The sequence below is a fragment of the Bacteroides sp. 41_26 genome (assembly GCF_949740115.1).
GTDB classification, from domain to species: domain Bacteria; phylum Bacteroidota; class Bacteroidia; order Bacteroidales; family Bacteroidaceae; genus Bacteroides; species Bacteroides nordii.
Genome location: NZ_CATJGZ010000067.1, coordinates 1 through 115,343, shown reverse-complemented (window position 1 = coordinate 115,343; position 115,343 = coordinate 1). Strand labels below are relative to the sequence as shown.

The following is a 115,343-nucleotide window of genomic DNA, read 5'->3' as shown; positions in this document are numbered from 1 at the left end:
TTGTAAAAGCGGTGTAAATATGAAAAATACAATTGTTGGTTTATTAGTTAGTTTGATGCTGCTGAGCGGGAATCTTGGTGCAAAGGTTCCTGTGACGCAGTCACAAAAACTTCGTTTAACGGATAACTGGGAATTTCTTCGACAGGATGTTGGTAATATATGGGAACTTGTCAGACCCATGAAAGTCGGACAACCGGAAGGATCACCCATTTGGACAAAAGTAACTCTTCCACATTGCTTTAATGCAGAAGATGCAGTAGATCCGGATGTGAATTACTATCAGGGACCGGGCTGGTATAAAACACAACTCACGATAGACAATCCCTATAAAAACGGTCGTATCCTGCTCGAATTTGAAGGAGCAGGACAAAAGACAGATGTTTATATCTATATGACTAAAGTGGCTGGTCACACAGGTGGTTATGATAGTTGGAATGTGGATATAACAGATGCCGTAAACACATTCCTTTCCAGTAAAGAGGCTGAGCGTTTTGGAGGACGTGTCCCTTTGAGTATTCGTTGCGACAATACGCGTGATGCCGAAATGATACCTTCAGATCTTTCCGATTTTAATCTTTATGGAGGTATTTACCGTTATCTCAATCTGGTTTATCTTCCGGAGGTTTCTATAGCTTCGTTAAAGATAGAGCCGGTATTAGATCAGAAACTGAAGCAGGCAACCCTGAAAATAAATTCTTTCTTTTATAATCCTTCGGATGTGAGAAAAGCCACTGTTGAATGGCGCGTGAAAGACTCTCAAGGGAACGTGGTACTATCCGGCAGGCAGGATGAAGTCACTCCTCTCGGCGAATTCTGCCTTGCCGACGTCCCGTTAAAAAAGCCTCAGGTATGGGATGTGGATAACCCGCTGCTTTATACGTGTGAGGTTACTGTGCGTGCCAATGGACAGGCAGTTACTGCTTCCGAACGTTTTGGTTTCCGTACGTTTGAATTTATAGAAAAAGGTCCGTTCCATTTGAATGGGCATCGGTTGTTATTACGTGGTACACACCGGCATGAAGATCATGCGGGGGTAGCTGCTGCCATGACCGAAGATCAGATGCGACAAGAGATGCAGATGATGAAAGAGATGGGTGTTAACTTCATTCGTCTGGGACATTATCAGCAGTCAGAAATAATCCTTAACCTTTGTGACAGCCTGGGTATCCTGGTATGGGAGGAGATTCCCTGGTGCCGTGGAGGGGTAGGTGGAGAAAAGTACCGTTCACAAGCCAAACACATGTTGACAGACATGATAGAACAACACCGCAATCATCCTGCCGTGATCATTTGGGGACTCGGAAACGAGAATGACTGGCCGAATGATTTTGAAACATTTAACCAAGGAGAGATCCGCTCGTTGATGAGTGAGCTTCACACCCTTTCGCATCAGCTGGATGATAGTCGTAAGACAGCTATTCGCCGTTGCGCCTTCTGTAGTGATATTGTTGATGTTTATTCGCCTTCTATCTGGGCAGGCTGGTATCGGGGTAATTATACCGATTATCAGGAAATGTCTCTTGCTGAGATGGAAAAGGTGAAACATTTCCTGCACGTAGAGTGGGGAGGTGACAGCCATGCCGGACGCCATGCCGAGGTGGTGGCAGCCATTCGTAAAGCAGGTGAAAGCGATGCTGATGCAGCACTGAATGGTTCGGCACAAGTGCTTAAGAAGGGGGATTGGAGCGAAACATATATCGTAAAGCTGATTGATTGGCACCTGAAAGAACAGGAGAATATGCCTTGGTTGACAGGAGCAGCTTATTGGCCTTTCAAAGATTTCTCTACTCCGATACGTCCCGAAAATCCGGTACCGTATATGAATCAGAAAGGGGTTGTAGAGCGTGACTTTACGAAGAAAGAAAGTTACTATGTATTCCAGTCTTATTGGACAGAGAAGCCCATGATACATATATATGGGCACAGCTGGCCGGTGCGTTGGGGAAATGCGGGTGAGGAGAAAGAGATACTGGTTTATTCAAACTGCCCTTCAGTAGAACTTTTCGTCAATGGAGTGAGCCGGGGAATAAAGAAACGTAATAGTCAGGACTTTCCTGCTGCCGGACTACGTTGGAATGTACCTTTGAATGTCGGAAAGAATACGGTTAAGGCTGTTTCTACCGGTAAGGAAAGCATCACAGACGAAATATCTTTTGAGTATCAAACGGAGAAGTGGGGGGCAGAGGCTACCATACAACTTACTGCGACACCTTGTGGAGATAATATGTTTGAGGTATCAGCACAGTTATTGGATACCAATGGAGTTCGCTGCCTGGACTCCCGTATGTTCGTTTATTTTGAAATAGCAGGCGATGGTGAGTTGATACAAAATCAAGGTACTGCTATGGGATCGCGCAAAGTGCAGGCATGTAATGGACATGCAGGTATCCGCGTTCGCCAACCCAAAGGAAAATCCGTTGTTGCGGTGAAAGCCGAAGGTATTCCTACAGTAACGTTGTTAATTGAAAATTGAAAGTTGAAAGTTGAAAGTTGCTGCGCTGTCATGCTGCATAGTAACTTTCAACTCTATAAGACTTTCAATTAAACGACAACGCGCTGCATAGCAATTTTTAATTTTCAATTTTCAATTCAATGAGTAAATTTCAGAACCTAATTTGTGGAGGGGCCTTTATTGTCTTCTTTGTTACAGGGGCATTGGCACAAACCAAACTCCCGCCTGCCTGGCAATCCAGCCTGGTAAAGATAACCGATGCGGGAGAACTTACATATTATCCTGATAAAGAAGGAAATACAATCCCGGATTTCAGCCGTGTAGGTTATCATCACGGAGATAAGAGCATTCCGGCTTATCCGGCTACGATAATCGTTTCGCCGATAGCGAACGGAGATAGCCATAACGTTATCCAAAAGGCAATTGATAAAGTTTCGCAAATGAAGCCCGATAAGGATGGACACCGGGGGACGGTTTTACTCAAACGAGGTATTTATAAGATCTCTGAGAGTATTCTTATTACCGCCAGTGGTGTTGTATTAGAGGGAGAGGGAGAAAATGTGAATGAAACCCGTCTTTTGGCTACAGGGAAAAAGCGGTATTCGTTAATAAAAGTATCCGGTACGGGAAGAGCGAAAGAAGTGCCGGGTACACGGGCAAAGATTACAGATACATTCGTTCCTGTTGGTACCCATTCTTTCCGGGTTTCTTCGGGTAAAGGTTTTCGTCCGGGAGATCGCATTATGCTTTATCGCCCCGGTACTTCACAGTGGATACACGACCTTAAAATGGATCAAATTGTAGAACGTAAAGGTACCCGTCAATGGACTCCCGAAGAGTATAATCTTGCTTTTGAACGTGAGATAACCAAAGTAGAAGGCGACCGTATTTATATTGATAATCCTGTTGTAATGCAGATGGATGCCAAATATGGTGGCGGTGAGATTTATAAGTATACATTTGACGGACGTATCAGTGAAGTAGGAGTCAGCAATCTTTGTCTTGAGTCTGAGTTTGAAAACTATGAGGATAATCAGCATGGTTGGATAGGTGTGGAGTTTGATAAAGTAGAAAACTGCTGGGCACGCAATATTACTTGTCGTTACCTGGGGTATGCAGCTGTTAGTTGTGAGGCGATGGCTAAGAACGTAACGGTTTCTAACAGCCGTTGTCTTGAAGCAAAATCACTTATTACAGGTGGTTTCCGTTATGGTTTCAATAATTGGGGACAACAGAATCTTTTCATGAATTGCCAGAGTTCCGAAGGGCGTCATGACTATGTGACCGGGGCGCGTGTGTGCGGGCCGAATGTATTTTATAATTGTTCCGCTTCCCAGACATTTGCAGATATAGGTCCGCATCACCGTTGGGCAGTGGGTACTCTTTATGACAATATAATCACCGACGGAGAAATTAATGTTCAGGATCGGGGACAGATGGGAAGCGGACATGGTTGGGCCGGTGTTACACAAGTCTTATGGAACTGCCGGGTGCGCCGTGCTGCTATACAAAATCCTTGGGTTTCCGGAAACAATTATAGTATCGGAACGAAGGGAGAGAAGGTGCCCGGACATTTCAAAGACCGTCCCGAAGGCATTTGGGAAGGACAGAATGAGATTAATATTTTCCCTCGCTCTTTGTATGTGGCCCAGCTTATGGCAAGACAAAAAGGAGCAGACTTGCAGATATTGACTAAGTAAAAACTCACCACAGAGTATACAGAGGTTACAGAGTTTTATTACTTTTGTAATCGAATATGCAACCCCCTGGTGTCTTTGTGTACTCTGTGGTGAATTTGAACAAATTGTTCTGTTAACATCTTACTTTCGAACCTTATGAATAAACAAACTTTTCTATCTTTTATCATTCTGTGTGGGATTACTGTGACTCTTGGTGCCCAGACTACTGCTTATCGTTTGGAGAACCCCTTTCTGGTACGTACGCTTGAAGTAAACAACGGTGTCCTGGCTACTCAATCTATTTACAATAAACTTTCTGGTAAAACGCTGACGCCTCTCTCATGTGAAGAGTTTGCCTTGCGCATTTCTGAGGGTACCGACAAAGAAGGTACCGACCGTATCTTGACTGCTAAAGATTTTACAGTACTTTCTGTTTCCGACTACAATCTTACATCAAACAAGAAAGGCCGTGGTTACAGGTTTGTACTTAATAATAAAAAAGAAGAACTTTCGGTGACGGTCAGCTATGAATTGACGGATGATGATTCTTTTTGCCACAAGTACTTGCAGATTCGCTCTGGTAAGGATGTTACATTGGAACGCGTTGATGTGGAGTCTATCTCTTTCGCTGATGCCCGGCAAAACTATACTACAAAAGAAATTACGGCTCAGGGGAGTGCCCGTTGGAAACCGGGTCTGGGACAACCTCTTTATACAACAGAAACGGCTACCTATTGGGGAATCGAATTTCCTGCGGCAACCAATCTGGTAACGGATCAGAAAATGTCTTGTGGCTATCTTCGTGGCTTCGGACTTTCTAAAGACGAAGAGTATACCACCTATAAGAGCGTGGTTGGAGTGGCAGATGATCCGGCTTATCTTGATGATGCCTTTTACGCCTATATCGATAAAATAAGGAAGCGTCCGCTTCGCTTACAGATTCAGTACAACAGTTGGTTTGATTTTGGGAAGAGTGTTTCGGCCCGAACGTTTACAGCCAGTGTGCGTAAAGTGAATAGTGAACTGGTGCTTGAACGAGGGTGTACACCTTTGAATGCTTACGTCATAGATGATGGTTGGCAAAATGCCGATCCGGCGACTGCTGATTGGTCCGAAAAGGTATGGACGGTTAATTCAAAGTTTTCTCCCGATTTCTCCGAAAGTCGGCAAGCAGCGAAAGAAGCCAACTCTAAGCTTGGACTTTGGTTAAGTCCGGCTTCCATTTTGGGTGGATTGAAGATGGTTCCTAAAATGCGTGAATATGGGTATGAATCTCTCTCTTATGGTATGTCTATGACGGGAGCTGTATATATGCAGAAACTTGAAGACCGGGTTGTGGAGCTTGCTTCCGGGGGTGTCTCTTATTTTAAATTTGACGGGCTGTTCGGACACCTTAATATCCGTGATTTTGAGTTGCAGGGAAGAGGTACGGCTGCTATGCCACAACTTGGAGTTGAAGGCTTTTCTTCCAATGACGAGCGCTTGAATGATTCCCGGTATGACGAATTGAAACTTTATTACCTGACCGCCGGAACAGAACGTTTGATGAGGATTTTTAATCGTTTGGGAGAAGTGAATCCGGATATTTTTATTGCTATCACGAATGGAGCTTATCTTAGTCCCTGGTGGTTGCAGTACGTTGATGTGGTTTGGCTGATTAATGCCGGAGATGCTGCCAAAGGAAACAATCGTAACGGGGAACTGGTATATCGTGATAATGTATACCATCAGATATGGAAAGAAGAGAATACGAAGTTTCCGATGAATTCTGTTTTCAATCATGAACCTAAGAAAACAGGTCCGGATGAAACACCGGAGGCTTTCCGTGATTATTTGTATATGAATCTTAGCCGGGGCACTGGCTTTATTGAGCTGTATATCAAGACGGAAAAGTTGTCTTATTCCGATTGGGACATTCTGGCCGATGGTTTGAAATGGGCTCAGAAAGTATTCCCGCTTTTTCATAATGTCCGTATGCATGGTGGTTCGCCTCGCAACAATGAGGTGTACGGCTACAGTGCCTGGAATAAAACTCAGGGGTATCTCTCTTTTCACAACCCTTCGGAAAAGGAGCAAACTTATAGTGTGATGCTTGATCGTAATTTGGGATTATTACCCGCAACGGATATGATTTATCATGTCTCATCTCCTTTGGGAAGTGTGGGCAGTAGAGTGAAAGCCTCGTATCGTTATGGTGATATGCTATCGTTGACTTTGAAACCTGGCGAGATTGCTGTTCTTGATTTTACTAATCTTGCCTCCTGCTTTTCCGGTTTGGGAAATGAAGGTATATCTTCAGTTTGTGACTGACGGAATGAGAGGTTTAACAAAATGTATTTTCTATATCCTTTTTATAACGTTGTAGCAGAGCAGAACTCTGGTTTACAGAATTGAAGGCATTGTAGACGCGTTGTGAGAACGCATAAAGTTTGTACTTGGATTATTTCGGTGTTAGAATGAAATGCTTTCTTTTTTTGTAACTATCTTTATGATTGTAGATAGTTGATACTGGGTTTGTTCTGCTACTTTCTTTTTTGTCTCTTTTCGCTACTCTGATAAATCGTGTCCTACCGATAAAAACAAACTTTTCCGATAAGAAAATGTACATATCTTACCGGGAAAGTTTATTTATGTGAAGTTTATGCGATTCTTTTTGTAAAGTTTTCTCAAGTGGCTGTTTCAAACAGAAAGTCTTATTAGCCGATTTTTGATATTTCTATCCTTTTGCTCTTTAAAAGCGGTAATTGACTATCTTTCTTTTCTTTCTGCTTTTACTACTTACGTGTCTTTCCATACGGCAAACGTTCGTATACCCGAAAGTCACCCAAGTAGATCTGTTCGTCTTTGATACCGTTTTTAGGCCGGTCATCAGGACCTTCCATTCTACCTCCCAAACTACGGTAGATACCAAACTTATTGCGGATATTGGTTGCTCCGCTACGCCAGAGATCAACATCATCAAAAAATTGATTTATCAGTACTTTTCCGTCACTGATACGGGTAATCTTTATGCGAAAGGAACCGTGGTCTGTATAGTGCATTTCAGTCTCTACCTGTACCCATTCATCTTCAAACTCTTTGAGAGGGATATTGTCAATAAGGATTCCTTTGGAGCTTGCCCTTGTGTCACCTGTATGAATGACCTGTATCCGGCGGTTACTGCCGTCTGCATCGCAACGCGGTGTGATGGTGATAAGAGGTGCACCGTTATTACCTTCCTGTGCTTTGAGCTGGTGAATATGGCAGAATGAAGTCGAAGGACGGAATCCTTTCGGTATTTTGAATTTCCATTTTAGCTGTTGCCATTCATCCCGGTTACCATTTAGTTTTTGCCATGCGGGCGAGGTCTGGCTTTTCATTTCATTGCGTTGGCGGTCTTTCAGCGATCCGCGATCACCGTCGAGGAATTCTCCTGCATGGTTGGTAAATTTGAAAACATATTGTTTCAATACATTATCATATACCACTTCTGCATGTACTCCAGTATGATGGTCTTTGAGCGAAGAGTTGGGGTGCTCGCTGTAATCCCATCCCAACCGACGCATATATTGGTGAATGGCATTGTAATCTTTGCCAACAAGACTCTCGTCAGCTTGCATACTTCCCTGTAGAGTATATGCGATAGAATCCTTTTCCGGAACGGAACTTTTGAAAACATCTCCAGCATGGCATGGCAGGCAGGGAGCAAGATACATGCATGCTGCTACAAATGGGTAAATAAGTGATTGCTTCTTCATAATATTCTATTCATGTAAGATAAATTAATGATGCAAATATATCTCTTAATTCTTTCCGTTATCTCGGACTGATACGCTTCGGGATAATATTGATAACGATTGATACAATAGTTCAAGCCGTTTGAAGGATTATCCCTTACATTTGTCACAATAATACAAAATACTTATATTATGAAATACAAACAATTCTTTTTCCTTTTGGCAGGCGCTTGTCTGATGGTTTCCCCTTTACAGTCACAAGAGTATAATCTCACTAAATTTCCGAAAGGTTCTACTCCTCTCGAAGCTGGTAATCGGATCGCTAATAAGTTTATTGTCACCCCACATACCCGTTTCGGAAATCCGCGGGCAGAAAAAGCCCCTAATTATATAACGTATCCCGACGCTTGTGCGTGGCTGGGTGCTCTCTGGTTTGGCAAAATTACTAAAAACGAACCTTTACTTGACAAACTTAAAGATCGCTTTGAACCTCTATTCTCCACAGAGCAGAAGATGCTTCCCCGCATGAATCATGTAGATCATAATGTGGTGGGAGCTGTCCCCCTTGAAATCTATATCCAGAAAAAGGGCGATCAGCGTTATTATGATCTCGGTATGCGATATGCCGATACACAGTGGGAGGTTCCAGCCGATGCTACTCCCGAACAGAAAGCATATGCCGATAAAGGATATTCCTGGCAGACACGTATCTGGATTGATGACATGTTTATGATCACTACCATTCAGTCGCAGGCCTATCGTGCTACAGGTGACCGGAAGTATATTGACCGTGCTGCCCGTGAGATGGCGATGTACCTCAAAGAGATTCAGCGTCCCAACGGACTATTTTATCACTCTCCCGAAGCTCCTTTCTTTTGGGCACGTGGTAATGGCTGGATGGCTGCCGGTATGGCTCAGCTATTATCTATTCTTCCGAAAGATAATCCGGACCGTACTACTATAATGGAGGCTTATAAGAAGATGATGGATACACTCAGACAAAACCAGGACCCGGATGGCATGTGGCATCAGCTTATTGATGAACCGGCTTCCTACAAAGAAACTTCCGGTACGGCAATGTTTACCTATGCCATGATTGTGGGAGTGAAACATGGCTGGCTTGATAAGAAAGAATATGGCGTTGCTGCCCGTAAAGGCTGGCTTGCACTGGTGACCTATATCAACGAAGATGATGAAATAACCAATGTGTGTGAAGGGACAAATATAAAGAATGATAAGAATCATTACATGAACCGTAAGCAGATCACGGGCGATTTGCATGCACATGCTCCTTTGTTGTGGTGTGCAGTTGCATTGCTCGGGAAATGATTTTCAAAAGATTGTACAGCCTTTCTTTTGTTGACAGAGAAAGGCTTTGCTTTTTTCCTGTTATCTATTGCGTCGTAAGCAACATATTATATCTTTGCGTAGAAAATAATATTATGAATTACACATTACTATTCTAATGAAGAAACGATTATTGTTGTTTTTAGTTTGTTTTCTCACCTTGCCGACGCTAGTTGCCAAAGAGGCTGAGAATTTCTATTTTTCTAATCTGAACCTGAAGGATGGTCTTTCCCAAATCTCCGTTCTGAAGATTATGCAAGATTCCAAAGGATTCATCTGGTGTGCCACTCGTAATGGGCTGAATCGATATGACGGTAACCGTTTTGTGGCATATAAGCATAGCAATACCGATTCGCTCAGTTTGAGCGATAATCACATAACTACTTTGGCCGAAGATAAGTCCGGTAATCTATGGATCGGAACAAGTAAGGGGCTCAATCGCCTTGATTTGAAAACCAATAAGATAAAATCTTTCAATACCAAAGCTTATCCATTGCTTTACAACAGTTCCATTCGTGCTTTGCTGGTCGATTCCCGCAATCGTCTGTGGGTAGGTACGGCCGAAGGGATGTTCTTGTATATTAATGACATGGATATGTTTCAGGTGATTGAGCTGAACGGACAGATCAAGAAAGAACTGATAGCCGATATCTATGAAACTACTAAGGGACAAATGCTGATCGGTACAAAGAACAAAGGACTTTATGTCTGTGATATGAACATGAAACCATTGAAGCATTTCACTGCCAATAGTAAAGATAAACTGGGCATTCTGCCCAGCAATAATGTTGCTACCATTTTTGAAGATTCCAAAGGACAGATTTGGGGCGGAGCCACTTACAACGGATTGTTCAAGCTCGATATAGATCGCGAAACGATTGTTACTTATACCAAAGATAACAGTGCACTTTCCAACAATAGCATCCGTTGTATTGCCGAAGTGGAGGGTACACTACTTGTAGGTACGTTCGACGGACTTTATACAATTGATCTGCACAACAACTCCAAACTGTTGCACTCCGACGCCTCTTTGGAACAAGGCAACCTCAGCCATTTCTCTATCTATTCGCTTTTTGTGGACAGAAGCAATATTGTATGGGTAGGCACTTATGCCGGGGGTATCAATTATAGTAGTAAGTACAACAATCGCTTTGTTTTTCATGATCCTACAACTGTCTTTGATGCCATGTTCGGCATTTATGGTATGATGGTTTGTATGCCTACTGGTTGTCTGTATATGGCAACAGAAGGGCGGGGGATACTCGATTATAATCTGCCTACGCGCAGGTATCAGTATTATCCTATCAAAGATTCCGTTCAGTTACAGCATAGCCAGAATATTGTAAAAGGGCTGATGTTAGAAGGTGATATCCTGTGGTGCGGAACCAATCGCGGTGGTATTTATCAGTTTAATATCCGTACAAAGAAATACTCGCTTTATTATCAGTTTAAGGAAGCCATGTCTATTTATTCCATACTGAGAGCATCGAATGGTGATCTCTGGTTGGGAGCTGCCAGTCCGGATGTGGGATTGATTAAACTTGGAAAAGACAAGAGTGTACAGAATAGTTTTAAGTTGGCCAATGATACTCTTCCTCCGCAAAGAGTGAGGAGTGTGCGTTGCATGATGGAGTTGAGACCCGGAGTATTGCTTGTAGGAACCCGTAATGACGGGTTGGTGAAATACGATGAGTGGAGACATGAGATGACTTATTACAGTATGGATGAAGAGTCTGAAAACCAGCGTCTGCAGAATAACTACATTACCAGTATTGTCCGTGATGCTTCCGGAAATATATGGATTGGCATGTTCGGAGGGGGGCTTGCCCTTTATGACGAAGAAAAAGGGATTATCAGCACCGTTACACAGGAATCGGGATTGGCTGAGAATGATGTTTGTGCCATTGTTCCCGATGAAAAGCACAATCTCTGGATCAGTACCAGCAACGGTATTTCACGCTATAATATCAAGACGAAAGAGTGCGCTAACTATAATATCTTCAATGGAGTTGCCATACAGGAGTTTACCCCTCATAGTGGTGCTATGCTTCCCAACGGAGATATTTGTTTTAGTGGAAACAATGGTTTTGTAACCTTTACCCCCGATGAATTGCAGCAGAACTCTTACATTCCGCCACTTGTTCTTACCGGATTGGTGGTTAATAATGAAGAGGTGGAACCTGGAGCAAGTACTATACTTACCTCTATTCTCGATGATACCGAAGAAATCAGGTTGAAATACAATCAGAATAATATATCCATTAGTTACTGTGCACTCAATTACATTTTTCCGGAACAGAATCAATATGCTATTTTCCTTGAAGGTCATGATAAGGAATGGAATTATATCGGCAATCGTAAAGAAGCCTATTATACCAATCTGAGCCCGGGAACCTATACCTTTGAAGTGAAAGGAGCCAATAATGACGGGATATGGAATGAGCAGGTAAAGAAACTTCGTATCATCATCACTCCTCCCTTGTGGAAGACCTGGTATGCGTATCTGTTCTATGTCGTTGTCTTTTTGTCTATGCTTACAATTATCATGTATTACATCCTCAATAAGCAGAAACTGGAACGGGAACTGGTGTTCAAGCAGAAAGAGAAGTTTCAGCTTGAAGAGTTTCATCAGACCAAGCTACGCCTGTTTACCAACTTCTCTCACGAGTTACGAACTCCGTTGACGCTGGTTATCGCACCTTTGCAGGAACTCATGCAGATGGCGGATTTCAGTGCAGGCGTGAAGAATAAGCTCAGTCTGATATTTAGTAATGCACAACGGCTGTTGCTGTTAGTCAATCAGCTTATGGATCTTCGGAAGAACCAGGATGGAAAGATGCAGCTTCGGCTCACTAAGAGCAATATCCGCTCTTTTATGCTGGAGATTTGCTGTGCTTTCAATCAGATAGCTATGAATAAGAACATCAACTTTGTGTTCGAGAGGAATAAAGAGCGCCTGAGTGTATGGTTTGATAAATCTCTGTTTGAGAAGGTTGTTTTCAATTTGCTTTCCAATGCCTTTAAGTTTACGAATAGCGGAGGAGAGGTTTCACTCGATCTGAGAGCAATCTCCTATAGCGAACTGCCATCCCGGCAGCAAGAAAAGTTGGGAGAGCTTCCTGCCGATACGAACATGATACGCCTGTTGGTGACAGATACAGGTAAAGGAATTCCTACGGATGAGATTAAGAACATATTCACTCCTTTCTATCAGGTAGGGGTGAGTCAGGAAAATAATGTGGGTACAGGCATTGGGCTTAGTCTGACCCAATCTATTGTCAACCTGCATCATGGTATCATTGAGGTAGCCTCCAATGAACCTCACGGAACTATATTCGAAGTAATCATTCCGGTTAGTAAAGGGGTGTACGATGAGTCTTGTTTTGCGGCGGAGGAAGAAGAGCGTATTGTGGAAGATGTAATTCCGCCTACAGCGAAACTTCCTCTTATGAATGCCGAAAAGAAATGGACTGTTCTGCTGGCGGAAGACAACAATGAAGTACGTAATTATGTAAAGGAGTGTCTCGAACCTTATTATTATGTGCTCGAGGCAGACAATGGCGAAGATGCCTTTAATATCTGCGTAGAGAAATATCCCGATCTCATTCTTAGCGATATTATGATGCCTCGTATGGACGGTCTTGAACTTTGTGCACTGGTGAAGAAAGACCTGCGTGTAGGCCATATACCGGTTGTGCTGATGACTGCCAAATCGATGGTTGTACATATAAAAGAAGGCTTCTCCGTAGGTGCCGATGATTATATTGTCAAACCATTTAACATGGATGTTTTGCTCTGTCGCATCAATAACCTGCTTGAAGCGCGTGAGAAACTAAAGAAACTCTATGGTAAAAAATTCTCTCCCGAAGCATTGGGCATCGAGATCGTTTCTACCGATGATCGTTTCACACAAAAGTTCTTTGAGATTATAGAGAAAAACATTGCCAATCCTAATCTGAATATAGACCTGCTGAGCAAAGAGATTGGGTTAAGCCGTGCCAATCTGTATAGAAAACTAAAGGCCATAACAGAGCTGTCTCCAACCGAATTGATCCGAAACAAACGATTGGAAGTTGCCGCTAAACTATTGGTGGAGTCAGACTATACCGTGTCGGAGATTTCCGTACTTACCGGTTTTAATAGTCATGCCTATTTTTCAAACAGCTTCAAGCTTGTGTATGGGTATTCACCTTCGGAATTTGTGATGAAACATCGTGAAGGTGGTAAGATATCACTAAATGACGATCTGAATCCGGAATAAGCTTGTTATTACAGGCGTGTTGATTGATTATTTCAAGCAAATGATACAATATTTATAATACGAGTGTGTGAATTCTCATAGCTTTGTCAAAAACACACAAGCTATGAGAAACACACTTTTTTTTATCTCCTTTTGGGCAATACTATTTTTTGCTTTGGTAGCATGCCACTCTCATTTCTCACCTCCTTCCGCTTCTTTACTGGAGCAAGCATTAAAGAAAAGTGGTAATAATCGTTCTGAATTAGAAAAGGTATTGGCGTATTATTCACAGAAAGATACCGATAGCTTAAAATTACGGGCCGCTGTCTTCCTTATTGAAAACATGCCCGGGCATTATTCTTATTATGGTGCATCGTTAGATGAATATCGTGATAGTGTAAACCGTTCGGCTGCTATGTGTAGGCTTCCCTGGCATATCCGGCAGATTTTTCATCTCTATCCTTATCAGTCCATTCATAAAGTGAGTGGTGCACGCCGTATAGAAGACGTGGAGTGTATCACCGCCTCTTATCTTATACACAACATAGATTGTGCTTTTGAAGCCTGGCAATATCCTTGGGCACATCATCTTGATTTTGATGATTTTTGTGAATATCTGCTTCCTTATCGTGTAGGCAACGAACCCATTACTAATTGGCGTGATTCTCTGAAAGGTATGTATGGCGATATGCCCGGACGTTTTGCAGGGATAGATGAGATTAATGAGTCTCCCTATCAGGCATGTCTGTATGTCAATAGTAAAATGATAGAAGAGATGGGGTTTGCCCGGAAAGATTCCGTTCGTTTTTCTCATCCATTGATCGGAGAGAAAGATATTTTCTCTTTAGGCTGTCCGGAATTTGTTCCTGTTACTGTATTAGTGATGCGTTCTTTAGGTATTCCCGTTTCAATGGAGTCTATTGAACAGTGGTCCTCCCGTGGGGGAAAGCACTGTTGGAATGCTGTGTACCATTTCACAGGTTTACATTATCCTTTCACCGGATTTGAATCACGTCCTCGTGGTCTGAATCAGGATTATAAGATGAATAAAGTGTATCGTCATACTTATCAACGTAATGCACGGGCGTTGATAGATCATACCGGTGACGAATCTATCCCCATCTTCTTTGAAAACCGCTTTTTACAGGATGTCACTTCCGAGTATATGACTTGCCATGATATAACTGTCTCTCTGGATTATGAACCGGATGATAATCAGGAATATGCCTATCTTTGTGTATTCAACAACTCACATTGGATACCGGTACATTACGGTAAGCGGGATGGACTTAAAGTAACATTTACAGATGTTGGTCCCGAAACCATGTTTATAGCAGGGTATTTTCAAGATGACGAATTACAACCTGCTTCTCTTCCTTTTCATGTTCGTTTGGATGGTACTATTCAATCTATTTCTCCTTCCAAGACAGAACGAACATCATTAACTCTACATCGGAAATACCCTCTTTTTCACCGTTTTGCCAATTACAGCCGTCATATCATAGGGGCTACCATAGAATCATCAGATTATAAGGATTTTTGGAAAGTAGATACATTATGTACCATTACCCACGATGCCAATACACAGTATGATTCTGTATATGCTTCGGGTGTTTCCATACCTCGCCGTTATCTACGTATCAAGCACAATGGAAATGCTAAAATGGAACTGTCAGAATTAGAGGTATATGGAGCAGATACAACCACCTGTCTATATGGAAAACTCTTTTTTCTTCCTGCGGATGCTCATTTGTTGCCTCAGGCGTATGATCTTTATAATAAGTCAATTAATGACTATATCGCTATTTCAGACTGGATCGGTATTGATTTGGGGAAGAATACTCATGTGACCAAGGTAAAATATCTCCCCCGTACAGATAGTAATCACGTGATGGCAGGTGATATCTACGAGCTGTTTTATTACAATGATCATACGTTTCAATCATTAGGCGAACAGAAAGCAATGTATCCCTTCCTGAATTTTCATAACATCCCTTCTAATGGATTATACCTTTTGATTGATAAAAGTCGTGGTAAGGAACATCGGATATTTACGATGGAGGAAGGCAGAGTGCGTTTCTGGTAAGAGTAAAATAAAAAAACATCTGCAGATGTATATTAATGATAGTATTAACTGAAAAAGAAAGAATTATGAAGAAAAAAATCTTAATCGCATTGTCTTTGATAGCACTCATTGTGGGCTATTCTTGTCAGGAAGATTTGGGGGTGGCTCCTATAGAGCAGGATGTCGGAACAGTGGGGTTGTCTGTTGGTAAACTAAATGCCGAATCTGCCAGGTTTCTTTTTGACAAAATGAACGGTATTGTCGAACTACCTTCTTGGCAACGAGAAGAAGACTGTAATGACCCAAACTGCCAGACGAAGCATACAAATGGTTTGTCTGGTAAGGATTCTGTTTTATGTGAACATGATAGTTGTACTCACCACGGACATGAATATACACATAACTACAACATAGACAAGCAAATGCTACATAAAGCTCGTTCAACTCTGCCAGAACTGAAAAAAAGTAATATTCGCATGGAGTGGGATAATGTCCGAGAGTGGTCGGATACAACGTTTAACTATGTTGAAGTCCCATTGAATACGGGCGGTAAACTGTATGCATTAAAGAAGTGGCAAAAAAAAGATGAAAAGATGCAGAACGAACGTAGTAAAGTGGAATGTATGCTGGTTTTTCAACAGAAGCGAGATTCCTCTCGTGTTGAATGTTATATGATTACTTTAATAGGTACCAAGGAATATTTGAAGAAAGGCAAGAATGAAGTAAAAGAATTGCGGCATAGGCCTTATAATAGTAAGTTTACAGGTTTTGTTTATAAGTCCACTCTCAATGGCCATATTCGTCAAGGTTGGTATTATACAGACGGAAAAATTACACATAAAGTTTTTAGCAGACAAGCTTTGAAGAATAGAGTAATACCGGAAAATGCAATTTATTATAAAATGGATATGATAGATTTGTCAGTCAATGCTTCCACTTATTCTGCAGACTGGGAATATTATCAATGTCCGTTTTGTAATGAGTGGCACAATATAGATGATTACTATGATTGTGATGTAGTGATTGAATATTGCTCCAATTGTAATCAGCCTGTAGATGATTGTGATTGTTGTTATTATTGTGGGCAAAGCCCGTGTCAATGTTGTTATAGATGTTGGGAGTATCCGTGTATATGTTATAAGTTATGTTCAAACTGTGGATTATATCCATGCGAGTGTTGCAGCATTTGTCATAGTTATCCTTGTACTTGTGAAGATTCGGAAACAAATTGTCCGGGTCCTAAATGTCCTGTATGTGCAGGGCTTATAAATGATAATAATTCATCAACAAGAGCAGCGAGTCCTTGTCTTGTTTGTTCAAGCAAAGAATGTCCGATTTGCCAGAAAAGACATTGTAAGGAGATTCATACATTATGTGATTTAATTTCTAATGCTCAAGCATTGAAAAATACAGCTTCTGCAATTTATAATGCTATGCGATCTGTAGTGGCGGATGACCCGAGATATTATTCATATGCTGATTTTGAAAATGCTTTGAGTACAAATGGAATGTATGAGAATGCAATAAGTTTATCATATTATCCGGATGAAGACGTATATAGATTAGCTGATTTAAAAAGAGGGACAAGTACCACCAGTGTAGAGGTTGTAACCAGCTTTACTACTGTATCAACAATTCATAGCCATCCCAATAAGACTCCACCATCGGGAGTTGATCTGTTGGATCTTGCCGGATGGTATACGGATTATTCTATTTGCGAATCATCCTATATCTACACAGAAGATGGAATTTATATGCTTTATGTTGAGGATGGAGACAAGGTTAAGTCTTTCTATGCCGAACATGCCGGTAGTGCATCCGCGCCAGGGGCTTCTGTCCTTGATATGTTTAAGTCGGGAACTGAATTATCTAAAATCTGGATTAAAGCATATGGAACTGATTTTAGAGACTTTAGTAATGGTTATGAAAGGCATATGATGGCACTTGCGGAGTTGTTACGTCAAACAGACTCCGGCATTCGGATACTCAAAAAAGAGAAGATGTTAATAAATTTTGATGTGTATTCTACTATTGTTAGAAATGAAAAAATTGTTCCAATAAATTGCAAATAATATTATGAAAAAATTATTTTTAGTCTTGTTTTTTACTACATCTTTAGTAGTAGAATCTTTTTCCCAATCTGGTTATGTTTCTTTAAAAGAGTGTAACAATGATACTTTGAAGTACATGGAGGTGAATTTTATCACCCATAAAGATCGGTATATTAATCAGCCTTTCTCAAAGTTTACAGATGAATTTGAGCTTGACATTTATTTGCAAAGCCCCTTTAATGGTCGCCTCCCTGATAAATCTAAATATTGGGGGGCAAGCATGACTTATGTTATGGAAGATTATTACTACTGGAGGGACAAACGTCCTCTTTATTTTATTTATGTAGAATTTGAAAGACCTTATTTGAAAAATGGGGAAGATATTCATTATTCTGTCAGGAAGTCAATACCTAATCTTTATCGTTCCCTATTTAAAGATCAAGTGATAAAAGATTTGGAAATTCGTTTGGTAGAAAACGATCCTCGTAGTTGGAAAGAAGTAGATCGTTATTAGGTCTGTTTTTTATCTGAAGCGCATTTAAAAGCGCTTCAGATATTCTTTCATTATCTTGTTATAAACGAAAGGTTTTGATGTATCAGCCAATTATATAAGGAGGTATTATCTTGTTTTGATGGCTAATTTAGATTTGTTAAAATGAAAAAGATATTTATATTAACTGTTGCTATTGTGTTAAGCCTATTTATGCTTATTTCCCGGAATGAGCATATAGGAATTAATCTTTCTCTGAATTCTGATGTATGTACTTTTCCTATGGAAACCAAACAAACCTGTTATTTAAACCTTGGTTTTTCTTCGGATATGAATTGTTTGAATGGATTGGCTGTCAATGTGTTGGGTAGTATGGTGTATGAGGCAAAAGGAGTAGCTGTTTCCGGGTTATACATTTTAAATCATACCGCGCATGATTATGATGGTTTGTTTCTTTCCGGAGGAATAAATTTCACGGCAGGTGTATTGCATGGGATACAGATAGCTGGGATCATGAATAGTCTTGGAGAAGTTTATGGAACACAAGTATCGGGAATGTTCAATTTGGCTGAAACATTGCGTGGAATACAGTTTTCCGGTTTGATTAATTCTGCAGGTGACGGAGCTGGTGGAATGATAGCACCGGTCAATGTTACTTCGGGAGAGTTTAAAGGAATACAGATCGGCTTATTTAACTACTCAGAAACGTATACATTTCAGATTGGTTTGATTAACATTAATCGGTTCACTTTAGGTTGTTGGGAATGGTTGTCGAATTTACTCACTTCAATTACTTTTTCGTAAGTTATAAAAACTATTTCTATTATTTTATTATTAAACGATGTATATGAGAAAAGTTTTGATATTACTCTTATTATTGAGTGCTGCGGTAGGATTGTTCTCTCAGAATAGATGTTTCGGTGTTAATTTGTCTTTAGGTTCTAAGGTTTGTACGCAGCCAATGAGATCCTTGGATTTGGAGAATATACGACGCGATTCCATTAAGTCTATAAAAGGGCAAACTACTTATTTGAATATTGGCGTGAATTCTAAAGCTGATAAACTATATGGATTAGCTTTTAATTTATTAACTCTACGTGCTGATTGTATCAAAGGAATTGCTATTGCTGGTTTTGGGAACATTAACCATTATTCTGGTGAATATAATGGCATTTGTTTAGGGGGAATTATGAACATGTCTCCTGATGGTACTAAAGGGCTACAAGTGGCTGGATTAATCAATAGCTCTGATAATATATTCGGGATACAAGTTAGTGGATTAATCGGTATAACCGATGTTTTGCGAGGAGTACAGATTGCCCCACTTAATTTTTGTGGCGACTGTAAAGGTGTACAAATAGGAATTGTAAACTATTGTTTATCGGAAGAAAAGTCCAATATTTTCCAGTTGGGTCTAATTAACCTCAATCGCTCCACAAAGATACAAGCGATAATCTTTGGTGGGAATAGTTCACTAATGAATGTGGGCATTCGTTTTCGAGGAATGTTATTTTATAATATGGTTGGCGTAGGTGCTTATTCTTTCCATTTGAATAATAAGTTCTCATGGAATTTATCCTATCGTAGCGGTCTTTGGCTACCAATTACCAAATTCTTAGACATAAGTGGTGATGTAGGGTATCAACATTTGATGACCGAGAAGAATCGTAATGAATCCCTTCCGGGAAGTTTATATGCTTTGCAGGCACGTTTAAATTTGGAGTGTAAAATTAGGAGCAAACTGTCTTTGTTCTTATCCGGTGGGTATGAGGTACTCCGTCATTATGGTAGAAACAAAACCCATTCCCATCAACCGATTATAGAAGGAGGCATTATCTTGTTTTGATGATTAATTTAAATTTGTTTCGATGATGAATAATTATTTACGAGAAATTATCAATTGTATGAATTACAATACCGTTTTATCACAAGTGTTTTTCTTCTTGTTGTTAGGATTTCATGCTCATGTAAGAGAAGTTTCAAAAGTTTCTCACTTATATTTCTATCCTGGATTCTCTTTTATTTTTTTTGCAATAAACCTATCGTTTTTTGTATGCTTTAGAGACTCAACCTGGAAGCTATGGTATATTTGGCGTATTTTTTGGATTATTCTGTGGAGCACATTAATGCTATGTCCTTCTGTTGAAGAATATGTAATATGCTATTTTGATAATTAATCGTTTTATTTTTAACTACAGAAAATGGTTATCAAATTTGTAGATATAAAGTGGCTACTGGCAGGCATTATTTTTTTGCTTTTACCTTTTTTTACCTCTTTCAGACACCTGATAGAAGAAAATCATTATATAATGTTATTGGGGGGCTGCTTCATTCTATTGTGTGCAACTTTGAGCATAAACCGATCCGAGTGGATATCGTTGAGCATGACAGATATACTTGTCTTACTATTTGGAGGATGGATACTTATGACTACTTTTCTTTGGAATGAACGAAGAGTTTCGGATGAAAATATTGTTTTGTGGATTGTTGCCGGTGTTTTTTATATCAGTGGACGTATTTACGGACCATCTTCGCAACGTATATGGATATATGTAGTAATTGCTTTGGGTGTTTTTATACAATCTATATATGGTTGGTTGCAATATATAGAATGGCTGCCTTCCAATCATCTTTATTTTTCAGTAACAGGTGGTTTCTTTAATCCTGCACATTTAGGGGCATATACCGGGCTTGCAATATGGGCTTTTTTCTTTTTAATGAAGGCTGTTTATAACCAAAAACGATGGTCATTATTTGGAGGTTTGCTTTTAGCTGCATTACCTGTTACAATGTTATTTATAATTATACAATCTCGTGCATCCTGGGTGGCTTTATTTCTGTCTTTTATAGGTTTCTATTATTTCTGCAAAAGAAGGAAAATACGTTTTCAATTTTTTTTATGCTCCTTGTTGGTCATTACGTTGTTAGCTGTTCCTCTTTATAATTTGAAGCAAGATTCGGCAGACGGTCGTCTTTTTATTTGGAGGGTTAGTAGTGAATTGATAAATGAAGCTCCATTAACAGGAAAAGGAGCCGATTCTTTTCCTGCCGGATATATGTTGGCGCAAGCTTCTTATTTTAAGGAAAACCCAAATTCAGAACATACGAATCGTGCTACATCCAACATTCATGCTTTTAATGAGCCTTTGCGTATCTGTTGTGAATATGGTATCATCGGACTGTTAATTTTTCTTGTACTTTTTGTTACTCTGTTTACTTCCCGGTCTGACTGTTATATTCGTGCTATACTTTTGTATTTATGTATTTTTTCCTGTTTTTCTTATGTAGGGGAAGTTTCTTCTTTATTGATAATGGTTGCATTTCTTTGGGGAGTTGCATCCGGAAGTGGAAAGAAGAAAATAAAAGGTTGTGCATGTAGATACAGGAATTTTCTTCGAACCGGTATGATTTCCTTTGCATGTTTGATGGCTGTCTGGGCATGTTGGCGGTATCAGAGGGTTCTGTCCGGATATGTTTTTGCCAAACAATATAATAGAAGTTATATTTTAAATAATGCCCATTATTTATATAAGAATGGGCAATACACAGAGGCCTTACCCTTTTTACAACGGGGGGCTGAATTGCTGCCAAGTCCCGATCTTTATATCGATTTAGGAAATTGCCTTATGTATCTGGAAAGATATACGGAAGCGGAAAAAGTGATATCAACGGCTATATACATGGTTCCGGGACATATACTTCCACATTATTATCTTTTTCGGTTTTATGTAGAAACCGGGAATGATGAAAAAGCAAAAGAGCTGGGTGACAAGATTCTTATAGGTGAATATAAGTTGGAAGGGTCTGTTGCAATGGAAGTAAAACACTATGTGCGAAAATATCTGGGAAAGTAGAGAGTTTCAATGTGAATTTATAAATATCTAAAGAAATAATTGTATTTGTTTAATGCTGGATTCTCTTACTTATAAAAGTACGTATTTAAATGTGTGTTAATTACCTATTTAAGACATACTTAAAATGCATAGTTTGTACTAATAAAGTACGTACTTTTATAATGTAAATATACAAAAGGTTAAAAGTGTGATTTTTATAGTCTTATCAGAGTTTGTTTTTGTAATATGTTTTTGTTGCACGGAAGTAGCAAGATACTTTCTGTACGTCTCTCCCGGGATTAATTAATTCGATATTGTTTGAGACCAGACGAGTATTGGGTTGAAGAAATAGTTGTCGATAAGTGTTTGATAATCAGTGTTTATAAAAGTGTACAATCTTATCATACAAGAATGTACATTTTGGTATAGCAAGAATGTACACTTTTGCTATACAAGAATGTATACTTTTGTTTGATAGAGAATCGATACTGATATTTTACCTATAGTATAAACGGATTTTTCTATTACAGAATGAATCAGAGAATTTTCTTCTGCGTATATTGTTTGTAAATTATTGTGCTTAAATGTCCTGCAAATATCCAAACTTACTTCTTTTTGCTTTTTATTTTCCTTTGAGATAGAATTTATAATCATTGATACAAGTCTGAAAGTCCGATAAGGACAAAGCATCTATCTTAGCGCTAACTTTAAAAGAAACACGAATGAAAAGCTTTTTAATTACCATTTTAGTATCTCTTGCCTTTATGCAGGCAACGGCACAAGTTCCAGGGAATGTGCCTTCTTCCTGGGCCAAAGAAATAGCTCATACAGTAATGACGCGTTATCCTTCGGCACTGACTATTCCTTTCAAACCGTGGTGCTACCCGCAAGGCTATTTCCTTATGGGACTGGATAAGTTGTGGCGCTCTACCGGAGACAGAAAGTATTATGATTACATAATGAACTGGGCCAATGAAGTAGTGCGTCCGGATGGAAGCCTCGTTTATTTCAAAGGACGAAGTATGGACGATATGATGGCTGGTTCTGTTGTTGTCTGGGCTTATCAACAAACAAAAGAAGAGAAGTTCAGGAAGGCTGCCGATATAATTCGGAAGAGTTATGACGACTATCCGAGAACCTCTGACGGAGTGTTTTGGCACGGACGGGGGACCGTTGGGCAGATATGGGTGGATGGTGTTTTTATGGGACAGATGTTCCTTACAAAATACGGACACTACATTGGCGATACGGATTATTGCTTCGATGAAGCTTCCCGTCAGTTAATAGGGATGTATACGCATCTGAAAAAAGGAGATTCCGGTTTGCTTTATCATGGCTGGGATGAAGATAAAGATGCCCGGTGGGCAGATCCGGTGACGGGTATGGCGCCGGAAGTATGGAGCGAAGGACTTGGCTGGTATGCATTAATAATGGTAGAGACATTGGAGATATTCCCAAAAACTCATTCACAATATAAGAAGTTGGTTTCTATCACACAAGAGTTAATGCAGGGGTTAAAGAACTGCCAGGATCCGGTCACCGGACTATGGTATCAGGTGGTAGATAAAGGTGACCAACCCGGTAATTGGCAGGAAACTTCCGGCAGCGGGATGTTTGTGTATGCTTTACAACGTGCTATAGAATTGGGTATTATTCCTGCCGGAGAATACAAAAATTGTGTGGGAAAAGGATATATGGGATTGCTTTCTAAAGCAAAAATAAGTTCTGTAGACGGATTGATTGATTTGCAGGATGCCAACAATGGATTGGGCATTCAAAAAGACTATCAGACTTATGTGACCCGTCCGAAGAAAATGAATGGGCAGGAAGTGATTTCCTCTTTCCTCTGGGCAACCTGGATTGTAGAGAACAGTAATCAATATCCATATCTGGAATATTGCAAAACATTCGCTTGTACGGATTATTCGCAAGGGAAGGTTTTTATCTTTGAGAACGGGAGAATTGTCTGGGAACACGATGCACCGCTTTCCAATGATTTGTGGATGCTGGAGAATGGAAATATACTTTTCACTACAGGACAGGGAGTGCTTGAAGTGAACCGAAATAAAGATACTGTCTTTCATTATACATCTAAAAGTCATATCTTTGCCTGCCAGAGATTGAAGAACGGAGATACATTTATAGGTGAATGTAATTCCGGTCGTTTGCTGGAGGTGAATCCGAAAGGAGAAGTTGTAAAGGAAGTATGTATTCTGCCTCCAGGTGTAACGGATGGTAAGAAGTCGTTTATCCGTAATGCCCGCAGGTTGGACAACGGACATTACCTGGTGGCACATTATGGTGGTAAACGGGTAGTGGAGTATGATGAGAATGGCAAATCGTGCTGGGAAGTAGAAGTTTCCGGTGGAGCACATTCTGTTATCCGGTTGGACAATGGCAATACACTTGTTGCGGTGGCAGATGCGGACAAGGATCCCCGCATTATGGAGTTTGATAAAGCAGGGATAGTGGTCTGGGAATTGTCGAACAGAGATCTGAAAGGAAGTCCGTTGAAATTTCTCAGTGGTATGCAATACTTGCCGGGAGTGGGATTGCTGTTTACCAACTGGCAGGGACATGGAGTGAAGGATAAAGCCCCTCATATGTTTCTTGTAGACAGACAAAAAAATATTCTTTGCACATTTGGACTACACGACTCTATACAAACGTTTTCTTCGGTGTATATTCCCGGTAAAGGGTGTTTTCATTGACGAATGGAATAATAGTTTAAGCTTATGGGATAATTCTAAAAGCTGAAAAGAAACTAAACTTTTATTTTTGCGCAGTGCAAAGAGATCCTTTATTATACACCTTATAACAAATTGAGTAATTTATGAAATGCTTTTATTATTTGCTTTTAACTTGTTTTCTGTTCTCATGTGCTGCGTCGGGCCCCGACCCGGTAGTGAAAGCTTTAAGACAGGAGATATTGAAGCGTGCAGAACAGAGTCTGAGTGAGAAACCAGTAACAGTGACTTCCTTTATTGCTGAGCGTAGTATGGGTGGATCGCATGATTTCTTTTCAGAAGGAGATTATTGGTGGCCCGATTCATTGAATCCTGACGGGCCGTATGTACGTCGTGACGGAGAAACTAATCCGGATAACTTTGTAGCCCATCGGCATGCGATGGTGCGTTTTAGTGTGATTACCGGTAATTTAACTTCTGCCTATCTTATTACGCAGGATAAGAAATATGCCGATGCAGCCATTCAGCATATACGTGCCTGGTTTGTGAACAAAGAGACGCGGATGAATCCGAACCTGTTGTATGCACAGGCTATAAAAGGGATTGCTACCGGACGTGGAATCGGGATTATTGATACGGTTCATCTTATCGAAGTAGCCCAATCACTTTTACGTCTTCAGCAGGCAGGGGTACTTCCTGCTGAAGATGCAAAGGCTACCAAAGAATGGTTTACATCTTATCTGAACTGGATGGTAACGCATCCGTATGGCATGGATGAGATGAAGGCGAAGAACAATCATGGTACTTGCTGGGTGATGCAGGCAGCAATGTTTGCTAAATATACCGGAGATGAGAAGATGATGAAGTTCTGTTCGGACCGATACAAAGAGGTATTGCTTCCCGGACAAATGGCGGAGGACGGTAGTTTTCCGTTAGAACAGGAACGTACCAAACCGTATGCCTATTCGCTTTTCAATCTTGATGCTATGACTATGATATGCCAGATCTTATCTACAAATGATGATAATCTCTGGGAATATACAACAGCGGACGGACGAAATATTATTCTGGGTATTTCTTATCTTTATCCTTTCGTAGTGGATAAGAGTAAATGGACATTGGCACCGGATGTGATGTGTTGGGAGGAGTGGCCTGTTGCACACCCGTTTCTGCTTTTTGGTTCTGCGCAGTTGAAAGATGAAGCAATGTTTGATACCTGGCTTAAATTGGAACACTTTCCGACAAATAATGAGGTGGTACGCAATTTGCCTATACGTAATCCTATTATCTGGTTATAAAAATGTTACATATGAAAACACAAACTATTTTTGTTCTACTATTTTTAGGAAATGTATTGTTGCAGCCAATGATGGCGCAAACCAATCGTGTGACTACTACACGTACTACCGGTATAACTGTAGAGAATGGAGTAACAATGATGGTTACCCAGGAAACCACTACCCGTTACCGGCGAACAACTTCACAAGGGGTGCCTGATGCAAAGTTGGGCTACACTCCCGGCGAAACACCCATGAATCTGGCATTGCCGCTTGCCGAAACGGTGATGGCACGTTATCCTGACTATCGGTTGGCGTATTGGAAAGACTATACGTATGTACAGGGATATATGTTTGAGGCAATGGATCGGTTAGGACAGTTAACCGGTAATCCGGATTATCTTGAATATATCCGGAAATACATAGATTATTTTGTAGATGATGAGGGAAACTATAAGGGTGGGGGACTGACCAATCTTGATAATTTCATGACAGGCTCTGCTTTTTGTACCCTATATGCCCGTACAGGTAATGAAAAATATAAGAAAGCTGCTTTACAGATATTAAAAGCTGTGGATGACTATCCCAGTTCCGACGGACAATTCTGGCATGGAAACCGGAGCCCGAATATGTGGATTGCTGGTGTTTTTATGATGCAGATGTTTCTCATCCGTTGCGGACAATATGTGGGAGAGACTGATTATTGTTATAATACAGCTTGCCGTAATATTATTGCTGCTGCCCGTCATCTTCAACGTCCGGACGGACTGGTGCTACATGCATGGACCACAGAACCGGAGAAAGCCGTCTGGGCTGATAAGCAAACAGGTTTGTCGCCTGAAGTATGGAGCGAAGGTATGGGGTGGTATACATTGGTGGTTCCCGAACTACTTGCCGTGCTGCCGAAAACTCATCCGGATTATAACAAAATACTCGACATATATATAAAGATGTGTCGGGGATTGAAGTCTGTACAGGATAAGTCTACCGGTGGTTGGTTTATGGTCGTAGATAAGGGTGACAATCCATTGAATTTTATTGATCCTTCGGGTACTGCAATGTTTGTTTACTCCCTTCGGAGGGGGATTAATCTGGGGTTACTGAAGCCAAAGGAGTATATGCCTGTTGTCACTGAAGGTTATGAGAGCCTGCGCCCTTTTATTCAGGTTAACGAACAGGGATTGCTCGATGTAATAGGAGCCTGTGACGGAGTGGTTATAAAGAAGAATTTCATAGAATATGTGACTGTACCCAAGATACTCAATGCAAAGGAAGCCGTTGCAGGAATGCTATGGGCAGCTGTAATAATGGAATCGGAGAAATTAATGATAAATAATGAATAAGAAACAGATATTGACGATCTCTTTTCTGGCTACTGCCCTTGTGGGGGTTGCCGGTGAAGTAAACCAGGTGGTAAATGATACTGTTCGTTTGGATGAAGTAGTAGTGACCGGGACTATGACAGAAGTGAACCGGAAGTTTTTACCGATGACTGTCACTTCCTTGGATAAACAAGAGTTACAAGGACGCTATACCAGCTCTGTTCTGACTGTACTCTCGGAACAAGTTCCTGGAATGTTTGTTACAGGACGTGGTGTGATGGGGTATGGGGTTGCTAATGGTGCAGCCGGTGGAATGAGCATTCGCGGTATAGGTAGTAGCCCCAATACGCAGGTATTGGTATTGATTGACGGACATCCGCAGTATATGGGTATGATGGGGCATCCGTTGCCCGATGCCTATGAATCGGCTATGGCTGAAAAAATAGAGGTGGTACGCGGACCGGCTTCTGTGCTCTATGGTTCCAATGCGATGGCAGGGGTTGTCAATATCGTTACAAAAAAGCAGCAACAAGATGGAGTGCATACCTATGGTCGTGCAATGTATGGTTCATACAATACTTTTAATGCTGAAGCTCACAACGCCTTTCGGCGAAAGGGTTTCAGCTCTTTTGTTTCATTGAATTATAATCGTACAGACGGACATCGTGAGAATTCCGAATTTGATCAGTATGGAGGATATGCTAAGTTAGGGTATGAATTTTCTTCTCATTGGAATGCCTTTGCAGATGTGAATGCCACTCACTATAATGCTGCCAATCCCGGGTTAGTATCGGCTCCTATGATTGATAATGATGCAGAGATAACCCGTGGTATGACTTCTTTTGCACTATTCAACTCGTATACCCGTACATCCGGTGCTTTGAAGTTTTTCTATAACTGGGGTAATCATCAGATTAATGATGGATATACCACAGGCGGTAATCCTCAGAAAGAGCTGTATCGCTCTACCGATAATATGTTGGGGCTTTCTCTTTATCAGTCCTATTCTTTCTTTACTGGCAATGATATAACAGTAGGGATTGATTATGCCCGTTACGGTGGTCATGCCTGGAATACTCCTTTGGCAGAAGGTGGTAAAAACAGTGATATATTATCTTCTACTTATATAAATAATGTAGCCGGATATATTAATCTTCGTCAGATACTGGCAGAGAGATTGACACTGAACGCTGGTCTTCGGCTGGATTACAATGATAAGTCGGGAAAGGAATTGATTCCTCAAGTGGGTATAAGCTATATTGTTACTCCTGTCACAGTACTAAAGGCCATTGTAAGCAAAGGTTTCCGCAATCCTACGATTAAAGAAATGTATATGTTCAAACCTCAAAATCCAAATCTGAAACCGGAGAGTTTAGTGAATTACGAAGTATCTGTCGGTCAGAATTTTTGGGATAATGCTTTGCATTTTGACCTTAATCTGTTTTATATAAATGGAAAAGATATTATCTTTACGGACACAAGCACCGGTTCACCTGTGAACCGTAATATAAATAAGGTGGAAAATTATGGTATCGAACTGGCTACAGCCTGTCAATTGAACAGTCATCTGGGGTTGAATATGAACTATAGTTATTTGCATATGAAGTATCCCGTTCCGGCTGCTCCGGAACATCAGTTATACCTGGGTGGACGCTATGCCCGGAGTAATTGGAATGTAGCTACAGGATTACAATATATCAATGGTCTGTATACTGCCATAGGTAGTACAACCACTGAGAACTACTTGTTGTGGAATGTCCGTGCAGCCTATTCCCCTATTAAAATAGTGGAAATTTTTGTAAAAGGAGAAAATCTCCTGGGACAGAATTATGAGATTAATTCCGGCTTTCCTATGCCGGGAGCTACCGTATTCGGAGGAATCAGTATAAACATTTGAAATAAAACACCATGAAGAAAATTGTATTTTGTTTAAGCCTGCTTATGTTTGTCATATCGGTTGTTCGTGCAGCTGATGGGGATGAACTTGTGCGTATCCGGCAAAATTACGTTCGCTCTTTACTTCCTTCAGGAGGCGAACAGGAAGACTTAGTCCGTTATTTACAGCAAATCACTCCTGAAAGTGAGATGTCTGATCAGGTAGTAATGGAGTTACATCAGCTTTATCCTTTTGATTTAAAAAAAATACAGAGATATCTCTCTTCTCAGAAAGCGGATGGGACATGGCCAGATATTAATTATAGTGATAAGAAACGTTCGGGATGGGAACCGAAGATGCATGCTGAACGGATATTGGAACTTGCCAAACTTTATCGTTCGGACAAGACGGAATATAAGGGTTCATCAGAGGTCTCAAAAGTAATCCACGCTGCATTGAATTATTGGTTTACCACAAAGCCTGTTTGTCTGAATTGGTGGTACAACCAGATAGGTATCCCCAAAACGATGGGTGCCGCTTTTATCCTTTTGGAAGATGAACTATCTCCGGCAGAAAAACAATCGGCTGTTGAAGTATTGGAACATGCCAGGTTTGGTATGACCGGACAGAATAAAGTTTGGTTGGCAGGTAATGTGTTGATGCGTGCTTTGTTGCAGAATGATTATCCTTTGGTGAAAGAAGCCCGGGATATTATTGCTTCCGAAATAATGACCGGTGGGAAAGAAGGAATAAAGGGAGATTGGAGTTTTCATCAACATGGCGCCCAACAGCAATTTGGTAATTACGGACTGTCGTTTTTATCGGGTATGAGTTTCTTTGCCGGGTTGTTTTCCGGTACTTCATTGGCATTTGATGATAAACAAATGGAGATATTGAATACGTTGCTTGCCGATGGTTATCGTTGGATTATCTGGCGGGGAGAGATGGATATAAATTCTCTGGACCGGCAATTATTCCACAATGCACCTATTCACAAAGCATTGAGTGTGGGATTTGTGGCATTGACGCTGGGAAACAAAGAGTTTGTTGCTGATAATTTTCCTCCTCGTAAATCGGGAAGCACATTTACCGGACATAAACATTTCTGGCAATCGGACTATACTATTCACCGTCGTCCGTTATGGATGGCTTCAGTGAAAATGTCTTCTGAGCGGGTGATTGGTTCCGAACAGGTGAATGAAGATAATTTATTGGGATATTACATGGGTGATGGAGCCACTTATATCTATGAAGATACAAATGATTATCTGAATGTATTTCCTTTCTGGGATTGGAGAAAGATTCCAGGTATAACATCCTACGAAAGTGATGAACCTGTACGGTGGAAGAAGGGAAAACAGGCTGTTAATAATGCATCTTTTGTAGGAGGTGTATCTGATGGTAAACAAGGAATGACCGTTATGGACTTCAACCGGGATGGTATACAGGCTCGTAAGGCGTGGGTGATGACAGACAATTTTGTACTTTGCTTGGGGGCAGGTATACAGTCTGATTCAATACTTGCCGTTACTACTTCTATTGATCAGCGTTTGAAACGGGATGATCTGCTCGTGCTGCAAAAAAAACAATGGAAAACAATAGAAGGTATGCAGCAATTTGATGGAAAAGAACAGCGTTTCTTTCATGGAAATACCGGATATATTCTTTTCGGGAATTCTTCTGTAAAAAGTGTAGCCCATTCGGAGAAGCGTACGGGGCAATGGCGTGATTTTATGCAGATGTATCGTCCGCAACCGGTAGAAGGAGAAGTTGTATCTTTACATATTGACCATGGAGTACATCCGCAGAAGGCTGCTTATCAATATATTCTTCTTCCTTCAGTTAGTCGTGACCAGACGGCAGCATTTGATCTTTCTTCTGTTAAAGTAATACGTAATGATGAAAGCGCGCAGGTTGTTTTTGCTGCAGGTAATTATTATATGGCTGCTTACCAACCTATAAAAATAAAATTGGCATCCGGACTTTCTTTTGAAGCTGTTACACCGGGAGTTTACATGATTATGCCTTCAGGTAAGAACTATAAGGTTGCTTATGCCGATCCAACCCATCAACAGCCGGAAGCAAAAGCTGTAATTAATAAAAAAGAGGTTCGCTTTTCTGTTTCATCCGGGAAAATGGATGGGACTACTATTATAAACTGAGAAATACAAGTGAACGTATAGGGTTACAATCTTTTTTATTAATCTTCATTTTCTCCAGCCAGAGAGACATAACTTGTCACTCTGGCTGGAGTTTTTTATTGGTAAATGCTATAAATAGGTCTGATATATACAGAGACAGACATTGAAATAGAGTTTTTATGGTGGCTGATCCATTTTTACAAGCCATTGATACAAATTAGAAAGCCTTTTTAGCATACATCACCTATTTTTGTGTTTGTAAAATACAATGTATCAATATTCGTGTGTCCGCACACAAATATTAATTTTGTATTTAAGATATTGATTATCAATGATGTTTTGCAATATTGATAGTGCTGATACAAATTCTAAAGCAATTGAGATGTTTCTTAAAATTCGTTACCAGGAATGTGCTTATGTTTGTGCTATCAAAAAACTTAAAAGTGATAAAACACCTGTTGTTAATTTAAGTCTAACTTAAAATTTATACTACTAATGAAAACAAGAAGAACACAATTTTATCCACCATAATGGGTGGGTAGTCGTTATTTCTATTCTAAATTATTAATGTTTAATCTAATATTATTCTACAAATGAATGAAAAAGTGAGAAAAGAATCTCCGATAGCCAGTATGCTATGGAAATTTATGTTATTTGTTGGCTTATTGTTGGGAGGTACATCTCAATTATATGCGCAACAAAGCCAGGTGACTGGTTCTATTATTGATGCCGAAGGAGAACCTATGATTGGAGTCTCTGTAAAAGTGAAAGGTGCATCTCATGGTACTATCTCTGATATGGACGGACACTTTAAACTAAGTGTACAGCAAGGACAGACACTCGTGTTTTCTTACATGGGGTATATCACACAAGATATCAAATGGAAGGGACAGTCTACTTTAAAAATTGTGATGCACGAAGATGCCAAAGCATTGGATGAAGTAGTGGTAGTAGGTTATGGTACAGCAAAGAAAGCAAATCTATCGGGAGCAGCAGTCAATGTAGATGCCGCTAAGATTGAGCAGAAACAGCCGGTAAATGTAATGGATGCATTGCAGGGAGAGGTTCCTGGTGTGCAGATTACTGCTGTTTCAGGTGCTCCGGGGGCCGGATCAAGCATTCGTATCCGTGGTGTTTCGACGTTTGAAGCAGGAGGTACTGAACCCCTATATGTAGTAGATGGAGTAATTGTTGAAAGTATTGATCATATCAATGCCAACGATATTAAATCTTTGGATATTTTGAAAGATGCTTCTTCAACATCTATCTATGGTGCCCGTGCTGCCAATGGTGTGATTATTATCACAACTAAATCCGGTGAAAGCGGTAAACCTCGTATAGATGTTCGTTATCTTAATTCTTATGGTGTTCTTTCTAATACACTTCCACAGTTGAATCGTGCAGAGCGTGAAATATTTGCAAATACAATTCAGTCTGTAGCTGGTAAGAATCCATTTGCTATGTTCAAATCTAATAATGACTCGGTGAATATTCAGGGGACTACCAGTAACAACTATCAGGATGTGATTTCACAAACAGCTGTTCGCCATGATGTGAATGTGAGTATCAGTGGAGGTAGTGATAAAGTACGTACTATGACCAGTATTGGATATCTTGATGATAAAGGTATTATTCTGACCAGTTATGCAAAGCGTTTTACAGGTCGTACTAAAGTGGATTATGAACCTTATAAATTTTTGAAATTCACTACTAATATTAATGTAACCTATCGTAAACAGAATAATATTAGTGAGGGTAGTGTATTTTATAACGCGATCAGGCGACCGACCGAATCGATTCTTTATTATCCGGATGGTACTTTGGTACCTGCTTATGGATCAAGTCCGTCTGGTAAACGAAATCCGATTCAGGAACTATTGGAGCGTACGGATGAGACTACCACATATGAAGGACAGTTATCGGAGATTATGGAGCTTTCATTCCTTAAACATTTCAAGTTCGTAGGAAAAGCAACAGTTTCGTTGAGTCATGCTGACCGTAAGCAATATGCAAGTCCAAATGTGAACAAAACGAAGAGGGAAGAAGTGGAAGCCGGATGGGATAAAGGTTCTGACCGTACTATTTGGAAAAAGAATTATTTGATAGATGGATATCTTGATTATGCCCAAACCTTTAAACAGGCACATAATGTACATGTGATGATTGGTGGTAGTATAGAAGATAAGATGTCTCGTACGACTCTCATGGAAAGTGAGAAATATTTGAATAAGAACATGCTTGTACCACAAGCCAGTACATTGACCGGATATTCTATAACAGGAAATGGAAACAGTATGGTGTCTATGTTTGGTCGTGTTAATTATGACTATTATGGAAGATATATTGTAGAGGGGTCTGTCCGTCGGGATGGTTCGTCCAGATTCGGTTCTGAAAATCGTTATGGTGTATTTCCGGCCGCATCTGCTGCCTGGCGATTCTCTGATGAGTTTTTCATGGATTGGTCGAGAACAGTACTTACTGATGGTAAAATACGTGCCAGCTGGGGTATTAATGGTAACGACCGTGTAAGTGATTATGATACTTATACGCTGTATGCCGTAGATCCGGACTATAGTTATAATGGGGTAACAGGTGTTATTCCTAAGTCATCAGTAGGTAATGCTTATTTGAAATGGGAGGAAACCAAGCAGACGAATATCGGTCTTGACTTGACTTTCTTTGATGGGAGACTTTCATTTACAGGTGACTATTATGTGAAAAAAACAACCGGCTTGTTTAATAACGATGCTATTCCTACTGAAATCGGGTTTAATAGTATGCGTGTGAATGCAGGTTCAGTGAAGAATGAAGGTTTTGAGTTCAATATTTCGGCAACTCCCGTTCGTATACGTAATTTCTCATGGTATACCTCTTTTAACTGGTCTAAAAACAAAAATACAATTTTAAGTATTGTAGGTGAACCTCGTGATTTTGAAACTAACTGGTGGATTGAACCGGGAATGGCTGCAGGTAATTTTTATGGTTACAGACACTTGGGAGTATATGCTTATGATGCAGACAATGCTTATGATGAAGGTTATAAGAATCGATTGATTCCGGTATTTAAGCGTGACCAGTACAATAACGTAGTAATAAATAAAGTTGGAGGTCCCGAAGTGCTTGGCTATACTTATGCTGATGGTACTAAATATGAAGGAGAAATTTATCAGATGAAGGCCTCAGGAGTAGTATGTAAAGGTGGTGATGTAATTTGGGAGGATAAAGACCATAGTGGTAATATTGATGCCGGTGACAAACAAATATTAGGGAATGCACAGGCTAAATGGTATGCAGGATGGAATAATACATTGAAATATAAAGATTTTACTTTGAACTTCTCATTTTATATGAGTCATGGTGGTCTGATTTACAATTCACTTTTACGTGATTTGACAAGTTATGGCGATAACACTTCCAATCCGGCTCCTTGTGGAATTCTTCAGGGATGGAGATATCAGGGACATATCACTAATTGGTTTACTCCGGGACAGAATGCACGTACTACCGAAAACAGTCGTACCCTAAGTAGTAACTATCTTGAGGATGCTTCATTTATTCGTTTGCAGAATGTACGTTTAAGCTATCAGTTGCCTTCGGTATATGCTAAGAAAGCATATCTGCAGTCTGCACAGATTTATATCTATGGTTCTAACTTGTTGACTTGGACTAACTATCGTGGCTACGATCCTGAAATTACTACCGGAGGCGTATTGAACCCTGGTAATGATTCACAGAAGTATCCGAAAAAACGTGAATTTGGTTTTGGTGTAAATGTAAGTTTCTAAATGATTAAAACTATAATGAAAATGAAAAACTTTAAAATATTATCATGTTCAGTTTTATTAGCGGGGATGTCTCTCTTCTCTTCTTGTGAGGACTTCCTGACTAAAACTCCGATAGCTGATTTGAGCAATAAAGCTTACTGGACCAGTGAGTCGGATCTGAAAGCATGGAGAGCCGGTACATATAATGGAGTACAGAAAATTGTATCAAGTACTTTGTTGGCTTGGGGTGAATTACGTTCAGATGATTATTACATAACTCTGTATGCCAATGCTGCTTTACAACTTAACTCTTTGGATTCAAATGGAAGTTATTGCGACTGGGAAAAATTATATCAGGTCATAAACCGGTGTAACCTGGCTATCGAGAATATCCCTGAAATGGGACTTTCTGAAGACGTGACCGGATCATATCTGGGGCAATTTCATGGCTTAAGAGCTTTGATGTATTTCTATGCAATACGTGTTTGGGGTGAAGTGCCATTGATTACTAAGTCATGGGATGGCGATTTGAATACTAAATATAATTCACGTGCTTCTCTGGAATCTATCTATGAAGTGATAGAGGATGATTTAAAAATTGCCATTTCGTCATTGGGTAATGAAGGTGTTTACTATTTTAATCAAGGAGCTGCTTATGCATTGCAAACAGATTATTTGATGTGGCGAAAGGATTATGCCGGAGCATTGAAAGCATCGGATAACTTACTGGCTTTGAAAAGGTATGAAATGGTAAGTAATACTACCGATTGGAAGAAAATATTTACAGATCCTACCAATAGCAAAGAGACTATTTTCACTATAGAATGGGACTTTGAGAAAAATAATAATAATAGTTATGGTGGTCCGATTGGTGTTGGTGGTGGTAATGCTCATTATCAGTTGTCTAATTCGCTGTTTCAAAGAATGCTCCAGGATAAAAAGGATGTTCGATTCTGGGGAGTTGTAGATACGTTGAATATATATAACGGACTGGACAAACAAACTTTAGCTCCGGGGAATTCTCAGATTATCTATGGAAGTACTGGTGCATTGGCTAATAAACTGTGTAAGTTCTTCCCGGTGAAGTCTACAGATCCTGCTGTTGAATTTGATATTCCTGCTACTTCCGGTTGTGTTTTTGAAATACCTATTTATCGTTTTGCTGATGTTATGTTATTGCGTGCAGAAGCAATGATTCATGAAAATAAACCGGCTCAGGATATTATTGATATAGTCAATCAGGTACGTAGTCGTTGCGGTAATACGATTGTTGCGAAGGTAGAAGATTATCCGGTAAGAACTGGTATGACGCAGTCTTCATTGGAAAAACTGGTATTGGATGAACGTCAGATGGAATTTTATGGTGAACCTAAGCGTTGGTTTGACATTATACGTACCGGATATGTGAATGAAATACTGGATCCGCATCTATCTTATATTCAAGCAATGCGTGGTGAAGAACCTGTAGGTTTTGGCAGTGATTTAAGACGGGTTCGTTTCCCGATAGCTAAGTCTGTCTTTACGTCCAATCCAACTTTGGTAGGGCATCAGAATCCTCCTTATTCAGAATAATGATAATAAATAGTGTATATAATGAAAAAGATAATATTAAATATAGCCTTATTGGTAATTCCAATATTCACATTTACAAGTTGTGAGTTATTTGGCCTGGATGTGCAAACTCCTTATGACTATGATTCAGAGAAAGGAACCTATGATAATCAGATTACTATGAATGCATGGGATTTCATGAATTCGCGTACCGACTTGTTCTCGTCTCTGATAGAAGCAATTAAATATTCGGGAGTTGATCCGGAATTATTCAAACAGTCTGATAGAACCTATCTGTTGTTGACGAATACGGCATTGACTTCATCCAATAGCAGTGACCGGAGTTTCTGGAATGAGAATGCTTATCCGGACGAGTTTAATCCGGAGCAGTTGATTATTCCTACCAGCTGGGAAGAATTGGATAAAACCGCAGTGAAGAATATGATTATGTATCATATTATAAAGAAAGCTCTTTCGTATTATGAACTGACTGATTTGACAAAAGGAGTTATAACATTCTTCCCTACAGAATATGATTCTCCTTATGGATACATGGCTGTCGAAATGTTGAAAGAAGGTGCTCTAAGTATTTATTTCAATAACTACGAAGATCATTTTCAGCTGAAAACAAAACCTCGTACCAGTAATCTGCAAAGTCCTAACGGATCATATATTCACGTGATGGATAAATATATGCAGTATCCTACAGATAAAGAATTAGTATCTATTCCTATTTATGCAGCAAAATGATTATGAAAAGAATAAAATATTTATTGATGGGAGCCTTTGTGGCTTTAATGGCATCTTGCGATGATGATTATGTTGAAATAGACTCTTTGCAGGTGTTTGGTGAAGAATTTTTTGCCGGAGAAACTGTTAATGTCGGTATGTCTGTGAGAATGAGTGATCCGGATAAAGCCGATTATTATTGGGAATGTAACGGGGGAACTTTGTTACAGCGTCAGGGGTATACAATGAATCAGTGGAAAGCACCGAGACAGTCGGGCAGATATACGATTAAATGTACTGTAACCTGTGGTGGGGCAAAAGAAACCCGTCAAGCTGAGATTTGGGTAAATGGTTTGTTCTTTGATCGTTTTGGAGGAACAACGGCAACAGGATGGTCTAACTCAAATTCTGCGACTCAGATTCGTGACGGACGCTATCAGTTGAATGTCACAACACCTAATGCTACTACCCGGAATTATGGTGAAGTACGTTATAATCTGAATCAGAAGGATTTTTACCCACCGATGTCCACTCGATTTGATTGTGGTATTGTAGGAGGAGCGACCAATACAAATAATCCTAAATATCCGGTAGATCCTGTTAAGTTTGTATATGGTGAGAATGCATGCGCAGTTGCTGTCTCAGGAAATACGCCCTCTGTAGATGTTACGACTACTTATTTTATCAGTGAAGTCCGTTTTGAGTGGTGGCCTAAGAACCATATTCTGGCAGCAGTACCATGGGGAACTAACATTTATACAGATGTAAATGGTAATCCGGTAAGTTTCAATGCCGATGAGTTTGATGCTATTATACGTTTCCAGTGGACCTTGAAAGCTGACAGAGAAAACGGACGTCCTACGGTTCAAACGGGTTGGGTGGCAGTACCGGTAAAAATACAGAATAATCTGTTGAAATATGACGTGGAAGAAAGCAAAACAGTTGGTCTGGCGATCAGTGAAGACTATACTATAAAAGCAATGGTAGGAACAACAACTCTTGCTACAAGTGATGTGATGAAGCAGTGGAGAGCGACACATGACAATGCTGTTTTCCAAATAAAGGAATTTAAATATGTATATCCTCCATTGACACAAGTTTATCTGGATAATGTATTCTTCTATAGTGACGATATATTTGGAGGTAATTGATTGTTAAAAAGGTTATGAAACCGGGGGAGGTGATTTATTAACCTCCTCTGGTAAGTATAAATCATAAATCAATATGCTAATGAAAAATTTGTTACTTTTCATTTTTGTTCTGGCTTTTTCCTGGCCCGTTGTTGCTCAGAATTCTAATGATACTATTGTAGGACGTTTGGTTGATGCTAAAGGGAAGGCAATTCGTAAAGCTTTGGTATCTGTTAAAGACGTAAAGGCCGAGACTGATCGTTATGGTATTTTTCAGCTGAATAATGTTACTCTGCAAGATATACTGACAGTTATTTTGCCCAAAACAGAAAAAGAAGTGCAAGTTTCGGTAAATGGTATAGCCTATCCGAATATTGTTTTGGGGCCCGAAATTTCAGTGACAGAAGATAAAGGTGAAATCATGAAACTAATGTTACGTAGTCTGCGGCGTTCTCGTTCGGTATCGAGTACTATTGTGGTGACAGGTGAAGAACTGGTTGCTACGGGTGAAAGTAATCTCTTTAATGCTTTAGCAGGTAAAGTCCCTGGGTTTACAGTGGTAATGAAGGATAACGGAGATATCTCTGCACAATTACGGGGGTCTACTTCTATTAGTTTGGATACTTCTCCTCTTTATCTGCTGGATGGGACACAAGTCGAAAGACTGGATAATGTGAATATCAATGATATAAAGAAGGTAGAGATAAGTAAGGATAGTAATATGTATGGTGCCAAAGGTGCCAATGGAGTGATTGCTGTCACTCTGAAATAGTAATATGTAACCTTTTTATTTTTTATAATTATTAATTTAAAACCAAGTATCATGAAAAAAAGTACTTTAATTTTATTGGCAGCTTTATTTACTGCTAATTTATCTGCAGAAGAAAGAGTGGTAACCTCTCTTGCAGGAGATGCGGAAACAGAAGGAGGATTCCGCTTTGAAATGAAGGCATTGCAGAGTGGAGATGTGTTGACTTTTAATATTCCTGATGGAGATGAAATTGTACTTGAAGGGAGTTCCGGATTAAGTGATGGAGAAGGAAAGGTTTTTGTAATAGATGGCATCAACAAAGCAACCGGTAACAGAATAACCTTTACCAGTAATGGTGATAATTTTCCTTTTTTTAGTGGATTAGGCTCTAATGCTCATCTGATGGATGTTACTATCCGGAATATAATTGTAACTAATTTTAATTATGCAGGAAATGGGGCAGGCTTTAAATTGGGGAACTCAAAATTAGATGGTGACCCATCTGATCCGAGTCGGTTTGCTACTTTGAGACTGGAAAATGTAGAAATCAGTAATTGTGTTGTGACAGGAGCCGCTAATGGTGGTGGTGCACTCTTCAATGGAAGAGGTGTGAATGTGATAGCCGATAAATGCTTATTTGCAAACAACAGTTCAGATGAATCGGCCAGTGGCAGTTCTAAAGGAGGAGGAGCTATTGGTACAACAGGTAGCGGAGGTTCATTTTTGTTCACAAATTGTACATTCTATGGTAATAGTGCGGCATTAGGTCGTGGTGGTGCAATCTATACAGGTATGGACTGTAAAGTTATTAACTGTACATTTACTGGAAATCGTGCTTTTAACGGAGGAGGATTTTATGGTCATAATGCTGGAAAGATGTATACATTGATTAACACTATTTGCTATAATAATATAGATGAAAATGAGACGGGTGATATTAGAAGAAACAATGGTGATTTTACCATATATAATTGTTTGGCCACTGTAGTAAGTCCTGCTTTGGCAGAAAACTTTGACAGCAATGGTAATATTTTGACTACCCCTGCGATGAAAGTGTTCGAAAATGATGCAGCTCCTGAATTGAAAGATAATGGTGGTAATACACTTACAGTTGCTTTACATGCTACGCAAAGTATGGCTGCTAAAGCAGGAATTGCCACTGCACCTGCCGGTATAGACGTAACTATTCCTACAGTAGACCAACGTGGTTATACTCGTGCTGCTAAACCTTGTATGGGTGCCTTCGAATTAGGTGGAATTGAGCCTGTAGGTATTCAGACTGCAACAGCCGACGCGAAATTTAACTATAGTGTGGAAAAGGGACGTTTGGTTATTGCAGAATCCGGTGAGTGCCGTATATTCAATATGCTTGGTGCTAAGATAACAGAGCTTACTATCAATGGTAGTGCTCCTATTAATCTTGAATCGGGTATTTACATTGTTCGTTTTATGAATGAAGCTGGTACTTCTGTTGCTAAAGTACTAATACCATAAGTTTAATAATTATCAGGGTTCTTTGGTGAATATGATTTGTCAAAGAACCCTGCTTCTTTAAAAAAATAGAGAAAGATGAGATTAAAAAAGTATTTCTTATATGTTATCCTGACTTTTGTGTCTGTGTCGATGTTTACTTCGTGTTCTTCGGATGACAAGGAGGAAGAAGCAATTACTCCAAGTCTGACTACTACTCCCACAGATGTAAATGCTAAGGCAAGTGGTGAAGACGTAAATATTACAGTGAAAGCAACTTCTACCTGGACTACAGTAATTGATGACAAGGTAGATTGGGTTAAAGTTAAGTCATCGGATATACAAGCTGGCAAATTAGTGCTTACTATAGTTGCAAACACTACTCTTGAATCGCGTTCGACAAATGTTATTGTAAAATTGGATAACACTGATTTGACAAAGCCGATAAAGATTTCCCAAGCTGCGGCTACTGCTTCTTTGGTGGTATCTCCAATGGAGGTGGTTGATATACCGGCTGAAGGTAAAGAGTATACTTTTACTGTTGAGAGTTCTGCTGGAGTAGATTGGGAGTATGAAATACCTGGAGAACAACAGAGCTGGATAAAAGAAAAATCGAAAACTGATAAATCACTCACACTGGCTTTTGAGGCTAATACAGGATCCCAACGCGGCTGTTATATTGTCTTTAAAGACAAAAACAAAAAGGCATCCAATTTTAACGTTAAAGTTATTCAGTTGAAATCTGAAAATTTTGATCCTAATGATCCGATTCAGATGGGATACACTTTACAAGGAAGCATGAAGGGAAGTGCGGATTTGGTTGGTAAGGGGTATGCGGATGTACATACCTATATGAGAAAGTTTGGTTGGGACTATTCAGAACATCCAAATTCATCTACTAAGGACCATAATGAAGTAGACCATATTGAAACAGTGTTTGATGCTACTATCAATCAGTATATATTTAGATTTAGTAGTCACGCAAGTAGTGCTCTTGATGGCGATCGTGGTTCAATGAATGACCGTATGCGTAATGAGATGAAAACGCAAACAAGTGCAGCTTGGTATAAATTGAACGGTAACTGGGGAGAATCTCAAATATTACAATGGAAATTTAAGATACCTAAAGGGTATCGACCCAGTACAAGTTTTTGCCATATTCATCAGTTAAAGGCTCAAGAGGGTGACAATGGAGCTCCTGTTATTACTATTTCTCTTCGTGGAAACAATGATGGAACCAATCGCAGAGTACAGGTCATTCATTCTTTGGGGTCTGACCATAGTGCAGGAACCAAAAGTCTGGGAACGTTTGTAGACAATGTGAAAATAGAAGAGTTTGAAGATGAATGGGTACAGGTAAGTGAAGAAGTGAAATACGATCATCATGGCAAGTATCGCTTGGTGATAACTCGTATCAGAGATGGTAAAGTTTTGATAGACAATACACAGAATGATATTGATACATGGCGGAAAGGGGCAATTAATATTCGTAATAAATTTGGTATCTACCGTAGCTACGGAGGCAGTGGAGGACAGATAACCAATAATATCAAAGATGAAACAATTGATTTAGCTGACTTTGTAATTTATGAAAAAGATACAAATCCGAGCCCTGCTGCCCACGATTAGAAAGATATAAGTTGGTTTGAGATGGGAGCTATATTTAAAGATAGTTCCCATTTTTTTTATTCGATAACTTTTCATATATAATGTCAGATACATGAAAAATATTTTATGTTATAGTTTTTGTTTACTGTTTGGTGTACAACAGGTTGCAGCTCAAATAGTTTCCATTAAAAGTCCCGATAATAAGATTGTTTTGAATATAAAAGATGATGCCGGGCAACTTCTTTTTAATGTAAAAAAAGGGGAGATAGCTGTATTAGAAGATTCGCCAATGTTTTTTTCTTCCGGTGAAAAGAAATTATCGGCAATACATTTACACTCTCCTGAATATTATAAAGTAGATGAGACGTACCCTATCCGGGGGATTCATTCGCTTGCGGTAAATAAAGCAAATGGAATGAAAGTAAAAGTAGCGGATGAGAAAAATAATATTTTATATACGATTGATGCCCGTGCTTATAATGATGGGATTGCTTTTCGCTTTCTGGTAAAAGGGACTCAGACGGATAAATATGTTCCGGAAGAGAGTACTGTTTTCAAGTTACCTTTGGGAAGCCACATTTATTACCATGATATGTATGCACATTATGAGGGCATCCATAAAAAACAGGAAATAGATTGTGTTAGTAAAGGCGAATGGGCAGCACCTCCTGTAACAATTGAGTTACCACAAAAACAAGGATATGTGTGTATTACAGAATCTGCTCTCAGAAATTATCCGGGTATGTCTTTACAGGCTGATGGGGAATGTGGACTTGTTGTCAGACTGGGGCATGAACAACCGGCAGGATATCCGTTTGCGCATGACTATAGTTTGGAAGAGGCCAAACGTTTGTCTGAACCGGCTGTCATTACAGGCGATATTATAACTCCCTGGCGAACCGTGATTATTACTTCAGATTTGAATGAATTGGTAAATACAGACTTAATTACTAATCTGTCACCAGCTCCGGATAAGAAATTGTTTCCTGAAGGTGTGAATACGGAATGGATCAAACCGGGACGTTCTGTCTGGTGTTGGTTAGATGGTGGCCAACGTACTTTGGAGGGAATGAAAGAATTTTCAAAACTTGCCGGAGAGTTAGGATTTGAGTACAATACGGTTGATGCATTCTGGTATCGGTGGACGGATATGCAGATTAAGGAATTGGTTGATTACTCCGCTCAGTTTGGAGTTAAGATATGGCTATGGAGGCATGGGCGTGATCTGCGCGATCCTCAAAAGCGGAAAGAATTCTTTGATCGTTGTCAACGGTTAGGAATTGTTGGGGTTAAGTTGGATGCTTTTTCTCACGAATCCAAAGAGTTTATTGATCTTTACCAGGCATGTTTGAAAGAAGCAGCAGAGCATAAGCTGATGTTGAATATCCATGGTAGTGATAAACCAACAGGAGAGGTGCGTTCGTGGCCGAATGAAATGTCTCGTGAAGGAATTCGCGGCTTGGAGTATGGTAAGAATCAATACGAATGGGCTACACATAATACTACGTTACCCTTTACCCGATTGGTTGCCGGAGCGGGTGATTACACTCCAATGATATTTGGTGACAGGAAATTAGATACATCCTGGGTACATCAGATAGCGACAGCATTGATATTCAATTCTTCTGTTATCTTTTTCGGTGCGCATCCTCAAACTATACTTGATAATCCGGCAGTGGATGTAATAAAAGACATACCGGCTGTTTGGGATGAGACAATTGTACTACCTTGTAGCGAGATTGGGAAAATTGCTGCCTTCGCCCGGCGTAGTGGTGATACTTGGTTTCTTGCCGTGGTCAATGGAAAAGAAGCGCAGACAATTCAATTCCCTCTCTCGTTCCTTGGTGAGGGATGGTATGAGGCTACAGTTTTGAATGACAGGACCACTGATGCAGGAGCAATAAAAATAGAACGTGCTTTTTGTAGAAATAGCGATTCCCTTACAGGATATATGCGTAATGGAGGAGGATATATAGTTCGATTTAAATCTAAATAATGAATTGATATGATAAAGAAAATAATTGGAATAATGGTTGCTACCTCATTTTGTTTTATAATGCAGGCACAACAGGTTTTTACTGATGTAAGAGTTATAGCCGAACGTTCAAATATGCGTTCTGATCGACGTCCTATTCCCGTGGGATATTATGATGAGCAAGCTGATCAAACGTTTGTATGTTGGATGTCTACGGATAGTCATCCGGTTGTTAAGGCTTATAATCATGCTACGGGGCAGTGGAGTGAAACAAAAGTAGTGGCACGCTCTCCGTTTGTTGATAAACATAATTATCCGGGAATGTTACGTGGAACTGACGGACGAATCTTTTTGTTTTATGGTTGTCATAATTCTACCTTAAAGATGGCTGTTTCTCCTAAACCGGGAAGTATTGAAGGAGAATGGACGGATCGTTTTATAAATGAGGCAGAACGTGCGTCTTATCCGGCTCCTATATTAACGGAGGATGGAATATTTTATGTGTTTTACAGAGATACACGTCAAACCAATAAATATTCGGATGACAGGCCTTATCAGTTTGTGAAATCTACAGACGGAGGAAATACCTGGATACGCCAGATGGTCATTGATCCCTTTCCCCGTGTTACAGATAATATGATGGAGGTTTATAATGGGCAGGTTACTTATCAACCCGCAGGGAATGGGAAAAAGGAACGCATTCATATAGCTTGGACTATTTGTGGCGAGAAATTGGGTAAACATGCTCATGCTACTTATGGAAGAAATGTATATTATGCTTATCTTGATCCTTCTAATGATCATATGTATAATGTAGAAGGAATAGATCTGGGAACTACCATTGATAATGAGGAGTCGGATAAATATTGCCAGGTACTGGAGACTCCTATTCCGGAACGTGGACACTCTGCAGGGTTACAGGTATCCGTTCACTATCGTGATAACTCATGTCCTGTTGTACATTATCAATATCCGGAAGAGAATGCAGCCCGGTTGTCTACATGGGATGCCGGAGAGTGGAAACATCTTACTTTTGAGGCCAAAGGTGAACCCAGAGGCATTGAGAAATTAGGTCCCGAGTCATTTCGTATTTATGCTACTATGGGTAGGGGAGCAGTTACCTTTATTACTAATGACGGAGGACATAGTGTACAGAAAGAAGCAGAGATTATCACTCCTTTTTCGCTTTCCCGTTGTTATTGGATAGAAAATGCCCGTCCGGAACTGAAATTATTGATGTTTTCTAATCCGTTACCGGATGCTCCTAAGACATTATCTACCGCTAACAGAGATGTATATGTGGCTGGTATAAATGAATGATTTACCTCTTCTATTATTTAAACGGAGTGTATTCCCTTATCTCAATTTTGAGATAAGGGAATTTTTTTAGTATTCTGTCTCTGAATACGTATTTTTAATATGCAAAAGCATATACTTTCTTTTTCCTTTTTTTTATGACACTTTTTGACTACTTTTGCGTGTCTTGATTAAACATTGTAACATTTTAAACTATTATTTGGATAAACTATGAAAAAGAAGCTACGTTTTTCCTTATTCTTTTTACTAATTTTATTTATGAGAGGAAGTATGCAGTCACAAAATGTACAGAAACCTTTTGATATCGATTTATGGCAACAAGGTATGCCTAATACAAACGGTATGGATAGTGCTCCTTTTGATGAATCAAAAGGTAATTTCAAACCTTCAATTCGTGTTTTTCTTCCCGCACCTGAATTAGCTACCGGTCGGGTGATTGTTGCTTGTCCGGGAGGTAGTTACTCACATCTTGCTTATAATCATGAAGGTTATGATTGGGCACCTTTTTTTAATAAGCAAGGAATCGCCTTGGTTGTATTGAAGTATCGTATGCCGAAAGGAGGACATAAAGAAGTTCCTTTTTCTGATGCGGAAGAGGTTCTGAAGATGGTGAGAGATAGTGCAGATGTATGGAATATAAACCCGAACGATGTTGGTATTATGGGGTTCTCTGCCGGTGGACATTTGGCTTCTACCATTGCTACACATACTTCACCTGAACTACGTCCGAATTTTCAGATATTGTTTTATCCAGTTATAACAATGGATAAGAGTTACACTCATATGGGATCACATGATAACCTTTTGGGGAAAGATGCTCCGGCTGAGTTGGAGGAACAATACTCTAATGAAAAACAAGTGACCAAAGATACTCCTCGTGCTTTTATTGTATATAGTGATGATGATAAGACGGTTCCTCCTGCAAATGGTGTGAACTATTATCTGGCTTTGAATAAGAAAGGTGTTCCGGCTGCCCTTCATGTCTATCCTTCCGGTGGCCATGGATGGGGAATCCGTGAAGATTTTATATATAAAAATCTGGTGTTAGATGAACTCTCTGCCTGGTTACGATCATTTAAAGCACCTCGTAAAGATGCTATACGTGTGGCATGTATCGGCAATAGTATTACCTATGGATCGCGTTTGAGAAATCCGGAAAAAGATGCATATCCAACTATTCTGGGACGTATGCTGGGTGATGGATATTGGGTGAAAAACTTTGGAATAGGATCACGTACTATGCTGAATAAAGGGGATCATCCGTATATGAAGGAGCAAAAATACAAAGATGCGCTGGCATTTAATCCGAATATTGTTGTTATCAAATTAGGAACGAATGATAGTAAGCCTCATAATTGGGTTCACAAAGATGAGTTTGCAAAAGATATGCAGACTATGATTGATGCATTTGGGAAACTTACTGCTCATCCGAAGATATATTTGTGCTATCCGTCTAAATCATATGATAATTATGGAATCAGTGATAAGACAATTGTGAATGAAATTATTCCGATGATAAAGAAGTTGGCTAAAAAGAATAAGTTATCGGTGATAGATTTGCATACTGCAATGGATGGGATACCCGAACTTTTTCCAGATAAAGTCCATCCAAATGAAAAAGGTGCAGAGATAATAGCGAAAACTGTGTATGGAATAGTAAAAGAATAAAAAAGTTATTATGATACAAACGATACAGCTGCACGGAACAGACAAACAACTTTATAAAATTGTGGCTCCATTAGTTATGGATCCTGAAGTACTGAAAATGAATAACAATTACCCTTTTAAAACTACTGATAAGTTTACCTGGTTTATTGCCGCAAGTGGGAGACATGTGGTCGGATTTCTTCCGGTAGAACGAAGAGGGAAAGAAGCTATTATTAATAATTATTATATAGGAAAAGACCAGGAAGAGGCTCTTGCTCTTCTGCTGGTGGATGCTATAGCAGCTTTTGATACAGACAAAACGTTGGTTGCTATAGTTCAGGTAAAGCATCAGGCTGTTTTTGAAAAACACGGATTCATAGTAGAGAAAGCCTGGAAACTATATGTAAAAATGCGGAGGGATGAATGAAGAAAAAAGAAGTAGAGGTAAAGAAGAATGTATATGAATTGGCGCAGGAACGTTTGCGCATGATTTTTAAAGAGTTTGATAATGTGTATATCTCCTTTTCGGGAGGAAAAGATAGTGGTGTACTTTTGAGTCTATGTATTGATTACATACGTCGTAACAATTTGAATGTACGTATCGGAGTATTTCATATGGATTATGAAATACAGTATAAGATGACTATTGACTATGTGGACCGCATGATTGAGGCTAATAAAGATATTATTGATGTATATCGCGTGTGCGTTCCTTTCCGTGTGGCAACCTGTACATCGATGTATCAGTCTTTTTGGCGTCCATGGGAAAAAGGGAAGAAGAAACTGTGGGTACGCCCTATGCCGAAAGATGCAATGACGGAGAAGGATTTTCCTTTTTATAATGCTCAGATGTGGGACTATGAATTTCAGATGCGTTTTGCCAAATGGATACATGATAAAAAAGATGCAGTGCGTACTTGTTGCCTTATTGGTATACGTACCCAGGAAAGTTTCAATCGGTGGAGGTGCATTTATCTGAATCGTAAATATCAGATGTACCATACGTATCGTTGGACTTCTAAAGTGGCAAATGATGTTTATAATGCATATCCTATTTTCGATTGGAAGACAACAGATGTATGGACCGCCAATGGAAAATTCCATTGGGATTACAACATCTTGTATGATTTGTATTATCGTGCCGGAGTGAATATAGAGCGTCAGCGGGTAGCCAGTCCTTTTATCGGCGAGGCTATAGAGAGCTTGTCTCTCTATCGGGTTATTGATCCTAATACCTGGGGAAAAATGGTAGGACGTGTGAATGGGGTTAACTTCACAGGGATGTATGGAGGCACTCATGCTATGGGATGGCAATCTATAAAACTTCCGGAAGGTTATACCTGGAGAGAATTTATGTATTTTCTTTTGTCTACATTACCGGAACGTGCGCGTAAGGGATACCTGAGGAAGCTATCAGTCAGTGTCAATTTCTGGCGTACCAAAGGAGGATGCTTAAATGATGAAACCATACAAAAACTGATTGCTGCGAAAGTTCCTATTATTGTGATGGATAATAGTAATTATAAAACAGTGAAGAAACCTGTTCGGATGGAATATCAGGATGATATCAATATTGCAGAATTCAGAGAAATTCCTACTTATAAACGTATGTGTATCTGTATTCTGAAAAATGACCATGCCTGTAAGTATATGGGATTTTCGCCAACAAAAGAGGAGATTAGTAAGAGAAGTCAAATAATGGAACAATATAAAAATATTCTGCAATGAGTTGTAAAAAGAGTCCTGTGTATGATGTGAGAGCTGTGCCTGTAGACAAAGTGGTTGCTAATGATTATAATCCCAATATAGTTGCTCCGCCGGAAATGAAGTTATTAGAATTATCTATTTGGGAAGATGGGTTCACTATGCCCTGTGTGTGCTATTATGATAAAGAAAAAGATATGTATATTCTGGTAGATGGTTTTCATAGATACTCTGTTCTGAAAACATCCAAACGTATTTACCAACGTGAAAACGGTTTGTTGCCGATTGTAGTTATCGACAAAGATTTATCCAATCGAATGAGTTCTACGATTCGTCATAACCGTGCCCGAGGTGCCCATAATATTGAATTGATGTGTCACATTGTTGCTGAGTTGGATAAAGCTGGTATGTCTGATCAATGGATTATGAAGAATATTGGAATGGATAGGGATGAATTGCTGCGTTTGAAACAGATTTCCGGATTGGCTGATTTGTTTGCAAACAATGAATTTAGTATTCCGGAAAGAGAGTCTCCCCTCAATTCAAAAGAGAGTACTGTGGTTTAAAATATTATTTTTTATATTTATAAGCAGCTCCTTGTATTTCCGGAAATACAAGGAGCTGCTTGTTTTAGCGAAATAAGGTATCTATTATTTTTTGCTTTATGTGTAAATCTTTAATGATGTGTGTCCCGTAAAATGAAATTTTGTGTATTTTATTTCTTCTCTTTTTTATTTTAGACAAGTATTCTCTCTGGAATGCTCATAATTAGCACATCAGTGTTCTTTTTTCATCGCTGAAAGAGGATAAAAGCTTTATTTAATTCAATAGAATGTCTCATCTTTGTAATGTAATAATTACTCCGGGACAACCAGTTAATAATTATATATGAGTTGACGAGAAAAATTGTTCTGTAAGTCTGCTTAGTTAAATTGTGAACTCGTCAAAAAGGATGCAGAATGCATCTAATGTTTTTTTATAGATGTTAAGATCCATGGGTTATATAGATTTTGATAGAAAAATTTATATAATCTGTGGCTTTTAGTTTGAATTCTTTTATTGGTTTATTATTTTATATCTTTGGAAGAGGTTAATAAAGAGAAAGGGAGTTGCAATCACTGCACCTCCCTTTCTACATCACTGAATAGAGAATTATGGAGAATTATAGTTGTTCTATTATCTCTTTTTGTCGTTCCATAAAATTAATGCGTTGTACTTCTCCACTTTCGGAAATTAGGGTTGAATGTCTTTTCAAGGATTGTATCCAATTCTTTTGTAAAGTACATATCTGTTGATTTTGTGAATCCATTGAGTTTATAGAGTATACTCTAAACAGACTGATCTGAAAATCACTCTTCTCAATATAAGTATAGGTTGCTTCAAAGTTGATATTTGATAGATAGATGGCCACTTTGTTTCCATTATTAAATTCTCCTTTTATAGATAACTGTTCCAATTCATGTAATAATAGGAGAAGTTCATTCTTTAACTGTTTTACATCTTCTTCTGAAATCAGATTTAATCCTGCAAAATACTTAATTTCTTTTATGAATGAGTAGAAGATATTACTATCCCATATAAAACAGGTTTTCTTACAATGTTTTACTGTTTCACTTAATTTTTTGTGTGCAGAGATGACTTTCTCAGGAACTTGCATCTCGGCTAATGAGTGAGGAGTTTTTATTTTCCCGTTTTGATATACCCAGCGACACAAGCGAAATTTAGACAGACTCTCATAAGCCGAATAGAGTGTGAAAGGAATTATATTGGCTGCGGTATATATGGTTGTACTATCATCATTTCTGATATAATTAAAGATTCTCAGATAACGTTCCAGTATTTCATAATAACTTTCTATCGGATCGGGTGAATGTTGCAGGTTCAGATCGAATGTAGCCCGGTTTGACAGGTGATTGCCAATTATCTGATCGATGGATATTCCGAGTTTGTGAGATATAACAGCAACTTCATCAAAAGTGAAAGCTACCTCTCCGCGTAGTCTGCGATAAACAGCCTCTTTTCCCATACATAGTGTATTAGTTAGAAAATTGGCAAGTGTTTCTTTTGGAGCGATACGCTCTTTCATTTCATTGATGAGTTCGTTTACTATACTATTCTTCATACTTGCTTATATTGCTTTTAGTGATTCTTTTGTCGAAAAATGATTTTATGCAAATATAAAGCTTCCTGTCTGATAATTAGTATGGAATAAAACGTAATAGTGAGTTGCGTTATTTCTCATTTTATTGTTTTGTGTAATATGGATTATGAAAAATGAAATTATACAAAAATAAAGCAAACGTATTTTCATTATGAGAAAATGCGTTTGCTTTTGATTTTGAATATCATTGATATATCTTTTTATAATGTATCAATTATCTCTCTTTGCTTTTGGAAGAATTGTATACGTTGCATTTCTCCACTAACGGAGATTAGTGTAGAAAACTTTTTTAATGACTGAATCCATTCTTTTAAACTCTTGCACATTTCAATATCTTGTGTAGTGATGGAGTTTATAGCATAAACACGTATCATGCTCAGATGTACATTGCTACTTTCTACGTAACTATAGGTTGCTTCAAAGTTAATATTAGAAATGTATATATTAACCTCATTGTCAGATTCGAATTTTCCTTTTCTTGCCAAGTTCTCTAATTCGTCTAATAAAAGTAACAACTCTTCCTTGATCTCTTGTCTGGCCTTGTCGGAGATAAGCTGAATGCTCGAAAAATATTCCAGATCATTCACTATGTGGGAAAAAATATTGCTATCCCATATAAAACTTGTACTATGAATCTGTTCTGCAGCATTTACAAAGTCTTTTTGAATATCTTGTAGTTTGGCTGGTATCTCCAATTCGTCAAAATGCTTGCAACCGATATTTTCATTCTGATACATCCATTTAAACAGTCTGAACTTAGACAATATATCGTGTTTAAGATATAATGTCTGCGGGATAGTGTTGGAAGATGTAGCCAATTCAGAAATGGGATCATCTTCTATACTTTTTAATAGCTCGGTATACTTATTTATAATGTCGTAATATGTTTCGAAAGGGTTACTGTGATGAACCACATTCATGTCAAAAACGGCGTTCTCCTTAAAACTTACTCCTATCATCTTGTCGAGTGATACTCCCAGTTTTCTGGAAATAATAGCAGCTTCTGTCAGAGTGAAAGGAACTTCTCCACGTAGTCGTCTGTATACGGCTTCTCTACCGATAAACAAATTGTCCATTAATACGTTTGCTATATTACTGTTTGCCGGTATTTTTTCTTTTATGGCTTCAATGAGCCCTTCATTTAATTTATTTGTTATCATAATCATTGTCCTTTTCTTGTTTTCTAGATTTAGAACAAATAAGAGTAGAGAGATGTTTCGCATATCGCAACTATTTTCATTTTGTGGTTCATTTTTTGGCTTGTGTGGGGGTGAATGAAATTTTATATGAAATAAAAAAGTTCATAATATTTGCATAATTAGGGTGAATCGTCTACATTTGTCCGTGCATAAATGGAACTTATAATACATGAAAAGAATATTAGTTAGTGGTGGGGCCGGATTTATAGGTTCACATCTCTGTACCAGATTGGTGAATGAAGGTAATGATGTTATTTGTTTAGATAACTTGTTTACAGGTTCAAAGAGTAATATCGTGCATTTGATGGACAATTATCATTTTGAGTTTGTACGTCATGATGTGGCATTTCCATATAGCGCAGAGGTTGATGAAATTTATAATTTAGCTTGCCCTGCTTCCCCTATACATTATCAACATGATGCCATTCAGACGATAAAGACGTCTGTAATGGGGGCTATTAATATGCTGGGATTGGCTATGCGTGTAAATGCTAAGATATTGCAGGCTTCTACCAGTGAGGTGTATGGTGACCCGATGGTACATCCACAACCTGAAAGCTATTGGGGGAATGTAAACCCTATTGGCTATCGTTCATGTTATGACGAGAGTAAAAGATGTGCCGAAACTCTTTTTATGGATTATTATCGTCAAAATGATGTTCGTGTAAAGATTATCCGCATTTTCAATACATACGGTCCTCGTATGCTTCCCAACGACGGACGAGTTGTTTCTAATTTTATAGTTCAGGCATTGCAAAATCAGGATATTACTATCTATGGTTCGGGAGAACAAACACGCAGTTTTCAGTATGTAGATGATTTGATCGAAGGAATGATCCGGATGATGAATACTCCTGATGATTTTACAGGACCTGTGAATATTGGTAACCCTAATGAGTTTTCTATCCTTGAATTGGCAAAAAAAGTAATTGAACTGACTGGTTCGAAATCAAAGATTATATTTAAGCCTTTGCCGCATGATGACCCTAAACAGCGTCAGCCGGATATTACATTGGCAAAGGAGAAACTGAATTGGAAACCAACGGTAGAACTGGAGGAAGGTCTCGGACGTATGATTAATTATTTTAAAGATTATAAAGTATAAAACAACCAGATAAAGCTATATAAAAGATGAACATGGAAATAAATCCTTCAGAATACAAAATACTAATTGTAGATGACGTAATGTCGAATGTATTGTTGCTGAAGGTACTTCTTACCAATGAGAAGTTTCAGATTGCGACAGCCAGTAACGGTCGTCAAGCGTTGGATCAGGTTACAAAAGAGAAACCTGATCTTGTTCTGTTGGATGTGATGATGCCTGATATGAGTGGCTTTGAAGTTTCTCAGCAACTGAAGGCCAATCCGGAAACGGCAGAAATTCCGATCATCTTTTTGACGGCTCTGAATAGTACGGCGGATATTGTGAAAGGCTTTCAAGTAGGAGGTAATGACTTTATTTCAAAACCTTTTAATAAAGAAGAGTTGATAATCCGCGTCACTCATCAAATCTCACTGATTGCTGCGAAGCGTATTATCGTGGCGCAGACAGAGGAACTGAGAAAGACGATTATCGGACGTGATAAGCTTTATTCTGTAATAGCTCATGATCTTCGTTCTCCAATGGGATCCATTAAAATGGTATTAAATATGCTTATATTGAATTTGCCAAGTGACACCATAGGACCAGAAATGTATGAGTTACTTACGATGGCCAATCAAACTACAGAGGATGTGTTCTCTTTGCTTGATAATCTATTGAAATGGACTAAGAGCCAGATCGGTAAGTTGAAGGTAGTATATCAGGATATTGATATGGTAGAAGTTACTGAAGGAGTGATAGAGATTTTCTCGATGGTAGCTGAATTGAAAAAGATCAGTATTCGTTTGGAAACACCAAGCAAGTTGGACGTACATGCTGACATTGATATGATAAAAACAGTTATCCGTAATTTGCTTAGTAATGCTATCAAGTTTAGTAATGAAGCAACTGAGATATTGGTAACAGTGCAGGAACAAGAGGGTATGGCTGTCGTGAGTGTAAAAGACAGTGGTTGTGGTATCGACGAAGAGAACCAGAAGAAATTGTTGCATACAGATACTCATTTCAGTACTTTCGGAACGAATAATGAAGAAGGTTCCGGGCTCGGTTTGTTGCTTTGCCAGGACTTTGTTATCAAGAACGGTGGTAAGTTATGGTTCACATCTACTAAGGGAGAAGGATCTACATTCAGTTTTTCTATCCCATTGAAGAAATAAACAAGAGAAAACTTACACTATTAAGTTATAATATTATAAATGCCCGAAGCCTGCTTTATATAGAAAGAGGGCTTCGGGATTCTTTTTTATTGGATGTGTCTATTATGAAGTTACGTTTCTGCTATCTCGCTTTATGGGTACTTATAGTCATTCTTGGGCTTGGCTCACGGACTTACGGTGATTATCTACCTTCTTTTGTAGCCACTTATGCCGGAGATACCCTTTGGGCTGCTATGGTATATTGGGGAATAAGCTTTCTTTTTCCCCTTACCCGTTTATTACGAAGAGTGACGATTGCTCTGCTGTTTTCTTATTGCATTGAAGTGAGTCAACTATATCAGTCCGATTGGATAAATGCGATTCGGGGAACAACTTTGGGGGCATTGATTTTAGGACATGGATTCCTATGGTCTGATATGCTGTGCTATACAATAGGCGTTGGACTGGCAGCATTAACAGACTTCTTTCTTACTTATAAGAGGAAATAATTAACCGGATATCTATAAAGGAGTTTTTGCTTTTGGATTATGGATAAATAATCGGAACATAAATGACATGTATTTAAAGGCTTTATTTGTAAATCAGTGTCCCATTTAATTTATACTGACTCCAATCATTATATGGCATTGGGAATTATTGCCGCAATATAACAATTATCATCCGGATATTCGGATTTGAAGGTATTATAGGCTATACCTATTGCTTCTTCTGGCGAATCAGCTTCAATATTCTCCTTAATATTGAGAGATTCAATCTCTTTGCCCTCTTTGACAAGTATATAATAAATGATCACAACATATTTCATACCTCATGATATTTAAGTGCCGGAAATAGTGCCGGAAATGCAAACATACGCCTTTTTATTCATAAAATCAAAATAAGTAATGAGAGTATTCTGTGCATAAATAGAGTTATATTGATAAAAAATCAGATTTGAGGAGAGAAATAGGAAGCATTTTTATACTTTTGCGACCGATTTCGGATAGGATACAATCGCGCGAAGAAAATAAACGTTATGGATATATTTTGGAACACTATTGCGGGGTACAACTCGGCTACCTGGCTTTTTCAGTTGATAATTGTTATCATTGGTATCATTCTTACAGGGCTATTGCTGAGGAGACCAGAGTCATGGGTGAAGTTATCGATGAAGTTTTATCTTATATTTCTTTATATATGGATTGCGGTGGTATATTATTATATTTATTGTGCCGAACGTAACTATAATGTTGTGATGGCTCTTTTTTGGGGAGTGATGGTCTTAATATGGATATGGGATACGTTGACCGGATATACTACGTTGGAGCGTAGCCGCAAATATGATGGTCTGGCATATATCCTGTTGGTTATGCCTTTTATTTATCCTTTACTTTCTTTGGCACGCGGACTGACATTTCCGGGTATTACTTCTCCGGTGATGCCTTGTTCGGTAGTGGTATTTACCATTGGATTATTATTGTTGTTTGCACGTAAAGTGAATATGTTTCTTGTGCTCTTTCTTTGCCATTGGTCGCTCATCGGATTATCCAAAACCTATTTTTTCCATATTCCTGAGGATTTTCTGCTTGCCAGTGCCTCTGTGCCGGCTCTTTATCTTTTCTTCAGAGAATATTTTTTGAACAGACTGCATACTGATACAAAGCCCAAAGCTAAACTTATTAACTTATTACTTGTCTCTGTTTGTATTGCCTTGGGGATTATTCTTACAGTTACCATGTTCCTGCAACTGACTCCGGCCGAATGATGAGGTCATTTTTGTCAAGAACAGATTTATTGATTATTAACCTAAAAGCGACTTTTCCGGAAGAAAATATCTGTTGCATTGCAACATAGTGTTATTTGCATCGCAACATACCAGCAAACGAATCGTAACATACTATGTAATATTGAATGGGTATCGAGAAAACTCCGTTAGATGCCCTATTTATATGCCTTTACAAGCATTCTAACCGGATCTCCTTTATAATTATTTTCACAAAGATAATCTATTTCTTTGTGAAAGTTAAGTAAATGAAATTTGTTTTACAGAAAAATTTCCATTAATATTTCTTTATTCTATAAAACGTGCGCAGTGCATACCGGATAATCTTTCCCGGAAGCCAGCCCTTAACTTTGGCAAACCCTACTTGCGATAATGGCCCGGTAAGTGTCCGGAAAGGAGGATTCTCTTTTTCTACTAACTTCAATATGGTGGTTGCCAACTTTGAAGGTGAGCATCCTCCTGTTTCTGCTTTTTCTATGATCTTTAGTGTATCTGCGAAATATTGCCCGTAATCGGGATTGTTCAGGGTAGTGGCAGAGATATTCCGATTGGCTGTAAATCCAGTATTAAAATCTCCTGGCTCCACCACACATACTTTGATACCAAACGGATGTATTTCCAGCGAAAGAGCTTCACTGTATCCTTCTATCGCGAATTTTGAAGCAGAATAAAAACCCTGATAGGGTACTGCTATTAGTCCTGCAATAGAACTGATATTGATAATCTTTCCTTTGCGTTGCCTACGCATAATAGGTAGTACGGAACGACATACACGAACCATACCCAGAAAGTTTGTATCCATTTGTAGGGCGATTTCTTCATCCGTTGCTAGTTCTAGTGCACCACCAATGCCCACACCGGCATTGTTTATCAGTACGTCAATACGTCCGTGTTCTTTTATAATACGTTCCACTACATGGTGTATGGAGTTACTATCAGTAACATCTGCAACAAGCATCGTCACACTTTTTTTGTTTTCGGTTTGCTTTCGGCTTGTGCCATATACGATGTGTCCTTGTGCAGCGAGAGTTTGTGCTGTTATTTTTCCGAATCCTGAAGAGGCGCCGGTAATGAGTATAACTTGTGGTTGTTTCATGAATCATTTTTGATTTTGGAACAACAAAGATAAATATATTCTCTCACGGAGATGTATTCATGGAGATTAATTTCTCTTTATATACCCATACAGCCAGCCCGAAGTATACCACAGTCTGTACCCACAGCGTGATATATTCCGGGCGTATATCTGCCATGTTTCCTCCCATAGAGTTTAGTTTTACAAAAGCAAGTGTGCCCGGTGCTGCCGGTATAATATAATGTGCCATTTTCCAATACCACGGCATTAATTCCATGGGATAGGATACTCCGGAGAGGAAAATCAATCCCACGGAGAAGAAAGCAATCATCAGCAGAGGAGCTTCTGAGTCGGTAAACCAGCGTGAAGCTGCCAGCCCGAAGAAACTGGTTGCCAACAGGTAGGGGATGAGCATGATTATAATATCCTTGCCACTGCCTATATTGGGAATACTAAAGAAGTGGGGCAACAATCCCAGCAGAAAGAAAGCGAACAGAGCATACAGCATGCAATAAACAAATGTTTTTCCTGTAACGATACGTGCTGCAGTTTTCCATCCCGTCCCGAATGGGAGGTAGGCACGTATGCCGCCTGTTTGATATTCATCTCCCGTCACCATACCAATAACCATTAGTAATGTCTGAAAGATGATGACCATCATTACCGCCGGAATAAGATAAGAACCGTATCCTTCGGTATAATTGTATAGTGCTGTACCTGAGATATTGACAGGCTTTGCCATAGCTACAGCTATCAGGCCTTGCGGAGGTAGAAATACAGTACCATCCGGACGATAGGCATCATTAATGGCAAGCATCACCCGTGATGATGCTTCTTGTAGGGCTTCATAATAAAGAAAGGCATCTGTAGTGGCATAGAGTGAGAATACGGCTTCCTCTCCTTGAAATACCCGATCTTCGAAGTTATGTGGCAAGTATAGAATACCTTGTACTTTCCCTTCTTTCATCCATTCCTGTGCCTCATGATAATCCATTGCCTGTGCATAGATTTCTATTTGTGGTGTGGCATTGAGCCAGCGTATATATTGTCGGCTCAAACTGCTGTGTGAATTATCTACCACAGCAACAGGAGCTTTGGTGACGATGTTCGGGGCATACATATAGTTGTAGAGTAATCCATAAACAAAGATACCTCCCATTAGCACCAGCAACACAGCGTAACTGGTACTGATAGCACGAAATTCGCGTGCGATAATAAATGCCAGTTGTGAGAGTTTATTGGATGTTTTCATATTTATGACTGATTATAGCTCGTTTCAGGTGGGGGAGCATCATTAACGCTAATAGCGGGAAGATGCAAAGAAAAACGGCCGAAGGCCATAGGTAGACGAATCCACCACTGGAATAGAGCATAGTTTGTACAATTTCTGTAAAATGGCGTACCGGAAAGAGGGATGAAGCGTCTCTTACCAAAGGATACATATTGGCCACTGGGAAAGTAACTCCGGACAGTGTTGCTCCCAGTGATCCTACCATAGACACAATACTGATAATGAGTGCTACTGCCGGAAACAGAGAGAAGATGAACAGTGCCAGTGATTGGGTTGCGACCACAAAAAGCACGGTCATTGTATTCATCAGCAGCCAGCTGCCATGAAAGGGAATATGCAGCACGCCAAACATAACATAGTTGCCCAGTATACCGATAAGGCTGAAAATGAGAGTGTAGGGTAGGAGTTTACCCATGATGGCGGTCACCATGTTTCCCTTTGCTACGGCAAGCCAGTTGTCTCCGGTACGAAACTTGATTTCACTGCCCACGCTGTACACGGTGATGAGTAATATGAGTACCTGAAACAATACAAAAAAGAAGGGCTGGCTCAGGTAGACCGAGTAATCCAGGGACGGATTGTATATAGGATGATTATTTGCCTGTACAGGTAGGAGGAATGTTTCTATTTGTTGTTCATTTACTCCAAGTGCTACAGCCTGCATCGCTATGGGAGATAATGCTACTGGTGCAAGCGATGTTTCGAATGCCGCCATTAGCTCGCCGCCCACTGAGAGCAGTGCATAATGATAATAATAGGCGAGAGTAGCTTCATTGCCTGTTGTGGCATCCTGCTCAAAATTGTGAGGGATGGAGAGATAGCCATATATCTCTTTACGTTGTACCGCTTCACGGGCGGCAGCTTCATTGGTAAAGTGGCGGGTTACCTTGAAAGTGGGTACTGCCGATATATTTCTTGTTATTGTCCGTGAAGTTGCTGTGTTATCCTGATCGACAATACCGATAGGTATATTCTCCATTTGTCCGTTGCCGAAGATAGTAGCCATAAAGAAGAGGGTGAACAATGGCAAGACGATACAGACGCCAAAATAAAGGCGGCGTGAAGTCATCCGTGTCCACTCACGACGTAGGACGGAGATTAGTTGATAGTTAGAGGTTGAATATTGAGAGTTATTAGTCATAATTAATAATTTAATAATATACCGATGCAATTCCCCACTGTCCATTGTCAATTGTTCACTGTCAATTGAACAAGCACCGACATTCCCGGCCTTAATCCATCTACAGATTGTGTGGGTCTTGCATGTATTTCAAAAGTTTGTAAATCGTAGCTACCCGTTTGTTTGGTCGATTTCCATGTAGCGAAGCTACCCAACGGACTGATATAATATATCTCAAATTCTACATCTTTTTTAGCTATTGCCGGAACATCTGCTACAAATTTACCTCCCATACGGAAGTTTGGCATTAAATCTTCACGTACATTCAACACCACATGTACATCACTCATCACTACCAGATTCATGATAGGTGTTCCCGGTGCTACGAGTTCTCCGCGTTTGGGGAAGATAGTGGCTATCTGTCCGTCTTCGGGAGCTGTAAGGCGTGCATCTACGAGTAGAGAAGTTACTTCATCCACTGTGCTGCGTGCCGCATCTACCAGACTTCTTGCCGAAGCTTTATCTTCACTCTGTGCACCATCTACCGCCATTTGATATTGTTCATAGGCAGCACGTTCTGCAGCAACTGCTGCTTTGTACATCGCTTCTACCTCATCTTTACGTTGTGAAGTTATCACGCTGTCTTTATATAAAGTAAGTATCCGGTCATAGGTAGTCTTTGCCAATGACAGATCGCTCTTTGTTTTATTCCAAAGTTGCTGTGCAGTAGCCACAATCTGTCGGCGTGTACCTGCATCAATCTTTTTGTTTTGCTGTACAGCTACTTGTTCCAATGCATCCAGTTGGCGATATTTGGCTTCTATGGTCGGACTGTTGATTACTACAAGTGTATCGCCTTGTTTCACCCAGTCTCCCTCGCGTACTAAGAAAGTGTCAATACGTCCGGGCAGTTTTCCACTGATACGTATTTCTGTAGCTTCTGCCTGGCCTTGTAGCACGAGTGGTTGTTTTCTCATTAATATCATACCGATAGATGTAAATAAGAGAACAACTATCAGGACAACAATAAAGGCGATGCTCAGACTTTTTCTGTTAGAAGTTTTCTCTTGTACTTCCTTTGAAGAGGGCGTTACCTCTTTTTTTATATTATCTTCTGTATTCATAATTATGGGGTTGATTATCGTTTCTGTTAATTGAGATTCTTTCGTTTTTTTATTCCTCTTTAAGCAAGTTACCAGGCGAAGTGGCGGCATATTGTTTGAATTGTTCCGGTGTACCACATAGGGCCAGTAGATTCATTAGTGCTACATCATATTCGTAATAGGCAGCCAGTCGGGCTACTTTTACTTTAGCCAGCATTGTTTCTGCATCAATCACCTCGGTTGAAGTGGCCATTCCTTCCGTGAAAGCTTTTTTCCGCATTCGCACCAACTCTTCACTCAACTCAATGGTGGTGTTCAAAGCGCGCACGTTATCCTGTGCCTTTTGCATCTGACTATATAGCTTATCTACTCCTACGGCGAGATCGTCTTTTGCTTTTGCCTGCCCCAGTGCTAATGTCTGTCTGGTGAGTTTAGATTGGCGGATCCGCTTCTCACGTTCCAATCCGTCAAAGAGGTTCCAGGTAAAGCCTACCCCGATCATTGTACGAGGTAACAGATTGCTTTGGATACCGTGTGAATATAATGTCTGTTTGCCAAAGAGTGCAATATTGGGCATATATCCGCTTTGATCAATCTTTACCTGTTGCCTGGCCATGTGTTCCTGTAGGTTTAACTGATTGACAAGATAGTTACTGGTATTTACCGAAAGAATAAATTCCATCTTGGGTGGAAGTGAATCATTTATAAACAGAGGTGAGGAAGGAGTAATCTCTCCATTTTCTCCCTCTATATTGAGCAATGTTTTCAGTGCATTCTGTACAACAGCTTCTTCTTTACGTGCTGCTTCCAGTTCGCGTTTCGCTTCGTCCATATTAACTTGTGCAAAGAGACGTGCCGCTTTGTCTATCATCCCGGTAGCTTCCAGTTTGAGGGCATTCTCATAATGCTTTTCCAATCCACGATAGGTTTCTTCGCGCACTGCCACTACTTGTTGTGCCAGTCTTAATCCATAATAACTTTCGGCTAATAGTGTACGTTGTGTGGCATCCACTTGCGCCCGGCTTTCACGGGCAAGATCTACCATGGTATTTCCTATCTTGCTGGCATGGAATCGTTTACCGCCAGAGAAGAGTACCCATTCGGCAGTAACATCTACTGTTGTGAGATTGCGTGGTGCCAAAGGGAATATCAGCGTATTGGCTCCTATCTGATCGAGTATGCCACTTATAATTTTGTCATCCGGAATAATACTATGTACAAAGTCTTTTGCCGGATCGGTAAATTGTGACAGAGGCTGTTTTACCTCTATTTTCTCTGACATATGTACAAATGCTCCGGTTGATTGCACGCTTGGGTACCAGAATGCGTTCAACTTTCCTTTTTCACTTTTGGCTATTTCCACTCCTTTATCTGCTATTTTTAAACTCTGGTTACCATTGTGCAGTAACTCAAGAGCTTCCTCAAAACTAAGGTGTTGCTTTCCGGAGCTATCTTCTTGTGCTATAACGGTAGGTATAAATAATCCTACCGATAGCATAATGAGAATCATTCGATGGTTTAGGTTCATATTCGTTATTCGTTTATTTCGTGAGAAGTTAACAGATGAAAAAGAAGATTGTTCGCAGACTGTATTTTAAAGCAGAAAAATAAAACCGCGAATTACGCAGTTTAAGGTTTTACTAAACTGCGTAATTCGCGGAATTAAAAAGTTATGTGTAAGAAAGAACCTATTTCATCACCCGGATAGGCAAATCCAACGGTCCGTCATAGGTAGAACGGGTATTTGCCTGTCCTTTCTTCGGTCCTGGTATCAGCGAACTGTAAGTCAGGATGTGGCGTACCCTTTTCTTTTGATCTCGTGTAAACTCGTCCAGATAGCAGAAGCTATAATCCATAATATTCCGTGCTGTAAACGGACCACTCTGGCAGTCGTAACGATGGGCTAAGTCTGCAAAAGAAACATTACCGGACAGGCTTTCCAGCCAATCCATATATTCACCCCTGTCGTAGGTGGGAGTGTCTTCACAATAATCGGTATCTTCGCAAATTTTAACACCGTTTAAAGTAGCCTCGGAGAATGTATGATATAAACCTAAATAGTGTCCAATTTCGTGAGCGAGAGTAATGGCGGCATCATTCTGATTCAAACGTCCATTGATACTTTCTTCATAAATATAAGTACTGTTTATGGATATACAATAAGCATATTGGAGATTATCTCCGGTAATATAGTAGGGGACAGTTTCTGTACCTTCCAGAGGATATCCCTGAGGGGTATATGGGAAATGAGATACGCCTAATGTATTTTCGTCCGTAAAAGTATACACCATTATATTAATGTAGTCGTTTGGTTCCCAGATCAGGTAATTGTAAGTATGGTCATTGGTAAACATAAATTCTTCCATATCAATAGATGCTGATTTCCATTTAATACGTTCTACACCCGGTTCAGACAGGGTATTCCCTTTGGGATCTTCAGTGGCAAGTACAAATTCCAGATTCATATCTACACTATTGGTTCCTGCATGTTTGTAGAGTTCATTCACTCTCTTCAATATTTCCGGCAATCTTCCTTCTTTAACATATTGCGTATTGTTATTTCTGTCATTGTATAGTACATGGAAGATGACAGGAAGTTTATAATGGTATTTTTCCGGGTCAAAAGGAGTACTGGCAGGTTCTTGTTTTAATTTAATTTCTTTATTAATCCCTTGTGAAGTGACTGTAACGACTGCCGTCCTTGCTGTTTTTTCTAAATTTCCTTCAATGTATATCGTTAACTTTTGGTTTTCGAGTCCTGTTTGCGGAGTTACGTTACACCATTTTTTCGAATTGCTGGAGGCAGTCCACGAACCATTACAGGTTATTTCTACTTCTACAGTTTCTCCATCGCTACTGATAGCATTGAATGATGATTGGGAAACTTCAAGTAATAATGAGTCTTTGTTTGAATCTTCGCAGCCAAAACAGAGAAGTAGCAATGCCAGCAGAGGATATAGATATCTCATTTTCATAATAAACATTTTTTGATATGTAATAATTTAATTAGGATATATGTTTTTCATCTTTATTCTTTCTTAGTATGTTACAAAGTTAATCTTTTTTATTTTATTTGTATCCTAAAGCTTGTTATATTAAAAATATTACTCTTCATTTATACCTGTTTCGTTTTTATTAATAAACTCAGTGTAGAGATTATATAACCACATAAATTTATTATTTCTTATTTTTTTCCGCCTACACATTGCTTTTTTACAAAACAATGTTTACCTTTGCCAACGTTTTCGAAGAATAGAAATGTAATGCGGCAGTAGCTCAGTTGGTAGAGCATTAGCTTCCCAAGCTAAGGGTCACGAGTTCGAGTCTCGCTTGCCGCTCAATTGAAAATCAAGCACTTACGTCTTTAGTAAGTGCTTTTTTTGTGTCCTTATTTGTTTTTTAATCCCGTTTATGATGGTTTTGAGAGGGTATTAATTATATTTGTGGTGCAAATTTAGTGCAAATTTTATAGCGAATACAATGGAAGACGTTATATGGAGTTTGAGCACAATTTGCACCAAATTTGCATTTTAACCCTAAAAATAGAGAGGTATGGCGATAGTTAATTTTTATTTGGACACGCGAAGAGAAAAGAAAGATGGGGTATATCCACTTAAAATAAACATACGCCACAAGGGGAAATTCCTTTTGTCAACCGGTTTTTCTGTCGCTGTCGATAAATGGGCAGGAAGTGAATTCTCGAATAAGGTAGAGAATTATAAAACAAAGAATGCTGCTCTGAGAAAATTACTTAACGACATGGAGAATACTATCTTTCGTCTTGAGATGGATGGAAAGCTCCAGGGAATGACTGATAAGTCATTGAAAGCTATTCTTGAAAAATGTCTGCCCGGGTTTATTCCGGAAAAAACAAAATGTTTTATAGATTATCTAACCGATTTCATTAATATAAAAGATAAGGCGGGGACAAAGGCTGTATATACAAGTACACTTAATAAAGTCATAGAATTTGATAGGGCCTGTACTTTTGATACAATGGATCTTGACTGGTTGCGTCGCTTTGAAAAGTGGATGAAAGATAGTGGTATGAAAATAAATGCATATGCTCTTCATTTACGTAATATCCGGGCTGTATTCAATTATGCCATCGACGAAGAGATTACCACTATGTATCCATTTCGGAAGTTTAAGATAAAGAAGGAAGAAACAGCTAAGCGTTGTCTTACTCCTGAGCAAGTTGCCTTACTCCGGGATTATGATTGTGAGGAACATCAAAAACGTTACCGGGATATATTTATGCTCATGTTGTATCTTGTTGGTATAAACGCAGTTGACCTGTTTAATTTAAAGCAATTAGTTAATGGTAAGGTAGAGTATAATAGGGCTAAGACAGGAAAGTTATACTCTATAAAAGTAGAGCCGGAAGCGATGGAAATCATAGAACGGTATAAAGGTGAAAACTGGTTATTAAACATATTGGATACTTATAGTAATTACCAGGATTTTCTACATAGAATGGATATTGGCCTTAAACAGATTGGGCCAGTTACTCGGAAGGGATTAGGTGGTAAGAAGGAACGTGAACCTCTGTTTCCTGATATTTCCAGCTATTGGTCTCGGCATACCTGGGCTACAATTGCAGCCGGATTGGATGTGCCTAAAGAAACGATTTCTGCCGCTTTAGGGCATGAGATTGGATCGGATGTGACATCTATTTATATTAAGTTCGATCAGAGAAAAATAGACGAGGCGAATCGGAGAGTTATCGATTATTTGAATGGGATTAAGGAGTAGTGTCTTTCTATTTTTTATTCTTTTTTATTTGCTTTAAAATCAATAAGTTTAAATAGTGCTATCCCTAAGTCATAAATGACTTCCAAATAGTAAATGAGTGAAGCTAAAACAAATGTTCCTGATATAATATGGATTTTCCATGAAGTGATGAAATCCATGTTCTGTATAAAGTCGCATACTATCAAGATAACAATTAGTGAACAGAGGACGAATATCTGTGCTATTAGTCCATGCCTTAATTCTTTGAATGCGGGCGAAGGATCTATACTGAATTTGTCCTTGATTTTGTTAATCTCGGAGATGATGAGTGTGCTGGTCGGAATATTTATGGCTAGAATGGTGGCTAATAATGATATAATATTATCAGAGAGTCCTTTAATGAAATCTCTGCAACCATTATTAGCTAAATAGCTTAATACGAAGGCTATTGCTAAATACGCTATTATTTTTAGTATTCTATTCATTTAAACTTTTAAATATTTCTTTTATTCCTTCAATATTATCTGCTTGAATTTCTAATTCATCAAAGCTTATTGTTTTTGTCGTATATCCTGTCCTTTGTAGCTTTTTCATTCCTTTTACTCTAAAAACGACAGAGTTACCACTTCCTGAGGCAGCCTGAGTTAATCCTTTTATCTGTTCATTACTTTCCTCTATTTTAAGACATTCTTTCTCGGCAGAATTAAACTCTAATCTGGTTTTAGCACTAAGCGAAGCTTCACTGGCTTGTTTTAACATACTTGAAACACTTTCTGAAACTCTAGGGAGATTTGGATAGTCAAATTCAAATCTTACCATTTTGATACAATCAGGATTACGATTAATTAAATCCCAAAACTCACGTTCTTGATATTCTTTTTTTATTGTAATTGATAACCCTTGATCTGTCAATAAATCATTAAATGCCTTTTTTAAGATTCTTATTACAACACCTGTTTCAGTGAATGCTTTATTTTGTTCTATAGCTATTCTTTGAACATTGGCGTCATTATAAATCAGAATATTAACGCTTGGCTCGTCTGTTTCAGTTTTTATTTGAAACTTTTGCTCTAAATGCACGCTTTTTACATTAGCTAACTTGAAAGCTATTATTCCATCTGAACAAAATAAAAGCTGTGAAGATAGCTTATGATTTCGATGCGTAAATATACTACTTTTTATTGTATTCTCGAATATCTTATTTTTTTGAGACATTAATTCACTTTGATGCCTTAAACGATCTTCATAACCAAAGAGGTTTAACTGAATAGGCAGTGGTTTGAATTGATATGTATATATAGTGTATAGTGCCATAATGATTTTTATTTTGTTAATCGCTGTCTGATTTCCTTGCTCTAATAATTTTTATGATATCTTTTACAGAATCTTTGCTTTTCCACCATAATATTAAAAGGATCGTACCTATAATAGCTCCAATAACTACAACGCAAAAAAAGGCTATTTTAGAAAAATCGTTGTTGAACGTACTGGTTAGTAAAGACACGAAGCAGGTTAACATTACGGAATAGCAGAAAATTGAGAAGTTGAGGAAGATATCAGACTGTCGTCCTTTTTCCAGTATATCAAGTTCATTTTCTTTTACTTCATATAAAATCACACTGTCAACCTTCTTCCGTACGACTTTACACCCTACGTCAGCTACATCCAATTTTGGAGCAGGCGGTGGGAGTACAGCCGGTAAAGTTTGTTTCTGTGTCGGTGCAGAAGAATTAATTTTATTCTTCAACTTGTTTAGCTTTACACCTGTCCTATTCCTGTTCATCTGTTCCTATATTTTTCTTAAGCCATTCACTGCTTTCCAAAGAAATTCTCCAGGCCGCAGCAGTCATTTCTCCAACGTATACCCGCAAATCATTTTCTATTCTTTCATAGATAGAATCTCTTAAAAGACTAACTTCAGTATTTTGAAAAAGTTTTATTGCATATACGTTAGGTAGTAGAACTATCCATTCCCCCAACTCTCCTAAAAGAGATTCAACGTCTTCTTTTTTAGCATTTTGCCGTAATTCGATGGCAACTACAAAAAGTGTATTGTTCATATTATATTTTTTTTAAAGATCAAAAACGAACTATTTCAAATGAAAATGGTTACTTTTGTTATAAAGTAGACCGATATGCAAGACTTGTATAAACGAAAAATATTTATCTTATTATTTGCTATAACTATATTGCTTGCTGTTATAGTCTCACTTATCTTAGCGTATTTTATATTTATAGCTTGAAATTTTTTTCATGATGTTTTTTTGATTATTGTTTAGTGCATTTATTAAAAAAGAAATATTAGACTTGTTACAGATGTAAGCACAGCTTTTCTAAAATTCTTATTTTGGTATAAAAGTTTGATAAATGGCCTCAATATTTGTATTACAATTCTTGGTAACATTGCAAAGAGACATGTAGTGATTCCAACAATAAATATTGCTATTAAGAGACATGGCAAGAAAGAATAACTATTACTACTAAAAGTAAAACAAAAAACACTACCTATAAACATAGGTATGAACCACTTACATTCTATAAACATGCTTTTGATAACTTCCCAATTATTCAGATGCGGTTTAATGCTTGATCCGGATAGTATTATGAAAAACCAACAGTATAGGGATATAAGAATGAAGGTAGCGTTAACGAATGGAAGACGTGACATGTTACCCAATATTATTGGTGTTGCAATTAATCCCCACTTTATTTGTTTATCTATTTTTACCCAATCATCACTAAGAAATATTCTTAACTGCTTCTTTAGAATACACTTTAAATTTCTATAAATAGGTGCTTTTTTGACAAAAGAGAGGTAACTTATGATTTTATGATACAAATACACTAATATCCCCAAGGTAATGGCTGATAATACTGGATTATCTATAAATCGACGAATTAAGTAATCTAAAAACTGTTCCATTTTAATAATAGGTTTAATTCTATACTGTTTTGTTTATATGATAATAACTAATCTTAATTTATCGGCTGTCTCAGAATACAAATGCCAATCCAGCTCCGTTTTCTGTTGCTTGTAACTGTAAGCACTTTCCTGCTTTTGTTTTATAATTTATTGCGCTAATTTCTAATGCGATTGCGGTAATGGCAAATATACTTCCGCCAATAATTAACCCTTTAGCTTTATTGGTCATTTTAGGTTTACCATTATCGTTGAGTTCAAATTTATCTTTCAGACTACCGTATCCGATCAGAAGTCCGGCGGATACGCCAGCACACCCAATAGCTCCATATTGGTAATTATATGATTTATTCATATATACACCTGCACGGGCCGTATTGGACATTGCAAGAAACTCTTTTTTGCGCGATTCTTTCTTTTCTTTAAAAGGATCTACGTAAGTGTCACCATAGTTACTTTTACGGTTGTGGATGTTATCTACCGTATGCTTTACACTTTTCTGTGATTTAGGTTTTGTTTGCCCATATGCACTTAATGGGAGCAGTAAAATTAAAGCAAGTAATAATTTCTTCATAATACTGTTTTGTTTATATGTTAATGGTTATTCTTTAAAGTTTTTTGGGAGTATATATCATTCTACTTGGAAATCATACACGGGCATGAATCCGCCGGAACCGTTAGGTCCTAAAAACATAAAACAGTATTCACCCGGAGTAGGCTCGTTTATAAATGATATTTCGTATAGGTCCTTCTCTTATTTTTGTTGTTTGCAATTCTATTCCTGTTTCGTCTGCTACCCCCATTGTTATTCCAGCGTATATATTGACCTTTCCTACCATAAGTTCTCTCGTCGTCCTTTTAGAAATGAATTTTGCTAAAATAAAGTCCTTAGGGGTGTGGTCTGGCGTGAATGCAAAATAAGTATACATCGTTGTTGGGTCTATATTAGAAGTGAAGTATAAGTAAAACTTTGTGCCTGATGTAGCTATATTGTCTGACTTGCTTCCACGGAATATAGTTTTCATTGTTGTGCTCGCTATTCCCATTGTTAATGCTCCTGCTAAAGCGTTTGATTTAGTCTGCGTATACTTTATAGGCTCTATTTTTTGCATGTCGTCTCCATTTTTCATGTAAATGCCTATACTGTCAGTTTGAGCCGTTAATATTGATATGGGTAATAATAGTAAAAGTGTGAATAGTCCCTTCATTGTATTTTGTTTATGTGATAATAATCAGTTGTTTTGTTTTTATTTGTTCCAGATAATTTTCATAGGAACACGTGTTATTCTGCCTCCGGAATATTTCTCTGTTGATCGGCAGCAGTGAAAGCATTCTCCGTTCCGAGGGCAGTTTGTTTTTTCGATGTGAAAAGCTGTAGCTCATGTTCAAGCATTCCTATCTTATGCGCTTGATCTTTTATTATTTCATCTTTCTCGGCTATTGATTTTTTGTATTCTTCGAATGGTATCATAAGTACAGAAGAATTGGCTTGAATAGATGATTGAGTCTGATGAATTGATTTTAGAATCATATCTCCAGTTCCGCGAAGCAACCATTCTGCTGATAAATCATTGAAGTGAAGAAGAAATTCTCCTGCTTTTTCGGCTGATATACTTTTTGCTTTAATTAATGCACCTTTACCCCATGAGAGTGTATATTCTGCCTTTGTGGGACTAATAGATTTATAATCAAGATATTGAAATAATCTTTCTTTTATTTCCATGTTTCAGTTGTTGTTAATTATATTTAAACGAAGAATATAATCTCCGATATTTGTTTGTATGGAAGAATATAATCTTCATATTTGCATTGTCAATCAATCTAAAACAGTTTTGATAAACAAAACAAAAGTGACAATTCACAAAAATAGCAATTATAATTTAAATACACTATTATGGAAGAGATAAATAACAAGAAAGGAAGCGGTGCTATTTTACAACATATGATATTCCAAGCACTAAAAAAGCTATGGAAATCGATATATAAGCCAAAGCCTCAACAATCTTGCACCACCGAGGAAGATATACTCCATAGGATACAACAGGAGAGTTGGACTGTAGAGCTTTATCAAGTGAATCGCGATATGATTCTAGCTCCTTCCGTGAAAGCCATACTGAGTGATAATATACTAAAATCATGGTTAACAAGCTACCCACCGACAGTAGTAGTATCCCAGAAGCCATGCAAAAATGAAATAATTGGCTACCGGAGTCTTTATCTCCAAGGGAAATTAGTACTCCGAGGAGAGTTGATGATACAAGCACAATCTGACGGTGCCATGAGACTCGTGACGAATTTTTTTGATCCACTAAGGATTTAAGTTCTTTAGAGGCTACTATAGGAGCTTCCTCTGTAAAAAAATAACTCATATGCTTAATTTTTTAAGTTTGGTAACCGCAAAATTAAGCAATCTCCCGGAATGAGCGTGCAGCCGTCAATGGAATTGACCCGGGAGAACCAATAATTATAATTTAAAATCATAGGAGATATGGCAAAAACATTAACAGTAGAAAGAGGCTCAGTATCAAAGCTGGCAAGATTATTTGAGTGTACAGAGCAAACAGTTCGTAACGCTATTAGAGGTGTAACTATTGAGGGTGATGCTGAGCGCATTCGTGTTGAGGCAGTAAAACAAGGTTTTGCAGTAAAAGAGAAACCTTTGACAATGGAAGAGTATAACCGGTATTACAAGGAGGTATAACCATGGAAACATTATTATTAAATTCTATTGAAATTACAATATCCGGTAATGTAAAAGCTCCAATCAAAATTGATTTTATCTGAATAATTGAATATTATTTAGAATTGTTCTAAATTAAAATCCCGTTTAAGAAGGTTATTTACGGTTATTACAGGTTTTTAATTTGACTATTTAATTTTCTGAAAATTAGATTTTTATATTTTGAAAATGTATAATAAATTTGTGACAATGAATATGGATAATACAGTATTAAGTAGTAATTCATTCTCTACGATAGAAGGAGGTGTAGAGATGCAACTTTTAAGCTTCCCAACTGGTAAGGAACTCTGGATTCATTCAGAAAAGAATGGTTCAATCACCTTTGATATTAATGAGGCGATAAGGTTGCGGGATTATTTGAATAGTCTTGATCTGAAATAAAAATAGAATTATGGGACGAACAAGAAAAACAGTAAAAGTCGAGCCGGCCCCCAAGCGTTGGCTCAACAAACAGGAGGCAATGGCCTATCTGGGAGTAGGGGAGGATTACTTACAGGGGTTGAGGGAAAATGCAGAAGTCTCTTTTTATCAAAAAGGCAGAATGATATGGTATGAATTGGCAGGTCTTGATCGGTTTGTACTTAAAAACAAAGTAGTATGAAAGTATTACCCTTGACTTTTATCTGGTGTATATCCTTTGTTACAATGGCTATCACCTGTATGGATTGTGATCTTATTTTCTGGTTAGCATTCTTTGTATTTGCAGCCGATAGTATCTACATGGGAAAGAATACAAAGAGGTTTGAGAGGGAGATTGACGAATTGTTTGGAAAATAATCAGTAAAATAAGTAACAATGAAGAAAGTATGCAGGATTCCAGAAGGTAGTGAATTTGTCACGGCTGAAGTGACAGATAACAGCATAGTATTGTTGTTTGAGCCTAAAGCTACCAAAGCCTTTCTCTGTGATATCACAAACGATTTAGAGTATATACCAAACCTTGGTGATCTTTCCATTTTTTGGAGTCAGGAAAGACCTGGGGCAGCTATTGTAGCCCGGTTAAGTGATTATAACTTTTCCGAAAAAGAGAGTCTATTTAAATCCTCCAATGGTTTGTGGTATCATCATGCCATTAGATTTCGTAATGAAGAACAATACAATAAAATCATAAGTCATGGCCGGGAAACCCAATCTGAAAAAGAAGCTTGATGTAGTATTCAGCCTTTTCATTCGTCTGCGCGATGCAAGAAAAGATGGAACTTTCAAATGTATCTCATGCGGACAGATAAAGTCTTTTGATCAGGCAGATTGCGGACATTATATCAACCGTCAGCATATGTCTACACGATATAGTGAAATAAATTGTAATGCCCAATGTCGGTCATGCAATCGATTTGACGAAGGAAACATTCAAGGATACCGGAGAGGGCTTTTTGAAAAATATGGTGTCACCACAGTTATATTACTTGAATCAATGAAGAACCAGGTGAATAAGATTTCTGAGTTCGAGTATAAGGCAATGATTGCCTACTACAAGAAAGAGATAAAGCGACTGAAGCAAGAAAAGCAAATTGATTGAGCTATGCCTGAAATATGCAAAACGGATATAAGGACCATTGAACGGCTGCTTCGGCAATGCTCAGAGGAAATAGAAGTTCTTTCTTCTCCCACATCTCCGGTACGGGACCTGGTACGGAGGTGTAATAAGATGAGAAAGAAATTGAGTAAGTCATTATCAAATCACCCTGCTGAGATGCAGGAATAACTAATCATTTAAAGAAGCCGGTGAAAAGGACACTGTCGGGACAGCCCCGGTTTAAGTTTTAATTTTATCAATCCCTCCCGGTGAAATATCCGGGAGTTTTAAACCTTAGGTTATGACTAAAGTAGATATCGGAAAGATTAAATGTGATTGTCGGTGTTGTCAGCGTGCCGGTCCTGTAGAGAATTTAATGTGTTACTGTCCGATTCATGGATGTAATCGCTCTGTGGGAGCAAGAATGTGTCTGTACTTTTTAAAGAGAAAATAATGATATATCAAATAGATACTCGTTTTTACGAGAATTGCCAAAGGACTTATTATGCTGATTCCTTTAAACCTGCATACGAGATGTTTAGGAGGTTAGGTGATAAGTTAATTCGTACAAGCCTGTTTATCAGGGGTAGGATGTATGAAAGAAAAGAAGGTGAGATAAGGCATGGTGTATACTATAACGGATTCAAACAGGAATCAAAAGCTGTAGAGATTACTATGCAGCCATATTATGGATTACAACATGTAAAGTTGTCAACCTTATCAGAGGCAATAGAAGATTTGCATTGGGCCATTTTCAATAAAGAAATGGCCGAGTGTGTGCCAGGGCTGAATGATATAAAGTTTCATTATGGAAATAAATATAAAAAATAAAGATTATGAGTAAAGTGGATTTTAAGAAGCTCAGGGTTGGTGGAACTCCGGTCAAGTATTCTTCAGATAAAAAGATTAAAGCATTACCATCTAAAGCTGGATGTGGAGGTTGTACCTTTCAAAATGAATTTGGAGCAAAGCATTGCCAAATGTCTCAATTCTGTATAGGCCATCTGAGACCAGACAAGACTCCGATAATATTCGTTGTGTTTGATTCACAAGGCAAACAATGTTTGATAAAGTGATTATAAAAGCAACGATTGATACTGCTGACATTGATACAATTGTACTTCGGAATTACCTTGAACAATGTACGGAGGGCGATGAGGTTTATTACAAGTCTACTGCATATGCAAACTTTGACGGTTGCTTTATTGAACTTCATGGTAACAGATTACGGTGTATATGTTCTATTTGCAAGCTCTACTCTAAAGGGAAAACAGGTAAGTTGGATAACAGCCGTCCGATAACCTTTGCAATGGCTGTAAGGACAATTAAGGAAGTCTTGTTAAGGTTATGTGTCAGGATGGAGAATGCAGTGGTAACATACTACGAGATCGGGATTACAATGAAAATGTCCCTTCCTGCAGATTCTTACATAAAGCAGATGTACGAGGTTTCCGGGAAATATCTCTGGAATGATGCGAACTATTCGGCATTCAAGCAGCAGACTACGGAGAAAAGTAAGTACTTCCGTAAAGTGCTAAAGGTGTACGATAAAACCTTTGAGGCGGGAGAGAAAGGGCGGAATGTCGGAGCTAATATTCTGCGTATTGAAACGATATATAAACACCAGTCTGTCCCGATGACAGAATTAACGGATAACTTTTTCCTGTCCAAAGTCGGCCGTATATTTTATAAGGATTGGTCAGAGATATGCTTTGTCAGGGAGTTGTCTGCTGCAAAAGGAGTAAAGATCTCTCAGCTTGATCGGGCCAGGGAAATATACCGAATTGGAGTGACCCGTTACAAAGAGCGTTACAAACAACTCTATTTGGGCGGGAAACTGACAAAAAAACAATGGGAAACGATACGCAACTTTGCCAATGGTTGGCCGGAAGAACGTAAGAAATATGTAGAGGAAATAGGTGAGTTGGAGCGTGAATTCAAGGATAAACTTTTGGCTGGATATCAGACAGGGATATTTACGCCTATTTGTAAAAGTTGTTAGTATGTTGATAATCAATTGTTTATGTAAATATATAAAAGCACCTTATAGTGCGTGATTAAAGTGTTTATAATCAGTCGATTATTGAGCTAAGAATGAGAATTTAACACTTTACGGCAACTTGTCCTATACAGCCCAGAGGGTTGTCAGGTAACTGACATTAAAGGGCTGATAACTTTTTATTATAACTTAAAATAGAAATATATGAAATCATCACAAGACTTTAAGAAAGCAATCCAGGCATACTTGGATTTACGTGCAAAAACAGATAAGTTGTTTGCTGTATCCTATGCTAAAACAAACAAGAACCTTGACGATTGTTGTAACTATATCCTCGGTGAAGCCAAAAAGCGGGGTAATGCTGTTGCAATGACTGATGAAGAAGTGTACGGCATGGCAGTTCATTACTACGACGAGGATGATATTAAGATAAACAAGGTTCCGGCTAATGCGAGAACTTCTGTAAGTACTCCTGTATCGAAGGCTGTGGAACTTACTGAAGAAGATAAGGAGAAGGCTCGTCAAGTGGCGATTCAACGTCTGGCCGAAGAACAACACGCATTACTCAAGAAAAAGCCGTCACGGGCAAAGAAAGAGGTAACTGAAGTTCAACAGATGTCACTATTTTAACTATGAAACCGAGAACAAAACTTCAATTCAAGATAATGGAGCTGAGCAATCGCTTACCCATGTTCGGTTTGGAAGTCGACAAATGGGCAAAAGAAAAGGTTGTCAGTCACAACGGATATCGCACAAAGAAGTTTATCTACTGTACAGAGTGCGGCCAGTACTTCGATAATACCGGTATCAAAGACGGAAGAAAAGAAACGTGCCCTCATTGTGGTGCCGATTTAGTTATAACCACCTCTAAGAAGCGTACCGATAAAGAAGAACGGTTCTTTTGTATCGTGGATAAATTTGAGGAATACCAGGTATTCCGATATGTCTATATTCTTCGCTCTAATCGTACTGGGAAACCAGTTCATTATTTCATCGATGAAGTAATGCAGAAATGGATGTCAGATGACGAAGTGGTTACTATTATAGCCAAAGGTCGTTTAATGAATTCAGCGTACATGTTTGACGGTTGGTCTCATAGCTCTGAAATGCAAATCCGGACACGTAGTATGAGCTATAATTCATTCGATTATGAAGTATATGTACACATGACCTATCCGGTTCAAAAATGGAAGAGTGAGTACAAGAAATACGGTGTCAACCGACAAATCAAAGGTGCTGATCCTTACTGGCTCTTGAAGGGTGTAAAGCATGAACCCAAAAATGAAACATTACTCAAAGCCAAACAATACAACCTACTTGGATATGTGACAAATGGTAACGCTTCTTTCATTAATAGGTATTGGCCAACGATAAAAATCTGCATCCGGAACAAATATATAGTCAAAGATGCAAGCATGTACAATGATTACCTTCAACTCCTGGAGAGATATCATAAAGACCTGCGCAACGCTTATTATGTTTGTCCCAAGAACTTTCGTAAGGCTCATGACTATTACGTTGTCAAGCGTCGGAAGGAACAGGAAAAATCCGAGAAAGAACGACTGGAATGGGAAATGCTCAAACAGAAGGAAGCAGAAAAGAAATTTCTTGAGCGGATCGGTAAGTTTGTAGATTTGGTAATCTCCGACAACAAATTAACTATCGTTCCTCTGAAATCTCTCGATGAATTCAAGCAGGAAGGGGACACCATGCACCATTGCGTATTTACCAATGGCTATTGGAAACGTTCTGACTGTCTTATTCTATCTGCCCGTATCGGAGACAAGCGCATAGAGACCATTGAAGTGAATCTTAAAACGCTCGATGTAGTTCAATCTCGCGGTGTCTGTAACAATAACACAGAGTATCATGAACGTATTATACAGCTTGTGAAGGAGAATATAAACCTAATACGCCAGAAATTAACGGCGTAAATCTGAATAGAAATGAATGAAATAGAATGGAAATCGATTCCTGGCTATTCTAATTATCAGATAAATACTCATACTTTATCTGTTAAAAATCTGAATACAGGAAAAGAACTAATGATAAGAAAAGGAATGGTTCGATTGATAAGTAATAAAGGGAATGTAACAATTAATATGCCTCGATTATTATTCTGTGTGACTAAGAATATTACTCCTAACCAGGTTCCAAGGAATATAATTATTGTGATAGAAGATGGAATGCCTGTTGCTTATGATAGAAGTTCGTACATGTCAGATAAGATAAAGTCTGTTTATCTTGAAAAAGCGAACAAGACCCCTATTGAGTCTTACATGAATGCTCGTGCATTCATTGATAGTGTTATAACTGCTATGGAAACTAAAGATTATACCCATGTCGTGAAACATCTATATGGTCATAGAACCAAGCTACTTGGTCGTGTTATAAAAAATGGTGTTATGAAAGATGAAGACGAAGCAAAAGAGCTTGTTTCTGCTGCTATTGAAAGGACTATCTCTAATATAATATCAGGGGTTTTAGTCTTTTTTCCTTTCCAGTACATGTACGGTGTTGCTAAGGGTATTTCAATTGATATACATCGAGCAGAAAAAGAGATGAGAAGTTTTATCCGGTCTAATCCTAATTACAGATCATATGACAAAAGTAGAGCTATTTAGTTTGTTTAAGATAGAGGACTTAAAAGACCTTCCTACCGCTGTAATGTCTTTATTAGAAGGTGATTTAAACTATCGAGACGATATTTACCGAGAACTAATCCGGCTTAATAATAATGATATGTCTCATGACTGGTTTCAGGAGATGTATGAGACGGAATTATCAGAGCGTAAACAAAAGGGGCAGCACTTTACCAGTATCGAGGCTTCTATTATCCTCTCAATCATTTCCGGACAGAAAGGTGCTATCCATGAGCCTACTGCAGGTTGTGGCGGACTACTCATAGCCGACTGGTGGCAAAGATGTAGTAAAAAGATGCCATGGGAAGTATTTCCGTCACAAAACATGATAACATGCTGGGAACTCTCTAACCGATCAATGCCTATATTGCTATTGAACCTGTCAATCCGTGGAATAATGGGATATGTGTATCATGGAGATGTTTTGGAAAAAGAAATAAAGCAGAAGTATATTCTCCTGAACAGGAAAGATGATACTCTTGCATTCTCAGAGATAATCAAAGCTAATATTAACGATGAAATAATGCAAAAAGATGGAATTGACAGATGTATATAATGCGTGGCTACCAGTTAAAAGAAGGCAAGTTAAAATGTCGTCACTGGCTTGCTATCAACTTATTTTTATGAATGTACTACAACCTAAGTTTGGAAAAACACACGTAGAATCTTTGAGTAAAAAAGTCGTTATGCCATTTATTTATGAACTTCTTGATTCTGGAAGTAAATCAGTGAAGTATTGCCGCGATATACTTATAGTTCTAAGAATGCTTATACGGTTTGCCGGAGATGAGTTAGATCTTGATGTTCCCGATTCAATTTGGAAAGTTGTTTGGCCTACTAAAAACAAAACGGGTAATTCTCATGTCGAAAGATATTCCAATGCAGAGTACAGGAAGATAGTAGATTACGCGATTGCCAATCCGTCTCCCCTCAGCCTTGGTATATTAATCACAATCTGTACCGGGATGAGAATTGGCGAAATCTGCGCTTTACAGTGGAAAGATGTTGATTTGGATGAAAAAACTATTCATGTAAGTAAGACGATGTTACGCATATATGTTCTCGATAATATAGGCACTGATCGGAAAAATACAAAAATACAAATAGGTTCTCCGAAAACGTCTTCATCGGACAGGTATATCCCAATTCTTAAGAGTATTCTCCCGATTATAAAGAAATTTCATGCCGTGTGCAATCCTGATTATTATGTCTGCACATGCTCGGATAAATATGTTGAGCCGCGACTCTTTCGTAGCTATTATACGGACTTTATATTGGAAAAAGTGAAAATAGGGCATTGTATAAAATTCCACATGAGGAGACACACATTCGCCAGTACGCTCATAGAAAACAAGATGGACATAAAGACAGTCTCCACCATTCTCGGTCATTCGGACATCAATACTACACTGAACATTTACGTTCATCCGTCAGAGGATGCGAAGAGAGATGCTGTTAATGTAGGTTTAAAAAAAATATTCAAATAATTCAAATCAATAAAGAAATAAGTATTTATGAATGAATATTATATTGGTCTCCAAGTATTATTACCGATATAATAAAAAGAGCAATCAGCATGATTACTATGATTGCTATAAACCAGACAATAATATTTGTAATTTTATATTTACTTGACATATATATTAGATGTTATGCAAATATATAGAAAAAAGTAATATAATGGCCAAAACTGATAAGAAATACAATGAATAAAATAAGATTATAATATGGGAAATAAAAAGAAAATTTTGACAAAGAAAGTCTATTCAAGGGTTACTCCGGAAACTTATAAGCGTCTGAATGAGATAAAAGACAAATATGGCTTTAATAGTGTCTATGAGATAGTTCAAAGTCTGATACATTGTTTCTTGCGCGTAGCTGATCGTGAATCAGATTCGCAAATGGAACCAGTTCCCTATGATATTGAATCAATGTTTGATGAGTTTTCAGCAGCAGAAAAACATGTTGAATTCGAAAAGCCTAAAAGAATATCTATAATAAAATCTGTAAATGATGAGTAGAAACCCAATATATAAGCAGTTGATCAGATCTAAAGAATGGAAACTGTTAAGAATAAAAAAGCTAAAAAGTAACCCGTTATGTGAGCAATGTAAACAAAGTAATAAAATTGTTCCTGCTACAGAAGTACATCATGTTATACCTGTAGAGTCAGTTATTGGGTATTACCAAATGAAGCAGTTAATGTTTCAATACTCAAATTTAAAGAGCCTGTGTCATTGTTGCCATGTAGAAATACATCGACAATTATTCAGTCATACTAAGGAGTCAGTACAAGCCAACAATAAAAGAAGAACGGAATCTTTTGTTTCCAAATACCTGAGATAAACATTAAATGATATTAAAAAGAATATCTTTTGTCTCATTCTCTTTGTGGATGATATTAATATTCATATCTTTGTATTGTATTAATCAAGCGATAATTAACATGAAGTACAATGAGTTACATCGGATTCTAAAGAAAAATGGTTGTTATCCTTTGGGAAAGACGCAAGCAGGCCATCCTCTTTGGTTCAGTCCCAAAACAGGTAAAGAGTTTACCACTAGCCACCATGAAGCACAAGAGGTTGCAACCGGAACTCTAAAGAACATCAAAAGATTGGCGGGGATTTAATTCCCGCCTTCTTCCGAGTAATTATATTAAATAAAAAGATAATTGAATATGAAGAAAGTTAGAGTATTTATTGAAAGAGCTTCTGATGGTGATTATAGTGCATATATGCCGGATGAGGATAATCTATCTTATGGGATAATCGGTACTGGTCACACTATTGATGAAACGTTGAAAGACTTTAATGCTGCTTATGAAGGTATGAAAGCGTATTATGCTTCTGAAGATAAACCGTTCGAGGAGGTAGAGTTTGAGTTTAGCTATGATATTCCTTCATTTCTATCGTATTATAGTGATAAGTTATCTTTGGCCGGTCTTGAGCGTATTACTGGAGTTGCACAGGGACAATTAAGTCACTATGTTACAGGTCGCAGAAATCCAAGCAAAAGGACTGTTGAAAAAATACAATCAGCTTTGCAACAGTTTGGAAAAGAATTAAGCAATGTTCATTTCGTTTGATTAATACACTTACCTATGTACATTGCCAGCCCTGCCCTAATAAGGCAGGGCTTTTCTATTATGATAGTTTAAAGAGATTTTGCTTGTATGTATTAGAAAGAATATAACAAGTAATACATCATTATATTGGATAGCAATCTCCATCCCGGGGGGCTTTTTTTATGACCCCACCTATGTGCTGGAAACCCACACGTCCCTTCTCCGTCATACGTGACATAAAATCATAGGGGGAGGGTCTAAGAACAAATTATCAAGGGGGGGGAGGGTATTCATATAAAGTGCCACCCATAACGATTATAACGGAGGTTATGATATAAGACAGTGTTATGGATGACATAGAAAAAATAAAAAAAGACCTACGTTCTGCATTAAAAAATCAAAATGCTTACTCAAAAGCAATGGAGAAAGCCGTGGAAGCAGCTGCAGATTCTATATTATTTGCTGGTAAGCTTGCTATTGAATTAAGAGGCATATCCGGGGTGTTTGATGATAAGGATGGAAATAATGTCAATGTACAAAAAGCATATCTCTGGTTAAAGTCAAGCGAATATTCCTTGAAATGGCTAAGAGAATTACATCTGACACCCGACAGTATCGGTGCTGATACTACAAATGACGAAGTAGAGGAACTTAAACGAAAGGTACGTGATGTTAGAAAGGGCTGATATCATAAAATTAAAGCAAGATACCGTATCAAGATTGAGTGGTATTGATGTGGATGCGTATGGGATTTATGATACAGACGAACGTTTATATAACTATGTAAAATCTGTAATCGATAATCCAGAGGATCATAATTTATATGAGTTACTATCTATATTACGCTTTTTTCGTTTGCTGGAAACGTATATATTTAAAAGTTCAGAGATAAAAGCCTTTATAGTTTTCTATGAGTTTTTGAAGTTTTCGGGTCTGAAAGGACGTACCAGATACAAACTTACTCCTATACAGGTTTTCCAGTTTGCCAATATTTTAGGATTTTATAAAACCCCGGAAAAACGTTTGTGTCGTGATGCTCTATTGTTTGTCCCTAGAAAATATAGTAAAACCACCTCTGTAGCTTCATTAGCTATTTATGATCTGTTATTCGGAGACTCTAACGCACAGGTTTATGTAGCAGCAAACAGCTATGATCAGGCACAAGTCTGTTTTGGGGAAATAAAAAATATACTTAAAAGCCTGGACCCTAAATTCAGACATTTCAAAATAAATCGAGAGCAAGTTTTCAACAAAAGTCGCGGGAGCACATCATTTGCCCGCTGTCTTGCTTCTAATCCGGATAAACTTGACGGTTTAAACGCTAGTATGGTTATACTCGACGAATACTCTCAGGCAGACAGCGCTGAATTAAAGAATGTATTAACTTCTTCTATGGGGGCGAGGGTTAATCCTTTGACTATTGTCATTACAACTGCATCTGATAAACTTGAAAGCCCTTTTGTCGAAATGCTGGAGTCTTACAAATCAGTTCTTCGCGGGGAGTCTGACAATGATTCCATTTTTGCACACATTTTTGAACCGGATATAGACGATGCAGAAGATGATCCACACACATGGGCTAAAGTTCAACCTCATCTTGGGATTACAGTACAATCCGATTTCTATGAAAATGAGTATCGAAAGGCACTTATGACGGCAGATGACATGATGACGTTCCGTACCAAATTATTAAACCTCTTTGTTCGGAATGCCGATTCCGTTTGGTTCACATCTGATGAAATAGAATCCATGTGTAAACAGGATGATGATTTACAGTCTTTAAAGAATTATCCTGATGCAATGGTAGCTGTGGATTTGTCTGTTAGTGACGATTTTAGCGCAGTAAGTTACAATATTTACATTGAGTCTACCAGAACATTTCATATACATACAGATTATTATTTTCCGCGTGGTAGGCTAAAGGATCATCCCAACAGAGAATTATATGAAAAGTGGGTATCTTCAGGACATTTAAGATTGTGTGATGGTGATGTAATAGATTATCGGTTAATTGTCAACGATATAAACAGTCGAAACAATAAACAGATATGTATCCTTAATATCGGTTATGATCCATTTAAAAGTGTAGACTTTATTAACATGATGGCCGCAAGTGGAGCTAAAAAAGTATTACTTCCCATCAAGCAAACATATGGTACTTTCACAAGTCCGGTTGAAAGCTTCGAGATAGCAGCGAGAACTGGCCATGTTACATTTAATAAAAACCCCATCAATTGGTATTGCTTCGGTAATGCAGTGATGGATGAAGATCGATTGGAAAACAGGAAACCCATTAAACGTAGCAAGAATGCAAAGATAGACGGTGCAATTACAGCATTGATGACATTTTACCTATATAATAATTTTGAACGATGAACTTGAAATTTTGGAAAACGAATAAAAAAGAACCGGACTTAGCACTGGAACCGGTTAAAGAGCGTGGATATTTCGAAACGGTCACTTCTCCGGATGTAACCATACGTAATATTAATGAACCCGTCAGTATGATAATTGGACCGGAAACAGCCATGAAACTGGCGACTTACTATAGGTGTGTATCCATTCTTAGCGGAAGTATTGCTTCACTTCCAATGCAATTGAAACGGAAGAAAAACGGTGTATTCATGGTCGATGAAGAGAATCCGTTGAACTATCTGTTAAGCGTACGTCCAAATAGTAGGCAGACAGCCAGTGAAATGATCCGTAATGCTGTTATCCAAATGGTAAACGCCGGGAATGCCTATATATACCCAGAATGGAGAGGAGAAGAGTTGTATAGTTTGATATTGCTTAGTCCGGGGAGTGTGAGCTATGATAAAATGCTGAATATCTATATGGTAAACGATCCGGTAAACAGTATCTATGTGACATTGGACTGTGATGAAATCATACACTTACGTAATATGAGTCTTGATGGTGGATACACAGGAGAAAGTACAATTCGGTATGCTTCAAAGGTTCTTGGTATTGCGGCAAGCGCAAATAATCAGAGTGAATATAATTTTCAACCGGGAAATACTTATAAAGGTTTTATAAGCGGTGATGCAGAGAGTACTGTTAAAGGATATAAGGAGTATAAAGAATCCCAACTTGAAGATATTGCCTCTCGTTTCCGCGAAGAATTGAGGAAGGGAGAAACGATCACATATCTACCAGGTCAAACTAAATTCAACCCTCTATCAATGTCTCCTGCCGACATTCAGCTAATGGAGCAGAACAAATTTTCGGTATTGGATATCTGCCGTTTTCTTGGTGTACATCCGGATAAGGCGTTTGCCGGTCAAAGCCAGAACTACAAAGCTAGCGAAATGAGTCAGGTACAATACATGACAGATACTTTACAGCCGATGTTGAGGCAAATATCTAATGAATTTTATGTAAAACTGATATCTAAAGGATTATATAGTAAATACCGCATTGAATTCGATCTGGATGCTTTCTATCAAACAGATATCGAAACTATGACCATGCATATGGAAAAATGCATTCAGTACGGAATATATACAGTTAATGAATATCGCGCTAAAAAGGGGCTTTCTCCTGTTTCCGGAGGTGATGAACCTATGATAAGTTGTAATGTAACCCCACTTAAAACAGTCGGAACTAAAAATAATACTAAAAACTCAAATAAAGTGCCACCCGTGAACAGAGAAAATCAGGTAGTGTAAAGAGATGTGTATGGAAAAATTAGAAATTAGAAGTTATGGCGGTGATGCCGCCCCGAAATTAACCTCTGAAAGGAGGATTGAAGGATATGCAGTTGTTTTCGGGCAAGAAAGTAAATATATATATGATCCTGTACTTCGGAAGTGTTTTATAGAAATCATTGAACCGGGAGCTGTTACGGAAGAATTGATAAGGGGTAGTGATATAAGAGCACTGATAGAGCATAATTATGAACGAATGATTGCAAGAAGCAATTTGGGAAAAGGTTCTTTGAATCTGAATCTCGACACATACGGATTAGGATACGGATTAGACTCTCCTGGTACAGCTGATGGGGATTACTCTGTTGAAATGGTGAAAAGAGGGGATATATTCGGCTCATCCTTTGGTTATTGGACTGATGAGAAGAAAAATGTTACCTGGTCGAAGCGTTCAGATGGAATTATACTTCGCAGAGTTCATAAAATTGATATTATCCGAGAGATAAGTATTGTTGCAAATCCCGCGTACATAGGAACAGAAGTAAACGTTCGTAGTATTGAAAGTAATTTCGAGCAACCGGATGATAACTATAAGAAAGACTTAAAAGAATTACGTAACTTAATAAAAATGTAAGATGAAACCAGAAGTAAGAAGAAACAGAGTCAGAATCGCAGAGATTAACACCCGTTTGAGTGAGATGGCTGATTCGGTAGAAACAGAAAAAAGATCCTTAAGCCAGGATGAAATTACGGAAAGAGATGCTTTAGTGCAGGAAAGAGAGATTTTAAAGCTCCGTTCTGCTCGTTTGACGAGTGATGATGACAAAGTAAATGATCAGGAGGCAACTTATGAAAGAGCTTTCACGGAAGCTGTCTTTTCCATTGTAAAAAAACGCTCATTGCCGGAAGGTTGTGAAGGATTTGTAAGTGGTGAAGAAATAGCAATTCCCTTGAATCGTTCCGTACAAAATACGGCCTCTGCTGCTCCATTGATCCCGCTTACTATTGGAGATATTATTCAGCCTCTGGAGAAAGGGTTAATCCTTTCAAAGGTGGGATGTAAGATGCAATACGGGCTGACAGGCGATTTTGTATTACCTGTAGTTGCAGGAATAGAAGCGACTATAGAAGATGAAAATGCCGAAGTTGCCGATACTACTATAGATATCTCCAAACTCAAACCGTCCCCGAAGCGCGTATCTTTGGCTATTCCCGTATCAAACAGAGCTATAGATCAGAGTAATAGTGCGTTGTTAGAGATTGTACGTACACAAATAACAATGGGATTAACACGTTTACTCAACCGTTGGATGTTCAATCTGGCAAAGATCACTTCTAAAGCTTCAGAAGGGTGTTTTGTCAAAAATGCACCTACGCTTGTATGTGGATCTGAGTTTAAATTTAAAGATGCAGTAGCTTTGAAAGGTAGAGTAATGGCTACAGGTGTTGTTTTTGACGGTACCGCCGCTTATGTTTGCTCCGCCACGACTTATACAGATTTAGAAGCTACCCCCAGAGATGCAGGCTCTGGTAGAATGGTGATCGAAAATGGGCTGATTAACGGATTTCCTGTATTTATGACCGAATATGTCGGTGACGGGGTATTAGGCTTCGGAATATTCAATTATGAATTGGTGGGCCAGTTCGGTAAAATGCATATTATTGTAGATCCCTATACTGGAGCAAAGAAGAACCTTGTGTACTTTGTTATGAATACAGATTTTGACATGCTTACGGTTCGTCCTGAAGCGTTTGGAATTGCGAAGATAACAACTATTCCGTCTGTCGGAGTTGACAATGCAGCCCCATCATTGAGTACGACATCCGGTGTGGCAACTACCAAAGATTTATTCATTTCCGGTGCAAATCTAACAGCGGGCATTTCTTTAGCGCTTGGTGGTGACAACAAATCATTGTTTGCTATCAACAAACAAAGTATTGCCAAAGATGATGCCGGGAACGTGGGTACAAAGGTTACTGTAACTTATACACCTACTGCTTCCGGTCAACATACAGCTACATTAACACTGTCGAGTGCCGGAGCAACCAATGTCGTAGTTAGTTTGTCCGGCTCTTGCTCTTAATGCTTTATAGATGTTTTTGAAATGTTTAACCAGGCGGGTTCACGACCCGCCACTTATTTGATAGAAGTGAAATTATTTGTGACTATAGAAGAGGTCAAAGAATCGATACCGGGTTATGTCGATTATGGTACGGATGATGCAAATCTAAAACGAATGATAGAGCGTGCTCATATTCTTTTGGAGGAAAGGCTACAATGTCCACTTACTGATTATGTAGACGAAGAAGGTAATTTAAATGCTGCTTTACGCGATGCTATTATTGTAAAAGTAGTAACAAGATTTGATACACCCTCAGAGTTATCATTTTCCAGACCGTACAATACTGGAATTGTAGAAGAATCTATAACCCCCTTTATAAAATTTAGAGGAAGAACCGTATGATGCCACGTGAAAGAATCTCATTTCTTAAAGCAGAAAGAACTCAGGCAAGAAACGGGGAACAATTAACAGAATGGGTTCCTGCTTCGAAAGAGTTGACTAATGTTCCGACTGAACGTAGAAAGAGAAAGTCATCTGATAATATAGTAATTAATGCCGGGGAAGAGTTTGTGGATTTAAAATTGGTATTTTGGGTTAGATTCCATAGTACAATAAATGAAAATTTGCGAATTATTTATGAAGGAAAACCATATAGAATTCTTGATATAGATCGTAAATTCCATAATAATTCTTGTGAAATAACTTGTATTAAAATTAATGCATAATGGATGTCATTACCATAAAAGAAGTTAGAAACGATGTATTGTATCTAATTAATGAATTACGGGAAATCGATAAAGATAAGGCAATTTGCTCCGGATTATATTCTGGTGGGGCAATTCTAAAGAGGGGAGGCGTGTTAAGATTAAAATTACGCATGAAAACGCCTTACGGCCAGAAAGGCAATCTTGTTAAATCTTTTAGAGTGCGCGTAAAGAGGAATAAATTAGGTGTTCTGTCTGGTTTTGGTTATCCTGAAGGAAGGCATAGCTGGTTGTTAGATCAAGGAACGGGGAGTAGGCATACTAAGAGATATGATTATAGAGGATATGGGCCGGCTTTAGGTTATTGGAAAGATACAAAAGACCAGGATTCCAATAAAGCCTTGGATAGTGTACGCAAGGGAGTTGAGAAATATGTAGAACGGATTAAAAACAAAGGATAAAATGGGTAAACTTCCTGATTACGAGATAAAAAACACAATGCGCGATTTACTTATAAATAATGAACGTATTGCATCCTGTGTTAATGGGAATATATTGCCGGTCGTTTTGAATGAGGAGACGAAAGGAGATGCCATCTTTTATAAGAGTTATGGATTAAAATCAGAAAGCAACAATATGGGAATAACCTTATTCAGCATGAAAGTCTGTTATACGGTTGTCAGTAATACTTGTGGACGTACGGATGAGTTAGCGTGGCTTATAGTGGATACTCTCATAGGAACTTACGAAAATCCATATATGAAAATCAGAGTGAGTGATAGTGACGAAGACGGAGAATCTCCTAATTATATGAAACCTGTCGAGTTTTTAGTAGAATGGTAATAATTAACAATTAAATATATGGTAACAAAAAAGTTAGATTCAAGCATAGACATCTTTAGAGGTGAATTAATGCTTTTTGTAGGAGAAGATCCGATAGCATTCGGATCAAGTGCAGGATTGGATATCAGTACAGAAGAACTTGATATCTCAAACAAAATGATGGGTGATTGGTCCGGTTCTCTTTCCGGAAAGAAGAGTTTCACTATTTCCAGTGAATCACTTCTGACACGCAAAGAGGGAGCTATGAGCTTTGATACCCTGCTGGATAAGCAGATTAAAGGTGATCCTTTAGATTTCTTTTTCGGAAGTGCAAAAGCTACTGATAAGGACAATTTTGGCGGTACATACACAAAGGATACTGAACAAAAAAACTATACCGGTAAAGTTATCATCACCTCTCTATCTATTAAATCGGATAACGGTCAGATTGTTTCTGTCAGTGCATCTTTTAAGGGAGTGGGTGCATTGAAGCCAGTAGAAGGAACTGTGTCAGGGGGAGAAGGGGAAGGAGAAGATCCTTCAGTATAGCTAATAAACGAATGTTTGTAAAGGCGGTCCTATGATGGCCGCCTTTTTTTTAAGTATGAAATAATGAAAATAGGGCTAACAATAAAAGCAATCATAAGATGGGAGCAGATGAGAGGAAAATCTTTCTCTTTGATGGATTATACTAATCAAGAGGATTTAGAAGTACTCCTTTATACTACGGCGATCTGTACTTCCCCTGAGAAGATGTACACTTTTGAAACTTTTCGGCAGACGTTGTCAAATGGAAGGATAACTTGTGAAATGGTATTGGCTTTAGAGAAGGAGATTGCTGTCCTTACTCAGTTCCAGAAAAAGCAGGAGGGAGGGGAGTTCGCAAATCATAATGTTCCATTGGGAATGATTAGCGAACTTGTTTCAACTCTTATTATGTCCGGACTCGATGCCCATTACGCCATGAATGAAATGGAGTTATGTGATTTGCCTATGTATATAGGTTCTTACGAGAAGATACGTAAGGAAGAAATGGAGAGTAATCGCTTATGGACCTTCTTTACCATGATGCCACATATAGACGCTAAAAAGATGAAAAACGGAGATAAGGATCTGATAATATTCCCTTGGGAAGAGGAAGAAGCTAAGATAGAAGCTGAAAGAGCTATTAATGAGGGTATGGAAAGATTTGAGAATTTTATGAACACGAAAAAATCAGATTATTATGGCAAGTAAATTATCATTCAGTATTGCGATAAACCTTCTTACTGAAAACTTCAAGAAGGGAACAAACCAGGTAAAAGCCGGACTCCGTGCAATACAGATGCAAGTATTAACCTTTGCTGCCGCACTTGGTGTCGGTGGATTAGGATTAAGCAATTTTGTTTCCCGTCTTATTGATGTAGCCAGGGAGACCAACCGGGTAACTACAGCATTGAAGAACGTTTCCGGAGGAATGGCACAGTTTGCCGATAATCAAAGGTTCCTGATCGATATGGCAAAGAAGTACGGATTAGAGATTAACTCTTTGACCGGGAATTTTGCCAAATTTACGGCCGCTGCTTCCATTTCCGGTATGTCCATGATGGACCAGCGTAAAATCTTTGAATCTGTTTCCCGGGCTGTTACAGCTTTCGGTATGAGTGCTGATGATAGTAATGGTGTTTTCCTTGCTCTTTCTCAGATGATGAGTAAAGGAAAGATCAGTTCTGAAGAGTTACGTTTACAGATGGGAGAACGACTACCTATTGCATTACAGGCAATGGCTAAGGCTGCCGGTGTTTCTGTTGCCGGACTTGACAAATTAATGAAGCAAGGCAAGCTGATGAGTACAGACATACTTCCTAAGTTTGCTGAGGCTTTGAACGAGATGATTCCAAATGTAGATACTGACAACTTAGAGACGTCGGTAAATCGCTTAAAGAACGCATTTACAGAGTTCGTCAATGGAACAGATGCACAAAGTAGGTATAAAGCTCTGATAGATTGGTTAACTGGATATGTAAAGTACGCTTCTGATAACATCAAGAATATCATTACTTATCTGGTTGCGGCCATATTAGTAATGGTAACGAGTCGGTTAGTGAACAAGATCATTGTTTCTATTGCTCAGGCAGAACTTGCTGCCAAATCTGCTGCACGTCGTGCAGCCAAAGATGCAGGACAAAAATTTGATGAAGTAGCATGGGCGGCTAATAAAACGAGCGCATCTGTAAAGATGGCGTTTAAAAGAGCTATATCTTCTATAAAAGCAACTTTAATTTCATTGGCTCCTACAGCTATACTGACAGTTATTGGCGCTGTTATATCTAAGCTATATAATGCTTATCAAGAGTCCAAACGTATCAAGGGCATGTTTGACGCTTATAAGGATAGGATGGAAGGTGTTTCTGGATCTAATTCAGAAATTACTAAAATAAAATCTCTACAATCTGCATACAATGCAGCTAACGTTACTTTATCGGAGAAAAAAAGCATACTCAGTCAGATCAATAGCATACTTGGTACACAGCTTACTGTAAATCAAGATGTAAATAAAGTAATAGCTGATCGAATTGCAATATTGGAAGGGGTGGCACGTGCGGAATTGGCAGCACAAGAGGTGGCAAGTAGTGAAAACGAATTAAGAAAAATAGGAAAGAAATCCTATAATGGAAAGTATATTAAAGATATGGCTCCTGATTGGGCTATGGCTCGTGGAGATATGGTTAAAGAGGAAAAGTTTAAAGCGAAATACAAAGTTTCAATGGTTGATGCCGTTGGTTGGGAAAATGGATTACGTAATGATCTTGACTCTTTTATTGAATATGCTAAAATATTAAAAGATGCCAGAGGGAGGCTCGATTCAGAGAAAACCAAAGTTGATAATCACAATAATCCTATTGATGCCGATGATGATAAAAAGAAAACCACTCTTCAAAAACAACAGGAATCATATAACAAACAATTAGAGGAATTAGGAGCAGAATTAGAGGTCGGTAAGATCACTCAAGCAGAATATAATAAGTCGTTAGGCGAGCTAAACGTAAAAATGTTCGCTCAGGCTAAAGGTACCGGTGATAAAGATGTTCTCGAAAGTGAGTATTATAAAAACCTGAAAATAGCCGCCGAGAAAGCCGTTAAAGATCAAGATAAGAATACCACTCTTGTTGAGTTCGAGAAAGTACAAAAGGGTTATAATGATAAAATAAAAGAGAAAAAGTCTTTGTTATCAAAGGGACTATTATCACAAAAAGAACTTGATGAAAATATTGTGTCATTATCTCTTGAAGCAGCGAGAACTGCAGCTGGAATAAAAGGGATTGGCGATACGGCTGATGTTTTTATCTCTTCAATGCAACTTAATGCTAAATTATATTCATCTCCTATTAAGTTTAAACCTCGTGATGCAACTTTCGATTATAAAAAATCAAAAGTTGATATCGCATCTGAGAATCTTGACAAAGCAAAGGAATATGCAGATAAATTAAAAGAAGAAGCCCGTAATATTGGTAAGGTATTAGAAGAGGAACTGGCTAATGCAATATCTAATGTACCTTCATTGTAATCTGCTTTGAAATTAGCACAACTGAAAGAGGATGTTAAGAATTTTGGTAAAGAACTACGTGAAGGAGTATACTCTGGTGTTAAAGATATAGCAAGTAGCTCGGATCATGTTGTCAGTGCCTTTTCTCAGCTTCGGGATGTATTGAATGATGTAGATGCTACAGATTGGGAGCGCATTATGGCAATGTGGAATGTGATGACCAATGTGGTTGATTCTTTTCTTTCTATTATCAAGATGATACAGACACTTACGGAGTTAACCGATAAATTAGCTAAAGCTAAACAAGCGGAAGCTACTGTAGACAGCATCACAACGGCACAAAAGGTGAGTAATGCTACTGTTGGTGCTACGGCGCAAGTGGCAGCATCTCAAGCTATAACGATAGCAGCAAATACAGAAGTAGCAGCGAATACAGCAAAAGGCGTGAGTGCTGCTGGTGCCAGCGCTGCGAGTTTACCATTTCCTGCTAATCTTATCGCTATCGGTGCGGCCATCGCTGCAGCTGTTGCTCTGTTTGCTTCTATTCCTAAATTCGCCAATGGCGGTATCATAACTGGCGGTCCGTCTTCTGGAGATAAGATGCTGGCTCGAGTTAATTCAGGTGAAATGATACTCAATCAAGGTCAACAGTCCAGATTATGGCAAGCTATTCAATCGGGAAGGATGTTGACCGGTACGTCACCCGGATCGCAATCTGTAACAACTAAAGTGAGAGGTAAAGATTTGCTTCTGACGATAAACAATGAACTTAAATCGCAAGGAAAAAAAACATTATGAGTTACGGACTGATTTATATTATACCGTTTGCAAGTTTCAAAAATGAAGTTTGCGTAATCGAAATAGAAAAAGAGGATTATGCCGGAGAAACAACTGAGCTTATTCCGGCTGAGTCTCCTTTCTCTGTGGATATAGAAGATGATGACTTTATGTATGTTGCTACAAGATTCAGTACAGGTAAGATATGTGTGGTTGGCAGTGACTATCTTCGACATTTGTATTCTACTGCTTATCAGCAATATAGAGTAACTTTTAAAAGAAATAATGTTGTCACTTGGTGTGGCTTTATCAAACCGGAGCTTTATACACAAGATTATACTTCCGAATTATTTGAATTAGAAATAGAATGTACGAGTACAATGTCTGTACTTGAATTTATCCCTTATAAGCAGATAGAAGAGGGGGAAATGAGGTTAGTCACATTATGGGAGTTATTAACCAGAGCTATTACTTTATCAAAAGGTCGGTATAATTCAATAATCTTTCCATATGTATATTCAAGAAATAGTTCGATTTATGATCCTAATTCAGGTAATGTGCTTACTGAAATGAGAATTAACGAACAAAATTTTTTTGATGAAGATGATAAACCCATGACGTGGAAGGAGATTCTAGAAGAGATATGTAAACTACTTAACTGGACATGTATTGATTGGAGGGGGGAATTATACTTTATTGATATTGACCATCAAGGGGCGTATCGACGGTATTCTACAAATTTGAAGATATATGAATCATTTTCACAGCCTTCTGTTTTGAATGTACAGAAAATAGGATTTTCCGGCTCTGATCATTCTCTAGATTTTGTTCCAGGCTATAATAAAGTTGCAGTAATGACAAGCAATTATCATGTACATGAAGAGTCTGATATGAAAGATTTTTCCGAACTGACGTTTGCTGTTAATCCGCCTGATGTAACAGAGAATAACCACGTTACTCATAAAATACTATATCTTCCGGGAGAATATAATACCTACCAGTACTTACAGAATGGATCAGATGTTATTCCAATAACATCTGAATATGTAAAAGAACATAAGTCGGATGCTAATACATTTTTAGGTGCTCTTCCAGCCGAAGTTTGTCGCTATGAGTTAAAAGAAGATGGGACTCCATCTATCAATAATTATAATTACGATGAAGTCATACATGTACGAACACAGAACACGGAGATTATCAAAGGACAACCAAATCCATTTAAAAAAATGTTAGAATCTCCGGTTTTTAGCCTTAAATTTCCATTGGCTACCTATTATGATGGAGCTTTTGTTATAAGTGGAAACTTTACTATATCCAATAAACTTACTATGCCATATAATGGTACATTTGCTACTAATGTAAATAGTTGGAATATAAATGCAAGGTTACGTGTCGGTAATCAATATTTTAATGGAACCGAATTTATAACGAAAGAATCTACATTTCTTCTACCATTGGTAAAAGAGGGAGGTGAATGGTTTTCAGTGAAGGATACCAAAACTCTGAGTATGCCATATAATGGAGCCAATGGGTATTTAATAGTAATCCCTCGCTTGATGGTAGGAGATGTTGAGATGACTATATATGGAAGTGGTTTAGCTACTGAGAATATAATAGACGGTGTTATTCCATACACATATGGTTATTTTATGAAGAACTTTAAGTTAGGGTATATTGATAAAGATGGAACCGGAGAATCAAATGGGGGAAATTCTGATAATTCAGACCGTTATTATGAAAACGTACTCAATGAGGATTATATCAACGAACTTGACGAAATAGAATTCAAGATATCCTCTTACAACAATGATGGAGCATGCTACAGTAAGGTCATGATTGGAGATAAATACTTAGAAGATAATCTTTATTCAGTAATAGAAGAAAAGCTGATCCGTCCGGAAGAACAACTCATTCGACGGATAATCAATCGCTATAGTGACACCCACATCAAACTTACACAAGAAATACAAGAGGTACCGGAATTGACACCAATTACCCGGTTGTCGGACGATTTTATGGTTGGTAAAGTATTCATCAATACTGGGGGTACCATTGATTATAAACAAGGAAAGTTTCGGTGTATAATGATAGAAGTATGAAAGATGTAATGATAAAAACAAAATCTATACCGGCACAACCCCGGTCAAAGAATTATCCAACTGGCGCCTCTGTTGTACGCTCTTCAAGTGGAAATACCACTATTATTCCAGGTAGTAGTGGAGACTCTGTAGATATAGTTAAAGAGATAGATATAAAATCATTAACAGATAAAAATGTCTTATCCTCCCTTCGTACCTTACTTGAAATCCGTTCCCGTATTATCGCAACGGATAATACTGAAACAGAGCTTTCCGAGGAAAATACATTATCCTCTCTTCGTGCCTTGGAAGAAATAGATAAGTCAATAAAGAGCGTATTACAAACTGTCGATAAAACGTATCTCAATAAAACTAAGCCAGACACCGCCCAAAAAGTTATAACCTTTTTAGAAGGTCTTACCTCTGACGGTTTTGTTGAAGCAAACTCCGGTCTGATTGTTCGTTCCTCAAAGAAAACAACCTCACTTTCTAATGCATTAATCGAAGACAGCAACAAAGATTCTATATCTCATGATTTGATCGAAGAGGAAGAAAACGCAGAAAATTTATCTACTTCGTTGCTCGAAGTTACTGCTACTGGAGGAGGTGGCACACTTGGTACCCTTGATAATACGGATGAATCTTTCGACACAATTACAGACGGTACATACGTACTTCAAAAAAGAGGCGGTATCTATTATCCCGCCAAAGGTTCATCCGGCGGTGGCGGCACGAAAATGACTCTTTCTTTCGTTTCCGGTTCAGCGGCAACGGTCGCTTTAGGAAAGGATGCGGTTATCAAATACAGCTTTACTTCAACCCTTGACGGAGAAGATACCGGACAGGGCACTGTCACTTATACAGTCAATAATAAGCTGATTGCTTCCGACAATATCAATCAGGGAGAAGTTTCTTTCAATGCCGGAAAGTATCTGCTATTAGGCGAAAACACGCTTGTTGTACAGGTGACAGACACTTATGGTAGCGTTCGTAAACTGACTTATAAAATCAATGCCGTAAGCATATCAATCACTTCCACTTTTGATGATACAAAGGCTTATATCGGGACGATACCCTTTGTTTACACTCCGGTGGGAGCAGTTGAGAAAACGATACATTTTAAGATTGACGGAAAAGAGATAGGGACGTTTGCTACTTCAATCAGCAACCGCCAGCAAACATACTCAATACCGGTACAAACTCACGGGTCACATCTTCTTGATGTATATATGACCGCAACCGTGGATGGTATCAGCATTGAAAGCGAACACTTGTATTTCGGTATGATATGCATGGTGGACGGAAACAATACACCGATTATCGCTTCATCTTTCCGTACCGCTGAAATAGAACAGTTTGAAACGTTGATAATACCCTTTCTTGTTTATAGCCTGTCCTCAACAACTTCTTCTGTAATGCTGTCTGCCAACGGTACGGTTGTAAGTGAGCAGAGCGTAGGCCGTACCCGGCAAACATGGAGTTATCGTGCAGAGAAAGCGGGAGAGTTAGCCCTAAAAATCGTTTGTGGCTCTGTTTCAAAAACATTTAATGTGACTGTACGCGAATCTGAAATAAATGTGCAACCGGAATCACAAGACCTTGAACTGTTTTTGACTTCCCGTAACCGGGATAATAATGAAGTAGCCCGTGCGGAATGGGAATATAACGGTATCTCTTCTATTCTTTCCGGCTTTAACTGGAAAACAAACGGTTGGGTGAAAGACGTTAACGGTTATTCCTGTTTGCGCGTGGGCGGAGGTTCTACTGTTAACATCCCCTTGAAGCTCTTTGCCAATGACTTCCGCACTACGGGAAAAACGATTGAATTCGAATTCTTAGTCCGGGATGTGTACCGGTATGATACACCCGTTATTTCCTGCTGGTCTGATAACAGGGGGATTCAGGTAACCTCACAGAAGGCCGTACTGAAATCCGAACAATCAGAAATCACCACGATGTTTAAAGACGAAGAACGCATACGCCTTGCTTTTGTGGTGGAAAAGCGTGCGGACAACCGGCTGCTGGGAATTTACGTTAACGGTATCAAGTCGGGTTCCATGCAGTATCCGGCAGCAGACAACTTCATGCAAGCGGTTCCGGTCAATATAATAATTGGCGGAACGGATGCGACGGTGGATGTCTATAACATCCGCAGTTATAGCAATAATCTGAACCGGTATCAATTACTTGATAATTACATTGCCGATATGGATAATCTTGAATTGAAACGTAAGCTGTACAGTAGAAATCAGATATATGATGATTATGGCAATGTAGATTTTGAAAAGATAAACAGAGGAATTGCAACCCTAACTATTATTGGTGACTTGCCTCAATATAAAGGCGATAAAAAAGTAGTATCCATTGTCTATACCGATTACTCCAATCCGGCGAAGAGTTGGAATGCTGACAATGTAAAAATCAATGTTCAAGGCACATCTTCACAATACTATCCGCGTAAAAACTACAAGTTTGAACTCACGGAGGGTATCACTTATATCGAAAGTGGTATGAAAGCGGATAAATATCAGGTAACGGAAGATGTTCTTCCGGCTAAAATATTCTGTATCAAAACGGATTTTGCCGAAAGTTCCGGTACGCATAACACCGGAGTGGCTAATATGGCTGACCGGCTACTCAAAGAAATGAATATCCTGACCGAAGCTCAAAAAGAAAATGTAGAATTCCGTACCACCGTGGCAGGTAAACCGGCGGTTCTATTTCATAAGGCCAACGCTGATAGCACGGCTGTGTTTGTTGGTAAAATAAATTTTAATACTGATAAAGCGGCGGAAGATACATTCGGTTTTAAACCCGGTGACGAAAGTTGGGAATTCCTAAATAATACTTCCGACCTGGCATTGTTTAAATCCGCAGATTTTACAAAGTGGCAGGATACAATCGAAGCACGGTATCCCGATGGCGGAGCGGATATCACGAACGTTAAAAAGGTATTTGATTGGATAGTAAGCTGTAAGGGCAACCCTGCAAAATTCAAAACGGAGTGTAAGAATTACTTCGACAAAGATACGCTGGTGTTTTATGCGCTAATTACGCTTGTGCTTGGTATGACCGACCAGCGCGCCAAAAACATGTTTCTGACACGTTATCGTGGTAAATTATGGCTTTTTATTCTTTATGATAATGATACCCTTCTTCCGATTAACAACGAAGGTCTGATTGCATTGCTGTATAACGTTGAAACTCGCGATATAGTAAATGGTGCAAATGTATGGAACGGAGCAGACTCAGAACTCTGGACGCTTGTGGATGAAGCTTTTGCGGAAGAGATGAAAGGCATGTACTATACGATGCGACAAAAGAATATCTTGTCTTATGACCGCATGATGGATTATCTTTATAATCGCCAGGCGGACAAATGGTGTGAGGCAATTTACAATGAAGACGGTTACTACAAGTATGAACAGCCTTTAATCGAAGGATATCTGGACTATTCTCAGTCTCATGAGAATCCTCAGACGATCAAAACGGGGGCATACCTGTACGCGCTCCAGGGTAGTCGTGAGATGTATGGTAAATGGATTTGGAAAAATCGTTTTCTATATCTTGACAGTAAGTTTCTGTCAGGTTCCATTCTGGGAGACACGGCGGTATTTCGTACTTATACACCAACGGTTTGGGCGGGGGTAAAACCCTGTGCGGATATCACGTTGACGGCCTTTAACGCGATGTACTTTAACGTAAAATGGGGTAGTGTAACCAAGTCGCAGCGTGTAGGATTCAATGAGACATTTAAGATGACTGCTCCCGAAGGTATGCAGTTTAATGATACGGAAACAATCGTGTACGGTGCCTCTTTGATTGCCTCACTGGGTGACCTGTCACCGCTTTATCCCGGAACCGTAGATGTGTCAAAAATGATACGTTTGAAAGAGTTGATTGTGGGGTCAACGATTAACAGTTATCGTAATAACAACCTTCACTCTCTTTATATTGGTGAGAATCGTTTGCTACGCCTTTTGAACATGTCGAATTGCCCGAATTATACTCAACCGATAGATGTTTCCGGATGCGATAATCTTGAAGAACTTTATGCCCAAGGCTCTTCGGCCACCGCAGTTCTTCTTCCACCTGCCGGAATTCTACATACGATGCATTTACCGTCAACAATCGCCAGCCTGACTTTGCTCAATCAAATCAATTTGACCGATGACGGACTGGTTCTGGATGGTATTGAAAACATTTCAACCATACGGATAGAGGGTACGGACAACGTAAACGCCTTTGCCATCATCAACCGGTGTCTGGCATTGGGCACTCCCAAACTGGAACGTGTCCGGTTGATTAATGTGTCCGGACAAGGCAACTCACTGGATACGCTTGTTAGGCTTTCGAAGCTTAAGGGATTGGATGAAAACGGGGATAATATTGAAAAAGCGGTAATTACAGGCAAATATCATGCAGTCACTGTAACGCAAAGTAAACTTGCTGCCATGCGGTCTACTTTTCCTGAATTAGAAATTACTTATGTACAATTAAAACCCGATTCGGTAACTACTATTACTTTCAGATCTTCACAGAGCAAAGCTGTTGCGAATGCGATTTTTGAATGTAATTTTGATTTTGAAAAAGTTAATGAATATACTTATAAAATTACCGCACAGGATAATGAAACAATATCTTTCACTTTCAAATGCGATAATCATGTAGAATATATTAATACCTATCTTGTTTCCGGTACCCGTACACAAAACTACATAGTCACCTATATTCCATTGCATGCCATTTGTATAAATGTATATGGTCAGCATATTTACCCTCAGGGTGCTGTTGTTAATATTAACGGTAAAAAATATCTTACTGATAAGAATGGGTATGTTTACTATCGTGGTGGTGAATCTATAACCGGCGAAGTTTCTGCTCTTGGGTATACATCTAATACATTCTCTTTTGATTCGATAACAAACGACACAGCACATGTTGTATATGTATATATTGCAGTAGAAGTGAAATTCATTGTGAAGGGGTTATCTGATATCTTATTGGAAGGTGCCACGGTGCAATGTGCTGGAGAAACAGGTACAACAAATTTATATGGAGAGTGTGTATTACTTATAGGGAAAGGAGATTATGATTATACTGTTACCTGCACAAATTATTTCGAGAGCAAAGGAAGTGTTACGATAGGAACATCGGCTAAGAGTATAAATGTATCTATGTTATTTAATATGGAGACATTTAAGCCGGCTGAAAATGGTAATATCCAAATGTACTTTAAAGGGCTGACCGCTGGATTTTCTATCAAAACGAACGGAACTACATGCATAATTAATTGGGGAGATGGAACTACGGAAAATGCCAACGGAATGGGTACTATTTATAAGCATACATATAACGCAGATGATTTTTATCAGGTAGAAATTTCAAACTGCAAAGAAGTTAGCTATTGCAGCCCTGCAGGGGCGAAGCTTGTAGCGTATTGGAGTATTGGAAATAGTAAAACAAAAAACCTTAGTTTTGGTAATGATAAAGATATTGTTTATGTTGGAGACATATTCAAGAATGACACTGAACGTACTGATTTTAGTCAATGCCTTTCAGGTTGTAGTTCGCTCGTTTCATTTCATTCGGGATTATTTGATAGTTGTGAAAAAGCAACATCTTTCAGATATTGTTTTGGCCGTTGTGGTAATCTTACATCCATCCCAGAAGGATTATTTGATAATTGCCCTGAAGTAACAAACTTTAATGGTTGTTTCAATGGTTGCTACTCTATAACTTCCATCCCAGAAAGATTATTTGATAATTGTTTGAATATAATTGATTTAGGAACTTGCTTTTACCAATGCTCCGGATTACGAGAGGTTCCAGCTAATCTATTCAAAAAATGTCGGAAGATAACAGACTTTTCATGGTGTTTTAATTATTGTAATTCCATTATTACTATCCCAGTAGGATTGTTTGATAATTGTCCGGAAGTAACAAACTTTTCAGGTTGCTTTACGTATTGTACAAAACTAACATCAATACCGAATGGATTGTTTGATAATTGCTCAAAGGTTACCACCTTTTCAAGCTGCTTTGCCCGTTGTGGTAATCTTACATCCATCCCAGAATGTTTCTATGTATGTGAAAACGCGAGAAAGCTTCCTGAGTTATGGCTTAAATTTTATAATAGTTCAGTAAAAAGAGAAAAGTGTTTTGAACAATGTATTCGTGCCTCAAATTATTCCAGTGTGCCTGTTTCCTGGGGTGGAACTGCACCTGAATATGTTCCTCCTGTTGTTGCTTCTGGGGTATCATTGGCCGACTATAGAGCCATCAATGCAAGGCTGTCAAATATAGAAGAAAAACTTAACCTCAATTAGAATATGGCAGGATTATCAAGTACAGGCATAGCAGGCTTTATAAGTTCTGCTAAAATGACCGGCAAACAGATTTTAAATACGGCCGGTAAATTAATACCGGAATGTGTCAGTACATTTGTATCTGGTACTTCCGGCTGGATGATATCTCAGAAAGGCGATGCTGAATTTAAGTCTGTTTATTCCCGTGATAAGTTTATCACGAATGAGTTTGTTTATAACCGTATCAAGGTGACAGAAGATGAAGAGATAATTAGCAGTTCAATTAAGATCGCTTCTTATGTTGATAATGGGAATAGTACTTGTACAGTTTATCCGGATTTGCGCGAAGGAGATATAAATCCTTTGGCAAATGATGATTTGCTGGTTGGTTACTATCATAATCCTGCCAATAGCGGAGTTATCTATGCGATTCAGAAGTTTTTAGCCCTTGACGATCCGAATAGCGAAAACCAATCGATAATTCTTGAACCGGTTGGGGATTCTCTTCCTTATCAGCATATGATTATTGTGAGGGTGGGTAACGTACATGATACGGACAGACAATCATTTATCCGAATCTCTTCACGTACCAATTGCCAGTACTTTTATGACGGTATCAATAGTTGGGAAGCTTATGACGATCCGAAATGTGTGAAATGTGTACTCGGAAAGGCTGATATCGGATTGATTCCGGCTTGGGCTTCTTCTGTTATAGGCTCAGTAAAACGTTGGTTCGGACTTATAGCCGACGGTGTAATACTTCGTGGCACATTTGTTCTGCAATCAAGTAATAAGACAGTGGAAACAGAGTTAGAAGGAGTTAATACTACCATAACTGATATAGAAACAAGATTCGAGGTCAAAGAAGGGCAGATCGCTGCATCTGTGAAGCAGGCTGAGAAATATGCTACATCTGCTTCTGATAATGCCGGCTTTGCAGACGAAGCGGCAAATGCAGCAACGGGAATATTGACTACCGTAAAAGAAAGAGAAGCCTCTATCAATATAACGGCACAGGGAATTGAAAGCAAGGTTGGAGAGATCGAAACACAGGTTGATGCGGCTACCGGTATCTTACAGAATATCTCAGAAAAGGAGACTTCAATCAATCAAACAGCAGAAGGTTTTCAGAGTACAGTTTCAGAGACAACCAAGAAGGCTGTTGATGACGCTGTAGCCGGTGCGGATGCAGCGATTGAAGAAAAGGTAAGTACGCAGGTCACACAGTCAGCCCGTGAGTGGAAAGTGGAGATAATGGGAGCTGGTGCGGAAGGTAATCCGAATAAGATTTTAGCCGCTATAAACGCCAGTAAAGAAGGTATCAAGATTGAAGGGGATAGGGTTGAGATAACCGGAACTCTTTTAGCTCAAATCATTGAGGCTACCGGACTTAATATCAATGGTAATTTTATAGTAGATAAGGATGGAAAGATAAAGGCTGTTGACGGTGAGTTTATCGGTAAAGTAGAAACGTCTAAGGATGGCAAACGAGTAATCATAAGTCCAGATACCTCGTCTCTGTTAATGGTTGATTCTCTGGGTAATAAAGCTTTGGAGATCAGGTTCCCTACTTGGGCATCCGGTTCTACTTCGGCCTTCGGCTCTTATATTACGATTAAATCTCATAGGACTGCGATGCAGGTGGGAGAATCCCTCCCGTGGGATTCCACCATAGTAATCAGTGACGAAGAAATATCAATGGAAGGGACATATAATGAATATGGAGTATCAGGAACAGTAAAAAGGAAGGTTTCCATTAACCCATATGGGATAAGTTTTTATAAAAATGGCTCTCTAAAAAAAACATATAATAATGAGTAGAGATAACTATGAGAGCTGAAAAACCGCCCTACTTTCACAAGTAGGGCGGATCATTAACAAAATTACGAGGGAATCCTTATCGGACACCCTCATCGCTCCGACAAAGATAGTATTAATAAATTTATAAACAATAAAAGATGGGATTAAATGACTGGCTGGCAATCATCGGTGCTTTGGGGGGATTGGAGGCGATCAAATGGGGTGTAAATTTTTACATGAATCGCAAAACGAACGCCCGGATAGAGGATGCCAACGCGGATAGTGCTGAATTCAAGACTTTAAGAGAGTATAATGAGTTTTTACAAAAACAACTGTCGGATAAAGAAGAGCGATTTGTCGAGCAAACAAATAGGTTGAGAATCGTACAAGATGAACTCTTTGCAGCAAAGGAGGACATTTTTAACTTGAAATTAGAGCTTGCTTTAAAACGATGCGAGAAGAAAAGATGTGGTGACCGTGAGCCGCAAAATGGTTATTAGAACATAAAGGAGGGACAGCATGAAAACAATTGATTCTATTATCATCCATTGTTCGGCCACACGTGCCGGGCAGGATCTACGTGCAAAAGACATTGATCGTATGCATAGACAAAGAGGATTTTTTCAGATCGGATATAACTTCGTAATTGATCTCGATGGTACTGTAGAGAACGGACGCCCGTTGAGTATTGACGGCGCACACTGTAATACGAAAGGATTCTCCGGGGTATTATACAACAAGCATAGTATTGGTATCTGCTACATTGGCGGACTGGATGTGAATGGACACCCGGCAGACACTCGGACCGAAGCACAAAAGAACGCCCTTCGTGATCTTGTTGCCAAACTATGCAAAGAGTATAAGATCATTGAGTTACTCGGACACCGGGATACATCTCCCGATCTTAATGGAAATGGTGAGGTTGAACCGGCAGAATATATCAAGGCTTGCCCGTGTTTCGATGTACGGAGTGAGTTTAGTAATTTCCTGCGTAATACACTAGTGAAGCCATGAAAGCGTTACCCTGGGCATTAGTAATAATGTTGCTGATTGTTTGTATGGCGGCTTGGTTCCGTCCGATCAATCAATTTCCGGCAGAAATCAAGACCGAGACAAAGATAAAGACGATTGTCAAGGTTGATACATTATTGATTCCTTCCCCTATGGCGCCTCTATTAATTATTAGGTTGACAGATACGATGCATGTAGGTGATACTGTGATTCATCGTGAACAAGCATATTATGAGGATAGTCTTTACCGGGTATGGGTGTCCGGTTATCGTCCGAGACTGGATAGTATGCAGGTATTTCCGAGAGCAGTGTATCAAACGGTAACAAATGATATTTATCATACCATCACACTGAAAAAGAAACGCTGGGGGATTGGACTACAAGCCGGATATGGGTATCCATATGGATGGTATGTCGGTGCAGGAATTAGTTATAACTTATTTATGTGGTAATTGTTATATATGTGTAGAAGCTTACTTGTATCGACAAGTGACAACCCCAGTTCTTCGGAATCGTGGTTTTTACGAATACACTGTTAAACTATTATTATTTACCTAATTTCTTTATATTTTTGATATGAAAATAAATTCAAAATTATTTGTTGTTTTTTTTGGATTATTTTGCATTTTTCTTTATTTTTGTTTATAGTAATTGCTTTCTCGCTTAGCAAATTATATTTATAAATATGACTTGCTATGATATTTTATTGATTGAGATAATCCTTATTAGTGTTAACATTTTAATTTTATTATTATGAAGAAGATTCTTTATCAATTAGTTGTGTTTATTCTTTCTTTATTAGCAATGAATGTCAGTGCGCAAACTGCAACATCCTTAGAAGTTAATGATACAAGGGATGTAAGTGAATCACCCAATAGTTATGGGGAAAAAGCAATTAGAGCAGACCTGAAGTTCTTAACGACTTCAGGAATAAGTACTGCATATGGATTTACTACGAATCTTACGATTTCTCCTGGATTTAACGGAACGGCTGGATATATAAGTCAATTAAGTTTTAATAATAATGGTGTTTTTTATAGAAATGGCGATTTTCTATCTTCCTCTTGGAATGGATGGAATAAAATATTAATGAGTGATTTATCAGGGAATGTTAATTTGGAGAAATTAAAAGTAACTGATTCATTTGAATTTGGAAATGAGTTGGATAATACAAATTCCACATTCATAATTCAAGGTCCTAATTCTCCTACAGGTGAAGCAAGTAAACGAGATATAATTTTTAATTTTAAGAATGCAGGTCAAAGCGGTATAAGAGCTTTTAGAGGTGATGAATGGGGTACTTTTTTACAGTTAATGACCAGCCAGCCTGGGGATGCTACAGGAATACCGCGGGTGAGAATGCATATTGATCAATATGGAAAAATAGGCGTTGGTACAGTTAATCCATCCAGTGAATTTGATGTTAATGGTACTATCCGTGCAAAAGAGATCAAGGTAGAATCCAATAATTGGGCTGATTTTGTTTTTAAGAAAGGTTACAAACTTCCTACACTGGAGGAAGTGGAGCAGCACATAGATGAAAAAGGTACTTTGCCGGGTGTTCCATCAGAAAAAGAAGTAAAAGCTAATGGAGTGAATGTAGCTGAAACCAACGCTTTATTACTTCAAAAGATAGAAGAATTAACTTTATACATAATTGAAATGAAGAAAGAAATCAATGAGCTAAAAAAGAGATGATAGCTATTAATTTATTAATTTTTAAATTTATAGGTTATGAAAAAGATAGATGAAATGATTCAAGAGATAAATAAATTGAAAAATATGTAACTGTATTATTATGAGAAATGTTATTATATTATTTATTATGATAATGAATTTAAATTCTATTGTCGCTCAAGTTAGTCATGGAGGAATTCCTTTATATTATGATTCTACATTGTCAAGGACGAATATGAGTTCTACGGTACTCAAGTCAATAGATAATGATGAGTTGAGACAAAAATCAGTTGTATTTGCAGATGAGTATGGATATTCTAAAAAGAAATTATATGGGATTTCAGTACCTGTCTCAATTGATATTAGAAAAGAGGCAAATTGTATTGTTAAAGATTCTATGAATATTTTCTATTATAAAGTCAAGTCCCCTACAGCGTATGCAATGCAACTTGTTTTTAATAAATTTTATATTCCTACTGGTTCAAAGATGTTTATATATAATGGTGATAAAACTGAGTATATTGGTTCATTTACGGAATTGAATAATAATAGCGATAGTCTATTTTCAACTATATTTCTAAATGGAAATGAATTAATAATAGAATATCATGAACCCCAAAATGTAGAATTTACTGGGAGACTTTTTTTGGATAAAATAGTCCATTGTTTTATAGATATGAAACATGGAATATACTCTCCTGATGGAAGTAGTACTTGTGAGAAAGATATAATGTGTAACGAAGGGAATCCTTGGCGAATTTCTAAAAGTGCAGTAGCACAAATTTTAAGTCAAATATCTTCATCTGGATATCAATATTGGGGATGGTGTACAGGTACATTGTTAAATAATACCTTACAAGATGGTAGACCTTATTTTTTAACAGCAATGCATTGTTCTCTTGGTATGGATAATGATGGATTTGAAGAGAATTATTTTACTGAAAATATGATATTTGTGTTTAATTATGAAGTGGAACAATGTGGAGTGGATGGTGCCAATTTACCATTATCAAAATTTAAATCAGTAGCAGGAGCAACTATTCTATCAAGAGATACTCCTGTTTATATTAAACAAGAAAAGGAATATAATACCTATGGTAATACATCGGATTATATGTTGCTATATTTAATGGTATCTCCTGATACGTTGAAAAACTGGGGAGTTTCTTATGCTGGATGGGATGCAAATGAAGACAAAATGTATTCTGGTAATATAGCTACTATACATCATCCGAATGGAGATGTGAAAAAGATCTCACTAAGTAATAAAGTATTGGAAACAGATCAGTTACATTCGTATCTATTTAAACCATATTGGAAAATAAGGTGGGACGTTGGAGTTACAGAAGGAGGGTCTTCTGGAGCGCCACTATTTAATTCAGAAAATAAAGTCATTGGACAACTTTGGGGAGGAAGTTCATATTGTGGGACAAAGAATGGTAAATATGAATATTATGAAGGTCCCGATTTTTATGGTCGTTTTTCTGTTTCTTATGAAAAAGGTTTATTCAAACAATACTTAGATCCCTTATCTTCAGGAGTAAAATCAATAGGTTATTACTTACCTTCTGATAGATTTGAACATTGTTTTAATGGAAAACAAGACTATGACGAAACTGGTATAGATTGTGGAGGTAAAGATTGTATTTATTGTGGATATAGGCCAACTCATTGTGACAATAAGAAAAAAGATGGGGATGAAACTGGAATAGATTGTGGAGGTAGTTGTAATCCCTGTGGTGGTGTTTATTGTAATAATTGTATAAAGGATGGTGATGAAGAAGGTTTGGATTGTGGAGGATCATGTATGCCTTGCAATACATTATGCAATAATAGGGCTGAAGTGTATTATTCAAATACTTCAAATTTGCCACCATTAACAAAAGTTGAATATAAAATAGAAACAAGCGGGAATGTAATAATTGAGGAAAATAAAACGAATGTATTTGAGTCGGGAAATTTAATCGTATTAAAGCCTGGCTTTAAAGCAATGAAAGGTTGTGTCTTTTCTGCTAAAATACAACCTTGTGTTTGTAAACCGATATGTTCATATTTTCCTTCAGGTGCTTTAAGTCCCAATGGAGATGGAATAAACGATATTTTAGTATATTATGTATCAGGGGTTAATCGTTATAATGCATATGTTTTTAATCGGTCCGGGAAGAAAATTTATCAAACATCAGGAAATGTAGTTGATAATAAAATTAATATTTGGGATGGTGGAAACTATTCTACAGGAACTTATTATGTTACTGTAGAAGTTTACAATGATTGTTTAGGTACTTCTGAAAAATATCAAAAGACTATTACGTTGTGGAGAACATCACGTTCGTTAACAACTAATATTGAAAATACAACAATATTAACCGATAAAGCTTTTATTGAACAAAACGCTCCGAACCCAGTAGTAGACCAGACAGAAATATTATTTAATATTCCTGAAACAGCTCAAAAAGCTTATATTGAATTTTATAATATTGATGGAACTATTGAAAAAAGATATTCAATAACTGAACGTAATGTTGGTTCATTAATATTGAATGCTACAGATTTTATGAAAGGATATTATATTTATAGTCTTGTAGTGGATGGTAAAGTTGTTGGAATAAAAAAAATGAATGTACAGATGTAGATTTTGTACTTATAGTTGCATATGGTCTTTTCTTAATTATCCAGAACTGTTACATACCATCTATGGAGACATGTGTTGTGTTAATATAGGAAAAATGAAATTACGAATGTTTTTCAATGCAAATATTGTGCAAATAGTATTTTAAACAATGTATTATTTTGATTATTAGTTATTTGTGCTCTACTTGTTTGAGCTTCCCAAGCTAAGGGTCACGAGTTCGAGTCTCGCTTGCCGCTCCAAATGAAAAGAGCCATAAATCAACCTGATTTATGGCTCTTGCTATATCTGTAATAATCATGAATAAAGAACTGAAAGAATATCTTATGTTATTGGCGGAACGATATGAAACTCCGGCCTTTATCACAGAAGATCCGATACAAATACCTCATCGTTATACCTCTCAGGTAGATATTGAAATTTCAGGTCTCGTAACTTCCTGGATAGCTACCGGAAACCGTAAAGCCATTATCAAAAGTGCAGACCGGGTGGATTGTGAACTATTCAGTCGTGCTCCTCATTCTTATATAATGAGTGAAGAATGGAAAATGTATGCAGGGCAAAAGAGAAGTTTTTACCGATATTATTCTTATGATGATTTTTATCTGTTGTGTAGTACCTTGCATGCAGTGTATTCTCAAACCCCGACATTGGAAGACTATCTTTATAAGTCCTTTGAAGGATTCTCACCATTACAAAGATTACAATCAGTTTTTGGGCATATCAACGGTATGCCCGAAATACGTAGTACTTCCGAATCAAAGAAAATGTGTATGTTTCTGCGTTGGATGATTCGTCGGGACTCCTGTGTTGATTTTGGTATCTGGCAGAAATTTCATCCCCGTGAATTGATTATTCCACTTGATACTCACGTTCATCGTATCTCTATCGATTTGGGCTTGACAAAAAGCCGTAAATGTATCAAAACAGCAAGTGATATTACTAAAGCATTGGCACGTATCTGGCCCGATGATCCGGTAAAAGGAGATTTTGCTTTGTTCGGTTTTGGAGTGAATGAGCCTGTAAAGTGACAGAAGCCTCGTTATAGCGGCTTTCATTGACAAAAATAATGCAGAAGAATAGGTAGAGTTCAGTCTAATTTCGTATTTTTGCATCCTGTTTTTAATGAGTTAAGAAAACTTTAAATAAAAATATAATGGCAAAAGAACTGAAAGACCTTACCAAACGTAGCGAGAATTACTCGCAATGGTACAATGATTTGGTGGTAAAAGCCGATCTGGCAGAGCAGTCGGCTGTGCGTGGATGTATGGTGATAAAGCCTTACGGATACGCTATTTGGGAGAAAATGCAACGTCAGTTGGATGATATGTTTAAAGAAACAGGTCATGTGAATGCTTATTTTCCGTTACTAATCCCGAAATCTTTCCTTAGCCGTGAAGCCGAACATGTGGAAGGCTTTGCTAAAGAGTGTGCAGTAGTGACTCACTATCGTCTTAAAAATGCAGAAGACGGTTCGGGAGTCGTGGTAGATCCGGCTGCAAAACTTGAGGAAGAACTGATTATTCGTCCTACTTCAGAAACAATTATCTGGAATACATATAAAAACTGGATACAATCTTATCGTGATCTGCCTATTCTGTGCAATCAATGGGCAAATGTATTCCGTTGGGAAATGCGTACACGCCTTTTTCTGCGTACAGCCGAGTTCTTGTGGCAGGAAGGTCATACAGCACATGCTACCCGTGAAGAAGCGGAAGAAGAAGCAGTCAGAATGCTGAATGTATACTCTGATTTTGCAGAGAAGTATATGGCTGTTCCGGTGGTAAAAGGAGTGAAGTCGGCTAACGAGCGCTTTGCCGGTGCACTTGATACGTATACTATCGAGGCAATGATGCAAGATGGAAAAGCTTTGCAAAGTGGTACTTCTCACTTCCTGGGACAGAACTTTGCCAAAGCATTTGACGTACAGTTTGTGAATAAAGAGAATAAGATGGAGTATGTGTGGGCTACTTCATGGGGTGTTTCTACTCGTCTGATGGGAGCACTTATCATGACTCACTCTGATGATAACGGGTTGGTATTGCCTCCGCATTTGGCTCCTATACAGGTCGTTATAGTACCTATCTATAAAAACGACGAACAATTGAAGCAGATTGATGCTAAGGTGGCGGGTATTGTTGCCAATTTGAAGTCACTGGGTATTTCTGTGAAGTATGATAATGCCGATAATAAGCGTCCTGGCTTTAAGTTTGCAGATTATGAACTGAAAGGTGTGCCTGTGCGTCTTGTTATGGGTGGCCGTGATTTGGAGAACAATACAATGGAGGTAATGCGCCGTGATACTTTGGAAAAAGAAACAATTTCTTGTGAAGGTATCGAAGCGTATGTTAAAAATCTCCTTGAAGAAATTCAGGCAAATATTTATCAGAAAGCTTTGAAACATCGTGAGTCTATGACAAGAACCGTAGATACTTATGATGAGTTTAAGACAGAAATAGAAAAGGGTGGTTTCATTCTTGCTCACTGGGATGGAACTACTGAAACCGAAGAGAAAATTAAAGAAGAGACGAAAGCGACTATTCGCTGTATTCCATTCGATGGCGATAAAACTCCGGGTAAGTGTATGGTTACAGGTAAGCCTTCTGCATGCCGTGTGATTTTTGCACGTTCTTATTAAGAAGATACTTTATTTCTGACGCGAGTGCCGGTTGCAGATCATTGATCCAACCGGCATTTGTTTTTTTAGTGAATAAGCGGAGTATCTCAGATTTAGCTCTTACTATGAATCGGTATTTCAATACTATCACTCAGTTGGGATACAGTACCTGCATTATGAGCTTAAAATTAAAAAAAACGTCGTGATTTCAGCTTTATTTCAGAAACTTCCTCTTTCTTTGTACATATATCTAATAAAAAAGTAATCTTATGAAGATATTGATAGTTGAAGATGAACCTTCATTACGTGAACTCATTCAACGTTCATTGGAAAAAGAGCGTTATGTGGTGGAGGTGGCTGCCGATTTTAATTCGGCTTTGTGCAAAATAGAAGATTATGATTACGATTGCGTTTTACTGGATATCATGCTTCCGGATGGTAACGGACTTAATCTGCTTGAAAAGCTGAAAGCAATGCACAAACGTGAGAATGTAATTATTATCTCTGCGAAAGACTCTTTGGAAGATAAAGTATTGGGATTGGAATTGGGGGCGGACGATTATTTACCTAAACCCTTTCATCTGGCAGAACTGAATGCTCGTATTAAAAGCGTTATTCGCCGTCAACATCATGATGGAGAGGTTGATATTCGTTTGGGTAATATTCGTATTCTTCCGGATAAATACCAGGTGCTTATTGATGAAAAAGAAGTTGAGCTGAACCGGAAGGAATATGATATTTTATTGTATTTTATTAATCGTCCCGGCAGACTGGTTAATAAGAATACACTTGCCGAGTCTGTTTGGGGAGATCATATCGACCAGGTAGATAATTTTGACTTTATCTATGCACAAATAAAGAATCTTCGTAAGAAACTGAAAGATGCCGGAGCCACTGCTGAAATAAAAGCAGTTTATGGATTTGGCTATAAAATGACTGTTGAATAATTATGAAACTGATTTATCGCATCGTTATCCGCATATCCTTGCTCTTGACACTTGTTCTAGGTGTTTGGGCAGTGTTTTTTTATATGGCTATGATGGATGAGGTAAACGATGAGGTGGACGATTCTCTGGAAGATTATTCGGAAATAATCATTATTCGTGCTCTTGCCGGAGAGGAATTGCCTTCACAAAATACCGGTTCAAACAATCAATATTATCTTAAAGAAGTTACTGAGGAATATGCGGACAGCCGTGAAGGCATTACTTATAAAGATTCGATGGTTTATATTGTGGAAAAGGGTGAAACCGAACCGGCACGTATTCTGACTACGATATTTAAAGATAATGAAAATCGTTTTTATGAATTAACAGTATCTATTCCCAGTATAGAGAAAGAGGATTTGACTGCTGCGATACGTGATTGGATGATATTTCTTTATATCGCTTTGTTGCTTGTTATAATAGCAGTGAATGTGTGGGTATTTCAACAAAATATGAAACCTTTATATGTCTTGTTGCATTGGTTGGATGATTATCGGATAGGAAATAAGAATAAACTTCTGAAGAATGACACACAGATAACTGAATTTCGTAAGCTAAATGAAGCAGCCCTTCGGAATGCAGAACGTAGTGAACAACTGTTTGAACAACAAAAACAATTTATAGGCAATGCTTCTCATGAAATACAGACTCCGCTTGCCATTTGCCGAAATCGTCTGGAGATGATGATGGAAGATGAATCTCTTTCTGAAACCCAGCTGGAGGAGTTGATGAAGACTCACCAGACTTTGGAGCATATTACAAAACTGAATAAATCGCTGTTATTACTCTCTAAAATAGATAACGGGCAATTTACAGAAACCGTAGAACTGGAACTTAATGAACTTTTAAAGCAGTACATGGATGATTATAAAGAAGTATATGCTTATCGGGATATTCAGACAGAAATAGTTGAAGATGGTATTTTTCGCGTACAAATGAATGAGTCTCTTGCCACTATCCTGATAACTAATCTTTTGAAGAATGCATTCGTTCACAACATAGATGGTGGACATATCCGAATAGAAATAAGGCCACACAGCTTTACGTTTCGTAATAGTGGGGTAGGACAGCCTTTGGACGAGAAACGTATTTTTGAGCGTTTTTATCAGGGTGCCAAAAAAGAAGGTTCTACAGGACTTGGACTGGCAATCGTTGATTCTATTTGCCGGTTGCAGAATATCGGACTGAGGTATTATTTTGAGAATGGCGAACATTGTTTTGAAATTTCAGAAGAGAAAATTTAGGTAAATATGATAATGTCAGCAAGCTGGAATCCGTGGCATGGTTGTACTAAAATCAGTGCCGGTTGTAAATATTGCTATGTTTATCGACAGGATGAAATGTATGGTGCAGATACCAGCAGTCGTGAGGTTCGCAAAACTGCGAATTTTAGTCTGCCTGTGAAGCTAAAGCGCGATAAAAGTTATAAGATAGAGTCGGGAAAATTGGTTTATACTTGTTTTACTTCTGACTTCTTTGTGGATGGTGCAGACGAATGGCGGGCAGAAGCATGGGCTATGATACGTGAAAGGGAAGATTTGGACTTTTTTATTTTTACTAAACGTATTGATCGGTTTAAGGTTGGGTTGCCCGATGACTGGGGAAACGGATATAAGAATGTGATTATCGGGTGTACCGTTGAAAACCAGGAGATGGCAGATTATCGCTTGCCTATTTTTAAAGAGTTGCCGATACGACATAAAATAATTATAGCAGCTCCGCTACTGGAAAGTTTGGCTCTCTCACCTTACTTGGACGATACAATTGAAGAAGTAGCAGCAAGTGGTGAATCGGGGAATGATGCCAGAATTTGTGATTATGAATGGATACTCGATATTCGTAAACAGTGTATAGAAAAAGACATTCCTTTCTGTTTCCATCAGACCGGAGCCAAACTGCTTAAAGACGGAAAGTTGTATCGCATTAAACGATATTATCAGATTGCACAGGCATGGAAAGCAGGTATAAATTACAGAATAGGCAGGGATGGTAAACCGGAAAAAAGAGGAATTTTATAAAAAAGACCTCTTTTAAAAATGATAGATGTTTCCGGCTTTTTTTATTCTTTCTTTAGCCACTCCCAACGTTTGCCACAATCTTACATAACAGCATTTTGCCATTTGTTGGTAGTTTGTGCACCTTGATAATTTTTCCAGAAATACTCGGAAGTACTTTTATCAGTAAACTATTTGTTGCCTACTTTATAATCAGTATCGTGTATTCTTCTTGGCCAGATTTGTGGTCACTATAAATACAAGAAGAGACAAGACTAATTTTTCTCTCATGTAGAAATGTTTTTTGTTAGACTTTACAAATATAATATATAAGATCGCTTTTTATTTCATTTCTTCTCAGATTTCAAAATCTTTTCAGTTTCTCTTCTCATCTTTGTATCATAATTAAATATTCAAAGAAAAAAACAGTATAAAAAAAAATGATTATGAAAAAGTTACTTCTTTTATTTGTGTGCCTGTTTACTATTCAATCTGTTGTAAGGGCAAATGATGATAAGCCTATTAAGGTAGACCAGTTACCACAACCGGCTCAACAGTTTGTAAAATCGCACTTTAGCGACAGCAAGGTTGCTATAGCTAAAATGGAAACCGATTGGTTCGATAAGAGTTATGATGTCATTTTTACCGATGGCAATAAAGTAGAGTTTGACAAACAAGGAAATTGGAAAGAGGTGAATTGCAAGTACAGTGCTGTCCCTGTGAGTGTTATTCCTGTGGTTATTCGTAAGTATATCTCAGAGAACTATCCCGACGCTAAAGTGTTGAAGATAGAACGTGACAAAAAAGAGTATGAAGTGAAGCTCTCTAATAAGTGGGAACTGAAGTTTGACCTGCAATTTAACCTGATTGATATTGATAATTAAAAAAGATAGAGAATAATGAAGACGAGATTTTATTCTATACTAATGGCGGTTGCCTGTATTATAAGTTTGCAAAGTTGTGATAATGATGATGATAACATGAGAGTATCTCCCGAACTTCAGAAAGCATTCCTGGAGAAATATCCTGCTGCTACTCGCGTAGAATGGGAAACAAAAGCTGGTTATTATGTTGCCGATTTTTATGATAATGCCAGTGAAGCTTCTGCCTGGTTCACTCCGGCAGGTGTGTGGTGCATGACAGAAACGGATGTTTTGTATGTAGGCTTGCCCGAAGCTGTGAAAGCGGCGTTTGAACAGGGAGATTATAGCACTTGGACTGTTGACGATGTTGATAAATTGGAACGTCGGGATATGGAAACAGTATATGTCATTGAGGTTGAGAAGAAACCACAGGAAATGGATTTGTACTATTCTGCTGAAGGGCTTTTGATAAAAGCAGTTGCAGATACGGATCATGATGACGATTATGAAAGCCATTTGCCGGCACAGGTTCCGGAAGCAATTCTTTCTTTCATTAACGATAAATATCCCGATGCCCGGTTGATGGAGATAGAAGTAGAACAGGGTGTGACAGAAGTGGAAATCGTTCACGAGGGGCGTTGTAAAGAGGTTTGGTTTGATAAAACGAACAATTGGATTTCTACTTCATGGGACATTCGTCGGAATGAACTCCCTGCTGTTGTGACACAAGCATTGGCAAACTCTGAATACAGTACGTATACTGTGGATGATGCCGAATATTATGAAGCACCACAAGGAGATTATTATCAGATTGAGCTGGAGCAAGGAGCGAAAGAGGTAAAAGTGAAAATAGATACGACAGGGAAATTTATCTGATCTCTATTGGACTTAAAGTTATCATAACAGCAATTATAACAGAAAGCGTCTGTTGAAGATCATCGATGTATGAAATAGTAAATAAGACGTAAGTTGCTGAATGACAACGTAATTAATAATGCATTCTTTATGTTGTAAAAGTACGTATTTAAGTGTATCTTAAAAACGTACTTTTCTTGTATATGAGTACGTACTTTTATACCTTAGAAGTACGTACTTTTGCCGGACTAAAAAAGTAGGGTAAGACAAACTGTTAAGATAGTTAATGAGGAAGTGGAATGAAATAGAGACGGTTTGCATAGTACTAAAAATATTTATTTTTTAGTACAAAAAGAAGGACTCAATTTTTCTTTTCCATATACCTCTTGTCAAGTATTGTAAATATTCCATTTGTTACTCTACGAGGAATACTTCGTTTCTCGTAGAGTTTTGACCTGATCTCCGTAGAGTTTCGATACGTTTCTCGTATACTCTATTAAAACCAAATGTTTCCGCAGAATATTGCTTTAATAAATGTTAACTACGAAAGATATGTCCTTTCTTCACTATGTTTTC

General features: G+C 38.4%; 98 protein-coding genes and 1 tRNA gene (1 of these 99 running past the window's edge). 82 read left to right on the top strand and 17 right to left on the bottom strand.

The window, feature by feature from the left end; translation table 11 throughout:
- The 4 genes from QX565_RS08950 to QX565_RS08935 all read left to right on the top strand — a co-directional run.
- Positions 1-6, top strand: the 3' end of a protein-coding gene (locus QX565_RS08950; RefSeq protein ID WP_122201601.1) for a glycoside hydrolase family 88 protein. The gene continues 1,224 nt to the left of window position 1, outside the view; only the last 6 of its 1,230 coding nucleotides appear in the window; its start codon lies off the left edge, out of view; the stop codon is at positions 4-6.
- Between the two features lie 13 nt (positions 7-19).
- The gene (locus QX565_RS08945; RefSeq protein WP_289292578.1) at positions 20-2,473 is read left to right on the top strand and encodes a glycoside hydrolase family 2 TIM barrel-domain containing protein; all 2,454 of its coding nucleotides are present in this window, start codon (positions 20-22) and stop codon (positions 2,471-2,473) included.
- Positions 2,474-2,592: 119 nt separating this feature from the next.
- The gene (locus QX565_RS08940) at positions 2,593-4,152 is read left to right on the top strand and encodes a hypothetical protein (RefSeq protein WP_289292577.1); all 1,560 of its coding nucleotides are present in this window, start codon (positions 2,593-2,595) and stop codon (positions 4,150-4,152) included.
- 135 nt (positions 4,153-4,287) lie between these two features.
- Positions 4,288-6,441, top strand: a complete 2,154-nt coding sequence (locus tag QX565_RS08935; protein ID WP_289292576.1) for an alpha-galactosidase — start codon at positions 4,288-4,290, stop codon at positions 6,439-6,441.
- Between the two features lie 464 nt (positions 6,442-6,905).
- Here QX565_RS08935 and QX565_RS08930 read toward each other — a convergent pair whose 3' ends face one another.
- A complete protein-coding gene (locus QX565_RS08930) occupies positions 6,906-7,868 on the bottom strand; it encodes a hypothetical protein (protein ID WP_289292575.1) in 963 nt (320 codons plus the stop codon).
- 171 nt (positions 7,869-8,039) lie between these two features.
- Here QX565_RS08930 and QX565_RS08925 point away from each other — a divergent pair, with 171 nt between their 5' ends.
- The 26 genes from QX565_RS08925 to QX565_RS08800 all read left to right on the top strand — a co-directional run bounded on the left by QX565_RS08925 (position 8,040) and on the right by QX565_RS08800 (position 49,388).
- Entirely contained in the window at positions 8,040-9,176 is a 1,137-nt protein-coding gene (locus tag QX565_RS08925; protein WP_289292574.1) for a glycoside hydrolase family 88/105 protein, read from the top strand.
- A gap of 136 nt (positions 9,177-9,312) precedes the next feature.
- Entirely contained in the window at positions 9,313-13,455 is a 4,143-nt protein-coding gene (locus QX565_RS08920) for a hybrid sensor histidine kinase/response regulator transcription factor (RefSeq protein WP_289292573.1), read from the top strand.
- Between the two features lie 103 nt (positions 13,456-13,558).
- On the top strand, positions 13,559-15,520 hold the full coding sequence (locus QX565_RS08915) for a hypothetical protein (RefSeq protein ID WP_289292572.1): 1,962 nt from the start codon (positions 13,559-13,561) through the stop codon (positions 15,518-15,520).
- A gap of 65 nt (positions 15,521-15,585) precedes the next feature.
- The gene (locus QX565_RS08910; RefSeq protein ID WP_289292571.1) at positions 15,586-17,571 is read left to right on the top strand and encodes a hypothetical protein; all 1,986 of its coding nucleotides are present in this window, start codon (positions 15,586-15,588) and stop codon (positions 17,569-17,571) included.
- A 4-nt stretch (positions 17,572-17,575) separates the two neighbouring features.
- A complete protein-coding gene (locus tag QX565_RS08905) occupies positions 17,576-18,064 on the top strand; it encodes a hypothetical protein (protein WP_289292570.1) in 489 nt (162 codons plus the stop codon).
- A gap of 141 nt (positions 18,065-18,205) precedes the next feature.
- Entirely contained in the window at positions 18,206-18,844 is a 639-nt protein-coding gene (locus QX565_RS08900; protein WP_289292569.1) for an LA_2272 family surface repeat-containing protein, read from the top strand.
- A 55-nt stretch (positions 18,845-18,899) separates the two neighbouring features.
- Positions 18,900-19,886: an LA_2272 family surface repeat-containing protein gene (locus QX565_RS08895; RefSeq protein ID WP_289292568.1), complete on the top strand. Its 987-nt coding sequence runs from the start codon at positions 18,900-18,902 to the stop codon at positions 19,884-19,886.
- 538 nt (positions 19,887-20,424) lie between these two features.
- Positions 20,425-21,894 carry an O-antigen ligase family protein gene (locus QX565_RS08890; protein ID WP_289292567.1) on the top strand — a complete coding sequence of 490 codons (1,470 nt, stop codon included), beginning with the start codon at positions 20,425-20,427 and terminating at the stop codon, positions 21,892-21,894.
- A 701-nt stretch (positions 21,895-22,595) separates the two neighbouring features.
- Positions 22,596-24,584 carry a glycoside hydrolase family 88 protein gene (locus tag QX565_RS08885; RefSeq protein WP_289292566.1) on the top strand — a complete coding sequence of 663 codons (1,989 nt, stop codon included), beginning with the start codon at positions 22,596-22,598 and terminating at the stop codon, positions 24,582-24,584.
- 122 nt (positions 24,585-24,706) lie between these two features.
- Positions 24,707-25,858, top strand: a complete 1,152-nt coding sequence (locus QX565_RS08880; protein ID WP_289292565.1) for an alginate lyase family protein — start codon at positions 24,707-24,709, stop codon at positions 25,856-25,858.
- A gap of 11 nt (positions 25,859-25,869) precedes the next feature.
- The gene (locus tag QX565_RS08875; protein WP_289292564.1) at positions 25,870-27,180 is read left to right on the top strand and encodes a glycoside hydrolase family 88/105 protein; all 1,311 of its coding nucleotides are present in this window, start codon (positions 25,870-25,872) and stop codon (positions 27,178-27,180) included.
- On the top strand, positions 27,173-29,056 hold the full coding sequence (locus QX565_RS08870) for a TonB-dependent receptor (RefSeq protein WP_289292563.1): 1,884 nt from the start codon (positions 27,173-27,175) through the stop codon (positions 29,054-29,056). The genes QX565_RS08875 and QX565_RS08870 overlap by 8 nt, the downstream gene beginning before the upstream one ends.
- Before the next feature lie 11 nt (positions 29,057-29,067).
- A complete protein-coding gene (locus QX565_RS08865) occupies positions 29,068-31,197 on the top strand; it encodes a polysaccharide lyase 8 family protein (protein ID WP_221650497.1) in 2,130 nt (709 codons plus the stop codon).
- A gap of 572 nt (positions 31,198-31,769) precedes the next feature.
- Positions 31,770-34,961, top strand: a complete 3,192-nt coding sequence (locus QX565_RS08860) for a SusC/RagA family TonB-linked outer membrane protein (RefSeq protein ID WP_221650496.1) — start codon at positions 31,770-31,772, stop codon at positions 34,959-34,961.
- Positions 34,962-34,982: 21 nt separating this feature from the next.
- Entirely contained in the window at positions 34,983-36,512 is a 1,530-nt protein-coding gene (locus tag QX565_RS08855) for a RagB/SusD family nutrient uptake outer membrane protein (RefSeq protein WP_221650495.1), read from the top strand.
- Between the two features lie 21 nt (positions 36,513-36,533).
- Positions 36,534-37,241: a hypothetical protein gene (locus QX565_RS08850; protein WP_221650494.1), complete on the top strand. Its 708-nt coding sequence runs from the start codon at positions 36,534-36,536 to the stop codon at positions 37,239-37,241.
- A 2-nt stretch (positions 37,242-37,243) separates the two neighbouring features.
- Positions 37,244-38,371, top strand: coding sequence for a hypothetical protein (locus QX565_RS08845; RefSeq protein ID WP_255585978.1), 1,128 nt, complete (start codon positions 37,244-37,246; stop codon positions 38,369-38,371).
- Between the two features lie 79 nt (positions 38,372-38,450).
- Positions 38,451-39,122 (top strand): TonB-dependent receptor plug domain-containing protein, encoded by a 672-nt coding sequence (locus tag QX565_RS08840; protein WP_289292562.1) that lies wholly within the window; start codon positions 38,451-38,453, stop codon positions 39,120-39,122.
- Between the two features lie 51 nt (positions 39,123-39,173).
- Entirely contained in the window at positions 39,174-40,595 is a 1,422-nt protein-coding gene (locus tag QX565_RS08835; RefSeq protein ID WP_289292561.1) for a T9SS type A sorting domain-containing protein, read from the top strand.
- Between the two features lie 75 nt (positions 40,596-40,670).
- Positions 40,671-42,200, top strand: a complete 1,530-nt coding sequence (locus QX565_RS08830) for a BACON domain-containing protein (protein ID WP_007485748.1) — start codon at positions 40,671-40,673, stop codon at positions 42,198-42,200.
- Between the two features lie 91 nt (positions 42,201-42,291).
- Complete coding sequence (locus tag QX565_RS08825) at positions 42,292-44,175, top strand: glycoside hydrolase family 97 protein (protein WP_289292560.1); 1,884 nt, start codon at positions 42,292-42,294, stop codon at positions 44,173-44,175.
- A 9-nt stretch (positions 44,176-44,184) separates the two neighbouring features.
- Complete coding sequence (locus QX565_RS08820; RefSeq protein ID WP_289292559.1) at positions 44,185-45,474, top strand: BNR-4 repeat-containing protein; 1,290 nt, start codon at positions 44,185-44,187, stop codon at positions 45,472-45,474.
- A 321-nt stretch (positions 45,475-45,795) separates the two neighbouring features.
- Positions 45,796-47,139 carry a GDSL-type esterase/lipase family protein gene (locus QX565_RS08815; protein WP_255585996.1) on the top strand — a complete coding sequence of 448 codons (1,344 nt, stop codon included), beginning with the start codon at positions 45,796-45,798 and terminating at the stop codon, positions 47,137-47,139.
- Between the two features lie 10 nt (positions 47,140-47,149).
- Positions 47,150-47,545, top strand: a complete 396-nt coding sequence (locus QX565_RS08810) for a hypothetical protein (protein WP_289292558.1) — start codon at positions 47,150-47,152, stop codon at positions 47,543-47,545.
- A complete protein-coding gene (locus QX565_RS08805) occupies positions 47,542-48,846 on the top strand; it encodes a DUF3440 domain-containing protein (protein ID WP_221650486.1) in 1,305 nt (434 codons plus the stop codon). Before QX565_RS08810 ends, QX565_RS08805 begins: the two co-directional genes overlap by 4 nt.
- Positions 48,843-49,388 carry an IbrB-like domain-containing protein gene (locus QX565_RS08800; RefSeq protein WP_002560123.1) on the top strand — a complete coding sequence of 182 codons (546 nt, stop codon included), beginning with the start codon at positions 48,843-48,845 and terminating at the stop codon, positions 49,386-49,388. Before QX565_RS08805 ends, QX565_RS08800 begins: the two co-directional genes overlap by 4 nt.
- A gap of 596 nt (positions 49,389-49,984) precedes the next feature.
- Here QX565_RS08800 and QX565_RS08795 read toward each other — a convergent pair.
- Both QX565_RS08795 and QX565_RS08790 read right to left on the bottom strand, forming a co-directional pair.
- A complete protein-coding gene (locus tag QX565_RS08795) occupies positions 49,985-50,944 on the bottom strand; it encodes a hypothetical protein (protein WP_002560124.1) in 960 nt (319 codons plus the stop codon).
- A 239-nt stretch (positions 50,945-51,183) separates the two neighbouring features.
- On the bottom strand, positions 51,184-52,143 hold the full coding sequence (locus QX565_RS08790) for a hypothetical protein (protein ID WP_289292557.1): 960 nt from the start codon (positions 52,141-52,143) through the stop codon (positions 51,184-51,186).
- Positions 52,144-52,351: 208 nt separating this feature from the next.
- Between QX565_RS08790 and QX565_RS08785 the strand changes: the two genes are divergently transcribed.
- From QX565_RS08785 to QX565_RS08775, 3 genes are all read left to right on the top strand, one after another.
- Entirely contained in the window at positions 52,352-53,287 is a 936-nt protein-coding gene (locus tag QX565_RS08785; RefSeq protein WP_002560127.1) for a UDP-glucuronic acid decarboxylase family protein, read from the top strand.
- Between the two features lie 26 nt (positions 53,288-53,313).
- Entirely contained in the window at positions 53,314-54,441 is a 1,128-nt protein-coding gene (locus tag QX565_RS08780; protein WP_221650484.1) for an ATP-binding response regulator, read from the top strand.
- Between the two features lie 104 nt (positions 54,442-54,545).
- Positions 54,546-54,929: a ribosomal maturation YjgA family protein gene (locus QX565_RS08775; protein WP_221650483.1), complete on the top strand. Its 384-nt coding sequence runs from the start codon at positions 54,546-54,548 to the stop codon at positions 54,927-54,929.
- A 128-nt stretch (positions 54,930-55,057) separates the two neighbouring features.
- Here QX565_RS08775 and QX565_RS08770 read toward each other — a convergent pair whose 3' ends face one another.
- The gene (locus QX565_RS08770; protein WP_221650482.1) at positions 55,058-55,246 is read right to left on the bottom strand and encodes a hypothetical protein; all 189 of its coding nucleotides are present in this window, start codon (positions 55,244-55,246) and stop codon (positions 55,058-55,060) included.
- 210 nt (positions 55,247-55,456) lie between these two features.
- On the opposite strand from QX565_RS08770, the gene QX565_RS08765 reads away from it, so the two are divergent.
- Complete coding sequence (locus tag QX565_RS08765; protein WP_289292556.1) at positions 55,457-56,185, top strand: DUF6064 family protein; 729 nt, start codon at positions 55,457-55,459, stop codon at positions 56,183-56,185.
- Between the two features lie 295 nt (positions 56,186-56,480).
- Here the strand turns inward: QX565_RS08765 and kdsR are convergent, their stop codons facing one another.
- From kdsR to QX565_RS08735, 6 genes are all read right to left on the bottom strand, one after another.
- Positions 56,481-57,299: a 3-ketodihydrosphingosine reductase gene (gene kdsR / locus QX565_RS08760; protein WP_221650480.1), complete on the bottom strand. Its 819-nt coding sequence runs from the start codon at positions 57,297-57,299 to the stop codon at positions 56,481-56,483.
- A gap of 43 nt (positions 57,300-57,342) precedes the next feature.
- Positions 57,343-58,530 (bottom strand): ABC transporter permease, encoded by a 1,188-nt coding sequence (locus QX565_RS08755; protein ID WP_221650479.1) that lies wholly within the window; start codon positions 58,528-58,530, stop codon positions 57,343-57,345.
- Positions 58,514-59,710: an ABC transporter permease gene (locus QX565_RS08750; protein ID WP_289292555.1), complete on the bottom strand. Its 1,197-nt coding sequence runs from the start codon at positions 59,708-59,710 to the stop codon at positions 58,514-58,516. Before QX565_RS08750 ends, QX565_RS08755 begins: the two co-directional genes overlap by 17 nt.
- Positions 59,711-59,757: 47 nt before the next feature.
- The gene (locus QX565_RS08745; protein WP_221650477.1) at positions 59,758-60,813 is read right to left on the bottom strand and encodes an HlyD family secretion protein; all 1,056 of its coding nucleotides are present in this window, start codon (positions 60,811-60,813) and stop codon (positions 59,758-59,760) included.
- A gap of 49 nt (positions 60,814-60,862) precedes the next feature.
- Positions 60,863-62,320, bottom strand: coding sequence for a TolC family protein (locus tag QX565_RS08740; RefSeq protein ID WP_221650476.1), 1,458 nt, complete (start codon positions 62,318-62,320; stop codon positions 60,863-60,865).
- 160 nt (positions 62,321-62,480) lie between these two features.
- A complete protein-coding gene (locus QX565_RS08735) occupies positions 62,481-63,767 on the bottom strand; it encodes a zinc-dependent metalloproteinase lipoprotein (RefSeq protein ID WP_289292554.1) in 1,287 nt (428 codons plus the stop codon).
- Between the two features lie 290 nt (positions 63,768-64,057).
- Between QX565_RS08735 and QX565_RS08730 the strand changes: the two genes are divergently transcribed.
- Together QX565_RS08730 and QX565_RS08725 are read left to right on the top strand one after the other, a co-directional pair.
- Positions 64,058-64,130, top strand: a tRNA-Gly gene (locus QX565_RS08730).
- A 214-nt stretch (positions 64,131-64,344) separates the two neighbouring features.
- Positions 64,345-65,547 carry a site-specific integrase gene (locus tag QX565_RS08725; RefSeq protein ID WP_289292553.1) on the top strand — a complete coding sequence of 401 codons (1,203 nt, stop codon included), beginning with the start codon at positions 64,345-64,347 and terminating at the stop codon, positions 65,545-65,547.
- A 14-nt stretch (positions 65,548-65,561) separates the two neighbouring features.
- Here QX565_RS08725 and QX565_RS08720 read toward each other — a convergent pair whose 3' ends face one another.
- From QX565_RS08720 to QX565_RS08690, 7 genes are all read right to left on the bottom strand, one after another.
- Positions 65,562-66,011 (bottom strand): hypothetical protein, encoded by a 450-nt coding sequence (locus QX565_RS08720; protein WP_278509664.1) that lies wholly within the window; start codon positions 66,009-66,011, stop codon positions 65,562-65,564.
- Positions 66,004-66,840: a hypothetical protein gene (locus tag QX565_RS08715; protein WP_289292552.1), complete on the bottom strand. Its 837-nt coding sequence runs from the start codon at positions 66,838-66,840 to the stop codon at positions 66,004-66,006. Before QX565_RS08715 ends, QX565_RS08720 begins: the two co-directional genes overlap by 8 nt.
- Before the next feature lie 16 nt (positions 66,841-66,856).
- The gene (locus QX565_RS08710; protein WP_289292550.1) at positions 66,857-67,309 is read right to left on the bottom strand and encodes a hypothetical protein; all 453 of its coding nucleotides are present in this window, start codon (positions 67,307-67,309) and stop codon (positions 66,857-66,859) included.
- Complete coding sequence (locus QX565_RS08705) at positions 67,296-67,586, bottom strand: hypothetical protein (RefSeq protein WP_289292548.1); 291 nt, start codon at positions 67,584-67,586, stop codon at positions 67,296-67,298. Before QX565_RS08705 ends, QX565_RS08710 begins: the two co-directional genes overlap by 14 nt.
- A 933-nt stretch (positions 67,587-68,519) precedes the next feature.
- Positions 68,520-69,020 (bottom strand): hypothetical protein, encoded by a 501-nt coding sequence (locus QX565_RS08700; RefSeq protein WP_002560770.1) that lies wholly within the window; start codon positions 69,018-69,020, stop codon positions 68,520-68,522.
- A gap of 130 nt (positions 69,021-69,150) precedes the next feature.
- Complete coding sequence (locus QX565_RS08695) at positions 69,151-69,654, bottom strand: hypothetical protein (protein ID WP_289292545.1); 504 nt, start codon at positions 69,652-69,654, stop codon at positions 69,151-69,153.
- A gap of 74 nt (positions 69,655-69,728) precedes the next feature.
- Positions 69,729-70,169 carry a hypothetical protein gene (locus QX565_RS08690; protein WP_289292543.1) on the bottom strand — a complete coding sequence of 147 codons (441 nt, stop codon included), beginning with the start codon at positions 70,167-70,169 and terminating at the stop codon, positions 69,729-69,731.
- A gap of 171 nt (positions 70,170-70,340) precedes the next feature.
- Here QX565_RS08690 and QX565_RS08685 point away from each other — a divergent pair, with 171 nt between their 5' ends.
- The 46 genes from QX565_RS08685 (at position 70,341) to QX565_RS08460 (ending at position 114,788) form a co-directional block, all read left to right on the top strand.
- Positions 70,341-70,766, top strand: a complete 426-nt coding sequence (locus tag QX565_RS08685; protein ID WP_289292541.1) for a hypothetical protein — start codon at positions 70,341-70,343, stop codon at positions 70,764-70,766.
- Between the two features lie 168 nt (positions 70,767-70,934).
- A complete protein-coding gene (locus tag QX565_RS08680; RefSeq protein ID WP_289292539.1) occupies positions 70,935-71,147 on the top strand; it encodes a hypothetical protein in 213 nt (70 codons plus the stop codon).
- Positions 71,148-71,354: 207 nt separating this feature from the next.
- Complete coding sequence (locus QX565_RS08675) at positions 71,355-71,567, top strand: hypothetical protein (RefSeq protein WP_289292538.1); 213 nt, start codon at positions 71,355-71,357, stop codon at positions 71,565-71,567.
- 10 nt (positions 71,568-71,577) lie between these two features.
- Positions 71,578-71,787, top strand: coding sequence for a helix-turn-helix domain-containing protein (locus QX565_RS08670; RefSeq protein WP_289292536.1), 210 nt, complete (start codon positions 71,578-71,580; stop codon positions 71,785-71,787).
- Entirely contained in the window at positions 71,784-71,963 is a 180-nt protein-coding gene (locus QX565_RS08665) for a hypothetical protein (protein WP_289292534.1), read from the top strand. Before QX565_RS08670 ends, QX565_RS08665 begins: the two co-directional genes overlap by 4 nt.
- An 18-nt stretch (positions 71,964-71,981) precedes the next feature.
- Positions 71,982-72,335: a hypothetical protein gene (locus QX565_RS08660; RefSeq protein WP_278509677.1), complete on the top strand. Its 354-nt coding sequence runs from the start codon at positions 71,982-71,984 to the stop codon at positions 72,333-72,335.
- The gene (locus tag QX565_RS08655; RefSeq protein ID WP_002560761.1) at positions 72,301-72,705 is read left to right on the top strand and encodes a recombination protein NinG; all 405 of its coding nucleotides are present in this window, start codon (positions 72,301-72,303) and stop codon (positions 72,703-72,705) included. The genes QX565_RS08660 and QX565_RS08655 overlap by 35 nt, the downstream gene beginning before the upstream one ends.
- Before the next feature lie 450 nt (positions 72,706-73,155).
- Positions 73,156-73,533 carry a hypothetical protein gene (locus QX565_RS08650; protein WP_289292530.1) on the top strand — a complete coding sequence of 126 codons (378 nt, stop codon included), beginning with the start codon at positions 73,156-73,158 and terminating at the stop codon, positions 73,531-73,533.
- Positions 73,534-73,762: 229 nt separating this feature from the next.
- The gene (locus QX565_RS08645) at positions 73,763-74,704 is read left to right on the top strand and encodes a hypothetical protein (RefSeq protein WP_289292528.1); all 942 of its coding nucleotides are present in this window, start codon (positions 73,763-73,765) and stop codon (positions 74,702-74,704) included.
- A 201-nt stretch (positions 74,705-74,905) separates the two neighbouring features.
- Positions 74,906-75,331: a PcfK-like family protein gene (locus QX565_RS08640; RefSeq protein WP_289292526.1), complete on the top strand. Its 426-nt coding sequence runs from the start codon at positions 74,906-74,908 to the stop codon at positions 75,329-75,331.
- Between the two features lie 2 nt (positions 75,332-75,333).
- Positions 75,334-76,635, top strand: coding sequence for a PcfJ domain-containing protein (locus tag QX565_RS08635; RefSeq protein ID WP_289292524.1), 1,302 nt, complete (start codon positions 75,334-75,336; stop codon positions 76,633-76,635).
- 12 nt (positions 76,636-76,647) lie between these two features.
- A complete protein-coding gene (locus tag QX565_RS08630) occupies positions 76,648-77,325 on the top strand; it encodes a hypothetical protein (RefSeq protein WP_289292522.1) in 678 nt (225 codons plus the stop codon).
- Complete coding sequence (locus tag QX565_RS08625) at positions 77,303-77,899, top strand: N-6 DNA methylase (protein ID WP_289292520.1); 597 nt, start codon at positions 77,303-77,305, stop codon at positions 77,897-77,899. The genes QX565_RS08630 and QX565_RS08625 overlap by 23 nt, the downstream gene beginning before the upstream one ends.
- Positions 77,877-78,830: a site-specific integrase gene (locus QX565_RS08620; RefSeq protein ID WP_289292518.1), complete on the top strand. Its 954-nt coding sequence runs from the start codon at positions 77,877-77,879 to the stop codon at positions 78,828-78,830. Before QX565_RS08625 ends, QX565_RS08620 begins: the two co-directional genes overlap by 23 nt.
- Positions 78,831-79,070: 240 nt before the next feature.
- The gene (locus QX565_RS08615; RefSeq protein ID WP_289292517.1) at positions 79,071-79,364 is read left to right on the top strand and encodes a hypothetical protein; all 294 of its coding nucleotides are present in this window, start codon (positions 79,071-79,073) and stop codon (positions 79,362-79,364) included.
- Positions 79,354-79,689, top strand: coding sequence for an HNH endonuclease (locus tag QX565_RS08610; protein ID WP_321028937.1), 336 nt, complete (start codon positions 79,354-79,356; stop codon positions 79,687-79,689). Before QX565_RS08615 ends, QX565_RS08610 begins: the two co-directional genes overlap by 11 nt.
- Positions 79,690-79,789: 100 nt before the next feature.
- The gene (locus tag QX565_RS08605) at positions 79,790-79,975 is read left to right on the top strand and encodes a type II toxin-antitoxin system HicA family toxin (RefSeq protein ID WP_289292514.1); all 186 of its coding nucleotides are present in this window, start codon (positions 79,790-79,792) and stop codon (positions 79,973-79,975) included.
- A 48-nt stretch (positions 79,976-80,023) separates the two neighbouring features.
- Entirely contained in the window at positions 80,024-80,431 is a 408-nt protein-coding gene (locus QX565_RS08600; RefSeq protein WP_289292512.1) for a type II toxin-antitoxin system HicB family antitoxin, read from the top strand.
- Between the two features lie 326 nt (positions 80,432-80,757).
- Positions 80,758-81,096, top strand: coding sequence for a hypothetical protein (locus tag QX565_RS08595; protein ID WP_289292510.1), 339 nt, complete (start codon positions 80,758-80,760; stop codon positions 81,094-81,096).
- The gene (locus QX565_RS08590; protein WP_289292592.1) at positions 81,080-82,786 is read left to right on the top strand and encodes a terminase large subunit domain-containing protein; all 1,707 of its coding nucleotides are present in this window, start codon (positions 81,080-81,082) and stop codon (positions 82,784-82,786) included. The genes QX565_RS08595 and QX565_RS08590 overlap by 17 nt, the downstream gene beginning before the upstream one ends.
- Positions 82,783-84,078 carry a phage portal protein gene (locus QX565_RS08585; RefSeq protein WP_289292507.1) on the top strand — a complete coding sequence of 432 codons (1,296 nt, stop codon included), beginning with the start codon at positions 82,783-82,785 and terminating at the stop codon, positions 84,076-84,078. The genes QX565_RS08590 and QX565_RS08585 overlap by 4 nt, the downstream gene beginning before the upstream one ends.
- A 10-nt stretch (positions 84,079-84,088) precedes the next feature.
- A complete protein-coding gene (locus QX565_RS08580) occupies positions 84,089-84,691 on the top strand; it encodes an HK97 family phage prohead protease (protein WP_289292505.1) in 603 nt (200 codons plus the stop codon).
- A gap of 1 nt (position 84,692) precedes the next feature.
- The gene (locus QX565_RS08575) at positions 84,693-86,141 is read left to right on the top strand and encodes a phage major capsid protein (protein ID WP_289292503.1); all 1,449 of its coding nucleotides are present in this window, start codon (positions 84,693-84,695) and stop codon (positions 86,139-86,141) included.
- Positions 86,142-86,162: 21 nt separating this feature from the next.
- Positions 86,163-86,522, top strand: a complete 360-nt coding sequence (locus QX565_RS08570; protein WP_289292501.1) for a serpin family protein — start codon at positions 86,163-86,165, stop codon at positions 86,520-86,522.
- A complete protein-coding gene (locus QX565_RS08565; RefSeq protein WP_289292499.1) occupies positions 86,519-86,845 on the top strand; it encodes a phage head closure protein in 327 nt (108 codons plus the stop codon). The genes QX565_RS08570 and QX565_RS08565 overlap by 4 nt, the downstream gene beginning before the upstream one ends.
- A complete protein-coding gene (locus QX565_RS08560) occupies positions 86,845-87,285 on the top strand; it encodes a hypothetical protein (protein ID WP_289292497.1) in 441 nt (146 codons plus the stop codon). Before QX565_RS08565 ends, QX565_RS08560 begins: the two co-directional genes overlap by 1 nt.
- A 1-nt stretch (position 87,286) precedes the next feature.
- A complete protein-coding gene (locus QX565_RS08555) occupies positions 87,287-87,667 on the top strand; it encodes a hypothetical protein (RefSeq protein ID WP_289292495.1) in 381 nt (126 codons plus the stop codon).
- Between the two features lie 18 nt (positions 87,668-87,685).
- On the top strand, positions 87,686-88,195 hold the full coding sequence (locus QX565_RS08550) for a phage tail tube protein (protein WP_289292493.1): 510 nt from the start codon (positions 87,686-87,688) through the stop codon (positions 88,193-88,195).
- Positions 88,196-88,303: 108 nt separating this feature from the next.
- Positions 88,304-88,882, top strand: a complete 579-nt coding sequence (locus QX565_RS08545) for a hypothetical protein (protein WP_289292491.1) — start codon at positions 88,304-88,306, stop codon at positions 88,880-88,882.
- Complete coding sequence (locus tag QX565_RS08540) at positions 88,872-91,193, top strand: tape measure protein (protein ID WP_289292489.1); 2,322 nt, start codon at positions 88,872-88,874, stop codon at positions 91,191-91,193. Before QX565_RS08545 ends, QX565_RS08540 begins: the two co-directional genes overlap by 11 nt.
- A gap of 6 nt (positions 91,194-91,199) precedes the next feature.
- Entirely contained in the window at positions 91,200-91,970 is a 771-nt protein-coding gene (locus QX565_RS08535; protein ID WP_289292487.1) for a hypothetical protein, read from the top strand.
- Positions 91,967-94,048 (top strand): hypothetical protein, encoded by a 2,082-nt coding sequence (locus QX565_RS08530; RefSeq protein WP_289292485.1) that lies wholly within the window; start codon positions 91,967-91,969, stop codon positions 94,046-94,048. The genes QX565_RS08535 and QX565_RS08530 overlap by 4 nt, the downstream gene beginning before the upstream one ends.
- Positions 94,045-100,356 carry a leucine-rich repeat domain-containing protein gene (locus QX565_RS08525; RefSeq protein ID WP_289292484.1) on the top strand — a complete coding sequence of 2,104 codons (6,312 nt, stop codon included), beginning with the start codon at positions 94,045-94,047 and terminating at the stop codon, positions 100,354-100,356. The genes QX565_RS08530 and QX565_RS08525 overlap by 4 nt, the downstream gene beginning before the upstream one ends.
- Before the next feature lie 3 nt (positions 100,357-100,359).
- Positions 100,360-102,156 (top strand): hypothetical protein, encoded by a 1,797-nt coding sequence (locus QX565_RS08520; RefSeq protein WP_289292482.1) that lies wholly within the window; start codon positions 100,360-100,362, stop codon positions 102,154-102,156.
- Positions 102,157-102,293: 137 nt separating this feature from the next.
- On the top strand, positions 102,294-102,635 hold the full coding sequence (locus tag QX565_RS08515; protein WP_289292480.1) for a hypothetical protein: 342 nt from the start codon (positions 102,294-102,296) through the stop codon (positions 102,633-102,635).
- Positions 102,636-102,654: 19 nt separating this feature from the next.
- A complete protein-coding gene (locus QX565_RS08510; RefSeq protein ID WP_289292478.1) occupies positions 102,655-103,149 on the top strand; it encodes an N-acetylmuramoyl-L-alanine amidase in 495 nt (164 codons plus the stop codon).
- Entirely contained in the window at positions 103,146-103,598 is a 453-nt protein-coding gene (locus tag QX565_RS08505; protein WP_289292476.1) for a DUF6808 domain-containing protein, read from the top strand. The genes QX565_RS08510 and QX565_RS08505 overlap by 4 nt, the downstream gene beginning before the upstream one ends.
- A 301-nt stretch (positions 103,599-103,899) precedes the next feature.
- Positions 103,900-104,844 carry a hypothetical protein gene (locus tag QX565_RS08500; RefSeq protein WP_278508712.1) on the top strand — a complete coding sequence of 315 codons (945 nt, stop codon included), beginning with the start codon at positions 103,900-103,902 and terminating at the stop codon, positions 104,842-104,844.
- A 100-nt stretch (positions 104,845-104,944) separates the two neighbouring features.
- Complete coding sequence (locus tag QX565_RS08495; RefSeq protein WP_289292471.1) at positions 104,945-107,455, top strand: 3-coathanger stack domain-containing protein; 2,511 nt, start codon at positions 104,945-104,947, stop codon at positions 107,453-107,455.
- Positions 107,456-107,751: 296 nt separating this feature from the next.
- Entirely contained in the window at positions 107,752-108,483 is a 732-nt protein-coding gene (locus tag QX565_RS08490; protein WP_195349982.1) for a TIGR02757 family protein, read from the top strand.
- 125 nt (positions 108,484-108,608) lie between these two features.
- The gene (gene proS, locus QX565_RS08485; RefSeq protein ID WP_221650475.1) at positions 108,609-110,090 is read left to right on the top strand and encodes a proline--tRNA ligase; all 1,482 of its coding nucleotides are present in this window, start codon (positions 108,609-108,611) and stop codon (positions 110,088-110,090) included.
- 248 nt (positions 110,091-110,338) lie between these two features.
- The gene (locus QX565_RS08480) at positions 110,339-111,016 is read left to right on the top strand and encodes a response regulator transcription factor (protein ID WP_221650474.1); all 678 of its coding nucleotides are present in this window, start codon (positions 110,339-110,341) and stop codon (positions 111,014-111,016) included.
- 2 nt (positions 111,017-111,018) lie between these two features.
- Entirely contained in the window at positions 111,019-112,299 is a 1,281-nt protein-coding gene (locus QX565_RS08475; RefSeq protein ID WP_289292467.1) for a sensor histidine kinase, read from the top strand.
- A gap of 6 nt (positions 112,300-112,305) precedes the next feature.
- Positions 112,306-113,073: a DUF5131 family protein gene (locus QX565_RS08470; protein WP_221650472.1), complete on the top strand. Its 768-nt coding sequence runs from the start codon at positions 112,306-112,308 to the stop codon at positions 113,071-113,073.
- A 422-nt stretch (positions 113,074-113,495) separates the two neighbouring features.
- Positions 113,496-113,933: a PepSY-like domain-containing protein gene (locus QX565_RS08465; RefSeq protein ID WP_221650471.1), complete on the top strand. Its 438-nt coding sequence runs from the start codon at positions 113,496-113,498 to the stop codon at positions 113,931-113,933.
- A 15-nt stretch (positions 113,934-113,948) separates the two neighbouring features.
- Positions 113,949-114,788: a PepSY-like domain-containing protein gene (locus tag QX565_RS08460; protein WP_289292464.1), complete on the top strand. Its 840-nt coding sequence runs from the start codon at positions 113,949-113,951 to the stop codon at positions 114,786-114,788.
- Positions 114,789-115,343: the final 555 nt, after the last annotated feature.

Bases quoted from the DNA above. Each gene is read 5' to 3' on its own strand.
- QX565_RS08945 (WP_289292578.1), top strand. From the start codon at position 20: ATGAAAAATACAATTGTTGGTTTATTAGTTAGTTTGATGCTGCTGAGC.
- QX565_RS08940 (WP_289292577.1), top strand. From the start codon at position 2,593: ATGAGTAAATTTCAGAACCTAATTTGTGGAGGGGCCTTTATTGTCTTC.
- QX565_RS08935 (WP_289292576.1), top strand. From the start codon at position 4,288: ATGAATAAACAAACTTTTCTATCTTTTATCATTCTGTGTGGGATTACT.
- QX565_RS08930 (WP_289292575.1), bottom strand. From the start codon at position 7,868: ATGAAGAAGCAATCACTTATTTACCCATTTGTAGCAGCATGCATGTAT.
- QX565_RS08925 (WP_289292574.1), top strand. From the start codon at position 8,040: ATGAAATACAAACAATTCTTTTTCCTTTTGGCAGGCGCTTGTCTGATG.
- QX565_RS08920 (WP_289292573.1), top strand. From the start codon at position 9,313: ATGAAGAAACGATTATTGTTGTTTTTAGTTTGTTTTCTCACCTTGCCG.
- QX565_RS08915 (WP_289292572.1), top strand. From the start codon at position 13,559: ATGAGAAACACACTTTTTTTTATCTCCTTTTGGGCAATACTATTTTTT.
- QX565_RS08910 (WP_289292571.1), top strand. From the start codon at position 15,586: ATGAAGAAAAAAATCTTAATCGCATTGTCTTTGATAGCACTCATTGTG.
- QX565_RS08905 (WP_289292570.1), top strand. From the start codon at position 17,576: ATGAAAAAATTATTTTTAGTCTTGTTTTTTACTACATCTTTAGTAGTA.
- QX565_RS08900 (WP_289292569.1), top strand. From the start codon at position 18,206: ATGAAAAAGATATTTATATTAACTGTTGCTATTGTGTTAAGCCTATTT.
- QX565_RS08890 (WP_289292567.1), top strand. From the start codon at position 20,425: ATGACAGATATACTTGTCTTACTATTTGGAGGATGGATACTTATGACT.
- QX565_RS08885 (WP_289292566.1), top strand. From the start codon at position 22,596: ATGAAAAGCTTTTTAATTACCATTTTAGTATCTCTTGCCTTTATGCAG.
- QX565_RS08880 (WP_289292565.1), top strand. From the start codon at position 24,707: ATGAAATGCTTTTATTATTTGCTTTTAACTTGTTTTCTGTTCTCATGT.
- QX565_RS08875 (WP_289292564.1), top strand. From the start codon at position 25,870: ATGAAAACACAAACTATTTTTGTTCTACTATTTTTAGGAAATGTATTG.
- QX565_RS08870 (WP_289292563.1), top strand. From the start codon at position 27,173: ATGAATAAGAAACAGATATTGACGATCTCTTTTCTGGCTACTGCCCTT.
- QX565_RS08865 (WP_221650497.1), top strand. From the start codon at position 29,068: ATGAAGAAAATTGTATTTTGTTTAAGCCTGCTTATGTTTGTCATATCG.
- QX565_RS08860 (WP_221650496.1), top strand. From the start codon at position 31,770: ATGAATGAAAAAGTGAGAAAAGAATCTCCGATAGCCAGTATGCTATGG.
- QX565_RS08855 (WP_221650495.1), top strand. From the start codon at position 34,983: ATGAAAAACTTTAAAATATTATCATGTTCAGTTTTATTAGCGGGGATG.
- QX565_RS08850 (WP_221650494.1), top strand. From the start codon at position 36,534: ATGAAAAAGATAATATTAAATATAGCCTTATTGGTAATTCCAATATTC.
- QX565_RS08845 (WP_255585978.1), top strand. From the start codon at position 37,244: ATGAAAAGAATAAAATATTTATTGATGGGAGCCTTTGTGGCTTTAATG.
- QX565_RS08840 (WP_289292562.1), top strand. From the start codon at position 38,451: ATGAAAAATTTGTTACTTTTCATTTTTGTTCTGGCTTTTTCCTGGCCC.
- QX565_RS08835 (WP_289292561.1), top strand. From the start codon at position 39,174: ATGAAAAAAAGTACTTTAATTTTATTGGCAGCTTTATTTACTGCTAAT.
- QX565_RS08830 (WP_007485748.1), top strand. From the start codon at position 40,671: ATGAGATTAAAAAAGTATTTCTTATATGTTATCCTGACTTTTGTGTCT.
- QX565_RS08825 (WP_289292560.1), top strand. From the start codon at position 42,292: ATGAAAAATATTTTATGTTATAGTTTTTGTTTACTGTTTGGTGTACAA.
- QX565_RS08820 (WP_289292559.1), top strand. From the start codon at position 44,185: ATGATAAAGAAAATAATTGGAATAATGGTTGCTACCTCATTTTGTTTT.
- QX565_RS08815 (WP_255585996.1), top strand. From the start codon at position 45,796: ATGCCTAATACAAACGGTATGGATAGTGCTCCTTTTGATGAATCAAAA.
- QX565_RS08810 (WP_289292558.1), top strand. From the start codon at position 47,150: ATGATACAAACGATACAGCTGCACGGAACAGACAAACAACTTTATAAA.
- QX565_RS08805 (WP_221650486.1), top strand. From the start codon at position 47,542: ATGAAGAAAAAAGAAGTAGAGGTAAAGAAGAATGTATATGAATTGGCG.
- QX565_RS08800 (WP_002560123.1), top strand. From the start codon at position 48,843: ATGAGTTGTAAAAAGAGTCCTGTGTATGATGTGAGAGCTGTGCCTGTA.
- QX565_RS08795 (WP_002560124.1), bottom strand. From the start codon at position 50,944: ATGAAGAATAGTATAGTAAACGAACTCATCAATGAAATGAAAGAGCGT.
- QX565_RS08790 (WP_289292557.1), bottom strand. From the start codon at position 52,143: ATGATAACAAATAAATTAAATGAAGGGCTCATTGAAGCCATAAAAGAA.
- QX565_RS08785 (WP_002560127.1), top strand. From the start codon at position 52,352: ATGAAAAGAATATTAGTTAGTGGTGGGGCCGGATTTATAGGTTCACAT.
- QX565_RS08780 (WP_221650484.1), top strand. From the start codon at position 53,314: ATGAACATGGAAATAAATCCTTCAGAATACAAAATACTAATTGTAGAT.
- QX565_RS08775 (WP_221650483.1), top strand. From the start codon at position 54,546: ATGAAGTTACGTTTCTGCTATCTCGCTTTATGGGTACTTATAGTCATT.
- QX565_RS08770 (WP_221650482.1), bottom strand. From the start codon at position 55,246: ATGAAATATGTTGTGATCATTTATTATATACTTGTCAAAGAGGGCAAA.
- QX565_RS08765 (WP_289292556.1), top strand. From the start codon at position 55,457: ATGGATATATTTTGGAACACTATTGCGGGGTACAACTCGGCTACCTGG.
- kdsR (WP_221650480.1), bottom strand. From the start codon at position 57,299: ATGAAACAACCACAAGTTATACTCATTACCGGCGCCTCTTCAGGATTC.
- QX565_RS08755 (WP_221650479.1), bottom strand. From the start codon at position 58,530: ATGAAAACATCCAATAAACTCTCACAACTGGCATTTATTATCGCACGC.
- QX565_RS08750 (WP_289292555.1), bottom strand. From the start codon at position 59,710: ATGACTAATAACTCTCAATATTCAACCTCTAACTATCAACTAATCTCC.
- QX565_RS08745 (WP_221650477.1), bottom strand. From the start codon at position 60,813: ATGAATACAGAAGATAATATAAAAAAAGAGGTAACGCCCTCTTCAAAG.
- QX565_RS08740 (WP_221650476.1), bottom strand. From the start codon at position 62,320: ATGAACCTAAACCATCGAATGATTCTCATTATGCTATCGGTAGGATTA.
- QX565_RS08735 (WP_289292554.1), bottom strand. From the start codon at position 63,767: ATGAAAATGAGATATCTATATCCTCTGCTGGCATTGCTACTTCTCTGT.
- QX565_RS08725 (WP_289292553.1), top strand. From the start codon at position 64,345: ATGGCGATAGTTAATTTTTATTTGGACACGCGAAGAGAAAAGAAAGAT.
- QX565_RS08720 (WP_278509664.1), bottom strand. From the start codon at position 66,011: ATGAATAGAATACTAAAAATAATAGCGTATTTAGCAATAGCCTTCGTA.
- QX565_RS08715 (WP_289292552.1), bottom strand. From the start codon at position 66,840: ATGGCACTATACACTATATATACATATCAATTCAAACCACTGCCTATT.
- QX565_RS08710 (WP_289292550.1), bottom strand. From the start codon at position 67,309: ATGAACAGGAATAGGACAGGTGTAAAGCTAAACAAGTTGAAGAATAAA.
- QX565_RS08705 (WP_289292548.1), bottom strand. From the start codon at position 67,586: ATGAACAATACACTTTTTGTAGTTGCCATCGAATTACGGCAAAATGCT.
- QX565_RS08700 (WP_002560770.1), bottom strand. From the start codon at position 69,020: ATGAAGAAATTATTACTTGCTTTAATTTTACTGCTCCCATTAAGTGCA.
- QX565_RS08695 (WP_289292545.1), bottom strand. From the start codon at position 69,654: ATGAAGGGACTATTCACACTTTTACTATTATTACCCATATCAATATTA.
- QX565_RS08690 (WP_289292543.1), bottom strand. From the start codon at position 70,169: ATGGAAATAAAAGAAAGATTATTTCAATATCTTGATTATAAATCTATT.
- QX565_RS08685 (WP_289292541.1), top strand. From the start codon at position 70,341: ATGGAAGAGATAAATAACAAGAAAGGAAGCGGTGCTATTTTACAACAT.
- QX565_RS08680 (WP_289292539.1), top strand. From the start codon at position 70,935: ATGGCAAAAACATTAACAGTAGAAAGAGGCTCAGTATCAAAGCTGGCA.
- QX565_RS08675 (WP_289292538.1), top strand. From the start codon at position 71,355: ATGTATAATAAATTTGTGACAATGAATATGGATAATACAGTATTAAGT.
- QX565_RS08670 (WP_289292536.1), top strand. From the start codon at position 71,578: ATGGGACGAACAAGAAAAACAGTAAAAGTCGAGCCGGCCCCCAAGCGT.
- QX565_RS08665 (WP_289292534.1), top strand. From the start codon at position 71,784: ATGAAAGTATTACCCTTGACTTTTATCTGGTGTATATCCTTTGTTACA.
- QX565_RS08660 (WP_278509677.1), top strand. From the start codon at position 71,982: ATGAAGAAAGTATGCAGGATTCCAGAAGGTAGTGAATTTGTCACGGCT.
- QX565_RS08655 (WP_002560761.1), top strand. From the start codon at position 72,301: ATGGCCGGGAAACCCAATCTGAAAAAGAAGCTTGATGTAGTATTCAGC.
- QX565_RS08650 (WP_289292530.1), top strand. From the start codon at position 73,156: ATGATATATCAAATAGATACTCGTTTTTACGAGAATTGCCAAAGGACT.
- QX565_RS08645 (WP_289292528.1), top strand. From the start codon at position 73,763: ATGTTTGATAAAGTGATTATAAAAGCAACGATTGATACTGCTGACATT.
- QX565_RS08640 (WP_289292526.1), top strand. From the start codon at position 74,906: ATGAAATCATCACAAGACTTTAAGAAAGCAATCCAGGCATACTTGGAT.
- QX565_RS08635 (WP_289292524.1), top strand. From the start codon at position 75,334: ATGAAACCGAGAACAAAACTTCAATTCAAGATAATGGAGCTGAGCAAT.
- QX565_RS08630 (WP_289292522.1), top strand. From the start codon at position 76,648: ATGAATGAAATAGAATGGAAATCGATTCCTGGCTATTCTAATTATCAG.
- QX565_RS08625 (WP_289292520.1), top strand. From the start codon at position 77,303: ATGACAAAAGTAGAGCTATTTAGTTTGTTTAAGATAGAGGACTTAAAA.
- QX565_RS08620 (WP_289292518.1), top strand. From the start codon at position 77,877: ATGGAATTGACAGATGTATATAATGCGTGGCTACCAGTTAAAAGAAGG.
- QX565_RS08615 (WP_289292517.1), top strand. From the start codon at position 79,071: ATGGGAAATAAAAAGAAAATTTTGACAAAGAAAGTCTATTCAAGGGTT.
- QX565_RS08610 (WP_321028937.1), top strand. From the start codon at position 79,354: ATGATGAGTAGAAACCCAATATATAAGCAGTTGATCAGATCTAAAGAA.
- QX565_RS08605 (WP_289292514.1), top strand. From the start codon at position 79,790: ATGAAGTACAATGAGTTACATCGGATTCTAAAGAAAAATGGTTGTTAT.
- QX565_RS08600 (WP_289292512.1), top strand. From the start codon at position 80,024: ATGAAGAAAGTTAGAGTATTTATTGAAAGAGCTTCTGATGGTGATTAT.
- QX565_RS08595 (WP_289292510.1), top strand. From the start codon at position 80,758: ATGGATGACATAGAAAAAATAAAAAAAGACCTACGTTCTGCATTAAAA.
- QX565_RS08590 (WP_289292592.1), top strand. From the start codon at position 81,080: ATGTTAGAAAGGGCTGATATCATAAAATTAAAGCAAGATACCGTATCA.
- QX565_RS08585 (WP_289292507.1), top strand. From the start codon at position 82,783: ATGAACTTGAAATTTTGGAAAACGAATAAAAAAGAACCGGACTTAGCA.
- QX565_RS08580 (WP_289292505.1), top strand. From the start codon at position 84,089: ATGGAAAAATTAGAAATTAGAAGTTATGGCGGTGATGCCGCCCCGAAA.
- QX565_RS08575 (WP_289292503.1), top strand. From the start codon at position 84,693: ATGAAACCAGAAGTAAGAAGAAACAGAGTCAGAATCGCAGAGATTAAC.
- QX565_RS08570 (WP_289292501.1), top strand. From the start codon at position 86,163: ATGTTTAACCAGGCGGGTTCACGACCCGCCACTTATTTGATAGAAGTG.
- QX565_RS08565 (WP_289292499.1), top strand. From the start codon at position 86,519: ATGATGCCACGTGAAAGAATCTCATTTCTTAAAGCAGAAAGAACTCAG.
- QX565_RS08560 (WP_289292497.1), top strand. From the start codon at position 86,845: ATGGATGTCATTACCATAAAAGAAGTTAGAAACGATGTATTGTATCTA.
- QX565_RS08555 (WP_289292495.1), top strand. From the start codon at position 87,287: ATGGGTAAACTTCCTGATTACGAGATAAAAAACACAATGCGCGATTTA.
- QX565_RS08550 (WP_289292493.1), top strand. From the start codon at position 87,686: ATGGTAACAAAAAAGTTAGATTCAAGCATAGACATCTTTAGAGGTGAA.
- QX565_RS08545 (WP_289292491.1), top strand. From the start codon at position 88,304: ATGAGAGGAAAATCTTTCTCTTTGATGGATTATACTAATCAAGAGGAT.
- QX565_RS08540 (WP_289292489.1), top strand. From the start codon at position 88,872: ATGGCAAGTAAATTATCATTCAGTATTGCGATAAACCTTCTTACTGAA.
- QX565_RS08530 (WP_289292485.1), top strand. From the start codon at position 91,967: ATGAGTTACGGACTGATTTATATTATACCGTTTGCAAGTTTCAAAAAT.
- QX565_RS08525 (WP_289292484.1), top strand. From the start codon at position 94,045: ATGAAAGATGTAATGATAAAAACAAAATCTATACCGGCACAACCCCGG.
- QX565_RS08520 (WP_289292482.1), top strand. From the start codon at position 100,360: ATGGCAGGATTATCAAGTACAGGCATAGCAGGCTTTATAAGTTCTGCT.
- QX565_RS08515 (WP_289292480.1), top strand. From the start codon at position 102,294: ATGGGATTAAATGACTGGCTGGCAATCATCGGTGCTTTGGGGGGATTG.
- QX565_RS08510 (WP_289292478.1), top strand. From the start codon at position 102,655: ATGAAAACAATTGATTCTATTATCATCCATTGTTCGGCCACACGTGCC.
- QX565_RS08505 (WP_289292476.1), top strand. From the start codon at position 103,146: ATGAAAGCGTTACCCTGGGCATTAGTAATAATGTTGCTGATTGTTTGT.
- QX565_RS08500 (WP_278508712.1), top strand. From the start codon at position 103,900: ATGAAGAAGATTCTTTATCAATTAGTTGTGTTTATTCTTTCTTTATTA.
- QX565_RS08495 (WP_289292471.1), top strand. From the start codon at position 104,945: ATGAGAAATGTTATTATATTATTTATTATGATAATGAATTTAAATTCT.
- QX565_RS08490 (WP_195349982.1), top strand. From the start codon at position 107,752: ATGAATAAAGAACTGAAAGAATATCTTATGTTATTGGCGGAACGATAT.
- proS (WP_221650475.1), top strand. From the start codon at position 108,609: ATGGCAAAAGAACTGAAAGACCTTACCAAACGTAGCGAGAATTACTCG.
- QX565_RS08480 (WP_221650474.1), top strand. From the start codon at position 110,339: ATGAAGATATTGATAGTTGAAGATGAACCTTCATTACGTGAACTCATT.
- QX565_RS08475 (WP_289292467.1), top strand. From the start codon at position 111,019: ATGAAACTGATTTATCGCATCGTTATCCGCATATCCTTGCTCTTGACA.
- QX565_RS08470 (WP_221650472.1), top strand. From the start codon at position 112,306: ATGATAATGTCAGCAAGCTGGAATCCGTGGCATGGTTGTACTAAAATC.
- QX565_RS08465 (WP_221650471.1), top strand. From the start codon at position 113,496: ATGAAAAAGTTACTTCTTTTATTTGTGTGCCTGTTTACTATTCAATCT.
- QX565_RS08460 (WP_289292464.1), top strand. From the start codon at position 113,949: ATGAAGACGAGATTTTATTCTATACTAATGGCGGTTGCCTGTATTATA.